Raw genomic sequence first — 115,343 nt, forward strand, 5'->3', positions numbered from 1 at the left:
CTGTAATACTAGCGCTAGGAGTTTCTACAAGTGCAATGGCTGCAGATACTTCATCTGCAATGCGTGGTAAAATCACTACGCCTTCTGGTTCAAGCGCTGCAAACGTAAAAATCAAAGTTGTTCACCAACCAACTGGCACAATTAGTGAGTTAACAACAAACGAAAGCGGTACTTTTATCGCTAATGGTTTACGTGTAGGTGGACCATACATGGTTATCATCGACTCAGATAAGTTCAACGATACGATGGTTGAAAATATCTACTTGAACCTCGGTGAAACTTATCGTTTAAGCTCACAACTGACGCCGCTAAACATCGAAAAAATTGAAGTATCTGGTTATAAAATTATTCAGCAATCAGGTGGCTCAAGCAGTGCTTTTGGCTCTGATACTATTGAAAACATGCCAAGCTTTAACCGTGATATAAAAGATATTGCACGTTTAAACCCACTTGCAAGCATCAACGGTAGTGGCGAGCTTACTTTTGCCGGCAGTAATCCGCGCACAAATGGCTTAACTGTTGACGGTATTGGTCAAAATGATGACTTTGGTTTAAATTTTGGCGGCTACCCTACTTCTCAACCGCCAGTGGCACTTGATGCTATTGAGCAAGTTTCTGTTGATGTATCTCCATTTTCGGCTTCTAAAGGCAATTTTGGTGGTGGTACTATTAATGCAGTAACAAAATCAGGCACAAACGATTTCAAATTCTCAGGTTTTTATGAAATTTCGACTCCTGAGATAGCTGGTGACGTAAAAAGTATTCGTGAAGAAGATGAGTTTGACCCATTAACAGGTCATAAAACTTATTCTTTTTATGATGTCGAGCCTATCCAATCAGAAAAACGATATGGTTTTAACGTAGGTGGCGCTATTGTTGAAGATGAGCTGTTTTATTTTGTAAACTACTCTAAATGGTCAAGCGAACAAGATCTAGATTACGGCTTTGACGGTTCTGGTGCGGCTAACGAATTTAATACTTCTGAAGCTAACTATAATCGTTTTGTTTCTATATTAAATAATGAATACGGCTTGACCGATTCATTAGCCAGCGCGCCAGAAGATACTAACGAAAGCTTATTAGTAAAACTAAGCTGGAATGCTAGTGATGAACATCGCCTAGATTTCACGTATCAGTGGCAAGACGACCAAGACGAACGCAACAGCAGCGGTGGTAATTCTGTTGTTATGCGTTCTAACACTTACGCTTATGTTACTAAGTTTAATAATTTTTCAACTAAATTATACTCAGATTGGAATGACAACTTTTCAACTGAGGTAGGTATTGCATATAAAGATGTAACTTCAAATAGCAATACTCGTTCAGATATAGGCAGCGTTAGTGTTTATGAAGAAGAGATAAATGGTCGCGGTACAGGCGCTCAATTTACTTTCGGCACAGACAGCACCCGCCACGCTAACGTATCTGAAACTAAAAACCTAACGCTTACATTTGATGCTACTTATTTAATGGATGAGCATGAAATTAACTTTGGTGCGCAGTACGAGTCATTAAAACTTTATAACCTATTTGCCGAAGATTCATTAGGGTCGTGGCAGTTTAAAAGCTTAGATGACTTTGAAAATCGCATGGTAAGTTTTGAAGCTGCAGATTGGAAGAAAGATGAAAATGGTAACTACCCATACGCTTTTGAGTACAAAAATGCCTATACTAATAATTCAGCTGATAAAGCTTATGATGTAACGCGTAACCAACTTGCGCTTTATATTGAAGATAAGTTTTACATTGGCGATGACTTAGAAATGACTGCTGGCATTCGTTACGAGCGCTTATCATCAGATGACAAACCAACGCTTAATGAAAACTTTGCTAATACCTATGGCTTTACTAATCAAGAGAACCTTGATGGTATAGATATTATTTTACCGCGTATTGGCTTCAAATATTATGCTACAGAAGCACTTACAATAAGTGGTGGTATTGGTCGCTTCCAAGGTGGTATACCAAACGTATGGTATAACAACTCATTCCAAGCTGACGGTATTACAGAGGTAACCGCTCCTTCTAGCGTGATCAACGAATACTTCGCGAATAACCAAGCTGATATTACGCAGGTACCTAATGAAATTAAAAACTCATTAGAAAAAGGCAGCGGCAGCGTTGCTTTTATAGACCCTAATTTTAAATTGCCTTCAAGTATTCGTACTCAAATTGGTTTTGAATATGAATTCGACTCTGAACTATTAGGTAACGGTTTTAAGTGGCAAGCAGAAATTGCTTATCATAAAAAAGAAAATGAAGCGGTATGGCACAATTCTTCAATTCAACCAGTTGGATTAGCGGCCGATGGTGAGCGAGTTATTAACCAAACTATTTACGACAACTTTGATAATGCTGATATCGTAATGACTAACTCATCTGAAGATGGTCGTTCAATTATTATTTCAACAGGCCTTGCTAAAGAGTGGGATAACGGATTGTTTACCTCTTTTAGTTATGCACATCAAGACGTAACTGAATCTTCTATTGGTTCAGCATCGCAAGCTGAAGGTAACTACAAACATAATGTTACCGTTAACCGTAACGAAGACCTTGCTGCACGTGGCTCTTACGAAGTGGAACACAGTTTTAAAATTAATCTAGGTTACAATACTGAATTTTTCTCAGGCTATGCAACCAAATTTAATGTTTACTTTGAACGTCGTTCAGGTCGCCCATTTAGCTACACGATGAATATGTACCAAGATGACGATTTAGGTGATACAAGTACGTTATACACTAACGGCGCATACTTACCTTATATTCCAACAGGAGCTGATGACCCTCTCGTAAATTGGGGTGAATCAATAATGAATTGGAATCAGTTAGAGCTGCTGTTAAATAAAGCAGGTATCTCTGAACGAGGCCAAATACTCGGTAAAAATACAGCTACTCAGCCTTGGGTAACAACCATGGATGTTAGCATCAAGCAAGAAATCCCTGGTTTTGCACAAGGTCACAGCGGTGAAATTTACTTAATGATTGATAACTTTGCTAATTTACTTAACAGTGACTGGGGTATAGAGAAACGTTTAAGCTATGCAAACCAAACTATTTATGACTTTGGTGGTTTAGATGAAGAAGGTCGTTATATTATCGATTCAGCATATAACGGTGCGGATGTGCGTAATTACTCGCAAATCAGTTCATCATCTTCAGCTTGGCAAGCTAAAGTGGGTATTAGCTACAAGTTTTAAACGGTAACTTAAATATCTATATGCTACTAACTCCCTAAAGATAAGTAGTAAAACTAAACCCATTGCAGCTATGTGATGGGTTTTTTATTATATAACACCTCAATTTCACATATTTGTCATAAAAGCCCCGTAAAATATCTCTTAGTATAGAGTTATTACTCAAAAAAAGCTCATTGAGTCAGAAACATAGCAATTTATTAAAAAAATATTACAGTTGTATTTTATTTGTAACGAGTAAATGAGGTACACTATATAAGAATTTTGAACTAGGTAGGTTTTAAATTTATTTGGCTCAAAACTTTAAAATAAAAAATATATAAAAATTTAATTAATAACTACACGGGAAAATTAAATGAAAACTCAATTACGCAAAACAGCTCTTTCACTTGCTATCGCAGCATGTGTTGGTGTGAGTGGCGCAGCAATGGCTAACGAAACATCATCATCTGTAAAAGGGCAAATTACAGGGCCAAGCGGAAGTCCTGCTGCGGGAACTAAAATTACAGTTATTCACGTTCCATCAGGATCAATCAAAACAACAACTGTAAATGAAGCAGGGAATTTCTCTACGAAAGGTCTTCGCGTTGGCGGTCCTTATAAAATAATTGTAGATTCTGATAAATATCAAGATACTGAACTTGAAAACATCTATTTAACACTTGGCCAAACATACCCAGTTACAGTCGCTTTAAGCACAGAACAAACTGCCCAGATGGAGCAAATTGTTATCACTGGTGCACCAATTAGCTCACAATCTGGTGGTACAGGCCCTGCTTCAACTTTCTCATTGGATGATTTAGAAAACAAACCAGCTATTAACCGTGACTTAAAAGATATCATCCGTGCCGACCCTCGCATTTATATTGATGACACAAATGCAGGAGCTATAAACTGTGGTGGTGGTAACCCACGCTTTAACAGCCTTACGCTAGATGGCGTTAGAATGAACGATAACTTTGGTCTAAACTCAAGTGGTTACCCTACAGAAAGAATTCCTTTTTCTTTTGATTCTATCGCTCAAGTTGCAGTAGAGCTTGCACCATTTGATGTTCAGTACGGTGGCTTTACATCATGTAATATCAATGCAGTAACTAAATCTGGTACAAATGAGCTTACTGGTGGTTTCTTCTATGATTACACTAATGACTCTCTGTCTGGAGATTCAATCAAAGGTGATAAACAAGATCTAGGCGATTATTCAGAAAAACGTTACGGCTTTAATGTAGGTCTTCCTCTTATAGAAGATAAGTTATTCCTATTTACATCATACGAAAAATTAGAAGGCGCAGAGATTTTTGAGTACTCACCTTTTGTAAATGGTCGTATAGATCAAGCGACTATTGATCGAGTAACACAAATAGCTATTGATAACTATGCATACGATCCAGGTTCTTTAATACCAAGTATGCCTGTTGAAGATGAAAAAATCTTAGTGAAATTGGATTGGAATATTAACGAAGATCATCGCGCGAGCTTCATTTACAACTATAACGATGGTTTTTCAATCTCTCAATCTGACAGTGGCTCAGAACGTTTAGCTCTATCTAACCATTTCTATGAACGTGGTGCAAAATTAGAGTCTTATGTAACTTCATTCTATTCTGATTGGACTGATAATTTTTCTACAGAAATACGTGTAGGGTACTCAAAGCTTGACAATCGTCAAAGCTCTATTGATGAAGCGTCTGGTTTTAGTGAGTTCCAAATAAATACAGGTGATGTAACTGTTTACCTTGGCCCGGATGATTCACGACAGTCAAATGAGCTTAATTATGATAATCTATCCCTTAAGCTTGCAGGTACTTATTACCTAGAGGAGCATGAGCTCTCATTCGGTTATGAGCGTGAAGAACTTGACGTGTTCAATTTATTTGTACAGCATAGCCAAGGTGAATACCGCTTTAACTCTATTGAAGATTTTGAAAGTGGTCTTGCTGACCGTATTTACTACGGCAATGCTGCTAGTCAAAACCCAGATGATGCAGCAGGTGAATTTAAATACGCTTTAAATACACTTTATGCCCAAGATAAATTTGATTTAATAGACTATGACGTAACATTTACAGTGGGTCTTCGTTATGATTGGTATACGAGCGATGATAAACCAACATTTAATCAAAACTTCAAAGACCGTTATGGATATTCTAACAGCCAAAACTTAGATGGTGTAGATCTTCTACAGCCTCGTTTGGGCGTAAACTGGATTTACAATGACCAACTTGAGTTACGTGGTGGCATTGGTTTGTACTCAGGAGGAAACCCAAATGTATGGATCTCTAATAGCTACTCAAATGATGGTGTGCGTAATGTCCAAGTTCGCGGTGATGATTTACAAATATTAGGTGCTGATGCAATAGCATTTAACGGCAATGGTTTACCAGGTTATGATATTCCGCAGTCTCTTTACGACGCAGTGGGTCAAGGTGGTGCTGATGCTGATGTAAATGTTACTGACCCAGATTTTGAAATTCCATCAGAATGGAAGTTTTCACTAGGCGGTACATATATAACTGAAGATAACTATGTATTTAACGTAGACTACTTATACACTGACAAGAAAAACTCAGCGATTGTTCAAAATTTAGCATATGAACAAACAGGAACTGCACCTGATGGCCGCCCTATTTACAATGGCGGTTCAGACTTTTTATTGACTAATGTTGATGGTGACGATGCTTACTCTCATATTTTATCATTTGGTATGAGTAAGTCGTTTGATAATGGAATAGATTTATCTCTTTCATATGCTTATACAGAGTCTAAAGACGTGCATCCAATGACAAGCTCTGTGGCATTCTCTAATTATCATGGGATTGCTGTTTCTGACTCAGAAAATCCAGGTGTTGCTACATCAAATTATGAGATTCCACATCGCTTTACTATGTCATTAGCTTATAGCTATGAGCTATTTGACGGTTATGACACTAAGTTTAACTTATTTGGACAAGCCTCTAAAACATCACCATATTCTTATTCATTCGAAAATGAAAACAATTTCACTTTTGGATATAATGATAATGCTCGTCAGTTACTTTACATTCCAAACGTTGATGATAGCTTAGTTACTTACGGACCAGATTTTGACTTAGATGGATTTAATGAATGGATTGGTAATGAAGGCCTAAGCCGTGGTGAGATACTTGACCGAAATAGCATTGACGGCGCGTGGTGGGTTACTTTTGACTTAAAAGTAGAGCAAGAGTTTGCTGGTTTTAAAGATGGCCACAAAGGCGCAGCTTACTTTACTATTGCTAATATTGGAAACATGCTCAATGATGATTGGGGTGTTCTTGAAAGTGGCTCTTCACTTCAAAGCGCAGTGACAGCAGATATTGTTGATGGGAAATATGTCTACAATAACTTTAGCAAACCTGCTGGAGACAGTATAGAAGTTAATCCTTCACTTTGGGAACTTCGTGTAGGTATTAAGTACGATTTCTAATTTAGCTCATCAAATTAGTTAATTTTTAAAAGCCCACTTTGTGGGCTTTTTTATACCCTTAATTTGTTATTTAGTTTTTCAATTACAGTATTTAAAACTTGGTATTCATCATCAGAAAGCCCACTCAATAATTGCTTTTCCCAGTTTATTGCTTCGTCTGCAATTTTAGAATGCAAGAACTCACCTTTTTCACTTAACACAAGTAACGTTGCACGTTTATCATTTTCATTAAGCTTACTACACACTAGGTTTTTATTAATAAGTGCTTTTAAAGCTCTAGATACCGTGGATTTATCCATATTTGCCTGAGTACATAAATCCTTTGCATTACTTTGTCCATACTGCGCTAAGTTAGCAAGTAAGCGCCACTGCGGTATGTTTAAGTCATATTTACCTTGGTATACCTGTGCAAAATCATTACTAACACGCGTGGCTATATTAGTAAGTTGATAGGGTAAAAAAGTGTCTAAATTTAGTTTCATTTTAGATCTCCAAGCCTCGTAAAACGTAAAGAGGCTGTGCATTTTTATTTACAACCATTATTGTGAGCTTATTTGAAACTAATCTCACTTGAGAGTATCTTAACTAAATACAAATAATAACTCAAAACAAGACAACGCAATCCACTCTCACAGGGGTCCTGTTATGCACACACAATTAAATTATATGACCGGTTTTGGCAATGAATTTGAAACCGAAGCACTACCCGGTGCATTACCTATTGGTCAATTTTCTCCTCAAAGAGTTAATTACAATCTTTATACTGAACAATTTAGCTCTACCGCTTTTACAGCACCTCGTGCTTCAAACCGCAGAACATGGATGTACCGATTACGCCCATCAGTCGTCCAGGGCGATTACAATGCTATTGATAACGGTTTAATAAGAACAGCTCCAATAACTGAGGCCGTTACACCACCGACCATGCTACGTTGGAATCCTATTGATATTCCCGCAAAATCTACTGACTTTATTGATGGCTTAATAACAATGGCTGCAAATGGTAGCGCGAATGGGCAATCCGGTATTGGTATTCATGTATATGTGGCAAATCAATCTATGCAAGACCGCTACTTTTATAATGCCGATGGTGAAATGTTGTTTGTGCCTCAGCAAGGCGAGTTACTAATACACACTGAGTGCGGAAAACTTACTGTTAAACCCGGCGAAATTGCAGTTATACCGCGCGGAATTAAATTCTCAGTTGATTTAATAAACGATACAGCGCGAGGCTATATTTGTGAAAACTACGGCCATGCGTTAGAGCTTGCTGAACGCGGACCGGTTGGCGCAAATGGTTATGCCAACGACAGAGACTTTCAATACCCTGTAGCTGCATTTGAAGATAAAGAAGGCAATTTTGAGCTTGTCTCTAAATTCAACGGAAATTTATTTAGCTGTGAAATAAAGCACTCTCCTTTTGATGTGGTTGCATGGACGGGTAATAGTGCGCCTTATAAATACGACCTATCCCGCTTTAATGTTATGAATTCAGTGAGCTTTGATCACCCAGACCCTTCTATATTTACTGTACTTACATCACCATCAGCGACAGAGGGAACGGCGAATGTTGACTTTGTGATATTTCCACCCCGCTGGATGGTTGCTGAGAATACCTTTCGCCCACCTTACTATCATCGAAATATAATGAGCGAATTTATGGGTTTAATTGAAGGCATATATGATGCAAAAGAGCACGGATTTGTACCTGGAGGCGCTAGTTTACATAATTGCATGTCGCCACACGGTCCAGAAGCTGAAGTATTCGATAAAGCGTCAAGCGCAGAACTTACGCCACAAAAATACGAAAATACACTCGCCTTTATGTTTGAATCGCGCTACATCATTTCTCCTACTAAATATGCACTTGAAGGTAAGGAGCGCCAATCAAATTACACTGATTGTTGGCGTAATATTAAAAAGCAATTTACTGGCTCAGAGCAATAATGATGAAACTGTATAGCTATTTTCGCTCATCAGCTGCTTATCGGGTTCGCATTGCGCTTAACTTAAAATCAATAAATTATGACCTTGCGATAGTTAACCTATTAAAGTCTCAGCAATTAGATGAGGGGTATTTAGTGGTTAACCCTCAAGGATTACTCCCGGCGCTTGAAACCGAGGAAGGGCATTTAGCGCAGTCTCTTGCAATACTTGAGTGGCTTGATGAAACCTACCCGCAGTCGCCAATTATTACAGGCTCAGCATGGCAAAAAGCACAAATACGAAATATTAGTTATGCCATTGCTTGTGATATTCACCCTGTAAATAATCTACGTGTTTTAACGTATTTATCGAATGAGTTAAATATTGATGATGAAGCTATAAACAAATGGTATAAACACTGGATTGAAATTGGCTTTGAAAAAATTGAATTAATGCTCAGCGATAGTAGTGATTACTGCGTAGGTAAATCCCCTACTCTTGCGGATATTTGTTTAATACCACAGGTATTTAATGCTATACGCTTTAAGGTCGATATGGCTGCATATCCTAAAATAGCAGCCATTTATGAACACTGTAACAAGTTGGCGGCCTTCGATGACGCAGCACCTAAAAACCAGCCTGATGCTATTTAATTTTGCAGTGCGCTGTGAATAACAGTAACGTGTTCAATCAAATCTAAGCCCAAATCGGTCAAATAACCGCCATCAGGGCTATCTATAATGCCTTTATCGAACAAACGCTGCGCTGCACTAAGTAAGTTAGCCTCTGCGTTTGAATGTAGTTTTATACCCTGCATTTTACTATCGCGTGGAAATTTGGCTAATAGTGTAAATTCGTCAATCATAGTTTGGTTAAATTGCATGTGTGTGCACCTTTTATTGTTCTGTATTTAAGTCAGTGTTGTATAAAGCTATTACTTACCCTAGCATGTTTTTTACCGCAGTGTACTATTTTTAAACTACCTATCTATTGAGGCCAAAAATGTATAATAGAATAGCGCTTATCATCACTCTTACTTGCTTAATTTTTGTAACCAATAGTAATGCCAGCACAATTAAAACTCACGCCATAGTTGATGCAAATGAGATTTCAAATCAAAGTAAAAGTTGTTGGTATGATAATAAGCGATATAGCGAAGGTGCACTTATTCAAATACACTCTTTCACGTTGTTGTGCAGCGCTAAAACACCTGAGCACAATAACAGTCAACTCATTTGGCTTAAAATTGATAAGCAAGGTAATGCTATTTATCCTAAAAAGCCCAAAACCATTACAGTGAATTAGCGCTAAAAGCCGATTTAAGCTACAATGCACGCAGTTTAAATAAGTAGTATTACTATGAATAATCAACCTAAAAACCCTTTACACGGGGTAACGTTAGAACAAATTCTTGTTGAGTTAGAGCAACGACTTGGCTGGAGAACACTTGGCGAACAAGTAAAAATTAAATGTTTTACTGATTCACCGAGTATAAAGTCGAGTCTTAAATTTTTACGTAAAACGCCATGGGCGCGAGATAAAGTTGAAGCACTTTATATTCACACTATCAATAATAAGCCTATTCGCAAACCAAAAAGTGTACTAAGAGAAACATCTTCTCAAGCGCCGGATACAACAGGGTTTGTTTGGCCATCAATTAAAAAATGATGTAAAAAAGGAGCTAATTTAGCTCCTTTTTTGATCATAACTAACGCTATTTATTGATCTTTGCAAATCACATTTAATGAAGCCGGCTCAATAGTAATAACCAGTTTTTGAGCGGTTTTAACTTCACCATCTAGTACGTACTTAAGCTCCCCTTCGCCTGTAATCTCGACTCTTTTAGCATTTGTATGATGCGAATTTATAGCTAAATGTGTTTGCGTTAAGCTACTAAACATCAGCTCTGCAATACTTAGTACTGTGGTTGAATTTTCATTATTTGGCGTTAACCAATTTATATCGAGTAGCCCGTCACTATGATCAGGTTGCCCTCCACCTTGAGCCAATAATGTTGTAAAAGGCGCAGCATTGGCCACGATAAAACTATTTGTACATATTTCTTTTGGCTCATTATCATCGAGTTTTACACTAAGTAATTGTGATCTTTGCTCGCCAAATGCTTCAAAAAAACCATTTAAATAAGCAAGTTGCCCCGACTTATTTTTTGATTCTCTATCTGCTTTTTCAATCATAGATTGCTCAAAACCAATACCCGCGAGCAGTAGTACTAATTCGTTATTACAATAAGCAGTATCTATTATGCTTGTTTGACCATCTATAATTAAATCGCAGGCTTGTTCAACTGGAATTAGTTTAGAGCTAATTCCCATTAATACATGTGCCAGGGCGTTTGCAGTGCCAAGAGGAATTATCCCTAGCTTAAACTTTGTATTAATAAGTACGCTGGCAACTTCTGTAACGGTGCCATCACCACCACAAGCGATTACAATATCTGGGTTTTGCTTTATTGCTTGTTTAGCAAGCTCAACACCGTTTACTTCTTTTGATGTAGTAAGTACTTTTAAATCGTAATAAGCGGATAGACGTGCAACTATTAAGTGCTCTTTTTCTTCCCACAAGCGCGTACCCGATACCGGATTCGCAATTAATACCGCTTTATTTTTAATAACCAATTCACCTTTTTTATGGCGTTTGGCTAAATGGCGTAACTGGTGTTTATTTAAGTTGGCAGTCTCTCGGGTTTCTTTAATTTTCGCAAGCACTTCATGAACATCTGCATTTTTGTTTTGGCTAAGCAAGTAAGCAGCCATAACAAATACCGATCTTCCGCGACCCAACGCGCAGTGAACAACCACTCGACGATCTTCTTTAATATGATTATGTATCCAGTTAATAGCTTGATTTAATTGTGAATGAGTAGGAATACTATGATCGAGCACCGGAATATTTAAATAATTAATATTCTCCTGCGTTGAACTCCATTCAAGGCCATCAAACTCACACGTTACGTCTAGAATGGCTGTAATACCGTTATCTTTTAATGTGTCTATATCTGAGGGGAATAACCGACAGGCTAAAAATAAGTTATCGTTTATTTGTTGAATCGGCGGTACTTTATCGCGTTTGCGCGACCAGGCATTGTAAATTTGTACACCAAACAAAAATGGCACAAATGCCCAGCGTATATAAAAAGGGATAACACCATTTTCTCGTTTTCTGAAAATTTTAGCAGCATTAAAAATGTAGGCCGCACTTACAAGTAAAAGTGAAAGCGCTGTCCAATAAAAAACAATAGCAAAGTAAACTGAGTTCACTTCCCATCCAATAAAAATTAGCACTAGCGCTAATAGCGAATAACTAATTGCAGCCCACATAACCTCTCCTTTTTATACTATTATTCGTTTTTTTAAACGTTATTACCTGCTTGTTTGCAAATACCGCGCCAGTAAAAGCCACTCTAAGCCTGCCCTATAAAATCATAACATGCTGATTTATAAGTATATAAATAAAAATAAGTTATATTAAACAACTCGTTGATGCACTTTTTACACAGTTATGGATAAATTATTCTCAAATGTTAACAACTTAATTTTGACTGGTTAATGCTTGTACTCACGTATAAAGGAGCTAATCTATAAAGCAATAATAATTTTTTGCATCCAATTCCCACCTTCAATCGTTAACTCACTGATAAAAAGAAAAACAGGAACCCTATGGACAACGACGAATTACTTCCTCTTTTGTGCGCAACAGCACAGGGAGACAAAAATGCGTTTTCGAGCTTATATCAGCAAACCAGCGGCAAACTTTTTGCGATTAGTTTAAATATGCTAACCAATAGAGCCCACGCAGAAGAAGCATTACAAGATGCGTTTATTAAAATTTGGCATAATGCATCAGAATATAATGCCTCAAAAGGCACGGTGATAAGCTGGATGATTAGTATAGTAAGGTATCGTAGTCTCGACTCGCTGCGCTATCACAAAGTACGTAAAGAGCAGTCGTTAGGCGACGATGAATACGATTGCCAAAGCATTGATATAAATTACGACGAAGAAACAAAACTAGTTAATTGTATAGAGCAACTTGAGCCGCAACAAAAGCAGGCTATTCATTTAGCCTATTACAAAGGGCTGAGCCATAGCGAATTAGTGGATCATATAGAAACACCGCTAGGCACAGTTAAAAGTTGGATTAGGCGCGGGCTGTTACAGCTCCAAAGGTGTTTAACATTATGAACTACAACAAACCAGAGTTACTCGACTCCCTAGCCGGACAATATGTGCTTGGTACATTGACTGGGTTAGCACGTAAACGTTTTCAACGTTTAATGCTCACGTCTAGTAAAGCGCGTGAAGCCACCAGCATGTGGGAGCAAAATTTAAATAATTTAGCCCGTGCTATCACGCCGCAAATACCCAACGATGAAGTATGGGTGCAAATAATGCAGCGTATTGAAAATAAGCCTCAGCCTAGTAAAACAGTAGTGCATACTAAGCCTTCAATTTGGCGCACGTGGTCCTTTGTGGCTACTGCTGCATGTATTATTTTAGCCTTTTTAGTTATACAACCAACTACCAGCATTAAACAAACTCAGCAAGTTGCCTTGGTACAAAACCAAGATAAACAGTCGCTTTGGTTTATTGATGTAAATGAGCAAGGCCTTTCTATAAAAGCAAGTAGCCAATTATCGGCTCAAACAAACAAAGATTACGAGCTGTGGATGATCTTAAAAGGCCAAGATACGCCAATATCTTTAGGTTTACTCCCAAAACAAGGTGATAAACTCTTGATGAAAGATAAACGCTTTAAAGCTTCCGATATCGCTCTACTAGCAGTAAGCTTGGAGCCATTAGGCGGTTCACCAAACGGTTTACCAACCGAGGTGCTATACACCACTGAGCTAGTACTTCTTTAATTTTTTAATCTTCAGCTGGTTGCTTTTACCGCGCAACCAGCTCGCCTCACGATATATAATTAACAAAAAATAAAAATAAATTAACTTTTTTGCATCCAACTTCAACTTTGCTTCGTTATTACTTATGACTTCAATCAAAACTATAGGACAAGGTCATGAAAGCTTTAACTCCATCAATACTCGCAGTAGTAGTATGCAGTACATTTGTAAGTGCACCAAGTGAAGCATCTAGCCACAGAGAAGCGCCAAATATAAGCCGTTTCCCGACTTTAGATTCAACTGATTTTTACGTATTTAACAGTTACGAGCAAGGCCGTGGCGATTACGTCACATTGATTGCTAATTACATTCCGCTTCAAGATGCTTACGGCGGCCCAAACTATTTTGCCATGGACCCTGACGCAACTTACAGCATTCATATCGACAACGATGGTGATGCTGTTGAAGATATTACTTTTGCGTTTAACTTTAAAAGCATGCTCCCTAACGATAACCAAGGTGTGCAATTAACCGTTGGCCCAGAAGGTAATCAGCGTACTGTATCAGTTCCCCTTAAAAATGTTGGCGGTGTAGCAGCTGGTGATGATAGCGCAGCTAACTTTAGTGAATCGTACACTATGCGTATGATAAGCGGAGCACAGCGTACAGGTGAGACAACTGTATTAAATAACACCACTTCAAACTCTAGCACCTTCTCTAAGCCTTTAGATTATGTGGGTGATAAGACGTTTGGCTCAATGAGCGATTACCAAGCTTACGCAGATCAGTTTGTTTATCAGGTATCTATTCCTAATTGTGATTCAATGGCACAGGTTTTTGTTGGGCAACGTAAAGACCCATTTGTAGTTAATTTAGGTAAAACATTCGATTTAGTTAACTATGTACCAGTAGAAGGTGATAGTGCGCCAGGTGCCGGTGATGGCGGTGGTTTCCCTGGTGGTATTACACAATCGGCAGATAACGACGACCTAGCTGATAAAAACGTAACATCAATTGCAATTGAAGTACCTAAAAGTTGTATTGCTGGCGAAGGTAATGATGTTATAGGTTCATGGACAACGGCCAGCTTACCGCAAGCGCGCATATTGAACCCGAACGCTAAATTTGCAAACAATGCAGTTAATGGCGGTGCTTTAACGCAAGTTTCACGCCTAGGTAACCCGCTCGTTAATGAACTTGTAATTGGTATAAAAGATAAAGACACATTTTCAAGTGCTCAACCACAAGATGATGCCCAGTTTTTAGATTATGTATCTCACCCTTCTTTACCTGAACTATTGAATATTTTATTTAAAGATGCAGTAAATACAACGCTTGGTGCAAATCTTGAAACCCTAGCCCCTACTAACTTTCCACGTACTGATTTAATCACCGCATTTTTAACTGGTTTTGCAGGTGTTAACCAACAAGCCACAGTCACCCCTTCAGAAATGTTACGTCTAAATACAGCTATTGCAGCAACGCCGCAAGCTGATCAATCAGCTTTTGGTGTCGCAGGTGATGATTTAGCTGGCTTCCCAAATGGACGTCGACCTGGTGATGATGTGGTAGATATTGCACTTCGCGTTGTAATGGGCCGCTTATGTCATCCTATTCCTGTAAACGGTGAAGAAACGAACCTTGGTCTTTGTGCACCAGAAGATGCTAATACAGGAACAGTTCCATTTACTGATGGCGCTCCTGTTGATGCAACTATGATGGACGCAACATTCCCATACCTTGCAACGCCCCTTGCAGGCTCTAAATAAGGAGTTTACTCATGCGTAATTTAAAAACTACCCATGTATGTTTACTACTTAGCACCCTAACACTTGGAGCGTGTAGTAGCGATGATGATAACAAACAACCTACACCGGTTGTAAATGCAGCGCCTACAGCAAGTGATGCAATGCTCAGTACACAAACAGAAGTAACGATTACCGATATGCTCAGTGCCAATGATAATGATGGCGACTCGCTCACTTACTCGTTAGTAAGTGAGCCAACACTTGGCGTAGTAATAGTAAACAATGATGGTAATTTTACTTACACACCCAATAAAGAAGCGACTGGCTCAGATAGTTTTGTGTTCGGCGTAAGTGACGGTGTTAATGCTCAAGTGACGGCTACGGTCAGCGTTACAATCGATGCGCTAGAGGTTGATTTTGCTCAATTTGCAACTGATGCATTTAATCAAGCCCCCAATGCAGAGCCACTATCTGTAAATGGCAGAGTGTTTACCAACACTGATACCGACGTTGATGGACTTATTTCAACAAACGGTAATTAGTAATTAAGCTGATGGCCATGGATGGCTTTTTTCAAAGGATATAAAAATGCATTTTTCAGTATTTAAGCCCATAGTATTTATAGCTTTTAGCATAACCTCTTTAGGGCTAAATGCTGCACCTTACACGCCAAAAGAAGATGCAGTAATTGCAACAAGCAACTCGGCTCTTAGCGCATCTCTTACCCTTGAAGAAATAAACGAACTAGTTACTAACAGCCAATATGCAGGCCAAACAGAGCGCTTACAAGGTTTACTAAAAACGCGTTTAGCACAATTATATAAGCAAACCCCCACACCTAAAATTGGTTATTTATATGCAAGAGTGCTGCAAAAAGAGCACCTTTTTGAGCAAGCGATTACTGTAGCGAATGACGTTTTAATTACCGAACCTAACCATAGCAACAGTCATTTATTATTAGCTAATATATACATGGTTCAGGGGCAGTTTTTAAAAGCAAAGCAACATTGCATTGCTTTAATTTCTCATGTGAGCACCATTACAGCTAGCACCTGTGTGTTAGACGTACAAAGTCAGCATCAAGATTTATTAAAAAGTTATCAAGCATTAGTCAAAATAATTAATAATAAACCCATCAGCCTTGCTACAAAACATGTTTTGAGCGAAATGAGCTATCGTCTTGGTAATTACAAACAAGCCCTCTCACACTTGCAAAGTGTTGATTTGGTAAACGCCCCAGTAAGCCTTATTGTTTTATGGGCTGATATTCACCTTGCCCTTGCTCAGCATACCGATGTTTTAAATACATTGAGTGCATTACTCCCTGACAAAAATAATTTAGAAGATGCTATTTTACTCAGGCTCGCCATTGCAGAAAAAAAATTAAATAAAACAGGTAAAAAATGGCAAAATCTAATGGCGCAAAGAGTTACACTACGTGAGCTTCGCAAAGATTCTTTTCATGCGAGTGATTTAGCTAAATATTACCTAGATGTACAACCTAATCGCGAAAAAGCACTTTACTGGGCTCATATTAATTGGCAACAGGCTAAAATGAGCGCCGATGAGCAATTACTCATTCAAGCCCAAGCGATGCAAAGAGACACACTATGAAAACGCCTTATCTATTTATAATAACTTTAATGCTATGCATTTTTTCAACTAACAGCTTTGCTCATCAGTTAAGCACTAGTTATATCACCTTAAATAACAACACCCACTCCAGCCAATATATGGGTAATTGGCAAATTAATATTACTGATTTAGAGCATGAAGTTGCACTTGATTTAGACAAAAATGGGCAAATTTCATGGACCGAAATAAAAGCAAAACGCGGCTCAATTACGCGCTTTGCTAACGATAATCTAAAGGTTACACAAAATGATCAGTTGTGCCTTTTAAAAAGTGAAGGGATGCTCCAGCTCGATAACCATTTCAATCAACCTTATTTAGTCATCCCGCTCTTATTTAGTTGTGATAGCGCCTCCCCCATTACACTTACTTATTCAGCCTTTTTTAACACTGATGCAAACCATAAATCTATTGTAAATATTAATGACGTATCACGTGTATTTAGCACTGACGATGCTAAGCAAACCTTTAGCTTTGAACAATCAAGTTACCTTAGTACGTTTAACCAATACGTGTATCAAGGTGTTTTGCATATTTGGATTGGTATTGATCATATTTTATTTTTAATCGCTTTATTACTTACCTGTGTATTAACTCGTAGCAATAAAGCATGGCAAGCGATCGACTCTAAAAAACAAATAATTAAACACACAGCTTGGATAGTTACAGCATTTACTCTTGCGCATTCGATTACACTTACCGCCACAGCTATGAACTTAGTCTCGCCAAATAGTCGCTGGGTAGAGCTTGGTATTGCTTTATCGGTACTTTTTGCAGCACTAAATAATGTGTGGCCACTTGTACTTCGTTTAGGTTGGCTAACATTTGCTTTTGGTTTATTACACGGTATGGGGTTCGCGAGCGTTTTAGGTGAGCTTGGGCTTTCTAGCGACTATCAGTTACTGAGTATTTTGGCATTTAATTTAGGCGTTGAAATAGGCCAACTAAGTATATTACTTATTGCCTTGCCGGTACTAATCTATGCTAGAAACTACACTTGGTATAAGAAATGGGTAATGCCTATGGGCTCAGTTGCTATCGCAATCATTGCGCTGCAATGGTCAATAGAACGTTTTTAAGGTATTAATCAAAGTAAGCTAGCCAATACTGGCTAGCTTATTTTTATGAGAAAAATGCGGCTATGCTTTATCAAATGGCATTAATAATGTTTTCATCGCTGGGCGTAATGCAATTAAAACCGTTTCTTCAGTTAGCTCTGGGTATAAAACTTTTCGCAGTAATAAACCCGCCATCATCGAAAAAATAACGTTAATCCGGCTTTCAAGCTCCTGCTCTTCAATGTTTTTTAGTGTGCTTCGCTCACTGGTTAAAAGTTGCCTCATGCGTCCACGTGCTTGAATATCCATGTCTCGTAGCAATGAAGCCACTTTAGCGTTGCGGCCTGCTTCAGCCATCATATCTAAGTCAACTACACATGCACCTGTGTCCATATGTCTTTGCACGCCGATATTTAAGCCATCAATAAGCGCTTGAAGTACATCGCCTGGATGGTCTTCAAATTTTTGAAAGATAGAAAACATCTCTTCCATGTCTTTTTCAATTATGCTTTCAATAATCGCTTCTTTACTTTCAAAGTAGTTATAAATATGGCCTGCACTCATACCCGCAGTTTTAGATATTTCAGCCATGCCTGCACCGTGGTAGCCTTTACGGCGAAAACACTCTGCAGCAGCCGTTAATATTTGCTCCCGCCTAGCGTTAGCAATTGCAGGATCGGTTTGCCTTTTTGATTTAGGCTTCATGTTCAACTCCATTACCAAGTTATTAACTTAGTAAAGCGAGCACTATTAAATAGCCTCGCCAAATAAAATGTTACGCGTGTTTTAAGCCGCGAAGACGTGTTAATTTATATAACCAACACGTCTGTATATTATTGCTCTTCCTGAGTTGTTTCATTGGCAGTGTTCCATCCACCACCTAGCGCTTTGTACAAGTTAATTTGGCTCGCAAGATATGCTTGCTGTCCACTAATCAACTGCTGCTGCGCACCGTACCAAGTTCGCTGAGCATCAAGTACTTGTAAGTAACTGTCGGCACCTTTTTCATAGCGCATTTTGGATAAGTCATATGTTGTTTGACGGCTACTTATAAGCATATCAAGCGCTTTTAATTGCTCTTGATAACCTTCTCTATCAGCAAGCGCGTCGGCTACTTCGCGAAACGCATTTTGAATTTTTTGCTGATACGTAGCCACTGCAATTTCTTGATCGGCTCTGGCCACATCTAAATTTGCTTGGTTACGATTCATATTAAAAATAGGTAAGCTAATTGACGGTACAAAGCTCCACGTACCCGAACCCGAATCAAACAAACCACTTAAGTCACTTGAAGCCGAGCCAGCATTAGCAGTCAAACTAATACTTGGGTAAAACGCTGCTTTTGCAATTCCAATATTAGCGTTAGCTGCAAGTAGTAGATGCTCAGCCGCTTTTATATCAGGGCGCTGGGAAAGTAAGTCAGACGGTAACCCTACAGGTACCTCAGGCATACTAATCAGATTTGTTAAATCTTTAGTTGGTAGTAAATCTGCTGAAATAGGCTTACCAACTAACAAATCAAGCGCGCTTTTATCACGCTTAAGCAAACGTTTGTAGGTTGCAATGTCTACTTTTGCTGTAGCAACGGTGCTTTTAAGTTGCTCAAGTGTAATTGAAGACGTTGCCCCTAAATCAAAGCTTTTTTGCGTAAGTGAAAGTGACTCTTGCTGCGAAGTTAGTGTTTCTTTTGCAAGTTCTAGCAACTGTAAATCTGTTGCGTAGTTAAGCCATGCATTAGCTAGCTCTGAAATTAACGATACCTGCGTGCTGTATTGGCTAAGCTCTGTAGAGTATAAGTTTTGCAGTGCTTGTGCTGACTGGTTACGTACTTTTCCCCAAATATCAAGCTCATATGAGGTAATACCAACGGTTGCACTGTACTGCGAACTAATCGCCGCCTCACCTGTGCTTGATAAGTCCCCAGGTAAACGCTGGCGTGTACCAGAGGCATTTAAATCAAGTGATGGATATAATGCTGAGTCTTCAATTTGATAAAGCCCACGTACTCGCTGCACGTTAAGCACTGCTATTTGCAGGTCTTTATTATGCTCAAGACTTTGGGTAATTAATGTTTGTAATTTGTCGTCATTAAAAAACTGCTGCCAATTTAATTGCTCAGCTGAAGCCTGCCCAGTACCTGATGCAAATGCATCAGGTACTGGTAAAGCTAAATCTTTTTGTTCAGGCGCTAATTGGCAACCACTTAATACAAGTAATGTAATTGCACTTAGGCTAAAGGATTTGATGCTCATTGTGCACTCTCCTTAACAGTATCATTCTTTTTGCCAGGGAACACTTTACGCACCAACACAAAGAATAACGGTACAAATACCACCACTAGAATTGACGAAGCGAGTGTGCCACCAATGATAGAAATACCCAATGCGTTTTGTGCGCCCGACCCTGCGCTTGATGCAATGGCTAGCGGTAAAACACCACAAATAAACGCTAAAGAAGTCATTAATATTGGACGTAAACGCAAGCGCACAGCTGCAATAGCGGCATCCACTAAGCCCAAGCCTTCATCCATTTTATGAATCGCAAATTCAACAATAAGTATCGCATTTTTAGAGGCGAGCCCTATGGTTGTTAGCAAGCCTACCTGCAAGTAAATATCGTTTGATAAGCCGCCTCCAAGCGCTGCCATAATTGCACCAAATATACCCAAAGGCACAATCATCATTACTGCAAATGGTACAGACCAGCTTTCATAAAGTGCTGCTAAACATAAAAATACAAACAATAACGACAAGCCATATAACAATGGTGCCTGGCCACTACTTGAGCGCTCTTGGAATGAAATACCGGTCCACTCAGAAGCAATGCCATTTGGAAGCTGTTTAACTAAACGCTCAATTTCATCCATTGCTTGGCCTGTACTGTAACCTGGTGCAGCACTACCTTGAATTTCCATTGCTGAAAAACCATTGTAACGCTCAAGTCGAGGCGAGCCATAGGTCCAAAATGAACTAGCAAATGCTGAAAACGGCACCATGTCGCCATTATCATTACGTACATACCACTTGTTTAAATCCTCAGGTACCATGCGCGAATCGGCATCACCTTGTAGGTATACTTTTTTAACACGCCCGCGATCAATAAAGTCATTTACATAGCTACTACCCCACGCGGTGGCAAGCGTACTGTTAATATCAGATTGCGATAAACCAAGTGCTTCTGCTTTTGCTAAATCAATATCAAGTTGTAGCTCTGGCATATCTTCTTGACCATTAGGACGCACGCCAGCGAGTATTGGGCTTTGCGCAGCCATTCCTAATAACTGATTTCGTGCAGCTAGCAGTGCATCGTGCCCTAATCCTACGCGGTCTTGTAAAAATACGTTAAAGCCGTTGGCTGTACCTAGCTCTACAATTGCCGGTGGTGGGAAAGCAAATACAAATGCCTCTTTAATTGTTGAAAAATAACCCATTGCTTTACCTGCAACTGCTTGCACAGATAAACCATCACCTTGGCGTTCATCCCAGTGCTTAAAGTTAACAAAGGCAATTGCTGAGTTTTGACCAGAACCTGCAAAACTAAAACCGGTTACTGTAAAAATACCGTTTACTGCATCCGATTGGTCATTCAAAAAGTGATTTTCTACCTTTTTAACAACTTCAAGTGTTTCTTGTGTTGTAGAGCCAGCGGGTAATGAAACCTGGTTAAACAAAATACCTTGGTCTTCATCAGGTAAAAATGCTGTTGGCAAGCTTGAGAACACATAAACCATACCGCCTACAATTACACCGTAAATAAGCAAGTAGCGCTTAGATGAATGGATCATACGACTTACAAAGCTTTGAGCACCCGAGTTTGTTTTATCAAAACCACGGTTAAATCCTGTAAAAAACTTACCAAATAAAGAGTCGTTATTATGAACGTGGCTTGGTTTTAAAAGCGTTGCACATAAAGCAGGCGTTAAAATTAGCGCAACAAGTACCGATAAGCCCATAGCAGATACAAGCGTAATCGAAAATTGACGATAAATAATACCCGTGGAGCCACTAAAAAAGGCCATTGGTATAAATACCGCAGAAAGCACCATGGCAATACCTACCAGCGCGCCTTTAATCTCATCCATTGATTTACGTGTTGCTTCAAGCGCAGAGAGTTTTTCTTCACTCATTACGCGTTCAACGTTTTCTACAACAACAATTGCATCATCAACCAACAAGCCTATGGCCAGTACCATAGCAAACATAGTTAATGTATTTATTGAGTAACCAAAAGTATACAAAATCGCAAAGGTGCCCAGAAGTACAACAGGTACCGCAATAGTTGGGATAAGTGTTGCGCGAAAGTTTTGTAAAAATAAGTACATTACAACAAATACCAACACAATCGCTTCAATCAGGGTATGTACTACTTTTTCAATTGATAATGATACAAACGGTGTGGTGTCGTAAGGTACAACGACATCTAACCCTTCAGGGAAATAGGGTTTCAACTCTTCAATGGCTGCTTTTACTCCGTCAGCTGTATCAAGTGCATTAGCACCACTGGCAAGTTTAATACCTAAACCCGATGCTGGTTGGCCATCGTAACGTGCAACCACGCGGTAGCTTTCACCACCAAGTTCAACACGCGCTACATCTTCAAGGCGTACAAAAGAGCCGTCTGCATTTGTTTTTACTAAAATTTGTTCAAACTGCTCAGCAGTTTGTAGACGACTTTGCGCTGTAACGGTCGCGTTTAACTGCTGCCCTTCAATTGCGGGCATGCCACCTAATTGGCCGGCAGACACTTGCGCATTTTGCGCACTAATTGACGCGCTAATATCAGCGGGTGTTAGCTTGTAATTTTGAAGTTTGGCAGGGTCTAACCATACACGCATAGCGTATTGAGAGCCAAACAACTGTACTTCACCCACCCCTTCAACACGCGATACAATGTCTTGTACGTTTGACGAAACATAATCACCAATATCAATATTGGTCATGCTGCCATTTTTTGATACAAAACCTAAAACCATTAAAAAGTTACGTGCAGATTTAGCAACAGTAACACCTTGTCTTTGCACTTCTTCTGGTAAAAGAGGTGTGGCGGTTGCTAATTTATTTTGCACTTGTACCTGTGCAATATCAGGATCAGTTTCGGCACTAAATGAAAGTGTAAGCGTTGCTGAACCACTCGATTCAGACGTAGATGACATGTAAAGCAAGCCATCAAGCCCTTTCATTTTTTGCTCTATTACCTGCGTAACCGTATCCTCAAGCGTACGTGCAGATGCGCCTGGGTACGTTGCTGTAATACTAATTGCTGGCGGTGCAATTGACGGATACTGAGCAATTGGCAAACTTTGAATCGCCAAAATACCCGCTAGCATCACTACTATTGCCAGTACCCATGCAAAAATGGGTCTGTCGATAAAAAATCGTGACATTAAAACTCTCCGTTATTGCGCGTTGTTGGCACTAGTAGACGATTGCACTTCAGAAGCCGTGACTTGTGCCCCTGGACGAATTTTTTGTAAGCCTTCTACAATTAATTTATCGCCATCGCTTAAACCATCACTTACAAGCCAATTAGAGCCAATGGTTCTATCCACTTTTAATACGCGACTTTCTACTTTATTGTCTTTGCCTACCACCATAGCTGTTGGCTCGCCCTTATTATTTCGGCTTACACCACGCTGAGGAACTAAAATAGCATTGGCTTTAACACCCTCAACAATAGAGGCACGTGCATACATACCCGGTAATAATAATTTTTCAGGGTTAGGGAATTTAGCACGCAATGTTACAGAGCCCGTACTAGGGTCAACCGTCACCTCAGAGAACTGAAGCGTGCCTTTGTGAGAATATGCAGAGCCATCTTCCATTGTTAATTCAACATCAGTTTGGCTTTGAGCATCAATACCTAAACTGCCCGAAGCAAGTGCTTTTTTAAGCTGAGTAAGCTCGTTACTTGACTGGGTTAAATCAATATAAATTGGGTCTAATTGAGTCACTGTTGCAAGTGCGGTGCTTTGATTAGCACTTACTAATGCACCTACGGTAACGCTTGATTTACTAATTTGGCCGCTGATAGGAGAAGACACATGGCTGTAATCAAGGTTAATTTGCGCTGACTTTAACTGTGCTTTGGCCGTTAATAACTCAGCATTTGCTTGTTTTGAAGCTGCATCAGCTTCGTCAAAATCTTGTTGACTCACGGCTTTAATTTTTAAAAGCTCTTTATAGCGTGACGCTTTTGATTTAGAGCTTGCGATACTTGCCTCAGCACGGGCAACAGCCGCTTTACTTGCGGCTAAGTCTGCTTCAAAAGTAGCAGGGTCAATTTGATACAAAGCTTGGCCTTTTTTGACCTGTGTACCTTCTTCAAATAAACGAGACTGCACAATACCACTTACTTGCGGGCGAATTTCAGCAATTTGAAATGCGCTAATACGACCAGGAAGTTCTTTTTTGAGAGTAAGCGCTTGGCTTTTTAATGTAATTACACCCACTGGAACAGCTTGAGACGCTGAAGCTTGTGACTGATCAGCCGCTTTGTCACAACCAGTTAAAGCAACAGAACCAACGAGGGCTGACAATACAAATAAAGCGATGCGGGAACGCTGCATGTTAAATACCTTTTAGTTTAGAGTGAACGATCATTCTAAATTAAAATTGTCTGATAATGAATCTAAATTGAGAGAATTTTACACAAACTTACACTGATGAGGGCAATATACGTAATAGGTCGTATTTGATGTTAACGCAATGAAAACCGAAAGCCCTAAGTATGAAAATTAAACGTTCTAATATGTTGGCAGGGCTTTATATTTAAGGGACACATTTTTATCACAACAATAAAAAAGCCAAGCTTTTTAAGCTTGGCATATGTAACTTTAGCTATATATAAAAATTAAGATAGAGGAGTGTGAGTAATTGGCTCTGATATAACTCTTGATACTAATAACTGTTCTACTCTAATTCCCTCTACATCAACCACTTCAAATTTAAAACCTGAAAAAGTTAAATGCTCAGCCCGCTTAGGAATACGCTTCATGTTATAAATTAAAAAGCCTGCCACTGTTTCATAATGCATCTGCTGCGGAAACTCTTCTATATTAAGCACCTTTGCTAAATCGGTAATAGGAGTTAAACCGTCCACCAGCCAAGAGTTTGTATCACGCTGAATAATTAATTCATCTCCCTGATGCGTGATCAAATCACCCATAAACCCTTTCATTAAATCTTTTACAGTCACAATACCCACTGAAAGTGCATATTCGTTTACAACAATAGCAAACGGTTTGGCTGCACTTTTAAAGGCATTTAAGGCTTCAGATAGGCTTAATGTCTCTGGTAGGTAAAATACATCAGACTCAACAAGCTCCTGGTTTATATTTGCAGCCTCACCTTTTAATACTTGCCGTAGTATATCTTTTGATTCTACCGAGCCGAGTAACTTATCTAAATTCCCCGATACCACTAAAAAATGATTATGTGGGTGATCAATAATTTTTGTGGCTATATCGTGGCTACTTTCATTTAAATCAAAATAAACAATTTGGTCGCGCGGCGTCATTACACTTGATAAAAAACGAGCCTCTAAATCAAAAACGTTACCTATTAGCTCGTACTCTTGTTGCTGCAAGCTGCCATACTCTGCGCCTGCATCCATCATCGCGACTATATCTTCGGTGGTTACTATGTCCTCTCGCTCAGCGGGTACTTTAAATAAGCGCAGTACAAGGTTAGTTACACTATTAAAAAACATTACCAATGGAGTAAGCGCAAACGTAACCCAGCGCATAATACTTACCACCCTTACCGCAACAGCTTCGGGCAGAATCATCGCTAAACGCTTTGGCATTAAATCGGCAAACAAAATAAAAAGTGAGGTAATAGTAAAAAATGAGAATAAAAAGCTAATTTTTTCTACGTGTGCGCCCTGATAAAAAATTACGAGTACACTTTGCACATAAGGCGATAGGGCTTGCTCCCCCACGATACCGCCCAAAATAGCAATCGCATTTAATGCGATTTGGATCATGGCAAAAAAGGCTCCAGGGTTTTCTTGCAGCTTAAGTACTGCCGCCGCCTTTATATTGCCTTCATCAGCCATGACACGCAGTTTTATTTTTCGCGACGCTGCAATGGCAATTTCTGACATAGCAAACAACGCACTGATCAAGATCAACAAACTAATCCCGATTAAATCACCCATTTAACGCTCCAAAAGTTAGCGCTTTTTCAATAAAAAGCAGCTGATTATAGTCGGTTTTTTAATCGCAGCAATTTATATTTAAGCGTACTTTAAATAATTATCTAAGCTATTGAATTAAAAGCTAGTAACTATTTTTTGTAGCGTTAAATGCGGCCGAAAGTTTATCTTGTAGGCTTTGCTCCATATTTTTATTACAGGCAAAATAAAGTGAGGACTGTTTGGTATTAAGGGTTAAAACTGGTTCAAGTAATTTTAATTTAGGCTCTCGCTTTGCACGAAAGTTAAACTGCTTGTTGCTTAAGATGACAAAATCGAGAATATTGTGTCGGGTACTTATTAATTTATCTATTTTGTCTAGGCTATCAATAATAAGTAAATTTTTAGTTTCGCTAAAACCACGATCTAATAAATAATGATGGCTAAAATTGTCACGTAGTACTGCGGTTTTATACTTTTTAGCGTCGTTGAGTGTGTTTAAACGAATATTACGAGATTTAAGTGCATAGATAGCAGAGTCAAAGTTCTCTAATTCCGCAACCCAGCTAAATTTATCAGCTCTATTTGGCAATTTAACGATAGAAAAAATACACGTATTTTCATCTCGAAGCACCGCGTTATAAGACACAGCCCAACTATTAGCAGACATACTGTATTGAATATCAGTACTAGCAAGTGCTTTTCTTACTTTATCTACTGAACGGCCAGCGAGCTGACCATTTGAGTCAATGTACTGAAAATCAGGAAAAACTTCAGTCACAATAGAAATTTCAGCTGCGTTAACCCTAATACATATAAAACACAGTACGAGTAAAAACAACTTCATGCAGCTACACCTTTAACTAAAAATTGATACTAACAACTATAGCTGAGGGTAAAAGAACTGCTAGTTTTAATCTAACCCTATGCGCTGATAGGGCTAGGATTTTTACGTATCAATCTGCTACTTGTTCATCGCATTAATTAAAAATGCTGAAATTTTAGCCCCTTCGCGCAATGTTGTTTCTGAGCTTGATTGCCCCACTAATGAGCTGTCGGTAAACGGCGCGATTTCCATCATGTCTGCGCCAGTAATAGGAAACTCGTCGGCTATAGCCGATAAAATATCAAGTGCGTGTTGCGGGGTTAAACCATTCTCTTCTGGCGTGCCTGTGGCTGATGCAAACTCAGCATCAAGTGCATCTATATCAAAGCTTACGTAAACTTCGTCTACGTTATCTGCTTTTAGCTGCGCAATTACATCGGCAGCAACGGCTTTTGCACCGCGCTCTATAATTTCAGCCGCCCAATGCTGCTTTACACCAAACGTGCTTTCCCAATGCGTTTTTGGTTTACCGCTTGAACGAATACCAAATTGAATTAAATGATGTGGCGCCGGTAAAAACTCTAAAATATGTGTACACCACGAACCAAAGCATAAATCTATACCTAAACGTTCTACTAACAAATCTGTGTGCGCATCAAAATGGATAATAGCAGTACGTTTGCCTTGCTCACGCTTTGCTTTTAAATAGGCTTTAGTGAGTGGGTAGCTAATTGAATGATCGCCACCAATACCAAAGATACCTTTATCTTTAAACGTCGCGTAAAAACTATCACACACGTCTTCAGTAATAGATAGCGGGCTTACGTAGTAATCGTTGTTTTCGTCGCCATATAGCGCTTTTTGACAATTAGAAATGGTTGCATCGTTTAGGTATTTATCATGAAGTAAATGTGGGATTACACGTACATCGCCTAAATCAAATGAGTGACACTGTGGTTGTTGATCTATAAGTGCTGAACGCACAAACAGTGGTCCCCAGTTTGCACCACGCAAAATACCACCACCGCAATCTGAGCTAATGCCTAGCATAACCGCTTTATGTGGCGAGTTTGGCAATTCATTTAAAGAGTCGCGCCAAAGTGAATCTACATTCTCGGTTTGCCCATAAAGCTTATTACGAAGTGCGGCCTTGCGCTCTTTTGCGGTATTTACAGTAAATACACCATCGCCAGGAGAGCACAGGCAGTGCTCAACTTTGTTTTTAAATGCTTGAAATTGTGTGCTCATAATAAACCTCTGTAATTTATTACTGTAAAAAGCTGAATTATTTTGATTAGTTATGCAAAAAGATAAAAAATACCTAAACTTTAATTTAATTTTAATAAACCATTTTTATCGTTTTACAGACGCAGTGAAAAGGTACTAATCAAAGTTTAAATAAATCACTAATCAATTGAATTTAAATAATTTTAACTCGTTTTTTTGTCAGTAAATATTAGTGTGTTGTTGCTCTTGCCCGATACATATAGTGTCTGCATGGGCAAGTCAACAACGCCTTTTTATTTACAGGCTAAGCTATTGATTGAATATTCAAATCAGATGAATAAATCGTTGTATCTTAATATTTTTAAAAGGGATTAGCGCAAAACGGACAAACGTCCTGTACTTGGTAAACATTTATGGCAATGATGCTAGATTGACAACAAATTTTTATAAAAGGCTTAGTTATGGAAAAGGTATTTCACTTAGGATTATGCATTGACGATTTAAAAGGTGCAAAGCTTGCTATTGTACCTGGTGATCCAGATCGTGCAGCACGTATTTCTCAATTCCTAGACAACCCAACCTGCCTAGCTCAGACTCGTGAATTTCATGTTTATTTAGGCCAACTAAATGGACACTCTGTTGTAATTTGTTCAACTGGTATTGGTGGCCCATCTACATCAATCGCTGTAGAAGAATTAGCGCAACTTGGCGTGCGTAAATTTTTACGTATCGGTACTACAGGCGCTATTCAGCCACACATTAATGAAGGCGAAATTTTAATTAGCCAAGCATCTGTACGTTTAGATGGTGCAAGCCAACATTTTGCCCCACTAAGCTACCCTGCGGTATCTGACTTTTACGCAACACAAGCTATGGTTCAAGCGTGTAAAAACCTAGATATTGACTTTCATATTGGTATTACCGCATCAAGCGATACGTTCTACCCAGGGCAAGAGCGTTACGATACGCATTCTGGTTATGTACCAAAGTCATTACAAGGTAGCTGTGAAGAGTGGCAAAACCTAGGCGTGATGAACTACGAAATGGAGTCGGCTACATTATTTACCATGTGTGCAGCTCTTGGCTTACAAGCAGCGTGTGTTGCAGGCGTACTGGTTAACCGTACTCGCCAAGAAATCCCAAATGTAGACCACGGTGAAATTGAAAGAAAATCAGTAGCAGTCGTATTAGAAGCTGCAAAAGTGCTATTAGGTTAAACCCTTTTCAGCACTTTAATTAAACGTATAAAGCACAGCAATTGCTGTGCTTTATTGTTTTTGACAGGTTATTTTAACCAGAGTTCAGGTTATCTTAGCTCTGCGCTAATCACTTCTATTTCAGGTAGGTTGTCAAAGCTTGCAAGTACGGCACGTGCCACCCCACCTTGGTTTTCATGGCCTTGAGTTTCTAAAAGGGTGATTGATTTGACCGTATTACCATTAAAGCTAAGCCCCGCTAAAAACAACTGACTGAGCGCACTTTGCAGTGGCGAAAGGCTTGGGCTATAGGCTGCATTTTCTGCGTAACTACCGTAATAATCACCATCATAAAAGGTGCTAATCTTTACCGCACTAAAATTTTGGCTATAGGGTACGTATGCACTAAGTGCCATTGCTGCTAATTTTTCATCAATCTCAGAATTGGCAAACGCTTGTTGATGAGGCTTTGGATTAAACAAACTAAATTCGTTGCCTAAGTCGGTAGGCCCAAATGAATGTGGTAATAAGTCGGCCAGTTTAAAGTGTTGCTTTGGCAATAAAATATCAAACTCTTTAGCGTCGGCCAATTCATTCATAAACTGCCTGCAGTAACCACATGGCGCATCACTAATGGCTATTTTAACTATTTTTTTAGCGCCATTTAACCAAGCATTATTAATCGCCGACTGCTCTGCATGCACAACTAAGCTAAGTGCTTGATGATCAAACTCGACATTGGCACCAAAGTAAAAATTTATCTCTGCGTGCTCATCAAGTGCTTTAACAATAGCCCCCACATGAAAGTGCGAAACAGGTGCCACCGAAAACTCAGACGCCAAAGGCACTAAACCTTGTAGTAACGCATCATCAGATACATTAAATTGTGAACATAATTGTTTAATATTATTAGAGTTTAAAATGCCGCGTTGGTTTTTTAACTGACCGCGTAAAGCTTGAGTTTGCGCTACGCTTAAAGAGATGTGTGTGTTAGTAAGTGCTGTGTCTTGTTGCACAGAAAAAGTTGATGAAGCCATAACATTTTTTAATTATTCAATGGCTAAGTAGTTTAAAAGGTTAAGGTCCAAATTGCTAGACAAAAAAAGGGAACACAGCGTGTTCCCTTTTAAAATACCGATTACATTAAATTAGTGATTTACTATCACGATAATAAAATCACGTATTAACCAGTATTACGCATACCTGCCGCAATACCTGTCATGGTGATCATTAATGCATTATCAATGTCACCTTCGCTGCCTTTTTCGCTTGAACGCGCACGTCTTAATAATTCAACTTGCAATACGTTAAGCGGATCGGTGTACGGATTACGAAGTCCTATGGACTCTTTTATCCATGGTTGATCGGCTAGTAAGCTATTTTGAGGGCTAAGAGACTGTACAAGGCTAATTGCCTCTTCAAGCTCTTTACGCAAAGATACACCTAATGGTTTGTAAATGTCTTCTACTAGGGCATTATCGTAATGCTCACTTAACCAGCTGTCGGCTTTACTAAATACCATTTCTAGCATTTCTAGGCGTGCTCTGAAAAACGGCCATTGCAGGCTCATTTCATGAAGTGTTTCTAGGCCATACTTATCAAGCGCTGCTTTTAAGCCTGTTAACGCACCTAGCCATGCAGGTAGCATCAAACGGTTTTGACTCCATGCAAAAATCCAAGGAATAGCACGTAAGCTTTCAACGCCGCCATTTGGATTACGCTTAGCAGGACGTGAGCCTAATGGTAATTTAGACAGCTCAAGCTCTGGAGTGGCCATTCTAAAATAAGGTACAAAGTTTTCATCGTGACGAACTACATTACGGTAGTGCTCACATGACTCCTCACTTATTAACTTCATTACTTCACGCCACTGCGGTTTTGGCTCCGGCGGTGGTAATAAATTGCTTTGCAATACTGCACCAGCGTATATATTTAAGCTTTGTAGTGCTACATCGGGTAAACCAAACTTAAAGCGGATCATCTCACCTTGCTCAGTTACACGTAGCCCACCTTTTAAAGAACCCGGTGGTTGTGAGTGCAGTGCTTGCGCAGCGGGCGCTCCACCGCGACCTACTGTACCGCCACGGCCGTGGAATAAAACAAGCTCAATACCACGATCATCGGCAAGCTGTACAAGTTTGTCCATTGCTTCGTACTGCGCCCAACCTGCAGCCATCATGCCGGCATCTTTAGCAGAATCTGAATAACCAATCATTACATTTTGGGTATTTTTAATATGCCCGCGGTACCACACGTTATCAAGCAAGGTAGTAATTACATCGCTACCCGCATTTAAATCGTCAAGTGTTTCAAACAATGGTGCAACGGGTAAATCGAACTGACAGCCGCTTTCTTTAAGAAGTAGTTGTACAGCTAAAATATCAGAAGCGGTTCGCGCCATTGAAATAATGTATAAGCCAAATGTTTTTTCATCTTGCTTTGCAATTACATCAAAGGTGTCGAGCACTTCTTGTACGTCTGGGCTTGGTTGCCAATTTTTAGGGATTAGCGGACGACGAGAATTAAGCTCAGTAAGCAAAAATGCTTGCTTGTCTTGCTCTTGCCATTGGTTGTAGTCACCTAAGCCTAAATGACGTGTTAGCTCTGAAAATACATCGCTGTGACGGTCTGAGTCTTGGCGTACATCAAGTTTAGCCAAACGCAGGCCAAAGCTGTTAATACGGTGCAGTAAATCAAGTAATAAGCCATCAGCAACTACTTTCATATTGCATTTTAATAGCGAGCGGTAACATACTTCTATTGGGTGTTTAATTTGATTAATATCAGTAATTAAGTCTTGTGAATCACTGCGCTTGTTTTTAATTTTAGCGCCCAAGTGAGCCACTGTTTCAGCAACTTGATTTTTCAGCTTTTTAATTACAGCACGGTACGGTTCAAACTCTTGTCCTGCAAGTTCAATAAGCTCATCGCTTGCATCAGACATAGACAGTTCAGCGCACAATGTTTTTAAGTCTTGAATGTAAAGATTAAGTGCCATCCAACGGCCATGGTCAAGCACTTGTGTGGTCACTTGCGCGGTAACAAACGGGTTACCGTCACGGTCGCCACCCATCCAAGAAGTAAACTCAATAGGGCTATAATCAATAGGTAGCTCTAAGCTTAAATGCTCTTTTACTTGATCTGAAAATTCACGTAAAAAACGCGGCACAGCGTGCCACAAGCTATTTTCAATGACTGCGTAGCCCCATTTAGCTTCATCAATTGGCGTAGGGCGTGAACGACGAATGTCGTCTGTGTGCCACGCTTGGCTAATAAGCTGCGCAATACGATTTAAAATAGCGGTGCGTTCTTGCTCTAAATTATCTTTTCGCTCAAGCGACGCTAAACATTCACTTAATTCAACTTGTTTGTTGATCATTGTTCGGCGCGTCACCTCAGTTGGGTGAGCAGTTAATACTAAATTTATGTGGAGTTTTGAGAGTGTTTCGGCCAGATGATTACTGTCTAATTGGCCTTCTTTTGCTTTTGCAGTTAACGTTTTTAATGTTTGAGTGAGAGGGTTTAGTTGGCAAAAGCCAACATCATTAAAACGCGACACAGTATGAAACTGCTCTGCTACATTAGCTAAATTTAAAAAATGATTAAATGAACGGGCAACCGGTAAAAGCTCTTCATCACTAAGCGCATGCAGTACCTCAATTAGCGCTTGTCTGTCGTCTTCATTACCACTGCGAGATGACTTTGATAAAGCGCGAATTTCTTCTACTTTATCTAAAATCGCTTGGCCTTGGGCGTCCTTAATTGTTTGTCCTAATAACTGCCCTAGTAAATTAACATTTCCTCGCAAGGCGGCATATTGTTCACTCATTTCTCAGTCTCCTTTGTTTCGTGGAGTGCTATTAATATCATTATGAGCGCATATTTAATAGATCCATTTGCAATGGTATGTCGTAAAAAAGTATATGAAAAATAAACGTTAAGCTATTTTATGATCATTTTTTACGATGGTAATTGCCCATTATGTAGCACCGAAATGACTAAACTTAAACAGGCTGATACCGCTAACAACATCAAACTTGAAGACCTAAATGCGCCCGATTTTAATGAGCGTTATTCATATGTTGATAAAGATAAAGCAATGACTCATTTACAAGCACAAACAAATTCTGGTGAAATGATATATGGCCTTGATGTTACTTACCAAGCATGGAAAACGGTTGGCAAATATACATGGTTGAAAATTTTTCGCTTGCCAGTAATTCGTTTTTTCGCAGACTGCGGATATTTATTCTTTGCAAGGTACAGGCACTCGCTTAGCCGTTTATTAATGCCTAATACTCAGTGCACTAACGGCCAATGCCGTATTAAATCGAAAGGTGCTAAATGAACACGATTGTTTTATTTGGCGCAAGCAGCGCCATAGCAAATGCATATATAGAGCATCTACAAATAAACACGCCTACTCACCAAGTCGTTTGTATTAGTTCAAAAAGTATTGAATCTGAGGGAAGCATTGTTCATTTTCAAACCGATTACACAACACAAAGCCTAGCGCGCGTAACTGTCTATTTAAAAGAGCAAAATGCTAATATACAACAAGTTGTTATATTTAACGGTACGCTGCATAACAAAACCCACATGCCTGAAAAAAAACTTGAAGATATAGACGCTGAGTATTTCAACCAACTTCTAAACTCAAACACGCTAACCCCTCTGCTTTGCCTGCAAAGTATTTTGCCACTTTTAACACACAAAACGCAGTGCACTATTACCGCACTTAGTGCGCGTGTAGGCAGCATTAACGACAACAAATTAGGCGGTTGGTATACGTACCGCGCCTCTAAATCAGCACTTAACATGCTATTTAAAACAGCAGCAGTTGAGCTTGCACGTCGCGCTAAAAATACTAAGCTCGTTTTATTTCACCCGGGAACTACTGATACAGCGCTTTCAAAGCCATTTCAAAAAAATGTACCCGCAGGAAAACTTTTTACAGCTGAATTTGTAGCAAAACAACTTTTTACACTTACGTTTAATAACCCCCATTTAGAACTCAATGGTGAACCGGCCTATTTAGATTGGCAAGGGGACACCATACCGTGGTAAGGACCTTTAATGCATTTTACTAAAGAGCGCATAAACGCACTTGAAAAACACACCCGTACTCATTTAATTAACTCGCTTTCGGGTTTTAAAAGCGCCAACTTAATTGGCACGCAAGATAAACAAGGCAACACTAATCTTGCCATTGTTAGTTCGGTCATTCACTTAGGCGCTCACCCACCGCTAGTAGGTATGATAATGCGCCCCAATAGTGTGCCGCGCCATACATTTGAAAACATAATCGACACCGGTAGTTACACTATTAATCAAGTTAACAAAGCAATTTATAAACAAGCGCACCAGACATCGGCTCGATATGATAAAAGCGAATCGGAATTTGATGCGACCGGTTTAACGCCAGAATACCTAAATGAATTCACAGCCCCATTTGTGCAAGAGTCGCGATTAAAATATGCGGTAAATTACGTTGAGCACCAACACTTAGCTGTAAATGGTACAGAGCTTGTTATAGGTGAAATTACAGATGTGTACTTAGACGAGATAGCACTTCAAAGTGATGGTTTTTTAGATTTACAAGCTATTGATACTGTGGCTGTAACCGGGCTTGATAGTTATCATACGAGTAATAAATTAATGCGCCTGCCTTATGCAAAAAAACCTTAGCGTGCATGTTGTCGCATTATATTGAATTACCTTTTCACATTGCGCACAATGCCTAAAAACCAAGGAGATATTTATGGCCACACTAGGCGTTGGTACGCAAACAAGTGAACAAGCACTAGCAAGTTTAAGTAATATGACTTGCAAGGTAACACCCACACAAGTAGATGAATATTTACAGCGTATTGCTAAAGCTCAAGCTTATATGCAAGCAAATAATATTGATGCTATTTATTTAAACGCAGGGTCAAACCTCACCTATTTTACAGGCATGAAATGGTACGCCAGTGAGCGTATGGTTGGGGCTATTTTACCTGCTATAGGCGACGTACAATACATTGCCCCTTATTTTGAAATAGGCACACTAAACGGTTTTAAAGTGATTGAAGGTCCTATTCATGGGTGGCAAGAACACGAAAACCCTTATGCACTCTTTGTTAGCGTATTAAAGCAACTAAACATTAATGACAATGCCACCATAGGCATTGATGAAAGTGCGCAGTTTTTTATATTTGATGGTATTAACAAAGCGCAAAAGGGCTTAAATATAATCAATGCACAAAGCGTTACTGCACATTGTAGAATGCATAAATCGGTAAACGAATTATCGCTTATGCAATGCGCAATGGACATGACCTTAGCTGTACACCAAGCAACCGCCAGTATGCTTTATGAAGGTATTACCACCACAGAAGTAGAAGCCTTTATTAAAAAAGCACATCAAAAAGTAGGTGCTCCAGGTAACTATTTTTGTATTGTTTTATTTGGTGTTGCAACGTCTTTTCCGCACGGTGTTAAAGACCCTCAAGTCCTTAAAAAAGGCGATATGGTACTAATTGATACCGGCTGTAAAGTACACGATTACCTATCGGACATAACCCGCACCTATGTATTTGGCGAACCAACAATGCGCCAACGCATGTTTTGGGATCATGAAAAAGCAGCGCAACTCGCCGCGTTTAATGCCGCTAAAATTGGTGCTACGTGCGAAGACGTAGACGCTGGCGCACGTACTTATTTAGCGGCTCAAGGTTTAGGCCCGCAGTATCAAACACCCGGTTGCCCGCATCGTACTGGCCATGGTATTGGCTTAGATATTCACGAGTGGCCTTATCTAGTCGGTGGAGACAAAACCCCACTTGCACCTGGCATGTGTTTTAGTAACGAGCCAATGCTAGTTATACCTGATGAGTTTGGCGTACGTTTAGAGGATCACTTTTATATGACCGACAACGGACCGCATTGGTTTACACAGCCAAGTTATAGTATTGACGACCCGTTTGGGCTAAACGCTTAAACCCTTTAATAAAGAGCAGCCATTAGCTGCTCTTTTTAGTTTAAGGATTGATAATACATACTTCATCCCAATATCCCTTTTATACCAAAGCAATCCGCAAAAGGATGAATATGAAAAACTTTAAAATTGATATCGTGTCAGACGTAATGTGCCCATGGTGCGTGGTAGGTTATAAAAACCTAGAAACTGCACTAGAGCAACTTAACGACGAAATGAGTGCAGATATTACGTGGCATCCTTTTGAACTAAATCCAGATATGCCACTTGAAGGTCAAGACTTAAACGAACACTTAATGCAAAAGTATAACCTAAGTGAAGAGCAAGGCGACGAAAATCGTAAAAACATGTTCGAAGCAGGTCAACGTGCTGGATTCACCTTTAATTTTGATGGCAAACGCATCATGATCAACAGCTTTGATTTACACCGCTTACTTACTTGGGCGCGCGAACAAGGTAAACAAACGCAGTTAAAACTCGCTTTTTTTGAAGCGCACTTCACCGATTTAAAATACTTAAATCAAGAAGAAACATTGCTTGATGTAGTGGCAAGTGTTGGCCTTAATAAAGAACTGGCGCGTAGTATTTTACACTCAGATAAATACGTTCAAACAGTACGCCAAGAGCAAGACCGCTTTAAACAACTCGGTATTACCTCAGTCCCTACATTTATTATCAACGATAAATATGCAATCAGTGGCGGACAACCAAGCGATTCGTTTATTCAAGCACTAAAACAAATTAGTGAAGAAGAAGCCAAACAAGAAGTTTAGTTATTAGCTTTATAAATAAAATTGGCTAAGTATTTCAACAATAAAACGCCCGCTAATTAATAGTGGGCGTTTTTTTACAATCCTCTATAACTAACAACATTTAAACTTAATTTCTAATTATAGAGATGAGCAGCCCAATGCTTCCTCCTGATATAACGAACTTCAACAGTTCTCTATTTCTTCGTTTAACTATTTTGGCATGTAACTTGTACCGCTTGATCAAGTAATCCATTACACAAAACATCGGCAATAACATGCCGTCTATAAACAACACCAAAACCATCCTCAAAACTATAATAGGTATGGTTACCTGTCTAATCATATAGGGAACGTATAATGTTAAATATTGATACTACACTAAGCGTCTCTTCGCTAAATAAACTACAAATCCGTAATTTAAATGAAACTGAAATATCTGATTTTGCAGACATTTTAAAGCAAGCAAATGAAGACTTGAATACCCCAAAAGCATTTTTAAAGTCACTCACCACTGATGAACTACAACTCGTAAAAAAAGCCAATAGCCTCGCCTCTACTATTAATGTTGATTCATTAAGTGCCGAAGGTGCTCAAAATCTATTAAGCCAACCTGATGGCTCAGATTTGGTTGATTTAAATAATGATGGCATCGTTGAAATAGGTGAGTCTAGAAGTATACATTTTCCTCCTGTTAATGCGCCTTTGCATGTAAAAACAGCATGGAATAAAGCAACAGAGGGTTTGGATTGGGCCGAAAAAGCAAGAATTGAACTAACACTGCATTCTATGGTGTATGGATTCAATATTAACGGCTCAGGTACAAAAGAAGCACTTGCACCGGAGGAGCAATGGAACAAAACTAATATTGATGCGCTCTCTGAGTATGCTTATTCGAATTTGGAATTTAGAGTAAATTTAGAAGGTTGGAGCGATTACAATAAACAGCTCAACGATGTTTACGATAAATTTTTTACTTCTATTTTGCAACATAACACTAATGCCTCACTGTCGGAGTTTGACGTTTCAAAGTAACAACCCATTCATCAGAGGAAACGATGTCATGTAAATCAATGGCTACGGTGATTTGTGTAGATAGTTATGGACGCCCTAATAATATTAAAGTTATTAACGCTGAACCTGAGCAAGTATTCAATAGTGAAGCCAAACACGCCTTATCAAAATGGCAATACTCACCTAAGGTTGTTAATGGTATTACTTTACCTGACAAAAACTTAGAAATGACAATTGAGTTTAACTTGGATAATTAATAATCGGGTAAGCTTATATATTGAAGGCTGCAGTGTGCAGCCTTTTGAGTATTTGTCAGCAAGCTTATTAAGTACGATAAAGTACTTTAATTACATGCCAACCAAATTTAGTTTTAACTAGGTGTGGCTCTAAAATTGCGCCATTAAAGGCTATTTTGTCAAACTGCGGAACCATTTGACCGCGTCTAAATTCACCTAAGTCGCCACCTTTTTTACCCGAGGGGCACGACGAGTATTTTTTAGCTAAGGTTTGAAACTTTGCACCTTTACCTAATTGCTTAATAATGTCTTCTGCTATTTCTTTGTGTTTAACCAATATGTGGAGTGCGTGTGCTGTACTTGCCATTTCAAAACCCTGATAATTTAAAACGCGGCGATTTTAGCACAGCCACCTAAACCTAGCATCTACTTATAGCTAAGTTAACTTAGCCAATTATAAATAATGTTTTGCATCATCTGGGTTAGGTATTCTGCAAAAGTTGTACTTGCCAAATAAGCTATAACGGTTTAAAGCAATTTTATCGTACAGCCAATTATTAAAGGTATTTGGCAAAATACTAAAGACGTTTGCTAGCTTGTATGGGAAACCTAGCTGCTTTACTACTTCAAAAAAAGCATGGCTTTGCGTGTACGCTTTGCCGTTTTGTAGGTAAACCATTGAGGCGTATTGTGTGGTTGAAAAACCAAAGTGAGTTAATAACCGTGCACCTTTTGGGGATTGCACGCTGCATAGTTTAAAAATAACATTGGCATCGTTACTAGTGCCTGTTGACCTTTCAGGATTAAAATTTGTTCAACCTAGGGGCCATTTAATCGCGGCGCGAGGTTTGTAACCTAGTGGGCTAAGTAAAAACCGAGCAACAAAGAGTAAATGACCCCTAGGCAGAACCCTTTCGGGCAGCGCCTGTTTGGCATTTATGCTACGTTATCGCCTATTTATGGGGAACAACACACTACATAGGCTCTGCCTTGCCTAATTACCAAACAGACTGCTGCAAATTTAACCTCGAAAGATAAACAGGCCCTAATAATAAAATTACACCACGCACTACATAATTTGCACTGTGCATCGAATAATATAATTTTTTGATTACGCATTAATGTAGCCGCATCATCACTCATTTTATATCCTTTAAGCGGTTACTGCTGAACCGGCTTTTTTTGTAACTTACGCTGCAATGTGCGCCTATGCATATTAAGTTGCCGCGCAGTGGCCGACACATTACCGTTATTACTATGTAGCACTTGCTGAATATGCTCCCACTCTAAACGCTCTGGCGACATAACCGGTGTTACAATACTGCTCACATTTTGTGTATTTAAATCTGCCTTTAGGGCCTTTAATAGCGTTGCCATATCAACGGGTTTAGTAAGGTAGTCGTCAGCGCCTAAACGCATGGCTTCAACTGCGGTGGCTATGCTTGCAAATCCGGTTAGTAATACAATATGTGCCTGCGCTAATAAGCTGCGAAGTGGCTTAATTAAGCCAAGGCCGTTATCGTCACCCAATTTCATATCGAGCAAAATAAAATCTGGTAAGTGTTTACGCGCACAAAGTAATGCATCACTTTGATTATGCGCCACCTCACAACTAAAACCTTGTTTTGTTAAACGCCTAGCGAGTGTGCTAGCTAGGTTTATATCGTCTTCAATTATAAGTAATTTCATGTATGTGACTGCTCATTATTTACTATGGCTAATTTTACTTTAGCAACCGCCCCGCCACCCGCATGATTATACAAAGTTAGCGAGCCATTAAGGCGCTCAAACGTTACATTGGAAAGTAAAACCGCAAGCCCCATACCTTGGCTACTAGGCATAAGTTGCCCGCCAAGCTCTGCTAACTGGGAGTCAGTAAAGCCACTGCCAAAATCACGAATTAGCAGATATACACATTCACTATGTTGGTTATTTTGCTGCCAGCTTAACTCTAACTGGGTTTGGTTATTTTTTTGATTAGCAATGCATGCATTTTGTAGCAAATTGAGAATGGCAGGTAATAGCATTGCATCACTTTTTAAGGTGGCTGCTATCGGCTCACTTAACCAATTTATGTGCTGATCAGGGTATTGCAGCAATAACGTATCGGTGATCTGTGTTTGCAGCTGGTTAACTGTAATATGTTCGGTAATATTTTTATTACGAAGCTGAGCAGAGAGCTTTCTAAAGTCATTTAATTGCGTAGCACATTGTTTAAGTGGCGTTTGCATTTGACGAGCGACAGGGTTATTTGGCTGCTCTTCTAATAGCTCTTCAAATAACAATTGTAGGTTAGCGATAGGTGTCGCGAGTTGATGGGTTATTTGCGCTGCCGCGCCATCTAGGCTTACCAGTTGCTCGTTGCGTAATTGTTTTTCGCGAGCTTTGGCTATAGTACGTTCGCGCTCTTTAAGTGCTCTATTCATAGCGCCAATTACTAAAGCAATAACACTTGCGCTTAAAACAAAGTTTATCCACATACCAATAAAGTGCTCGCTCATGTTCATTTGATGCATACTATGATCGGGCATTCTAATTAATAAAAAACTGTACGCAGCAATAGCAAGCACAGCAATATAAGCCAGCCCTTTTTCACGTAATGTGATTGCTGCAATCATTATTGGCAGTAATAGTAGTGATACAAAAGCATTGGTAGCGCCACCGCTTAGCGAGAGCAAAATAGTTAAAAATACAACGTCAGCAGTGAGCTGCATTAACATACCTACAGGGCGAGCTTGGCTCACATTTCGATATGCAAATACACTCGCACTTTGAAAGATCGCCTCTATTGCAATAACGACTAATAAAGATAATAAAGCGATTTGATGGTTTAATAAAAAATAAGCACTTAGCACGGCAATTAGCTGCACAGCAATAGCGCCGCTGCGTAACATTAAAAGACGACGGATAGTGGGATCGGTTTGCATAAACAAGGTGTGTTTTACCTATAAAATTTAATACGTTAATAAAAGCAGTTAGTCATCATCCATTGATATGGTAAACAGCGCACACGGCGTTCCTTGATGAAATACCATTTTCCATTGTTCATTACTTTTTCGCCACAGCGACATTCGTAAGGAGTAATTAAATTCACTTCGGGCTGAACGCCTATAAGCAGCTTGATAACTAATTTGTGCTACATCATCGCTAAGCATTCGCCCTTTAAAGTGCTGATTATAAAACTGTGGAACAACTTCAGTAGGTAAGCGGGTAATTACATGATGTTTATCGAACACAGTGCCATTAGCTGCAATTTCAATGAATTCATCATCAAGCAAAGCATCTAATGCATCCCTTGATTGACGTACATCGGGGTCTAATAATTGTCGCTCGGAATCTATTAAATGATTAAATAGCGAAACTTTAATTTTGCTGCTCATGCACTTCCCTTTATCAGTACAAACTTAGATTAATAATACCTTTATTTGCTTTAAATTCGAACGGTTATATTATTAAATGCCGCGCATATGGATCAAAAATCGGACTAAATTAAAACTTTAAGGGACAAAATAGGGTAATAACTTCTCTTAAAGGGCAATTTTTGATATAACTCCCCAACTAGAAATACATGTCAGACCACCTTTTAAGAGAACACATTATGTCTTACGCACATATCACTGGTTGGGGTAAATGCATCCCACCAGCAAGCATTAGCAACGATGAAATTAGCGAAATAGTTGATACTAACGACGAGTGGATCACCACACGTACTGGTATCAAGTCGCGTAGAGTGAGTCATGTAAGTACCGCAGAGCTTGCAACTGTTGCAGCTAAGCATGCTATTGATTGTGCAGGCGTTGACGCAAAAGATATCGATTTAGTTATTCTAGCAACGTGTACCCCCTCTACCGTAGTGGCAAATACGGCCTCTTTGGTACAAAAAAACATTGGTGCTACAGGCGCTGCTGCTATGGACACGAATGCTGCATGCTCTGGTTTTTTATATGCACTGCAAGCTGCAACGGCGCAAATTCAAGCGGGTATGATTAAAAAGGCCGTAGTTATTGCTGCTGAGCGTATGACTTGGTATGTAAACTGGGCACGCCGTGACAGTGCAGTACTATTTGGTGATGGTGCAGGTGCAGTAGTACTAGAAGCTGCAGACACTCCTGCTGGCCTACTTGGTACTAAAACCGGTTGCGACAGCGAAGACAGAGATATTTTACATATCACCAACTTTGGTAGTGATTTAAATAAATATGAGCCAATTGGTCCATCTGACTTACTGTTTGAAGGCCGTGAAATTTTCAAACGTGCTGTTAAAGGCATGAGCGAAGCGTGTGATGATGTATTAACGCAAGCTAGTTTAAGCCTTGATGACATAAACGTATTAGTGCCACACCAAGCTAATTTACGTATTATTCAAGCAATTCAACATCGTTTAAAAGTACCTGATGAAAAAGTAATGGTAAATATTGGAGAATACGGTAATACGTCAGCTGCAACCATTGCTATTGCGTTGTGTGAAGCCGTAGAAAAAGGGTTAATTAAACCACACTCAAATATTATGTCGGCAGCGTTTGGGGCCGGTTTAACGTGGGCAGCAAGCTACATAAAGTGGGGCGAGCGTGTAACACCTATTAAAGTAAGTGATGCAACCTTGCCACCGTGTGAGCTAACAGGCCTTGAGCTAGTAGCACCGGCCGTTAAAGCATGTAAAGACGCTGAGCCAAGCTAAAAGGTATGCATTAGCTTTACATAAAACGCACTTTTTAGTGCGTTTTTGTTTTTAGGGCAATGAACTCATAGATCAAAGTATAGGAAACTAACTACATGGAACTATTAGGTATTCATCACGCTGCTATTATTTGTAGTGACTACGCACGTTCTAAACACTTTTATAGCAACATACTTAAACTTGAAGTTGTTAACGAGCACCTTAGAGCAGGGCGTAATTCGTATAAATTAGACTTAGCCATGCCTGATGGCAGTCAAATAGAGTTATTTTCGTTTGATGGGGCGCCTGCAAGGCCAAGCTATCCCGAAGCACAAGGCTTAAGGCATCTAGCATTTAAAGTTAAAAACGTAGCCCAAACAAAACAGTATTTAGAGATGCAAAATATAGCAGTGGAAGAGATAAGAGTGGATGAAATAACCGGCAAAAAATTCACCTTTTTTGCCGATCCAGATAACCTGCCGCTTGAGCTATACGAGGTATAACCCTCGTACAACAGGCTTTATTTAAAGCGGCTTTGTAAGTAATTGAATACCGCACGAATCCCTAGCGCTTCTCCACCCGTTGGGCGACCAGGTAATGTACGTAAATTCCACGCCATTACATCAAAATGTACCCATGGAGTGGTTGGCTCTACAAATTCTTTTAAATAAAGCGCCGCAGTAATTGCACCACCAAAGGGTGTGCTAGCACAGTTTGCCATATCGGCTACATCGCTCTTTAAAAAGCTTTTGTACTGATCAAACAAAGGCAGTTGCCACACCGGATCGCTTACATCCATTCCTGCATCAACAATACCATTTGCTACATCGCGCTCTGTTGAGAAAAAGCCAGGCAACTCAGTACCTAAAGCAACACGGCAGGCACCAGTAAGGGTCGCAAAATCTATAATTAGCTCAGGGTTATCGTTTTGTGCTTCGCTAAGCGCATCACACAATACTAAACGCCCTTCTGCGTCGGTATTATCTATTTCAACCATAATGCCTTTACGCGTTTTAATTACATCACCTGGGCGAAATGCATTTCGCGATACCGCATTTTCAACAGCAGGCACTAAAACACGCAATCTAATTGGTAAGTTAGCGGCCATAATTAATTGTGCTAGCGCAATAACATGCGCTGCTCCGCCCATGTCTTTTTTCATGTTTCGCATGCCCGAACTTGGTTTTAAATCAAGCCCGCCAGAATCAAAACATACTCCTTTACCTACTAAGGTAATAAGCGGTGCATCTTTTGCGCCCCATTTTAAATCAAGTAAACGCGGTTTATTTTCGCTCGCGCGACCTACCATATGTATTGTTGGGTAATTTTGCTCGAGTAGCTCATCGCCAATCCACTGGGTAAACTCGCCATTGTAATTATTGGCTAAATCTTCCATCACTTGCGATAAATGCTGCGGCATCATATCTACTGCCGGTGTGTTTACTAAATCACGTGCTAAATAAATAGCATCGGCTTGCTGCTTAATACGTTGATATAGACCATCATCGGCAATGGCTAATTGTGCTTTAGCCGTTGGCTTTTCTTTATATTCGCTAAATTCATAGCCACCTAACACAAAACCAAGCGCTACTTGCTCTATAAAGGCATCATCACCTTGAATTTGATACGTGCCCAGCGGTAATTTATTTGCAAGCTCGCCTGCAGCCCAAAAGTCTTCTTTGCTATGTAATAAACAATATACGTGGCTTAACTCACCCGTTTGCGCATCAGGCACAAGCGCCAAGCCTTGTTTTTCAAAACCACTATTGGTTAACCATGTTTGAATAAAAGCAGGTTGTTGAGATTGCCAGTCAGTTAACTCGTTTTTAAGAACAAAAGATAAAGGAATACCAGAAGAAGTATGACGAAGTAATGCACTCATTAAAAAGCTCATATAATAAAAAATGGTAATTAAGCATATCAATAAGGCTAGCTAAAAGGTATAGCTAATTTAGGAGGATTTATTCTTTATTTGGCGCTTTAGTGTGTTGTTTTAAACCTTCTTTAACTATTTCGGCGTCTAACTCTTTAACGGGTTTGTTCATGTTAAATGAGCTTGGTAGCACATCTACGCCAACTAAAGTGCCAAGCTTTACAACTAAAGGTATAGTAATGGGCGCAAAAGGTAGCAATGCAAACACACCCAACCCAAGTCCTTTTAATATATCTACAAATTGCTCATTGGCGCGTTTTAGATCTTCTTTTGTTGTTTGACCTTGCGTGTATTGCCTGTAAATCGTGAGCATTTCTTTGGTTTCTTGCTTTTCTTGGGCAAGTGCAATTTTAAGCGCCACCATAGCACGACGAAAACGCAGCTGTTGGCGCTTTTTACTTATTTTAACTGCCCGCCAAGGTGCACGGTGAATAACTTTATATAATCGCATAGCGTGTATTTTCACACAGGGGTTGCTTTAGACAAAGAATAATTTACTTTATGATCGACCTAGCCTACTCTTTTGCACCACAACGGTGCTTGCGGGCTATTTTTAATGCAAAATAATGAATGTATTTTACTCTCCAAACCAGAAAAACCCAAACCAGATGAATGCTGTGGCGGCGGAAGCTGCAGCCCTTGCGTGTGGGACGAATACAAGCAAGCATTAAATGTTTGGCAAGCCCAGCGTACGCATAAAAACTTAAAAAAGCATACAAACTGATAACATTAAAGCATACACCTCACGCATTAAACTTCCCCTTAAGCATTAAAAGTGCACTTCATTAGCTCATATCGGTTGCAAATTGCACCAATGTTGCAATTTTATTTTATTTTGTACTTTTTTGTTATTAAAGGGTTAATTAGTAATTGCCCTCTTAGTTTTTTATGTATAGGCTGTACATAAGACATCACATGAGGCGGATTTTAGTCCTGGAAAGTCAAGCAGATTGGCCTTTTAAACCCCATGTCGACGTGTCCGAATTAAAAATAAGTAATGTTAAATAACGCATTATGTACAAAATATATTCTAACTGGGGAAAATTAGAATGAAACTTAAAAGCAATGCGCTAAATCAAGCAATTAAATTTGCCTTAGCAACCACAACTACTGCTGGTTTATTTATTTCAGGTTCTGTTGTTGCAGCAGAAGAAAGTGAAACCAAAGTTAACAAAAATGTAGAAAAAATTGCCGTAGTAGGTACACGTTCTGCTCCTCGTTCAATTGGTGATTCACCTGTTCCTATTGATATTATTGGCGGTGAAGAACTTGAGAAATCAGGTAACACCGACATGCTTGAGCTTCTAAAAGGCTCAGTTCCTTCTTTTAATGTGCACCAAAACCCAATTAGTGATGCAGCCTCTCTTGTTCGCCCTGCTAACTTACGTGGCTTGCCATCTGATAGCACACTAATTCTTTTAAACGGTAAACGCCGTCACCGTGCGTCTGTCATTGCCTTTTTAGGCGGTGGTATAAACGATGGTGCTCAAGGCGCTGACATTTCAGTTATCCCAAGTATTGCACTTAAACAAGTAGAAGTACTTCGTGATGGCGCAGCTGCACAATATGGTTCCGATGCTATTGCAGGTGTAATGAACTTTCAACTTAAAGATGCTTCTGAAGGCGGTAAGTTTGAAGTGCGCCACGGTCAATACTACGAAGGCGATGGCGATACAACACAAATCTCAGGTAACGTGGGTTTACCATTTACCGACAATGGTTTTGCCAACTTAAGTTTTCAATATAAAACAGCTGACGCAACGAGTCGCTCAGAGCAGCGCCCTGATGCAGCCGCACTTTCTGCTGCAGGTGTGCCAGACGTTTCTTCACTTGCTCAAGTATGGGGCGCACCTGAAGTAGATGATGACATTACCATTTTTGGTAACTTTGGTTTAGAGCTAACTAACGACTCAGAGTTTTACATGTTTGGTAACTACTCGGAGCGTGATGTACGTGGCGGCTTTTACTACCGAAATCCAACAACTCGCCCTGGCGTATATGGTGGAAACATACGTGAAGTTAACGGCGTTAATATGCGCCGCCCTACTGATGAAGCAGGACAAGCTGCTTGGGATGCTGCAACTCCAACTGTATTAGTGGGTTCTTTAGATGGTTATGACGCCCAATTAAATTGCCCATTAGTAGAAATCCAAGCTAATGGTGCACCAGATCAATCTGCGATAGATTCACTAAGCTCTGCTAATTGTTTTGCATTCAATGAAACACTGCCAGGTGGTTTTACACCTAACTTTGGTGGAAACATTACTGATACCTCTTTAACTATCGGTACTAAAGGTATGTTTACTGGTGGCTTCTTAAAAGACGCTTACTATGACTTAAGCGGTACAGTTGGTTTAAATGAATCACGTTACTTTATTTATGACACAGTTAATGCATCTTTAGGCGCGGATAGCCCACGTGACTTCAGCCCAGGTAAGTATGAACAACTAGAGAAGAATTTTAACTTTGACCTCTCAAAAGGCTTTGACTTTGATTTAGCGTACGATGTAAATATTGCCGGTGGTTTAGAGTGGCATGAAGAAACATTTACCGTTATCTCCGGTGATGAAGCTTCTTTTACTGCTGGTCCGTTAACTGAGCAAGGTTTTGGTATTGGCTCAAACGGTTTCCCTGGCTTTAAACCATCTGATGCGGGTGAATACACTCGACGTAACTACGCAGCATATGTAGATATTGAAGCACCTTTCACTGAAGAATTTTTAATGGGCCTTGCGGTACGTTTTGAGGATTACGACAGCTTTGGTACAACGACAAACTACAAAGTAATGGCGCAGTACCACCTAACTGAAGATCTAAATGTACGTGGTTCAGTAAGCACCGGTTTCCGTGCTCCAACAGTTGGCCAAGCTAATGTTAGTAATGTACAAACAAGTTTAGACAACGGTGTGTTACAAGATTCGGCGCTTCTTCCTCCAACAAACCCAATTGCAGTACAATTAGGTGGGACAGAACTTGAACCTGAAGAATCACAAAGTTATACATTTGGTGCAGTTTATACCATTGGCGATTTATTCTTAACACTTGATTATTACAACATTCAAGTAGAAGACCGTATTAGTCAATCAGATAAAATTAATTTAAGCCAAGCAGATAAAGATACACTTGAAGCCGCTGGCGTTCCTAACGCACAAAGCTACGCACAAGTTAGCTTCTTTACTAATGATTTTGATACAACAACGCAAGGTGTCGACTTAGTAGCCAACTACACAGCTGATTTACTAGATGGCAGCTCTACATTTAGCCTTGCTTACAACTGGAATGATACTGAGGTAACGCAATTTAGTGACATTACAGGTGCATTCAAAGTACAGCGCTTAGAAGAAGATTTACCAAATCACCGTGCAACGCTTACTTGGGCACAGCAATGGGAATCAGTTTCGTTGTTTACTCGTGCTAACTACTATGGTGAATACCAAGGTGTGCACGTAGATTACGATGCAACTGCAAAAACAGCTGATGCGGCAGTAACAATTGATGCTGAAATTACCTACTTCTTAAATGAGTCGGTTAGCTTCTCGCTAGGTGCACAAAACATCTTTGACCAAGATGCTGAAAAGCTTGATTTTGAAGACAGCACAGGTATTCCTAACAACAACTGGGGTGGTCAGTACTACGAGACATCTCCATACGGAATCAACGGTGGATTTTACTACGCAAAAGCAACCTATACTTTTTAATAGTATTTCATGATAAACCAAGGCGAAATGTTAAGACATTTCGCCTTTTTTATTTTATATTAAATATAAAAAATAATAATGTTTTACTATGCTAATTGATAAAGCTAACCAGTTACTTGAACAACATAAACTCAAAGAAGCCGAGTTTCATTTTAAAGCAATTTTAAATAGTAACCCGCAAAGCGGCGAAGCATTATTCGGGTTAGGCAAAATAGCACTCAGGTTAGAGCGCTTTGACGCAGCAGTTTATTTATTACAAAAAGCATGTGAGCTAATGCCTCATATGTTAGATCCGCTACATGCACTTGCTGATGCATTTAATGGCGTTAACTCTCCCGATGATGCGCTAAAAGTGCTTGAGTACGCCAAAAGCATAGCAATTCATAACCCTGATCCACATTACTACTTAGCCCAGCATTATTTAAATTACGGTGAGCTCGACAAAGCGCACACTACGTTTGCTCATGCACTCAGCATGGGGCTATACCCAGTTACCGCTTACATTTTATTTGAGTTGGTGCAGCTAGGGCGATTTAATAAAGAGCACAACTACGTCAGTAACTTGCATCATTTCTTAACACAAACCAATAACCTGCGTTTAAAAATGGTGTGTTACTATGCTTTAGGTAAGAGTTACGATAAATTAGACGATACAGAGCAAGCGTTTAACTACTATATACTTGCCAATCAGTTACAAAAAAAACTCACTAACTTTAGCACCGCCGAGCTGAATCCTTTTTATAAAAGTATTATAGATCAAAATGCGCCAGCACTTATTAAAAGTGCAGATCGTACTTTTAAAAACTCTATAACCCCTGTGTTTATAATAGGCATGCCGCGCAGTGGTTCTACATTACTTGAACAAATGCTGGCAAATCATTCGCAGTTTACAACGCTTGGTGAAAACTCAAACATAAGTAACCAGGCGGTGGCTTTTATAGAACAACAAACACAAATGCCCTACCCGCAGTGCTTAAGCTTGCTAACGAATGATTTAATAACTAAAGCGCGTAACATTTATATTGAAACGTTAAAAACAGCACAGCCAATTCGTCCTTACATAATTAATAAATTACCGAGTAATTATCAAACTATTGGACTTATTCACTTGATGTTTCCAAACGCTAAATTTATAAATTTAATTAGGGATTTTAATGCAACGGCTTTTTCGGTATTTAGTAATTACTTTGCTCAAAATGAGCCTTACTTTTGTGATTTAACGGAGTTTAAACACTACCACTCCCTTTATACCGAACTTATGGCGCATTGGCAGAGCATACCAGACATCGCCATTTACAATATGAGTTATGAGCAATTAGTAAACCAGCCTAAAGAGCAACTAACCGCGTTGTTTTCGTTTTTAAATTGCACGTTTGAGCCACAGTCTTTGCAGTTTTATACACGAAGGTCGGCCGTAACAACACTAAGCAAACACGCTATTAGGCAACCTGTAAACACATCTGCAGTTGCGAATTGGCAGCGCTATAAAACACCGCTTCTAAAGCTACTTGAAGAAGGCACTAATTAACTGTACTCATTAAACCACGTGACTACATCACTAAATTGATCTTCCCGGGCACTTGGGTGCGTGAGCATAGTAATATGATCATAATCAACACGATGGCCATGGCGTTTACCATACATTTTTAAGGTTTGTTTTCCTGGCCCTGACTCTGCTATAAACTTTTTAATATCAATAGGCTGTGCGAGAGCTTTGTCATTTACTGCTGCAACATGAAGTGTGGGCGGTACATGCAGGCTAGCTAACGCATTTGCGTAATCAAAACCATCGTCGCTATCAACCCACGGCGTTTTTTTGGCCCACTGCATACTTTGATAATGAGACTTCTGCGACTCATTATCGCTGCCCCACTTGTAGCCTTTAGCATTTAAAAAACCGCATTTTTTTGCAAGCAACGGCGCCATAAAGTACCAAATAAGATTCGCTTGCAGTAATTTCTTAGGATGATTATTAAATAGTGAGCGCTTTGAGCCAAAATAAGCACAGGCTTTAACGTCTTTTAAATAGCAAGGAAAGCGCGCAAATACGCTGTTCATCAATACCCCGCCCCAAGAGTGAGCAACCCAGTAATCAGGCTTTTTACCTTCGAGTTGTTCGATATGATTAATAAAAGCAGGAATATCTTCGACTATGGTCTCTGTTTGGCCGTACTTTGAATGACGAGTTATTAGCGGTTTACTCTCTCCTCGTCCACGCAAATCTGCGACATAGCAACAATAGCCTTGCTCTGCCAAAAAAGGGGCCAACCCTTTATTACTGTGGGTGTAAAAAATTTTGCCGTTTTCTACTGCGCCATGCATTAAAAACACTACCGGACCTGCGTGCTCATCATTCGCGATGCGGCGTAAATGCAATGTTTGCTGATCGGCTAATTGAACAAAATGTGATTGCTGAGTGATTGCCATGTCATATCCTTTATTATTTTTATAAACTCATCCTACCAGTACGATAGGGAATTCCAAAGTAAATGATTGCACTTTTTAGTTAAGCATTTGATACAATTACATCATTATTAAATTGCTAAATTTAAGCTATGAAATCAAAACCTACCAGCAACAAGTTACACCCACGCAATCAACACTTAGATGGCTACGATTTAGATATGTTATGCGAAAAACATAATGCGTTAGCACCTTTTATAGTAATAACACCTGCAGGCAGTAAAAGCATAGATTTTAGCAATAACAAAGCCGTTAAAACGCTTAATCAAGCTCTTTTAAAAGCACACTATAATGTTGAGTTTTGGGATATACCCGATCAAAACTTATGCCCTCCTATCCCTGGGCGAGTAGATTATATTCATTACTTGGCCGATTTATTAAGCACGGATAACCAACAAAGCATACCGACAGGGCGTAAAATTAAAGCGCTTGATATTGGTACAGGTGCTAATTTAGTTTACCCACTTACAGGTAGCCATGAATACAGCTGGCATTTTACAGGTAGTGATATAGATGCAAATTCAATAAAGATTGCGAAGCAAATTGCACAGTTTAATGGTTTAAAAATCACCTTAAAACAACAAAAAAATACATCATTTATATTTAAAGGCATTATTACGCAAAAAGATTTATTTCACGTAACCCTGTGTAACCCTCCGTTTCATGCAAGCGCAGATGAGGCTAACAAAGGCACTGAGCGCAAATGGAAAAATTTAGGTAAAACGCCGCAAAGCGCCCTTAACTTTGGCGGCCAAAATAACGAGTTGTGGTGCGAAGGTGGTGAAGCGCAGTTTATCAGTAATATGATTAATGAAAGCGAGCAATTTGCAGAGCAAGTTATATGGTTTACATCACTGGTTTCAAAAAAAGAGACACTCAATACGTTAGAAGAAAAGCTAAGTAAACTACCTATTGCAGAATATAAAATTGTAGATATGGCACAGGGGCAAAAAGTGAGTCGCTTTATTGCGTGGAGTTATTTTGATAAAGCCACCCGCGAGCAAATTTTTGAAGAGTTTGTGTAAACCCATAAAAATAATAAAGCCTGTAGTAATCAATAAAGGAATAACAACAATGATAGATTTTCGCTCAGACACCGTTACTAAGCCTTCAAAACCCATGCGTGATGTAATGCACAGCGCACCTGTTGGTGATGATGTATACGGCGACGATCCTAGCGTAAACAAATTAGAGGCATATGCATGCGAGCACTTTAATTTTGACGCTGCACTTTATTGTAGCTCTGGCACACAAGCTAATTTATTGGCTTTAATGGCGCATTGCGAACGCGGGGATGAATATATTTGTGGGCAAAATGCACATAACTATAAGTTTGAGGGCGGTGGCGCCGCTGTGCTTGGCTCTATACAGCCTCAGCCTATCGAAAACGAAAAAGATGGCAGCTTATGCTTTAATAAAATTGCTGCAGCTATAAAACCAGATGATAACCACTTTGCTAACACTCGCTTGCTTAGCCTCGATAACACCATTGGCGGAAAAGTACTCTCACTTAACTACTTATCTCAGGCGCGCAGCTTCGTGAATGATCACAATTTAGCGCTGCATTTAGATGGCGCACGCGTGTTTAATGCAGCCGTTGAATTAAGGGTTGATATAACCGAAATTACAAAACACTTTGACTCTGTTTCAATTTGCTTATCTAAAGGCTTAGGTGCGCCAATCGGCTCGTTATTATTAGGCTCACAAGAATTAATTAACAAAGCCAGGCGCTGGAGAAAAGTGCTAGGCGGTGGCATGCGTCAAGCTGGAATGTTGGCAGCCGCTGGGCAGTATGCACTTGAAAATAATATCACCCGTTTAAGTGATGATCATGCTAATGCGCGCTACTTAGCGAGTAAATTAAATGAACTCAATGGTTTTAGCGTTGATATGAGCAATACCACCAACATGGTGTATGCAACTTACTCGGGCAATACTGAAATTAGTAAAATTGCCAGAGAGCTTAAGCAGCAAGGAATATTAATTAGCCCAAGCAAATCGCTTAGGCTAGTTACTCATCTTGATGTAACAAAAGATGATATAGACACATTTATTCGGGCTTTATCGGCCCATATTTAATTCTGCTTTATAGTGTTTGCGGCACACCGATACATAACGGTCGTTGCCGCCTATTTCTACTTGGTTACCATCAGCTATGGCATTGCCATTTTCATCAGTACGCAGCACATGGTTTGCTTTGCGCCCGCAATGACACACCGTTTTAAGCTCAATCAGCTTATCGGCCCATGCTAATAAATACTGTGAGCCAATAAATAGCTCGCCTCTAAAGTCGCTACGCAGACCATAACATAGCACCGGAATACCTAATTCATCAACAACATCAGTTAATTGCATAACCTGCTCTTTTGATAAAAACTGACATTCGTCAACTAACACACAATGGCGTTTTTTTTCATCTTGTAGCGTTTTGATAAGTTCAAATACATTTTTAGATTCATCAAATATATGTGCATCTGCCTGCAGGCCAATACGAGATGATACTTTTCCTACGCCTGAGCGATTATCAATTGCAGCTGTTAAAATAACCGGTTCCATACCGCGTTCGCGATAATTAAATGCCGATTGTAATAAAGTGGTTGATTTACCCGCATTCATCGCTGAGTAGTAAAAGTATAATTGAGCCATTACCGTGCCTAAAGAGAAAAAGTGCGCTTATGCTACCTTAATATGCCATTAATACCAATTTCATATCATCTTCTACTTAGCTATTTCTCAAAGGCTTGTAAGTATTTTACATAAACAGATGCGCTATCAAACCTAGATAGCCATTGCCACATCTCTAAGCTTAAAGCGTTGTTTTGCGCATAAAATTGTTTAGAAAAAATAAGATAGCCATTTGTGGTTTCGTAAGGAGGATAAATGGCTTTAACATTTTTACTATGCGGGTAGCTCGATACGTTTAAATCATCTACTTTGCATAAATCAACACTGGCTTGAACGACTCCCTTATCAAGGAGCTCAAATGCTTTAGCTTTAGAAAACGTATTATGAATAAATAAGGGCTCATCCTTTAAGGTGCTATTAAGGCCATAGCCATTAGGTATAGCAACAGTAAATGCTTTATTTTGAAAAACTTCGCGAGAGCGCCACTCTTTATGAAATTAAAGCTACCAATTAAGCAACTACTAAAGCGACTCACAGCAAATTGCGTTTGTAATTCGCCTTTTTCATTAAATGGATACGCCGCAATTCGCTCCCGGCCAGGGCGGTAACTTGCAATAACCGCATCTACTTTATTAAACTCAAGATCGTTTAAACATCTGCGCCAAGGTTTTCTTACAAATGCAACGTTTACACCGTCTAATTCAGCATCTAGTTTACGAAGTACTTCTATAGAGGCGCCCGGTTGATCTATTGGAACTTCTTGTCCTACACCTAAAAACATAGGCGCTACATCTTTATCTTCGTAACAAAATAAGAGCGTTTGAGAATTAGCAAAAACCGCTGAAGAAAACATTAATATTATGATAAATAAATAATTTAAGCTGCTGATACTCATAATAATTTTTATTAGTTAAATAATCTTAAATTGTAGCTTGTGATCATAAAGCTGCCAGTACGGCATCTATTAAATTATCCCTTCGTGCTTTAATAGCCAAGCTTTTCTCTCAAGCCCGCCTGCATACCCTGTGAGCTTTGAGTTTGCACCTATTATGCGATGGCACGGTACAATAATACTGATAGGGTTTTTGCCATTTGCTGCGCCTACTGCCCTCACTGCTTTTGGGTTGCTTAATGCCGTAGCAATATCACCGTAGGTGTTCGTTTTTCCAAAAGGCACATTTAACAATGCTTGCCATACACTTTGTTGAAATGCCGTTCCTTTTGTATCAAGGGGTACATTAAACGTGGTGCGTGTTTTATTAAAATACTCAAAGAGCTGTTCAGCACAGCAAAGTATTGCATTATTAGTAACTTTTTCAAAAGGGGTATGAACGTGCTCTACATGCGGGTAAAAACCGACGTAGCTGACCCCTATTCCGGTTGCCTGAATAACAATATCGCCTATTGGGCTTGGGATATGTGTTTGAATTATCATTATAACTGCTGCCATAGTTGAAACGTTAAATATGATCTAAATGGAGCACAATTTTCACTCTCAAATGGGATTGCCGCGGCCTGTGCTTTTTTTACCCCTAAATCACCATCAAGTAATATGTCGGGTAGGCTTTGCCCTCTTAATTTTGCATAGTTTACCGTCCAAGGGCCAATACCTTTTAAGCTTAGCCACTGTGCTAAATCATTACAATCGGGGTTTAACGCACAAAACTCAGCTAAGTTGTGTAATGCATTTTTTCGCGCTTGCGGCATTTTAAAAAATGTAAACTCGCTTTTAGCGACGCGCTCTGCGCTTGGAAAATAAACTAGTTCGCCTTGTTTTTCACCAAGCTCATCAACTAGTTTTGTTACTAAATTATGTGCCGCCGTAACACTGACTTGCTGGCCAAGTACCGCTCTTATTCCTGCCTCAAAACTTGACCAAATACCCGGTATTCTTAAACCATGGGTAAGTGTAAATGCGTTATTGATGTTATTAGCTAAATGACTCTCAATTAGATTAATATCTGCGTCTAAATCGAGTATGCGCCGTATATTATTAATGATCTGCTGCAGGTAAAGCGTGTTGTCTATATCTATCTCAACCACAAAATAATTTTTATTTTCGACAAACCGCGCGTTAAAACATCCTTTACAACTAGCGTAGGTAAATGTACGACCATAACTTTTATCATCAAGCCACTCTATTGGCTTAATAAGCCTTTTAGCTAAAAAACCATGTAACGCTTGCCAATTATAAGGGGGCCTAAAAGGTAACGTTAGTTTAAGTGTAGAGCTTGATGGTTTGTCACCTGAACGAAGCTTAGAAGGGGCTATATTCAATTGTTGTAAAAAAGCGTCGTTAAAACGTCTAACACTTTTAAAACCCGATGCAAACGCTATTTGCGTAAGCGGAAGGTTTGTTTCTTGAATCAATTTTTTAGCGAAATGACACTGATTAAATAATCTATATTGTGTAATAGACACACCAAAATATTGAGAAAACAGCCGTCTTAAATAACGGCTGCTTATTCCTAAGCGAGCTGCGAGCTTTTCACAGTCTTGTTCATCGTTTAGATCTATTAACTGCTTTGCTCTAAGCGCTGTCGTTTTTGTGCCCTGCCAAGCAGCACTGCCTGGAGCACTGTCGGGGCGGCACCGTATACAAGGTCTAAACCCAGCTTGGGCAGCATTATGTGCAAACTGATAATAAGTGACGTTTTTTTCAAGTGCGATAGGTGCTGGGCATATAGGTCTACAATATATCCCTGTACTTTTAACAGCAATATAAAAAAGCCCATCAAAACGGGCATCTCTACTTTGACGTGCCTTTTGCCAATGCTGATTATTCATAAAGCTGCTCAGTATAATAAATTAAGATGCCAGTAGCCTATAGAAACTAAAATACTTTACTAGCCACTTTCGGACCTTAACTAACTCCTAGCTTTGTTATAATTTTATAAAATCTAATGTAAATAATTAGCTAATAATAAACATTACTTAGCAAAATCGATTAGCTCTTGCCCTGTTAGTCTATAAATAATCCATTCATTTTGCGGTTTTGCTCCAATACTGTCGTAAAAATCGATTGCAGGTTTGTTCCAATCAAGTACTAACCATTCAAAACGACCACAGTTATTGCTAATTGCTTTATTAGCAAGGTGCTTCATTATTGCTTTACCCGCGCCATTTCCTCGACTGTCTGGACTTACGTATAAATCCTCTAGGTATAAACCGTTTTTACCAAGCCACGTTGAATAGTTATAAAAATACACAGCAAAACCAATGGGTTCATCACCTTGCAAACAAATAATACTATGAGCGGTTGCACCTTCGCTGAATAAAGTATCTAGAATTGCTTGTTCATCTGTTTTTACTGCATCAGGCTCTTTTTCGTATATGGCAAGTTCGGTAATAAAATGCAAAATAGTTTTAGCATCACTTGGCTTTGCGTCACGAATAATAACGGGTTGTGTCATTAATTTTTAATCCTAAATATACTGCTCTAATTTATCTTTTAAAATATCTAATTGGATTGGTTTACTCAAGTAATCATCCATTCCCGCTTCTATGCAACGCTCTTTATCAGACTCCATTGCATTAGCCGTGAGCGCTATAATTTTAATATTTTTATGTTTAATAGTCGCTAATCCTTCGCGAATAGCTGCTGTTGCCGCAAATCCATCCATTACGGGCATTTGGCAGTCCATTAAAACAACTTTAAAAAAATCTGCCTCGTGCGCTTTTAGTATATCAATAGCAATTTGACCATTTTCAGCAATGGTCGCTTCACAATTAAGCTTTTTAAGCATTAACTTAGACACTTGCTGGTTAATAGGGTTGTCTTCTACTAATAATATTTGCGCAGGCTCCTCTGCTTTTTCTTTTTTAAGCGAAGAAATAAATCCCGGTGTAACTAATGGCAGTACTTCGTCAGTTTCATTACTGGTAATAACTGATAACGCCGAAATTAAATCAGCAGTTGTTACCGGCTTTGGAAAGTATGCCTGAAAACCAGCATCTGAATATTTTTGTGCACCTTCCATACCCGCAATACTGGTCATCATTACAAGTGGCATCGTTTTATAGCATTCATCCGCTTTTAATACTTTACAAAGCTCAATACCGTCCATTTCGGGCATTTGCATATCAAGCACTGCAATATCATACATTTCTTGATGATTTTTGTATTGCTGCGCGCACATAGCCAATGCTTGTTTAGCGTTAGAGGCAAGCACGACTTTAGCGCCCCAGTGTTGGAGCTGTTGAGAAATAACTATACGATTTGTTTCGTTGTCATCAACAACTAAAACCGTTAATTCCTTCATATTAACATTAGGAATGTAACGCTCTTTTTGCTCACCTTGTGAAAGCATTACCGTTGCAGTAAATACACTGCCCACCCCTTTTTGGCTGGTAAGTGATATATCCCCGCTCATTAATTCACAAAGCTGTTTGCATATAGCCAGGCCCAACCCTGTGCCGCCATATTCACGGGTAGTTGAAGCATCAACTTGAGAAAAAGGGGTAAATAATTGTTGCTGCTTTTTCTCACTAATGCCAATACCAGAATCTTTTACACTAATAACAAACGCTAAACCATCAGCTACCTTGTTAACTTTCGCGCTGACAACCACTTCGCCTTGGCTAGTAAATTTAACGGCATTGCTAAGTAAATTAGTTACAACTTGACGAATACGGCCAGGATCGCCACATAGTTGTGAAGGCTCTAGTGATACTAAATCAAGAATAATCTCAATGCCTTTCTCTTGTGCTGAAAGTGCTTGCGCTGCGGCAATTTCACCTATTAAGTCGCGGCCATTAAAGTTAATTTTTTCAAGCTCAATCTTACCCGCTTCACCCTTTGAAAAATCAAGTATGTCGTTAATGACCCCCAGTAAAGAATGAGCACTTTTTTTAGCTATACCGACTTTAGTTTCTATCGGTTTAGATAACGGCTCAAGCTCCACCAGCTCAAGCATACCTAGCACACCATTCATAGGTGTTCTGATCTCGTGGCTCATAGTGGCTAAAAAATCGCTCTTAGCCACCGCTGCCTCTTCGGCTTTTACAAGCGCTACTTTTAACTCTTCACTTATAACTTTACGCTGCTGAGACACTAAAGTACTGCCAACTAGCGTCGCTAAAGAGCGGAGGTAAGTCTCCTCACTTTGGCTCCAGTGATGGTGCTCACCTACATTTTCTGCGCACAAAATTCCTAAGTTTCCGTCTCCGCTAGCAATGACAGCATCTAGCATTGATTTAATATTAAGTGGTTTAGTGTAAGATTCTGTAAAGTCAGTCGTTGCCGGATGCGTATATACATCCTCTATGGCCACTAAATTATGTTCAAAAATAGCATTGTAATAGCCTGGGTAATCTTTTGCAGTTAATACAGCATCAGAATCAACAAACCCTTGCCCTTGAATATACAAACCATGGCAAGTCATTGCATCACGCTGAGCGTTAAAAATCCATACAGATGCACGTGTTACATCTAGTACTTCACACATTGATTTAATAGCTAACTTTTTAACTTGCGCAACATCACTGTTTTGTACCTCTGGTGCAACAGTCAAAGTTGCTAAATTTTTGTTATACCTGTTTGCCTTTTCGCTCTCAAGTTCTAAACGTTTATGAGCATCTATACTTTGAAAAGAACCAAAGACACGTACACATTTATTGCCTTTAAATTCTGCCTGCCCCATCGACTTAACCCATCGTTCTTGTCCTGTATGAGTTAAAATAATAAGTTCAACGCTCCAACTCTCCCCAAGCGTAACAGCGCACTCAAATAATGTGCTTATCGTATCCTGATGCACTCCTGGCTTATAAAATTCAATAGCAGTATCTATATTTGGCTCAAAATCCTCAGGTACCTCATGAATAACTTTAACTTCATCAGACCAATAAAGTGTATGTGCTTCTAAGTCCATTTCCCAAGCACCAATTTGTCCTTGTTTACTCATTGACTCGAGTAAGCTTTGCTGACGACTTATTTCGAGTTGCGTGTTATAACGCTGTGTAATATCTAAAATAAACCCATCTAGGTATAAAACGCAGCCATCATCTGCATAAATAGCCTGCCCTTTTTCATTAACCCAATGCAAACTGCCATCACGGGCATTTATTCTATATTCAATCGACCATGATTGCTGGGTACCTACGCAACGTAAAATTTCATTTTTTACGTTTAATATATCGTCTTCATGTATTAAATCAAAAAAATCTAATAACTTATCATGTATCAACTCATCAGGTGAATAACCTGTTATTTCAATAGCTTGGTCACTCATATAAAGAGTGCTTAACTTATCATCGAATTTACAGCGATAAATAATGCCAGGTATATTAGCAACCAAAGACGCAAACCTGTCCCGACTACTCTGTAGTTCATGTTCGGTGGCTTTTTGAGCAGAAATGTCTAGGTGAGTCCCAATCATACGTTTTGGCGAGCCATCACTATTCCACTCAACCACTTTCGCGGTATCAAGCACCCAAATCCAGTGGCCATTTTTATGCTTCATGCGGGCTTCATGTACATAGTAGTCAGTATGACCGGCAAAATGCTCATTTAACCTTTCTTTCGATTCAATTAAATCGTCAGGGTGAGCGTATGTATACCAAGTATTTATACTACATGGCTCAATTTCACTTAGCTGATAGCCTATAATTTCAGCCCAACGATTATTAAATGTAACTTTGCCTGTATCTATATACCAATCCCAAATGCCCACTGCAGTTGAGTCAATGACCAGCTGTAATTGTGTTTTGTGTTGTTCAAGCTCTAATTCTTGAAGTTTAAGTGCGGTTAAATCAGTTCTAATAGCAATGTAACTTTGCGGTTTACCATGCTCATCTAAAAATGGCGCGATGGTGGTATCAACCCAATATATTCCGCCATGCTTCGCTTTATTACATATATGACCGTTCCAAACGTCACCACGCTTAAGTGTTTGATACATGTTTTTAAAAAATGCTTTGCCGTGTTTGCCTGAATTTAAAATGCGATGATTTTGTCCTATTAGCTCGTGCTCTTCGTAGCCGCTAATCTCACAAAATCTTTTATTCACAAAGGTAATTGTGCCATGTAGGTCGGTTACAGCGACGATTGCATGTTCATCTAAAGCACTTTTTTGTTCTGCGAGTTGCTTAAGTGCTATCTGTAAGGCTGAGCGCTGTTTATGTAATATGCTTTGCTGCTCCGCCTTTACTTTTACCAGCTCACTTAAATCTAATGAAAGCTGCTTAAACTCTTTACTGTCGTTGAGTATTGCAACTTTACCAGTGCCACCATTAGTAATATTTTCGACTGTTTTAGCTAGGTCAATTAATGGCCTAGATAGCCTACGCCCAAACAACAAAGACGAAATAAGTATTAATATCAGCGCCGCTGCATTAGTTAGAAGTGCTAAATGCTTATAATTATCAGCTCCCTGAAGCGCTACCTTAACTGGCTTGGAGACCAATAATTGCCAGCCATCTTCATTTAGAAAATTTAAATTGGTGATATAGCCGTACATAATTTCGTTTTGAGCTGTGCTATAAGAAAAAACACTGTCGAGAACAAGGTCGTGCTGGAATAAGAAAGTAGGACTGTTTGATTTTCTGTTTAGTAATTTTTGAATTTTATTATTGTGCACAACATTAAAAGTTATGTCTTTATTCTCGGTATGTATCTTATTTAGATTATTTAATAAACCAGATAAGTTTATATCGGAGAGTAAAATAGCATTAAGCTGCTCATTAGTATCTAATATGGGGATTGCAACTATGTGGTATTCTTTGTTTGCTAAAGTAGTCGTTTTAAGCTGCACGTCGCTCGTACGAAATACTGTGTTGTAAATGGCATTAAAATCGTCTTTATTTAATAAACGAAAAAAGTCAGAGGTCGGCGCTATTTCCCCGTCCTTAATATCAACAATTTCTACATGATTTACAAAAGCATATTGTGCAGTAAATTGCTCTACTAAATATTGATTGCGCGTAGTACTACTTTCAAGCTGTGCCTTTAGCAGGTATAAATCGTTGATATGATCTGCAAACCAAATATCAGCAAAGTGCTTACCAATATTACTTAACTCATTAAGCTCAGAATCTGAGCTTTGTTTAAGCGTATCGTTTACATGCCCAAAACTAAACCAAGTCAACAAACAAAGTGGCCCTAAAGCTATAATTATAAAAGTTATAATTAGCTTACTTCGAATTGATTGCATTTTCCCTGTTACCCAACTGAAGTTTAAACGTTTATCCATTCATTTACTCAGCAACTTTAGTCATTTTATATTACTTACATTAATGCACTAAATACTTAAACACGCAAGTTTTTGACATTAAAGTCTTTTAAAAATCAGTATTTTGCAATTAGATAAAAATAAAGTAGTGGTCATATTCCCATTATTTATTACTAGATTAATGCTGTTTACTTACGATCTAAAAATACGCATAGTATAAATATTAAGTTATTTATACTAATGTTGGACTATGGAACACAATCACGCACATAGCCATGTAGACGATAGCCAAAGTAATAAACAACTTACCATCGCAGTTGTCATTAATGCATTGCTAACTGTAGTGCAAATTATTGGTGGGGTATTTTCTGGAAGCCTATCTTTAATAGCTGACGCACTTCATAACCTAAGCGATGCTGGGGCTATATTCATTGCACTCGTCGCACGTAAAATTGGCGCTAGGCCTTCAAGCTTAACGCATCATTTTGGTTATAAACGCGCAGAAGTTTTGGCTACCCTCTTTAATAGCAGCACATTAATAGTGGTTGGGGTGTATTTAATTTTTGAATCGGTATCGGGTTATTTAAATCCAGAACCAGTAAATGGCTGGATAATAGTATGGGTAGCGGCGTTTGCACTATTAATTGATTTAGCAACCGCGTTTTTAACCTATCGAGCTGGAGCAAATCACAGCATGAATATTAGAGCAGCTTTCATACATAACGTGTCAGATGCTATGGCCTCTATTGTGGTGATTATTGCCGGTACCTTAATAATTTTATACCAATGGTATGTTGTTGACCTAATTGCAACTGTATTTATCTCTGTATATGTAATTTACCATGGTGCTTTGCTATTAAAGCAAAGCTGCACAATTTTAATGCAAGCGGCACCGGAAAATATCAGCACATCAGCAATATCACACGCTCTCAATGATAAATTTAATATTGAGGCAGTAGTTAGCATAAAGCTGTGGCAGCTAGACGACAAAGAGTGCTACTGTGAACTAGTTATTAGTTCTCGAAATGTAATAGTTCTAAATGAAATCAAAGACTTATTGCACAATAATTTTAATATTGAAAACACCATAATAGAAGTTCAACCTATCACAATTAAAGCCCCCCTAACTCGGTCACTTAAAAAATAAGCTTTATAAAAAGTAATTTGACTGAAGCATTTAAGTGCTTTTGGATAAAGTAATAAACCAACATTAAACTTATAATACCTATTTATTAACTTATTAACCTTTAAAGCTATACAAACTCTAAAAGTGTAATTAGTAAATAACGACCCCTGATACACAACTATTTAATTGAAAACGGCTCGTATTATCATTTACAATATTCCTACTAACTCATAATGAGATACTACCTTTGAAACTTTGGTTACGTAGAATTCACTTAGGCCTCGCCCTTATTAGTGGGCTATTTTTGCTAATAGTGAGCTTAACCGGTGCTGTAATGATCTATGCAAAAGACATACAACACTTAATAGAGCCAACAAAATGGCAAGTAAAACCACAAAAAAACTTAATGCCCTACGATGCACTTATACAGAATGTAGAGGCACAGACTAAGCAAAAGATTACCTTTTTCATGCCCGAACTAGCATCAGATACTGCGTGGCAGTTTAGGTTGGCTAATAAACATTATGCAAGTGTAAACCCTTACTCAGGAGACGTAATAAACGTTTATGAATCCACCGATACTATTTATGGGTTTGCTCAAGGTTTACATCGCTGGCTGCTATTTGAAAATAGCAAAGGAGAAAAAACCTTTCGTAACTGGATGTCAGTGTGTGCATTACTACTTTTAATAAATGTGTTACTTGGGTTTTACTTATGGGTAAAGCCAAAAAACAGGATTAAACGGCTCGCTATAAAACCTAAGGCTAAGTTTAGAGTGCTTATGTATCAATTACATACTGTGCTTGGTGTATACTTTTTTATACCACTTATGCTTATTGCATTTACCGGAATGGCATTTAATTGGAAAACGCAGACTCAATCGGTATTAGAATTTGTAACCATGAACAAAGTAGAGCAAAGGCCTAAAGCACCTAAAATAACTGCATCTGCACACACGACTCTAAATTATAACCAAGCAATAAAAAATGCAGTGGATGTATTTCCTGATGGCGAAGTATATAGGATTTACCTGCCTAAAAAGGACGACGAAACACTAGCACTGAGAATGAAAAACCCTGGCGAAAGCCACGCTTATAGCTGGGTGTGGACAAATCCATTCACAGGTAAAGTATTAAATTCCTTTGATGCCAGCAAAACCAATTTCACAACTCAAGCATGGAACTTTAAGTATAAATTTCATATTGGTGCTTTTGCAGGTCCAATTGTGCAATTTTTATGGCTGTTAATAGCATTGGCACTAGCATTTTTTATTATAAGTGGTTTTTATTTTTGGGCAAAAAGGCATAAGTGGATTTAAATACAAATAAAAAACTGTTCATAAACCAAGCAGTAACGCAAATTTAAATAAGAATCAAAACCAATAGTAAACCAATGATTTTTAAAGAAAAACTTGCAATACAGGCCATTTGTACTACACTGCTGATAATTGTAATAGTTAAGGCGATTTATCATGAAAGGTAATCAAAAAGTAATCGATGCATTTAACACATTGTTAGCTAACGAATTAGCAGCTATCGATCAGTATTTTATACACTCTAGAATGTATGATGACTGGGGTTTAAACAAGTTATACGAGCGCCTTAACCACGAGATGGAAGAAGAAAAAGATCACGCAGATTGGCTTATCAAACGCATTTTATTTTTAGAAGGCGTGCCTAATATGACCAAACGCCGTGATTTACTAATTGGTACTGATGTAAAAAGCATGATGCAAAACGATTTAACACTTGAGCTTGAAGTAGTTGCATGTGTTAAAGATGTAATAGCAATATGCGAAGAGCAACAAGATTACCAATCACGCAGTATTTTAGAAAAGCTATTATTTGATACTGAAGAAGATCACGTTTATTGGTTAGAGCAGCAAATTGGCTTAATTGATAAAATTGGCGCGCCAAATTATCACCAAGCACAACTAGGCTAGCAGGAGCATAATATGAAAGGCGATAAAGACGTTATTGCAGCATTAAATAAAGTGCTCGCTAATGAGCTTGTAGGTATTAACCAGTATTTTTTACATGCCCGTATGTTTAAAGATTTTGGCTTTACCCAACTAGATAAAGCAGACTACAAAGTATCTATTCAAAAAATGAAAAACGCCGATCGTTTAATCGAACGCATTTTGTTTTTAGAAGGCTTACCTAATCTACAAGACTTAGGCCGATTACGTATCGGTGAAAACAGCGAAGAAATGATTGCAGCCAATATGAGTTTCGAGCTTGATACAATAGACGAGCTAAGAAGCGCTGTTGAATTAGCTGAAAGTAAACAAGACTATATTAGCCGCGAAGCGCTCGATCACATTTTAAACGAGCAAGAAGAGCAAATTGACTGGCTTGAAACACAGCAATTACTTATTAAAAATACCGGGCTTGAAAATTACTTACAGTCTCAACTGTAAGCAATAATCGATACACAAAAAAAGCAGCTTAATAAAGCTGCTTTTTTTATGAATTTATAAAATGTAACTATGCTACTTGATCGGTAATATCTGCAATTTCGATAAGTTTACGATTAAGGATCTTTTTAGTACAACCACAACACTTACCGCATTGGCTGCCCACTTTAAGCTCTTTAGTTAATTCACGCATGGTCGTTGCACCATCGTCAATTGTTTGCTCAATTTTTTTATCAGTCACACCGTGACAAAGACAAATATACATTAATACAAACCGTGTAAATTACATTCAATAAATGCATACTAATCTAAACGACAATTGTTATCAATAGCTTCCTCACTAAAATTTAAATTTATTCACTAAAAATGCTCGCTCTTTTCTTTACTATATTTACCCAAAAATAAAGTTATGGAATAATGCCCGTCTCTTAGGGGAGTAGCCCGCTCAGTAATGAGTAAACTTATCAACATAATTGCACCTCACGTGCATGGTAAGTTTGTAATGTTGTAGCAAGCATTATCGGCGAGACCTAGGTAGGCACTATCCTCATGGCGGGAGATACGTGTTTACCTTGGTTTAACACTCCCGCCTATAAGTATTTTTAATGGAAGTTTTTTTTACCTCAACCGTCACAGTTACGTTAGCCGAAATAGGCGATAAAACTCAGCTATTGTCACTATTACTTGCCGTACGCTTTCGCAATAAGGCTGCTTTGGCTTTTGGTATTTTAGCAGCCACACTTATTAACCATGGTCTATCTGCTTGGCTTGGGAGTTGGATAAGTGAAAGTATAACTCACTCCTATTTACCAATAATCGTTAACTTAAGCATTATTGCTGTTGGCTTGTGGTTGCTAATTCCTGACCAGAATGAAGATGTTAGCCATCGATATGATAAATATGGTGCCTTTTTAGTATCCTTTGTATTATTTTTTATCGCTGAAATAGCTGATAAGACACAAGTTGCCACTGTATTACTTGGCGCACAATATCAAGACATATTTTTGGTAACTGTTGGTACAACATTAGGAATGCTAATCGCTAATATCCCTGTAATTTACGCAGGAAATGCACTGTTAAAGAGAATATCGCTTAATACGGTAAGATTTATAGCTGCCAGTGTATTTGTGTTACTAGGAGTATACGGACTAATGACTTATTAACTGAATCATTAATGGGTAATAGAGCAACTCGTCATTGCTCTATTACGTTTGAGTTGTACAATAACAACCCTTAGTATTATTAAGTAATAGCTGGTTATTGAACCCAGCCATTAAATTGGTAATTACCGTTTCAACAAAGCCACTGCCCTGAGCGCAACCTAGTCCTTCAGATAGAGGCCCTGCATATACAAACTCGCCTTCTTTATTTAAAACGACCGCCGCAGGTGTTGAAGGTATTACTGTTTTTAAAGAAGGCGATTGCTCAAGGAGTATTAACGATACACCCTTTTGTTTAGAAAACTCTGTTAATTGTTTTAAATGCGGTTTTGCTTGAATAGTACAGCCACAATTAGGGTCTGTAACAATAACTAAAGAAGCAGACTTGGACTCTTCATATTTAACTTGTTGTTTAAAATTATTAAACCAGTTGGGCTCATTTAATAACTTGTTTCTGTCAAAGTCACTTAGCTGAGCCACTTGAAAATAAACCAACCCAACAACTACGCTAATAAACCATACTGCAATTACTAAGTAGGTTGTTAAATTAGATCTATTTAAATTTAGCAATACTTTGCTCAAGCAAGTCTATGCTAACATCAATCAATTGAACTTTTGCGGTAAGCTGCTCTACAATTTGAGTGTCTTGATATTGATTCTGGCGCATATTATCGGTACTACTAGCTATTAACTCTGTATTGCCTGCTTGTTCAGCAACCACTTGTGCGACTGAATCTGAGCTTGTAGACACCGCTTCTATTTGTTCGCTCATCGCTGAAATATTCTCTTTCATTGCGGCGCTGATATCTGTTAGGTCCACAACAAAGCTTACACATTGGCTCATTGACTGAGTTGATGTTTTACTATTACTGACTAAATCTTTTAATGTTAGGCTTATTTTGTCTGTTGTGGCTTTACTATGATTTGCAAGTGATCTTACTTCATCTGCAACAACAGCAAAACCTCGGCCATGTTCTCCGGCTCGAGCAGCTTCAATTGCGGCATTTAAAGCAAGTAAATTTGTTTGCTCTGCAATACCTGAGATTTCATTTAATAAACTGGAAATAACATCTCCAGCCGCTACTAAATGGTTTATCTGCTCTTCAGTATGATTAAGCAGTGTTAGTAACTCTTGGCTTTTAGCATCCGTTTGTAGCACTTCTTTTAATGCATTACTTGCAGCTTGTGTAATATTATCAACCTGACTTTTTAATACCTCGCTTTCTTCTTCTACCATCTTAAAGCCATGAGCAACCTGCGCACCCGAATTTGCTATATCGTCAGTTTGTTGCGTACGTTGTGTGGCACCATCAGCTAGCTGATCATGGACTTGAATAAGCTCTTGGGAGTTATTTTGTAACGATAATGACTGAGTTTGAACTTGCTTAATAACATCAGCAATATAGTCTAATAATGTATTAAACCCAGCGACTGCTTTGCTGCTTGTATCATCAGCTCGCAATGATAATTTAATATTTTCAGGATCTTTCATTATTTGCTCTGTTGCATAACTGAGTGATAAGCCAGCTTGGCGCTCTCGCTGTAACGTTATCGCAATGTAACCTGCAACTAATACCTCAACAATAGCGTATCCCGCATGCATTAACACGGTGGTAAACGCAAGTCTGTCAGGGTCAAAAACATAAAAGCCAGTATTTTGAGTCTGTAAATAGTAAAAAGAGAGGTGATGAATAGCAACAAACACAATAGCAGTTATAAACACCTGCCAATTAACAAACATTATCAGCATTGCCATTAAAATAAATATCTCAAAATGAACTTCTATCAATCCGTATGCTTGTTGTATGTGTAAAAAAGAAAACATCATTATCGCACCCGCTACAACATGTGCAGTTATAGCGCTGTTAGGCTGGGTTTTTAAAAGCCAAATAGGTAATAGACTCAATGGTATCCCAATAACAAAGGCTTGAGTTAGCGTGTCGAAGTATAAACCAATCCCTATCGACTCAATGAGTAGAAGAGAAAATATAAGAGTAAATAAACGTGCGACACTAGACATAAATACCTTTAATACATTTTAAGTTTTTAAAAATAACCAAGTTAATACGTTACATATATCAAGATAGATCAAAATGATACATAGAATATAATACCAATATTTTTAGTTTATTACTTTATTATAGATAGTATTTTTTTAAACGTAGGTGTCGCTGCTTTTTTTGTCCACTGAAAAATAATAATTTCAGCGCACGATATTGTACCACCCGCTTGTTTGAGTTGCGCCAATGCTATTTTTTTATGTGCAGGATTTCGAGACCCAACTGCATCGCTTGCCACTATTACTTCAAAGCCATTTTGCATCAACTCTAAGCACGTTTGTAATATGCAAACATGCGCCTCTGTTCCTGCTACTATAATCTGTTTTTTACCGCTGATCTTTAAAGCTTCAAGAAAGCCTGGCTCTGCACAAGCACTAAAGTATGTTTTATGAAAAGATGGTGTGTCGGGTAAAGCATGTTTAACCTCAGCGTTGGTCAGCCCTAAACCTGCCACATATTGCTCTGTGATCAACGATGGTACCTTAAGCACCTCACTGGCTTTGGCCAGTTTTAGTGTACTTTCTAAAATAGAATCAAAATTTGATATTGCTGGGGCCAATTTAACTTGCAAATCTATAATCAAAAGCAAGCTATTCGTTAGCTTAACATCTACAAATCCATCCATAAAACGGCCTATTTTTAAAACGAGTTTGAAAAAAGGTTAGCTCATATTTAAAAAGAGTACTTTGTAATTTTATAGATAATTTTTGTAATCGACATTTGATAAATATGCTATATTTAAAATAAATAATTCCCACCACTACATGTTTAAGAGCGAGTTTATTAGTGCTGTTGAGTAAGATGGTTTATCTTGTCATCGCTGTTGTTTTTATTTGCATTGGAAATGTGAGCGCATCTCAAAACTATGCTCAACAATTACAACGCCTTTCAACCGATGAACGATTAGCACATAGCTTCGTGACACGTTCTATACAAGATGATATTGGATTTGTATGGATTGCCACTGCACAGGGCTTGAACCGCTACGACGGTTATCAAGTTACTGCTTTTCGAGGCGGATACGATCTCGACAAACAAAATATTTTTGACATGTTTAAAACATCAGCAGGAAACATTATTGTATCTACCGACTTGTCTGGCGCCTTCTTAATAAACCCTAAAACACTCAAAACAGAGAAAATTTACTCTGGGCAGCTTGATAATAAAAGCAATACCTATTCACCAATTTCAGCTATTGCACAGCTCACTGAGCACTCTTACATTGCCATTGACGAGCAAATACTAATTTACAATCACAATACTAAGCAGTTATCTCCCATAATCGCTTTAGACAACAAAGACGATTACATAAGGGCACTGACTTTTTACAAGCATATATTATATGTAGGTACTAATAATGGCTTGTATTCGTATGATACTAAATATAAAAAGTTAAAAAAACTTTCACTTCACACACCCGAAAATGTGACCGAAGATAATAATAATGTAAAGCTATTGTCTGTAGATGCAGAACTTGGTTTATTGGTAGGTACTGTAGAAGGCTTATACCATATAGCTTTTGACAAAAATAAAAATATTAAACCAGATCAAATAAATACATTAGTTGCAGATTATAATATTTGGGATTACGTACAAACAACAGATGGGGAGTTTATTGCGACACAAAGTGGCTTATTTCAATATTTTAGGAATTCTGGCGCCGTTGAGCTTATTTTAAGCTTTGATGAAAGCAAATTTAATATTACAGAAAATACCATTAATGATGTAATGGTCGATAAATCAGGTTTGCTATGGCTTGCTTCGCGCACTCAAGGCGTTTTAACTTGGGCAACACAAACAAAGCGCTTTAAAAATATTACTCTTCCTAACAATAATATAATCAACAAAATAATTCAGGACGAGAATGTACTTTGGTTAGGCACCGATGATGGCATTACAAAGTATAATTTAAACACTAAAGACGTTAGCACCTTTTTAGAATCAACTGATAGCAAAGCAATTTATGGCGAATATGCTGTATTTGATATTTTCCCATCTAATTTAAGTGCCGGACAATATTTATGGTTAACCCGTTACCATGGTTTAGAGTTATTTAATAAGGCGACTGGGGAAAAAGTTCCTAATAAAGACTTAATAAATAATAAGCTAAACAGCCTGAATTCATTTGGTTTTGCCTTAATAGCGCCAGACACTTTTGCCTATGTTTCGACTAACGAGTTTTATATTTTTAATGGCAAAACAGGTGAGAATAGAGTAATAAAAGGCCTAAAGGAGATAACCGTTCCAAATGAGGCTTATACTTTTCACACTCCTCTAGAGACACACCCTGAGGAACTAATTCTAAGTACTACAAACGCGCTTTATAGATACAACGAAAAAAATAAAAAAATAACTACGATATTTAAATCAAATAATAAAAAAAACAACTTATACAACACCGTAGAAAACTTTTACCTAGACGCAAAGCGTAATTTACTTTGGCTTGCAACTACGCAAGAAGGCCTGATAGCTGTCGATAGTAAAACCTATGAACGTAAGCACACTCTAAACATTAAAAATACGTTTGTAACTAACTCCATTTATAAGTTGCTCGCTGACGATAATCGAAATTTATGGGTAAGTAGTGAAAATGGCTTATACCAGTTAAATTTAGACACTCTAAATATAACTAGCTACACAGTAAAGGATGGACTCAATAATAATAAGTTTAGTGCTATTGCCGGTACTATTTTAAATAACAAACACATAGCTTTTGGCAGTTATCATGGCATATTACAGTTCGATCCAACCGATTTTAATCCCACGGATCAATCAACGCACACTAACTTAGAAATTACTGATATAAACTTACTTTCCAAAAACCTAACGTACTACCCGAATAAGTATAAATACAAACCTCTAGAACTTGCCTACGATGATGTGGGTTTAACGGTAAAATTTTCTAACTTTGATTACATTAATAAAGAAAGTACTCGATACAGAGTTGTGCTGTCAGGTGAAAATCCCCTTGTTTACGATGAATTAAAAACAAATCAGGTATTCTTTACTAAATTACCACCTGGCAATTATTCACTAACCATTTCAGTTGTAAAACCAAGCAGCACAGGTATGGCTGAACAACGATTACTTAACTTCAGTGTTGCCTATGCACCGTGGCAATCTCCGCTTGCTTATGCGTTGTATCTTATTGGTATGTTTTTAATACTATTTTTACTGTTTTGGCAGTACAGAAATCGCCAAGTAGCAATAGAAAATGCACAAAGAGAAACTATTCACTCACAAAAACAAACTGAGCTTGCGCTAAAAAATAATAAAAGTGGTATATGGAACTATCGTTTTAGTGATCACACAGTTAGCACGCAAAGAGGCTCAGAATTAGGTTACTTTAATTTACCCGAACGCCTTAGCATAGAGCGTTATTTCTTACTTATTCACCCTGATGATAGACGCAGAGTTGAAGCTCAATGGTACGCCTATATTAAACAAAATAAACAGCAACATTGGCAATGCACCTACCGCTTAAAGCATAAAGAAGGTCACTGGCTTTGGTATCAAGACCTCGGTCAAATTATGTATAAGGAACACTCAAGTGAAGCACAGTATGTCTCAGGCATATATACAAACATTACTGAGCAACGCGCCAATGAGCAACAGGCAAATATCTTGGGCGAAGCATTTCGCCAAATTACCGATTGGTTGTTAATTTTAGATGATCAACTAGTCCCTTTTTCAGCTAACAATAGCTTTATGGATACGTTTACTTACGAGCAGCATGATACTAAACTCACCCCAAAGCTTATTATTAAAGCGATCGGCAAAACTAAATGCATTGAATTTGCCGCAAAGTTAAAAGCATTAAATGCAAAACAAAACTGGCGCACGAATACATACATAAAAACAGTAAAGAACCCCAAGCATCCAGTACACTTGAGCGTTACAGCCGTAGCTAAAGAAAGTAACACTATTAGTTACTATGTGGTTGTTATATCTGATTTAACAGAGCAAAAACGCGCTGAAACAGAGCTGAGATATTTAGCAAACTTTGACCCTTTAACGCATTTACCAAATCGCAGTTTAATGTACAAAAATATTGAACAGGCGATAATCAAAGCACGAAATAATAATAGCTATTGCGCTCTCCTATTTATTGATTTAGATAAATTCAAGCCTGTAAACGACTCATTTGGTCACGCAGTAGGCGATAAATTACTCTGTGATATAACACAACGTGTAAGTGCAATACTTGATGACAACGCGGCACTAGGACGTCAAAGCGGAGACGAGTTTTTAGTATTAATTGAAAATATAGAATCTAAAGAGTCGCTCAATAAGATAGTAAAAACAATTAGCCATGAACTTGCCAATAAAGTAAATATTGAAGATTTCTCAATTAATATATCGGCAAGTATAGGTGTAGCACTTTACCCTAACGACGCTGATTCTACAGATACTCTGATCCGAAATGCCGATGTTGCAATGATGCAAGCAAAGCAATCAGGACGTAATGGTTTTAAGTTTTTTAACGACAAAATGAATAAGCAAATAAAGCAAAAGCTCATTCTTGAAAATGATTTAAAAGATGCAGCAAAAGCACACCAGCTGTTCAACCATTATCAGCCCATTGTTAATTTAGATACCAAAGTAATCAATGGCGTTGAATTACTAATGCGTTGGGAGAACAAAGGGCAGTTTATTTCTCCTACTGAGTTTATTCCGGTAGCCGAAGAAATAGGTTTAATCGAAAAACTTACTGAGCATGCATTAAAACGAGCGTTAACAGACTTAGCCCCGTTACTGAAAAATAATCCACTGTTTTATATATCGCTGAACTTATCACCTAAGCATATTTTAAAAATGCACATAGCAAGCCGTTTAGAATCTATATTGAACGATCACAACATATCACCTCAACAGTTGCGTCTAGAAATAACCGAAAACACATTACTTGAAGATAAACAAAAAGCGTCAAAACAATTACAAAAGCTAAAAATGGCAGGCTTTAAATTATTATTAGATGACTTTGGTACAGGCTACTCATCACTTACTTATTTGAGTCAGTTTCCAATAAATGTAATTAAAATTGATCAAAGCTTTGTACAAACCATAGGACACGATAAAAACAACGAATCAATAATTAAAACAATCTACTCTTTGGCTGACAACCTTGGGCTGTATTGTATTGCTGAGGGGGTAGAAACCCGCGAACAAATTGCATTTTTAAGTGCTATTGGCTGCAACATACTACAAGGGTATTATTTTGCAAAACCAATGACTGCGCAGGATTTATGTGAAGCAGAGTGCTTTAAAAAGATTTTAAGTTTGTTATAAAAACAGTTCGTTTAGTAATTTCGCTATATGTGCCATGATCATATAAGCAACTTAGAGCCCTCAGAGTTGGACTTTATTAGCTAGCTATGGATATGATGACATTCATGGCTTTCAATTTGTAGCACGCTATTTTTAACTTTAAATTTTCTACTAAGTAGCTGCTCGACTTTCATACGGCAAACTTCGTCATGCTTTTCAATTGTACAATGTTGTTTTAGTACTACGTGCGCACCGACAACAATATCTTTATCTTTTCTTGAAACAGTGACATTGTGAACATTATGAACATGTTCCATATTCGTAATTTCTTTTTCTATATCAACTACTTTTGGTAATTTCGCTTTATTTAAACGCAAACCTTTTAAGCAGCTAATAATCACTTTAACACCCGTGAATAATACAAACGAGGCTATAAGCATGCTCGATAAAATATCAATAACTGCCCACCCTGTTAGGTAGATTAATATACCCGCCACAAAGGTTGATACCGTTGAAATTAAATCAAAGAATGAATGCAAAAAAACAGCATAAACATTAATACTCGCTTTTCTTCCTTTGTATAATACCCAGGCAGCAGCACCATGAAATAAAAAACCAATTGCAGCAATAACCGACATTAAATAGCTATTAATAGCCAGCTCGTTACCTTGATGTTGATGAATGAACCGCTCGCCTCCTTCATACAAAATTATCAAACTAATAGCTAAATAAAGAGTGCCATTTATTAAACCACCAATCAGCTCCGCTCGCTGATGTCCATCGTTATAAGTTTTAGCAAAATGAATAGCAAGGCTTGACGCAATGAGAGCTATAAATAACGAACTGTTATGCACAAATAAGTGTCCTGCATCAGCAAGCACAGCTAGAGAGTTAGAGTAGTAAGCACCAACAACCTGAATAACCATAAATGAGCATGTTATCGCCAAAGCAATAAGCAACCGACGGCGAGAGGCCTGGTGTGTAGTGATTTCTGTCATGAAGTGCTTAAATAACCTATACTTAAATTGCAAATAAGCCAGCAGGAGGCTTAGAGTAGAAAAGGGTATGATATAGAGTTGCAATTGTAATACGAAGACCGAATAAACGCACTAAAAACTTAGTAAATTGGCTAAAACTGTACTAAATACTACATACATATTAATAAAAAATATTGAGTTGATGTTTAATCTTAAATGGAGCAATAAGTGGACTTTAAATCAGTAGAATACATTTGGAGTACTATTAAGGTTATTCCTTTTGCCGTCGTACTCTATGATTCGCAAAAACAGACTTATAAAGTCAACTCTCAAGCGCAGAGTATATTTGATTTACCCTCACAAAATAACTTCATTGAGGCCGACTTTAAAAATGTGATCCTCACAAGCCCTGAAAGTAAAAAACATTTAAAAATCAACCAACTATTCGAAAAATATTTAGTAATAAATACAAGCTGCCATATTTTATTGCATAAAAATAATACAGCCTTACAATTAAATGCAAAGCTTGCTCAATTAAGTAATAACCTTCACATAGCAACGTTCGACGTAATTAAGCAAAGTAAAGATGAGCAATACAACTTTGATAAGATCATTTCAAAAATTTCTACTGATTTAATTGACATTCAAAACGATAATATAGATTCACATATAGAATTTGCATTGAAAGCGATTGGCACAGTATGCCATGCCGACAGAAGCTATTTATTTAAATTTTCAGATGATGGCAAATCAATGAGAAATACCCATGAATGGGTTAATCAAGGCGTTAAACCGTTCAAAGATCAGCTTCAAAATATCCCCAAAGACGCACTCCCCTACTTTTTCAACTTAATGAACACCACTCACATCTTTAAAGTAAATGATGTTGCTGCACTGCCTGAAAAAGCAATTAAAGAAAAACAAGAATTCCAGTTAGAACAAATACAATCAGTGCTATGCATCGGTTTACGTTATGACAAAGAACTGATTGGATTTATAGGTTGTGACTGTGTAAAGCAAAAACGAGAATGGTCTGACTTAGATTTAATTAGATTAAAGCTAGTCGGGGAGATGATAGCGAGCGCCCTTAAAAACATAAACTATAAGCATGAGCTTCAATATATTCAACAACAGCTCATCACCGCAAACCTACAACTAAATGAACAAGTAAACACAGATGGATTAACCGATATAGCTAACCGCCGTTGCTTTGACGACACATTACAAAACGAACTACTTCGTTGCACGCGTCACCAACAACCTATCGGTTTGATAATGTGTGATATAGATTTTTTCAAAAGTTATAACGATAATTATGGTCATCAGCAAGGCGATGAAGTTTTAAAATCTGTCGCGCAAGCATTAAAAGCAATGTGTAAGCGACAAGGCGATTTAGCCGCAAGGTATGGCGGAGAAGAATTTGCTATAATTTTACCCGCTACAGATGCTGTCAATAGCCTAAAATTTGCGACACTCATTCAGAAAAAAATTGAAGAGTTATCGATAGAGCACAATTATTCATCCGTAAGCTCAAAACTCACTATAAGCATGGGTGTGTACAGCCTGATCCCCAAACAAAATACTACCGCGCAAAACCTTATTAGCGGTGCCGACAGCGCACTTTATAACGCCAAAGAAACAGGTCGAAATAAAATAGCGAACGACTCAGATTGCAAATAAGATTAGCATTTCAGTATATTTTTAACTGATTGATCACGTTTTGCCTTACAGCAGCCAGTATCAATTTAACCACTTTAATAAAGTAGTTAAGGTTATATTTGTGGGCTGATATCGTAATATCTTTACTGAGTTTGTTCTTTTGTTTAGCCTTAAAAAGCTCTGTATTAGCTTAGTTACTAGGCTTATAGCCACCCTTTTTTTATCTGTACGTCCTTTAATATATTTTTAACAGGCTTCGCTTTTTGTAATTTTTAGTATTTACCCTATTGAATTTGGTGTTATTTTATTAACCCTAGCTTACGTTTAATTAGAGGGAAATCATGAGCGAAAAAATCAACCCAGAAGCCTTACACGCACTTAAAATTGCTTTTACCTATATGCCACAAGCCATTGAGGTAACAAAATATGAGTATGGCGAGCGTTATCAAACAGTACTTGATCACATTGAAGCCGTGCGAGAAACATTGCTTATAAACGATGTTGACCCTGATGAAGTGGGTGGCGACATTAACCCAGAGTACACCCCCAACTCAACCTACTAAATACTTAGCGCTGAGTATTATATATTCAGCGCAATACCTAGCTTTATATAAAAAACATGGACTTATAAGTTTAAATACGCACCGATTTTAGTTATTAGTTATAAAAACTGCTAAACTGGCATTAAACCAATAAAAGCGCCTTAACTGGCTAATGTATTTTATAAATTTAACAAAAGCTTACGGGGTGTTTTCTTTTGAATTTTTTAAGGCGTTTTCACGACATTGTCTCAAATCAAACCCTTGATTTTGAAGGTAAAATTTACAGCCTCTTAAATTTTGGGCTAGATGTATTCAATCTTGAAGTAGGTATTGTTAGTAAAATTGATGAAAGCAGCTATGTTGTTTTGCACGCGATCACCCCCGACAACGCGCTTTTATCAGGTACCGTGTTTGACTTACAAGGCACCTACTGCGTACATACTTTAAAAGCAGGCTCTGCCCTGGCATTTCATAAAGCATCGCAAAGCGCCATAGCAAACCATCCCTGCTACATTAATTTTCAGCTAGAGTCATACATTGGTGCGCCAATAAAAATTGGAGATGAAATATTTGGCACTGTTAACTTTTCATCAGCAAAAGACTCCCTTGCTTTTAATGACGATGCCTACGACTATATAGAGCTATTCGCCCAATGGCTCGGCTCAGAATTTGCGCGTTCACAAACTAAAGAACAACTTATAAAAAACAGTAATACATTATTAAAATTAGAGAGTGTAGCAAATATAGGCACGTGGGAAGTTGATTTAATAGAAAATAAAATATACTGGAGCGAACAAACTAAGCGTATTCATCAAGTATCAAGTGACTACCAGCCCGTAATAGAAGATGCTTTAGAGTTCTATAAAGAAGGAACTAGCCGTGAAAGCATCAGTCAAGCGGTCAAAAATGCTACCGAAAAAGGCGATAAATGGCATTTAGACTTACAGATAGTAACCGCAAAAAACCAAACTCTATGGATATCGACCTTTGGGGAAGCTGAATTTGACGGGGATCGTTGCATTCGTCTATTTGGTACTTTTCAAGATGTTACCGAGTCAATACTGCTCCGCGAAGAACTCAAGCAAAAACAAGTACAAGCCGAGCGCTTGCTTGAAGATAGGAGCATGCTACTTGCTAAAATAAGCCACGAGCTGAGAACGCCATTAAATGGTATTACAGGTATGCTTACTACATTAATTGATGAGCATAGCGAAGAAGTGCGCGCCGAAAAAATAAAAGTAGCACTAAGAAGCGCTGATATTCTGCTTAATATAATTAATGAAGTGCTCGACTTTTCTAAAATTAATCACGGTGAGCTTAAACTAGAACCGACTGACTTTTTACTAAAAACTATTTTTACAGACTTAACGTCGTTATACACACCCTTATTTAAAAATACACACGTAGCACTTAAAGTAGAAAACACCATTGACGATTCTTTTTGGGCATTTAGCGATAACACACGCCTTAGCCAAATCACCTCAAACCTATTAAGTAACGCGCTTAAATTTACCGAAAGTGGCTCCGTTTTACTTAAAACCAGTATTGAACACGCAAAAAAATCACAAAATCTAAATATTGAAGTAGCCGATACTGGCCGAGGTATGAGTAAAGGATTTTTAGCGTCGCTATTCTCTCCTTTTTCACAAGAGGTTAATGCAAAAAATTCGAAAGGCGGTACAGGGCTTGGCCTTGCCATAGTTAAAGAGCTTGTTGAATATATGGGCGGTACAATATGCGTTAAAAGTACCCCAAATGAAGGCACTACATTTTTATTAAATATACCCATTGAGTTAGGTAAAGAGCAAAAGCAAGACAGCTTAATAGCAGCTCAAGATATTGATGGTAGTGAACTATCTGTACTCGTAGTAGATGACAACGATATCAACAGATTGGTATTGCACGCCTCTTTGAGTAAATTAAATATTAAAGCCGACTCTGCTGTTGATGGCCAAGATGCCATTTTAAAATGTAAACAAAAGCATTATGACCTTATTTTTATGGACTGCATAATGCCAATCCTTGATGGTTTTGAAGCAACAAAACAACTTAGGGCTGATAACATCTGCCCCAAACACGAAACCTATATAGTGGCTATAACCGCTAATACCTCATCTCAAGATAAACTTGCATGTCAGCAAGCCGGTATGGATATGTTTATTTCAAAACCTTTTAAACTACCCACCCTAGAAAAAGCAGTTATTAACGCACTTGAGCATAACGAGAAGGTCAGCTAGCTATGCAACAAACTAGCCAGTCAAATAAGGATATAAAATGAAAAACACAATAAGAACATTACTCTTTACTGTACTGTGTTTAGCCATATTTAAAGGCGCTTCCACTGGGCAATGGGATTCATCAATAACAGTTGTTATTGTAACTTGCGTATTACTATTAGTTACATTTATTAGCGGTAAAGCGTCACGTGGTTCTTCACCTTATACAAATAATGACTCTTCTGTTTATCCTGGAAGTAATGCTCACTCTCATACAGATTGCGGTGGAGATTCTGGCGGCTGTGATTAATAAGTATATTATTATAAGTCGTAAAAAAGCCGCCTTTGGAGAGGGCGGCTTGGGTTAACAAACAGCTTTAGGTGTACTTTGCTGTTATATCAAGAGAGGGGTTTAATTAAGCAGCGGTTTTATCTTGCTCACTTTCTTCACTGTTGCGAATTAAATAATCAAAAGCACCTAAACTCGCTGTTGCACCGCTGCCCAGGGCAATAATAATTTGCTTAAATGGGGTATTTGTTGCATCACCTGCGCCATAAACACCAGGTAATGACGTAGCACCTTTTGCATCAATTAATATTTCGCCAAATTTACTTAACTCTAAGTCACTAATTTTTAACCACTCAGTGTTAGGAATTAAGCCTATTTGTACAAAAATACCTGCTAAATTAAGTGCTTTACTATCTCCTGTTACTCGGTCTGTGTAAGTAAGCCCGGTCACTTTTTTACCATCGCCAAGTACTTCTGTAGTTTGGGCGTTTTTAATAATAGTAATATTATTTAAGCTATTTGCTTTGCGAATAAGTACTTCATCGGCGCGTAGTGTGTCTGCAAATTCAAGTACCGTTACGTGCTCAACAATGTTTGCTAAATCAATCGCCGCTTCAATGCCAGAGTTACCACCACCAATTACAGCAACCGGTTTACCTTTAAATAAAGGGCCGTCACAATGCGGACAATATGCTACACCGTATCCGCGGTACTCTTGCTCACCGGGTACGTTCATTTCACGCCAGCGGGCGCCGGTTGCTAAAACAAGTGATTTAGCTTTTAAAGTAGCCCCGTTTTCAAGCGTAATTTCGTATTTGTTATTAACGCGTTCAAGCCCTGCAGCACGTTGGTTGTGCATTACATCTACATCGTACTCTTTTACATGCTCTTCAAGCTGGGCAACAAGCTTAGGCCCTTCAGTAGCTTTAACCGAGATAAAGTTTTCAATAGCTAATGTGTCAGCAACTTGCCCACCAAATCGCTCTGCAACAATGCCGGTATTTAACCCTTTACGTGCAGAGTAAATTGCAGCTGATGCACCGGCAGGGCCGCCACCAACAACTAACACGTCAAATTCATCTTTTTCACTAAGTGCCGCAGCTTGGCGTGCTGCGCCTTTACTGTCTACTTTGTTTAATATGTCTGTTAGGCTTAATGCACCTTGGCTAAATGGTTCGCCATTTAAATAAACAGCCGGTACTGCTAAAATGTTGCGCTCTTCTACTTCCTCTTGAAATAGTGCGCCGTCAATCATTGTTGCTTTAATTTTGCTATTCGTCGCGGCCATTGTATTTAGCGCCTGCACTACTTGTGGGCACGTTTGGCAACTCAAGCTAATGTAAATTTCAAAATTAAGCTCTTGATCAAGTGATTGTATTTGTTCAATGTCTTCGCTTTTAGCTTTACTTGCATGTCCGCCAGTATGTAAAAGTGCCAACACTAAACTTGTAAATTCGTGTCCCATCGGTACGCCTGCAAACGTGACGTGGGTATTTTTAACCGGTGAATGTACAACCATAGACGGGCGTCGTGCGCTGGTGTCTGGGTTGTTAACTACCGTAAACTTATCGCTTAGTGATGCTAAATCGTTTGCTAAGCTTTCTACTTCTGCTGATTTTTTGCTGTCATCCAAGGCAATAAGCAGCTCAACAGGTTGAGTAAGCGATTCAAAATGGCTTTTTAATTGATTTTTAATGTTGTTATCTAACATGGCTTAACCCTTTTTAGGAAAATTTAAACAGCAAGCCTCCCATGCCAATTAATGCATGTGCTTAATCATTAAATTGAGATAGGAGGCACCAATAAATGAATATTTATTGGTTTAAGGGCAGTTACCTGCCCTTATAAAAGTGGGTAAACCTGTATTTAGATTTTACCAACTAGGTCAAGTGAAGGAGCAAGTGTGTCTTCACCTGGCTGCCAAGATGCAGGGCAAACTTCACCGTCGTGAGTTGCAATGTATTGTGCAGCTTGTACTTTACGTACTAACTCTTTAGCGCTACGGCCAATACCTAAATCGTGAGTTTCGATTACTTTGATTTCGCCCTCAGGGTTCATTACAAAAGTACCACGAAGTGCTAGGCCTTCTTCTTCAATCATCACACCAAAGCTGCGAGTAATACGGCCTGTTGGGTCGCCAATCATTGGGTAAGTGATTTTACCGATTGTGTCTGACGTATCGTGCCATGCTTTATGAGTGAAGTGAGTATCAGTTGATACTGAGTAAACTTCTACGCCCATTTCTTGAAGCTGTGCGTAGTAATCTGCAAGGTCGCCTAACTCTGTAGGACATACAAATGTAAAATCTGCTGGGTAAAAGAAGAAGATTGACCACTTACCAAGTACATCTTTTTCAGATACTTCTACAAAATCACCATTGTGGTATGCAGTTGCGTTGAAAGGTTGAATTTTTGTGTTGATTAATGAAGTGCTCATAGTATTCCTCATTTATATTTAATGTATTAATTTAAGTTACCAAGCAAAGCTAGATTTGTTGGCTAGCTCTGCTGGCTTGATTAATACAATAAGCCCATTGATAAATTAAATAAAATTGATTGTTTAGATTAAAACAATCGATTTTTAAGATTGAACTATTAACAAGGATTTCTCGTAATTGATTTATTAGTCGTTTATTAATTTATATTTTAAGAATACTGCTACAATAACCGCGCTTAAAACACTTACAGATAAGGCATGCAGCAATGGAAAAATTTATTAATCATATTCAACTTGGCTATTTAGGTTTATTGCCTTTTTTAGGTTGCGTAGCTTGGCCGCTGATGTTTGGAAGTAACAGTGTTAACTTAGAATTTTTTACTTTTTATAGCATTGCTATACTTGCCTTTATGGCAGGTAATTTATGGCGCGCTGGAATGCAAAGCTACAGCGATGCAATAAAAGCAGTTTTACCTGTAATCCCGGTACCATTTTTATCTTTTTTGCCTGTTGAGTGGGCACTTGCCTGGTTAGGAGCCAGTTTTTGGTTGGTACTTATACTTGAAAAAGCCACGGTACAATGGAAAACCTACCATAAAGATTATCAAAAAATGCGTTTTGTGCTTACCTCAGTAGTCTTTGTGTGCCACATACTTACCATAGGCATGTGCCTTTACCCTAAATAACTACCAGCCACTTAACCTAACGAGCGTAATGGTGTAACATCCGCGCACTGCTATTTGAGGACGCTCCATGATTGATACATTACGCCAACAACTAAATGAACTTGGCGAAAACTACGTAGAAAAAAACGCTGCGTTTAAAATTAAAGTTATTCCGTTTTTTTGCGCTATAAGCATAAAAAAAGATCACAAAAATGAAGGCCGATTAAGCTTTTACTCAAACCAGCTAATTGAAATACTTTTAGTTGTGCTATTTATGCTGTTTGGCTTAACACTTTACAACCCAGAAGCAGGGTTTTCGCATGGTCCTATTCATATTGTGTTTGCTATTTTAATTACCTTTAATTTAATTTTAAAACAAATTGCTATTGAAGGGCTTAAAACACGCCTTGCATTTCATCGCTTACACGCAGCTCACTCTCAAAGCACTGCCAGTAATGATGAGCAAACACCCAGTAAGTCCGCTTAATTTATGTATTTAAATACTGATTGGCGAATACTTACCGTAGGTGATGGCGATTTATCGTTTTCAAATGCCCTGCATACTCATATAAAACCTTCAAAATTAGTGGCTTCAACTTATGATAGTGCAGACACTATTGAGCAAAAATACGAAAATAATGCGCTAAACACCCTAAAAGCACATAACGTTGATGTACTTAATAGTTTTGATGTAACAAATCCTGCTTGTTGGCAAGCACTAGGCCAAAACCAACAAAGCTTTGATGTGGTTATATTTCAGTTTCCGCTTATACCTGCATTCGTTGGGCGCGAAGCTTATGAAAGCAATACTCAACAATCAAGCATGAACGTTCTTAACCGTGCTTTGCTTCATCAGTTTATTAAGTACGCTAACGAATTTGCGCTAAACCCTAACGGGCCAATGCTTTGTTATATTACCTCTAAAGATGTAAAGCCCTACAGAGAATGGAATATTGAAGGCACTTTAAACAAAGGCTTACAGGCTGAATATTTAGGCCAAATGCCATTTGATATTAGCCACTTTGCAGGGTATAAAATTAGAAACGTAGACCGTGACAAACATGTAAAAGATACCAGCGGTATTACCTACGTGTTTAGCCCTAAAATGAGCCCTGAGTGGGTCAGTGAATTAAGCCCATACCTTTCAAAACCTGCCTATTTAACGCCTAATCATTGCTCGCTGTGTCGTGTTGGTCCGTTTATAGCGCTTGAGGATGAAACTAAGCATATAAATGCTAAAAAACATCAGCAAATGCTTCGCCTAGAAAGCAATTGGCAAGCTTGGCTTACTCAATTTTATAGCACACGTTCACACCCCTGATTTATAACTTTGTTTAATTAAATCAGCTGCTTTTTGGCAATCGAAATTACCGGTGCATTAGTATTGCCGGTAATTATTGAAGGCATAATAGGCGCATCAACTACGCGTAACTTGCTCATGCCATGTGCCTGTAAATTAGCATCCACGGCTGGCATTTCATCTTACCCCATTTTACAAGCCCTACAGGGTAATACTCGGTATCGCCCGTTTGCCTTATAAACTCAATACGTTGCTCATCGTTATTAATATCAAGCGAGTACATTATTTTACCGCGGATTTAATCAAACACATTACTCAAACAGCACCAGCATGAACTTTTTATCTACACCACAATGCATAAAAGTCAGGTAATTACTTATCATTTATTACAAAGCCTGCTTTATAGAAATGATACACTTTACATTAACTTATTTTCCAAGGAGTGAGCATGAACTTTGTTATTGTTGGCACTAATTTTATTAGCGACACCTTACTTAATGCCGCAAATACATTAGCCAATTTTAATTTATATGGCGTGTGTTCGCGAGCAACCTCAAGCGGTAAAGCATTTTTAGAAAAACACCCAAAAAATTCAAACGCAAAAATTTTTACTTCAATTGAGCAAGTATGCCAAGATCAAAATGTAGATGCCGTATACATTGCAGCCCCAAACAGCTTACATAAACATTACGCCGTCATGTGCCTTGAAGCAGGCAAACATGTATTAGGTGAAAAACCATCGGCTGCTAATAATAACGAGCTAAATGCTATTTTAGCGACTGCAAAAAAACATCAACGGCTCTACATGGAAGCAATGATGACTACGCACCTGCCAAACTTTAGCAATCTTAAACACGCCATGGCTAAGATTGGTACACCGCGTAAGTTTATTGGTCAGTACAGTCAGTACTCATCTCGCTACGATAAATACAAAAATGGTGAGCGCCCAAATACATTTTTACCTGAGTTTGCTAATGGCGCCTTAGTAGATTTAGGTGTGTACCCTCTTTATCTATTAATAGCCCTTTGGGGTGTGCCGCAAAGTGTAAGCGCAAGCGGTATATTGCTTGATACCGGGGTAGATGGCGCCGGCGATGTATTGTTAAATTATGCTGATAAACAAGCTGTTATTAGTTATTCAAAAATTTCGCAAGGCGACAATATAACCGAAATACAAGGTGAACTTGGCCGCATGCGTATAGAAGCCGTATCTCAGCTTAAAAAGATTGAATTTATTGCAAACAATGGTGAAACAGAGGTTATCTCAGATAAATTTGATGAGCATTTTATGAAATATGAAGTGGCCCACTTCATCAAGTTGGTTAAGCAAGGCCTGCTTGAATCGCCTGTTAATACACACCAATTAGCTTCTGATGTAATGAGCGTACTAGTCGATGCGCGTAAACAACTCGGTGTTATTTACCCAAGCGATCAATCATAAAATATATGGGCGTTAACCAACGACAGTTAACGCCCAAAGGGAAGTTAAAACAACTAGGGCGTGTTGATCTTTGATGGTTGAATTTGCAGCAGTGTGTTTGGTTTTTAGGCAAGGCAGAGCCTATGAAGTGTGGTTACTCCCCATAAATAGGCGATAACGCAGCATAAATGCCAAACATGCGCTGCCCTTCGGGTTCTGCCTAGGGGCGATAAACTCTTTGTTGCCTACATGGATGTAGGTAAGGGGCGTGAGCAGGACGCGGAAGCTTTACTCGGTTTTTACTTATTCTTACATGGATGTAAGCCAGTAGGGTAACGAAGGAGCAGTTACCGAGCCCATTAGGTTACAAACCTCGCGCCGCGATTTAATCGCCCCTAGATTGAACGAATTTCAATCCGCAAGGATCAACACGCCCTTACTAAGACTACACTTTTTATTATGATAACGATCCCCATCCATGGGCAATCAATTTGGAAAATCAAAAACCAAACACATTATTGGCTATAAATAACACTTATGAGTTAACTCGGTTTATTACCAATATAACATCTTAAATAACCTTAAAATTAACCTAACACATAAAAACATTACCAATCAAGCTGGCCAATTGTATTATTTTAAACTAAATTGGTAATACACAAACGCAACCATTGGTGTATAGTGGTTTGTAAGCGTTATATCGCGTTAGAATTTTGACATAATAGTGAATTTTGGGGTAACCTCTGCTATTAACAGTTGTTTTTGACTATTAGGCCGCAGAGGCCATTATTCCTTAAGGTAATGAAGGTAAAATATGGGTAATCGTCGCTTATTTTGGCGCATTGTTGATAAAGTTGAGTCTTTGATAAATCAAGGTGAGTTTTCAGCTGGTAGTCGTTTACCACCAGAGCGTGAACTTGCTGAAATGTTTGACGTAAGTCGCCCTACTATCAGAGAAGCTATTATCGCATTGGAAGTGCGCGGCCGAGTGGAAGTTAAAACCGGCTCAGGTGTTTATGTTGTAGAGCAGCTTGAAAAGCCAATAAAATCTAAAGAAATAAGTGCTTTTGAACTGACTCAAGCTCGTGCGTTAATCGAAGGTGAAATTGCCGCACTAGCCGCTCAAACAATTACAGAAGAAGAACTTGAGCAATTAAACAAAACGCTTATCGCTATGGAAAAAGGCCTTTATGTAGAGCAAGCTGACCGTGAATTTCACGAAATTATAGCCCGCTCTACCCGCAATAAAGCCCTAGAATACGCAGTATCTAATCTGTGGGATTTACGCCTAAATAATTCTCAAATCGTTACTGACTACGGCAGCGTATGTAAAAACAATAACGAGTGTGTAATGGACGAACATACCGCTATTTATAATGCCCTGCAAACACACGATGCAAATGCAGCACGAATTGCAATGCATAAACACTTCAACCGTTTAATCAATGCTTTATTTGATGCGGTAGAAGCACGCGCTCTAGAAGAAATAAAACGCAAAAATAACGAAAAACGCGGCCTTTACTCTCTAGATGGTTTAGTTAAAAGCGCAAACTAATCTCCATATTCATTACTTAATTTAAAAATAGCGAACAAGTTAACTTGTTCGCTATTTTTTTGCTTATTATTTGTTATACCTCTGTAAAGCTATTCTATTAGAGTACACAACATGCTTTTTATAAACACGAGCTATGCATTTAGTCTGTTATAAAACACCTAATAACGCATTCAGGGTTTAATTATTTTTTAAGTAACACTTCCGGATGTATTAATTACTGTGTATTGATGTTTCGCCTCTAATAAAAAAAAGATACACTTCGCAAAATTAGCCGATTGTTATCAAGGAACTCAATGCAATCATCCACTAAAGATTTTTTAATAGCTGTTGTTTGCGTTATTTTAGCCATGGTAACCATTCAATCAGGGGCTTCATTTGCCAAGCAACTATTCCCTATTGTTGGGCCAGAGGGGACAACTGCACTCAGGCTGGGTTTTTCTGCGTTAATTTTATGCTTAATATTTAAGCCTTGGAAAAGCCTTCCTGTCCGAGGGCACCGGCTTTCTATTATTGTATACGGCTTGAGCCTTGGCGGGATGAATATTTTATTTTATTACGCAATAGCGCGTATTCCTTTAGGCATAGGTGTTGCGCTTGAATTTACTGGCCCCTTAGCTGTTGCTTTATTTAGCTCACGCGCTAAACGCGATTTATTTTGGGTTGCCTGCGCCATAGCTGGTATTTTGTTATTACTACCCGATATGAACAGCCAAGATAGTCTAGACCCAATAGGTGTCATACTTGCCCTTGCAGCAGGCGCTTGCTGGGCGGCGTATATTTTATTTGGTAAAAAAACTGGCACTCAAAGCTCAGGAGGAGCAACCGTTGCTTTGGGTATGACCGTGGCTGCATTAGTACTAGTCCCTTATGGTGGCATATCGCAAAGCAGCGCATTCACGTGGGAAATAATACCCCTTGGTATTGGCATTGCCATTTTATCAAGCGCTCTGCCCTATACACTTGAAATGGTCGCTCTTCGTAATATGCCAGCACAAGGGTTTAGTATTATGCTTAGTTTAGAGCCTGCTTTTGCAGCCCTTGCAGGTTTTACTATTCTTGGAGAATTACTAACACTGTGGCAATGGTTAGCTATTTTATTAGTAATTATAGCCTCTGTTGGCAGTTCATTCTCAAGTGTGAAAAAACAGTAGAATACTCTAGTCATTTAAAACAAAACAGCCATCATATAAATAATGATGGCTGTTTTACTTAAAGTAACGATTAACTAACTGTTTGAGTATCCCTTTTGGTTGTTAGCAAATACCCAATTAACGAAATAAACGGCATCCCGGCTGCCACAAGTGCAACACTAGTCCACCCACCAGCTTCGTATAATGGGCTAGCAATAAGCGAACCTACAGCACCCCCGACAAAAATACTCGTCATGTAAATCGCGTTCAATCGCGCGCGACTTTGCGGCTCTAATGAATACACAGCCCGTTGCCCTAGCACCATATTCGCTTGCACTGCAAAATCAATAAACACACCTGTTAAGGCTAAAATTATTATCCCGTTGGGTAACTCAAATAAGCTAGGTAAAAAACACACTGCGGCAATCACCTTTGCCAATAACGATAACTGATGCGTATAACCTTTATCAGCCAAGCGCCCTACAATAGGAGCAGCTATAGCACCTGCTGCACCAACTAAAGCAAATAAGGCTATTTGTGATTGCGATAAACCATATTCTCGCGCGAGTACAATGGGTACGCTTGTCCAAAATAAGCTAAACGAGGCAAACATTAACGCCTGAAAAAAAGCGCGTTGACGTAAAACGGGCTGACTTATCATTAACTGCTTAAGCGATTTTAATAATTTAAAATACGTTGTTTTTTGAGTTGGCTGCCTGTGCGGAATAGCAAAATAAATTACGCTTGCTATAAACACCATACAGCCAGCTGCAAAGTAAAATACTGAACGCCAACCAAAGTGATCGGCAATTAGGCTCGATATAGGCCTTGCGAGTAAAATACCTAATAATAAACCTGCCATAATATTACCCAGCACTTGGCCACGTTTTTCGTCAGACGATAAATGCGCCGCAAGCGGGATAAGCACCTGAACAGACACCGAGCTAATACCTATCATTAAGCATAAAATAAGCATTACATTTGGGGTATCGGCAAGGGCTGTGCCTATTAAGCTCAAAAACGATACCCCAAGCGTTATAAGCATTAGGCGCTTGTTCTCGATGAGGTCAGCTAATGGCACTAAAAAAAATAGCCCAAGGGCGTAGCCAATTTGCGTAAGAGACACAATAAAACTCGCACTGTGCGGGCTCAACCCCACCTCGGGTGCTAATAACTCAATAATAGGTTGAGCGTAGTAAATGTTGGCAACAATTAGGCCGCAACATAAAGCAATAATACCAACAAGTGTATTGCTAAGGGGCTGCGGTGAAACGCCGGTTTGAGTCATGTAGTTCTCTGTTTTATAGAGTTTAAAATAATAAAACCCAATGGATGCAAAGCCCATTGGGTTATAACCTGAGAGCTAATTTATTTTATAGGTGATGGCTTACCATGCGGGCTTGAACGTAAATACTGTTTAGGTGCAGTTACAGTAGCGCCAAGCTCTGCTGCTGCATGCCAAGGCCAGTGCGGGTCATATAAAATACCACGCGCAAGGGCTACGCCATCGGCTTGCTGCTCATTAATAATATCCTCGGCTTGTTGTGGCTCGGTAATTAACCCCACCGCTATAACAGGCATATTCACAGCCTCTTTAATAGCTGTTGCAAATGGCACCTGAAAGTTAGGTTTAACAGGTATTTGTTGCTCAGGGCTTAGACCCGCAGTACTTACATGAATAAAATCACAGCCAAGCTCATCAAGGGCTTTAGCAAGCGCTATTGATTGTTCTAAATCCCAACCACCTTCTACCCAATCAGTCGCTGAAATACGAATCCCTACTGGTTTGTTGCTGTTAAATTCTGCGCGAACAGCTTTAAATACTTCAAGTACAATACGCATACGGTTTTGCAAACTGCCTCCATACTCATCATCGCGCTTATTACTCAACGGTGACAAAAACTGATGCAACAAATAACCATGCGCACCATGTAACTCTATTAAGTCAAGGCCAAGCTCGTCAGCGCGTTTAGCACCGCTTACAAAGTCTTTAATTAATGAGTCTATGTCGGATTGGCTCATAGCTTTTGGCTCTGGGCTATTTTCGTCGTACGCGACTGCTGAAGGCGCAAGCGTTTGCCAGCCGTTTTCATCAGTTGGGCTTAATGCACCGCCCCCATCCCATGGCTTTTCTGTAGATGCTTTACGCCCTGCATGAGCGAGTTGAATACCAATAGGCATAGGGCTGTATTGCCTCACTGCTTTTAAACTTTTACCTAATGCTTGCTGGGTTTCGTTATCCCAAAGCCCTAAATCACCGTAACTAATACGCCCCTCTGGGTTTACCGCTGTGGCCTCTAAAATAAGCAACCCTGCACCACTTAAACTTAACTGCCCTAAATGAATGGTATGCCAATCACTGGCAGCACCATTATTGGCTGAGTACTGGCACATAGGCGCAATAATAATTCGGTTGCTTAATGTGAGTTGACCTATATTTAAAGGCGAAAATAACTGACTCATTGCTTGCTCCTTAATGCGCGCACACGCGTGCGAATTGAAATAGCTTACGATAACTACAGTTAATGGGGATCAAACTTAATTTTTACAGTGCTAAAAGTAGAATAAGTCATTACTAAAAGAGCTATAAATGATGTTTTTATCGAGGCATAAAGCGCATTAACAAACACTACAATTAATGCAATTTTATAAACATGAATGCCTATTTACTTTTAATCAATCAAAGTAGCTGCTTATAACGTGTACCCTTTTCGCTGCAAGTCTTTGGGCACAAGATACTGCCATATAAATTAAAGCGCATCTAAACTCGCTATTTATTCCAAAAAAGTGAATTAAAATTCAATTTTATTATTCCCAGCAATCTAACTCCCTGATAAACTGCTTAACTTAATTTACTAATGTAAAACATTTGAACTGGGGATCACTTTTTATGTTTAAACCAAGCTTGTTAACCTTGGCTATTTCGAGCGCTGTTTCTAGCGTATTTTTATTGCCTAACGCCGCACTTGCTCAAGAAGAAGTTGCAGCTCAAAACAAATCACTCGAAGTAATCGAAGTTACAGCAACAAGGCGCAGCGGCTCTGTACAAAATGCACCACTAAATATTACAGCGCTTGATGCAGATATTATGAAAGATCAAAATATCAGCGAGCTTGCCGATGTAGCACGCTGGGTGCCTGGTTTAACAATAACCGATCAAGGTGGTCGCTCAGGCTCGCCTATTATTGTTCGTGGTTTAAACACAAACTCGTCTGGTCCATCATCAGATGGCGGTACAGTATCAACTTACATTAACGAAATTCCGGTTTCGGTTGATATGCGTTTAGTAGATATAGAGCGCGTTGAAGTGCTTATTGGGCCGCAAGGCACCCTTTATGGTGCGGGCACATTAGGCGGTGCAATCCGTTACATGTTAAAAGAGCCTGAGCTTGATTTTACGTCATTCGAAGTTTACGGCGACCTATTTCAAACCCAAGAAAGCGACTCTCTAGGTGGCGAAGGTGGCTTTATTGTTAACCTTCCTATTATTGAAGATAAATTAGCAGTTCGCGCAAGCTTAAACGTATACGAAGATCCTGGCTTTATTGATTACGGCTACGTAGTACAAGAGCCAGGTGTATCGCTACCCGATCCTGATTGGAACGATAGCACTGCAGTTAACGAAAACATTAAAAATGTAGAAGATGCTAACGGTGAAACCACTACTACAGGGCGTATTTCAGTTCGTTGGAAAGCAACCGAGTCATTAGAAGCAACATTAAATTACTTTTACCAAAAGCAAGATAGCGAAGGCCGTTCAATTGTTCATTACAACAGCTTAAACGATGATAATGGCCTAAGTGATATCATTGGTAAATATGAGTCTGCTTATCGCTATGAAGAACCGCGCGAAAAAGAAGATCAATTACTAAGCCTTGAGCTAAAAGCCGATTTAGGTTTTGCAGAGCTAGTATCGGCAACCGGTATTTCTAGCTTTGATGCAGACGGACAACGCGATCAAACAGATTTACTTATTCGTCTTGATTATGGCTATGAAGAATTTCCAGCATTTTCATCTTTCACACGTGAAATTGAAGAAGAAGACACCTTCACCCAAGAGCTGCGTTTAGTATCACAAGGTGATAGCGACTTAAACTGGATTGTGGGTGCGTTTTACAACAAAATTGAAACAGATGCTTCTAGTAAAGAGTTTACTCCTGGCTTTGGTGACTTTGCAGTAGAGAACTTTGGCGCTTCACAGTCTCGCCCAGATCAGCTTGAGTACTTTTCAGTAGATCGCACCGAAATAACAGAATCAGCTTTATTTGGTGAAGTAGGATATCAAGTAACAGAAAAGCTAGACGTAACTTTAGGTATGCGCTTATACCAATACGACGTTGAATCAGAATCTGCTGTAGACTTCCCATTATTTAATACTTTATTTGATGACGCTGCACCTGATGCTATTTCATTAAACTTTGAAAAAAATGAAGCTGACGATAACGGCAGCCTCTTTAAATTTAATGCTAAATACCAATTTACTGACTCAGTTATGGGTTACGTAACAGTGAGCGAAGGCTTTAGAATTGGTGGTTCAAATGGTTTAGCACCGTGTCCTGATCCATTACCAGCTAACCAAGCAGGCTGTGGCAGCCCAGAAGAAATGCTTTACGACGCCGATACAACTACCAACTACGAGTTAGGTTTAAAAAGTACGTGGTTTAGAAGTCAATTACACTTTAACGCCGCGTTATTTAACGTAGATTGGGATGATGCTCAAATTGCAGGCGCGACTGATGTAGGCCAACTACCGTACCTATCTAACGCAGGCAGTGCAAATGCAAAAGGGGTTGAAATTTCAACCCGTGCCATTTTATCTGACTCGTTCTCAGTATATGCAACTTATGCATACACAAAAGCAGAGCTAACATCAGACGCACCATTTTTGTTTAATGCTGATGGTACCGATGGCGCTGAAGACGGCGACCGTTTACCGGGCTCACCAGAGCACCAGTTCTCAATGGGTGTAAACTATCAAACTGATGTGTTTAACGACAAGACCCTTGATATTAACTACGGTTTAACCGCGCAAAGTGATGTAATTTCAAGAGTTGGTTTGCATGACAATGGCGAAACGCTGCCAGGTTACAGCTTAAGCAATATTTCTGCTAAGCTAACGGCTGATGAGTGGTCTACTACTTTATACGTTGATAACGTATTTAATAAATACGCCGTTACATCAGTACGTCGTTCAGATGCCGATATAACATCCGCTAATGGCGCCGACATACAACGTAACTACGGCCATTACATTAATCGCCCACTAACGGTAGGTGTTAAATTTAACTACAAATTTGAAATATAATTTAAAGTCACTTTTAAACAATGTTATAAGGCTCAAATTTATTTGAGCCTTTTTTCTTTATTAACGCGTAACTAAACAATAAAAATAAAACAATGCAGCCAAATTTAAAACAACTCCACCAAAGCGCAATTAATCATTTAAACCAAGGCAATATTGAGCTTGCTCATAAAGCGTTAGTTGAATTGGTAACTCAAAAAAATGACTTTGCCGATGGATACTTTTTACTAGCCATGGTTAATTTACGTGTTGGGCAAATACACAAAGCCATAAAGCTAATCGAAAAAGCCCTTAGCTTTGGTAAAAGCATTGAATATACCGCCCAACTTGCAAAATGTTATGCAATAACAGGTGAGCTTACTAAAGCCAAAAACACCGCTTTAGCCATACCGGTTCAGCAAATACGAAAGCCTCTTGATGCCGACACCTTAGGTGTAGCGCTTACACAAGCAGGCCTACACAAAGAGGCACTAAACTACTTTAACTGCGCTATTGAACTGGCCAAACACGCAAATAAATCGCAGCCACAGTTTTATTATAATTTAGGGGTGAGCGCTAAATTTATAGGGCAATTTGAACAAGCCAAAAATGCTTTTGAAAGCGCCATTGCGCTAAACCCGCTGCATCACCAAAGCCATTTTGCATTAAGCGACTTAACCAAAGCCACTGCGCAATCTAATCATATTGAACGCTTAAAAAACGTGTTTGAGCAAATCACTCACCCCGATGCAAAACTGCATATAGGCCACGCACTTGCAAAAGAGTACCAAGACATAGGTGAGTTTGATAATGCGTTTAAAAGCCTAGAGCAAGGTAAAGCAGCAAAGCGCGCTATGCAGCCGTTTGATCATAAAAGCTCAGCCGCATTATTTGAACACATTAAACATTTAAGTGAGCAGCATCAACACGCGCTAACACAGGGTAACCCAACACCAGAGCCTATTTTTGTATTAGGTATGCCCCGCTCTGGCACCACATTGGTTGAGCGTATTTTATCGAGCCACAGCGACGTACAATCAGCCGGTGAATTACAAGACTTTGGCCTAAGCGTTAAAAAGTTAAGCCAAACACAAACACCGCATGTACTCGATACTCAAACACTCACTAAAGCTTACGAGCTTGATTTTAATCAGCTTGGGACAACGTATTTAAACGCCACTCGCGTAACCACCGGCAGTCATAAGCACTTTATAGATAAACTCCCGTTTAACTTTTTTTATATCGACTTAATAACTAAAGCCCTACCAAACGCTAAAATTATTTGCATGCTGCGCGACCCAATGGACACCTGCATTGGTAACTACCGCCAGCTATTTACGATAAATAACCCCTACTACGCGTACTCGCTCGACCTACTCGACACCGCTAAATTTTATAGCCGCTTTTATAAACTGATGCAGCACTTCAGCAACATGCACAGCAATATAAAATTAGTAAAATACGAAGAATTGGTCGCAGAGCCCAAGCAACAAATAAAAGAGTTAGTCAGCTTTTGTAACCTAGAGTGGCAAGCACAATGTATAGACTTTCACTTAAACACCGCACCGGTCTCTACGGCTAGTAAAGTACAAGTACGCCAACCACTTAATAACAAAGCAATTGGCCGTTGGAAGGCGTTTAAACCCCATACTGATGCAGCAGTTGAGTACCTTTTAAAGCAAGGTATTAGTGTTGAATAGACGTTTTTACTTTGGACGGAAGGTGAATCCAAATAGGCGGCTTTGTGCCAATTGCGGACATTGATGATCCTTGATGTGTATAATGTATGAAGTCAAAATATAACCTCTTTGGCTTGTTTAATTTGCCATGAGCAATTCTTTGACTAAGGCTTGGGCCTTATCTACATCAAATGCTCTAGCAGCATACCCTTGTGCAAGAATTTCTTGAGGTAGATACTCATCAAACTTATCAATGGCTTTTCCTGCAATAGCATCAGCTAAATCAATTGCTGATATGGTTTTATCATCTCGAAAGCTTTTAAGTGTCTCGATAACATCATCAATTAAGCTATTCTCAACTTCTATAATTCCTGCAAATGCACCTGCTCCAAACCCTTTGTGTATAAGTACTGCAACAAGTGTACTTACAACTTTATCACCGGCCCAAGGCAAAACAACAGCTGTATTGCCATGCTGTAAGAAATATGTACTTTCAAGTTTTGCAGTTTTAAAAAAGTCAGTACCTTCTTTGAAAAGTGCTTGAGCAACTGTATCACCAAATTCAATTTTTTGTTCACCAACTTGAATTCTGTAGTCACCTTCTTTCAGAATTTTAAGCATTTCTTGTCTCACGACATCATGTACAGTCATACCGGAACCGCCAAATTTAGGTGGTTTTCCTCCTTTTGCATGCTGTACTGAAATCACTTTTTTGTTTTTATCGACTAGCTCAACCACCCAACGTTTACCCGCAAATATAATATGTTGGCCCTCTAAAATAAGGCTATCTACGGGTAATGTCCCTAGTGTTTTACTACCCGTTACAATTCTAAATTCTTCAGGGGTTTTAAAAACGGCATAAAACGTATAATGATTTGTTATTTTTTCACCCATAAAACCTAAAACCAGTTCACCACTTCCTAACTGGGTAATAAGATCTACCTTACCCATGTGAGATAGCAAATCTTTAAAATGTGTAACAGTAACTTGTTGGAATGGACCGTCTTTACAAAGTAATACGTAGATTTGATCTGCTCTTATACTCCCCCATTGCGCGATGAGAGCTAAAACTTGATGAAGTAATGTTGAAAAGTGATAGAGCGAAGTGTCTGCTGGTTCATACCATTTACTTGCAACCAATAAACGTATCATTGCTAGCGATTGAACCAATTCAAGCCGCAGTTTATCTACAATACTCGATTTTTCTGTAAGGTCAGCCTCAGTTATCAGCATTCGCAAAATACTAGCGCCACCACGCCTACCTGAACGACCCATGCGCTGCCGTAAACTTGCAATAGAATGCGGCGCAGTAACTTGCACGACAGAGTTAACCTTGCCTATATCAATGCCTAACTCTAAAGTCATAGTACACACTGCTGTCGTGGGAATTTGATCTTGCTGAAGCCGAGCCTCAAGTGATTCTCGCATTTCTTTGGCTAACGAGCCGTGATGTGGAAAAAACTCGTTAGGCACAGTGTTGCTCTCACACATCTCTGCAAGAGTGGTCGCAATACTTTCGGTGCGACTTCTGCTATTTGCAAACACTAGGTGGTTTCCACCACGGCAAAGACCATATAAATCGTTGCATACGGTTTGCTCCGCAGTAACCGTCTCATCTGCCACAACAGCGCTCTCAATATATCCCTTCACTTGCATTTTTAACGATGATGAAGACTGCGTTTGCTTTATTATTTTACAAGACAGTGATTTATTAGGTCTTAAAGATGCTGGGACACTTTCTAAGTTACCTAAAGTGGCACTTAAAGCCGTTCTGGGTATTGGTGAGTTTATACGGCCTACAAGGTGTTCTAAGCAGTGCAGTAAGCTCAACAAGTGATGGCCTCGCTCTGTGCCAATAAATGCGTGAAATTCGTCTATAACTATGTGCTTTAAATTCTGAAAAGCAGACTTTACCCAGCCACTGTCTCTTATTAATAATGACTCTAGGGACTCTGGCGTTATTAACATAATGCCTGATGGATTTCGTTTCAGCTTATTTTTTCGACTTTGAGGACTATCACCATGCCAGGGGGTAACTTGTATGTCTAACAAATCTGACAAGCTTTCTAGCCTTCGGTCTTGATCGTTTATTAACGCCTTTAGCGGGCTGATATATAAAATACCCACACCGCTTACTTCATCTGCGATGCTACTTATTGCAGGTAAAAAAAATGCTTCGGTTTTACCTGCGGCAGTAGAGGCACTAATAAGCACATCAGTATTGCCTGAAAGAATAGGGTCAATTGCTAAACATTGTATCTCTCTGAGCCGATCCCAACCTTGTTTAAAAATCCACTGCTGAATCCGAAAATCGAGCTTTTCGTGTGCGTCAATCATAATTTGAAGTCAGCTAACTCATTGTCTTCAGGTTCCATGTCTAGCTCTATATCGGAAGGTTTTTCCTCTGCAATATCAACATTTTTTATTAAACTGTCCCACGAAATATTTGGATTTTGATCAATCACGGCAAGCATATCTAAAAACGCTTTGATCGTATTTCTTGGCGTTCTAAAGTAAGCGTCTCCAATTGTTTTACTGCAATGGACTAGAAATGCTTTAAGGGACTCGTCAGGAACTAAATATAACGATTCATCACCTGATGCGAAAACATGCCTAAGGTTTTTAAGTAATATGAATAATTCTTCTGGAGTTAAACTTGCCAAATGCAATGCTGGAGATGAGTAATCAATAACACCAGCTTGCTTTGCAAACGTATTGCCAGCTAAACGAGATTGCAGCGCCTCATAGCTATATAACCCTTTTCTTGGATCAAGTAAAAACTCGGGTGTACCACCGAGTAAAAACCCTAAGTACTCAGCCGATCCTTGTAAGCAATCGTTGAGTATTCTTAGAATTTGCTCGTAATTTGATAATCGTGCTTGGGTGCTATTGAGTTTGTATAAATTTACCATTTCATCGAGGTTAACTAATAACCCTTCGTAGCCAGCTTGCCTTACAAATAAACTCATAAGCTTTAGAGAGTCATAAAACGACGCATCTGAGATAATACTTCTTATACCAAGATCTTTGCGAGCATCTGTTTTTGTTGCATATTCTGCTCTTAACCATTTTACAGCATTGTTCTTAAGTTGCTCGTTATCTGTTTCATGGCCAGTCCAGTATGCTTCTATAACTTTTGCAAAGTCGTAACCACCTACAAGCTCAGAAATAGACGCGAGCCTTTCGTGGATCACTGTGGTTATTTCTTTGCTTGTATTATCTGCTTCTTTTCGTGCCTCGGTAATAAGCTTTTCAACCACACTGGTCAATGCATTACCATCAGGCTTATTACGAGTAGACATGTTTCTCATTAACTCAGAATACAAGTTTCTGGCTTGTCCAGATGATGCATGAATACGGCGGTCAGGAGATAAATCTGCATTAATAGTCACTAACTTTCGCTCTAATGCTATCGCTCTTACAACACTTAAAAAGAATGTTTTACCTGAGCCGTATTCGCCAATAATTAACCGAAAAGCAGAGCCGCCCTCTGTCACTCTGTCGATATCTTTAATGAGCGCTTTAAGCTCATTACCACGACCTACTTGTATATGCTGTATGCCGACTTTTGGGGTAACACCCGATTTAAGAGACTGTATAATTGCATCGCGCTCTTTTGCTCTAATTTTTTTTGCTGCCATTGTTATAACTCCCTTATCTCTCCGACTATTTCTTCATCAATATATATCTCACCGTCATCATCAATTACTGGTGCATCTACTAAATCAAATGACCAGTCATTAATGGTTTCTATAGCACCATCGATCATTAACTTTAGCTCACTACACATTTGGGCTACTTCTTCACGACCCCATTGCGCTTTGGCACATAGCTTTTCAAACAACTGGCTATGAGCTTGATCTAATCCATCAACTTCGTTTGTCAGCTCTGAGACTTCAATATAATCGCTTTCATCTTCATCTGAGGTAAAGATCTTTTCCAGCATATTTTTAGCTTCTGTTGTTTGACTTTCATGAAGGGCTAAAATTGTTTCATCTAAGCTAAATTCTGATGAATTTTGACTTTTTGGCGCAAGCTGGTGACTACTTGTAGTAAGCTGATGAATATCACTCGCGACAGACTCTTTATTCAACCCTGAATTGGTGTAGAGTTTCTCGATTTGTTTTACTTCTTTGTTATCGACGTTACCATCAGCGAGCGCAATAGACAGAATAAACCGCTTCACAAATTCTATTTCTGTTTCACCTAAATTATTAAGTCTATTTTTTAAACCCGCATTATCCGATGGGGTAACTAATCGCCATGTAAGATAAGCCTTTAAAGATCGCTTTTCTGTATCTGTTAATTTTTCATCATGAGTAATTAGCTTTTCTAGCTCAGAACTTTCTGACTCATCTACAACCCCATCTATGTTTGCAACCATCGCACCTAAGCGAAGTGCGACACCCACTTGGTTAAATACATGACTAAGGACAAACTCTTCCCCATGCCCTGGAGTAAATAAGACAAGTTTGCCATCTAATTTAGGTTTTGCATGGTGGTAACGTAAGTCAGGTGCAATACCTATATCAGCAAAGCTCGCTAGGTTATAAATGAGTTCACTTTCCTTTTTATTTATCGCTTTTGGTGCTGGTAAGTCTGTTTGCAACCAAAACTCAGAAACGTTTGTTACCCCATCATTTTCTAAAATGATAGCCTTAGCCCACTTTTTAAACTTTTCAATTAATGGTGATGGTTGGCTATTAGTAATAGCGCGTGGAAGTAACATCAGTGCAGCTAAGTCATCTCTACTAGTGCCTGCTTTACCTAAGTAACGGCTATAACTAGCGAGCTCTTCAGCGGCTTTATCAGCAATAGGTATTAGTTTCTTAATAGGGGCTTTTAATATACTCGGGTCTGGTAAACTATCGAGTAAAATTTTAACGCTAGGGATACCACCACTGGCGGCAAAGTACTCAGCGTTTAACTTGGTTTTATTTGGTTTAACTTGCATTCCCTCAGAGAATTTTTGATTGTAGTAAAGTTTAAAAAGTGCATCAAACTCTACATCGCAACGCCTAGCTGCGGTTTTTAAATTGTATTGGTCTGTATTTTTTATCCATTCAAGTGCCAACTCATCATCCACTCTTTCTGTGGCAACGATTTGCTCTGCAAGGCGTAATTTAAAAAGTAGAGAATGACGCGTCTTCGGTAATGTATGTTTTTTACCTTTAAGTAATTTAGGTTTAACTAAATACATAAACTCTAAGAGATTTGCTGAATAACCAGCAAAAGAGCGATTTGAAGCAAACACTTTATGTAAACGAAGTACTTCATCAAAAATATCTTCAAATTGTTCCTCTCCAACTTTATTATCTTGACCATTCTCAACAACAAATCTTTCAAGTCCGTAAAAGTACAAAAATACAAAGCCAATTGGGGTGTTGCCCGCACTTCTATCGGTTGCTAGCCAATCAAGGTAGGCACCTCTAGACTCTTTAGATAATAAACCGTAGCTTGGCCAGTAGCCTAAAGATTCATCAGTTGGGAATTCGTTTGAATTAGCCCGTGGTGATATTACTGGTAAGTCTGTACAAATTAGCGCTGGTTCAGGGCGATAACCAACCAATGATTCCATCGCCCCACCTACATACAGAAACCCTTTTAACTTTCGACTGTGAATAGTAACTTCTTGACCCTTGCTTAACCATTGAGCTTGTTTACCCTTATTGATATAGGTGTCTTCAGATACATTACTCTCAAAAATATTAAATGTGGCTAAGTCGTCTTCAGAATTTGTCGAATTATCAGCACTTTCTATAGTTGGGGTAGATGTATTAATAACAGTGATGCGAGATTTTGGAGTTGTCTCCTTTGAGGTTGCTAATTCATTAGTTTGTTCGTGTAATTCAATAATTACTGATGCTTTATCAATTTTAATAGATTTTATAGGGCTGATTGCATCATTGGATAGAGCTGATATAGAAGCCTTAGAGGCTGGCGTACTATAAGTGCCTTTTATGTCCGAGCTTGGATTATCTAATACTCGAGGCTTTGCTTTATTTGAATTTGAGCGTGAACTGGTAACTAACCAAATTATCAATATAACAACTGCAATTATAAAAATGAATTCCATGTAACATCCCTTTAAAAATGGTTGGTACCATTTTGGTATTTAAAACTCCATCAGCTACTAACATATTACTAAAAAAATCAGAAATGTATAATACTGCTGCTAGCTAATTGCAATTATTCTTTATCAGACAAAAATCGTCTTTAATAAAGCTTAATTTGTATAGGGTTTTTCACAGAGATCACTTGACCATCTATATTGAACTCTTGAATTTTAAAAACTTGAGTTTAATCATAGCTATTGAGTGACCATTCATCGCTCTAATTCTCCCTTGAGAGACCAGGCGCTAATTGTCAGTCAAAGATCATTACTCGAATACACACTTAAAATAGGAAACGTATGCTCAGCAAACGATACAGTTACCGATTGTGTTTGGTTACCATTAAAGCCTAACTTAAATTCGTTTGGTGTTAGCCTGCTGCCATCTGCAAATAGCGCTAAAACGTGTTCTTGATTAAGTTCACGTTTGCCAGAGGCTAAATTAGTAAGGGTAATAACCGCCCAGCGCTCCCCTTCTTCGTTACTCATAAGTACATAGTTTAAAATTGAAAAGTCAGACTTTTTAGGCGTTATGTTGTTATCGTTAGGGAACGACAAGTGCATGCTATTTGGTATCGCTCGGTCAACATTCAATACATTATTTTGCGCTGCAAACACATTGCCGCAAAGTACCAATAAAAATAAAAAGCTAACTACAATTTTTGCCACAATTAAACGTCCTTTTAAATTTAGATGCTTGAATGCTTGATTAAAATTTATACTCGCAGTTTTTACCTATTATGTAAACACCTTATTAAAAGCCCAACAAACAGGCTAAGCGCTCATTCAGTGTCACCGCATTAGTATTAATACTTTGCGGCACGTTAATAAACATAAGGTTATTAAACAGGAGTAAACTACATGGCAACCACACCTAAAAAGTCACATGAGGTTAGTAAAACACAATCGGCTTTATTAAACCCAGAGCACAGCATTCAAGTAAGAGGCGCACGTGTTCATAACTTAAAAGATGTGGATGTAAACTTGCCTCGTAATTCACTTGTTGTTTTTACCGGTATATCCGGCTCGGGTAAGTCATCGCTTGCCTTTGGAACATTATTTGCCGAATCGCAGCATCGTTACCTTGATTCGGTATCCCCTTATGCACGCAGATTAATAGACCAAGTAGATGAGCCCGATGTTGATTCTATTGAAGGGCTACCGCCTGCCGTTGCTTTGCAGCAGCAACGCGGCGCACCGTCGGTTCGATCATCAGTTGGCAGTGTAACCACTATTTCTAACGCGCTGCGAATGCTTTACTCACGCGCAGGCGAATATCCCAATGGGCAAGGCATACTGTACGCCGATGCGTTTTCGCCCAATACGCCACAAGGCGCCTGCCCAGAGTGCCACGGTATTGGCCGTGTATTTAACGTAACCGAAGAGCTGCTAGTGCCCGACCCCACTAAAACAATTAAAGAGCGCGCTATTGCAGCATGGCCGCCGGCTTGGCAAGGTAAAAACCTAAGCCGTATTCTTACCTCGTTAGGCTACGACATTAATAAACCGTGGAATACCCTGCCTAAAAAAGCCCGTGATTGGATTTTATTTACCGACGAAACACCTACGGTGCCAGTGTTTCCCGAGTACACACTTGAGCAAACACAAGCCGCTATTAAAAATGAAGAAAGCCCTAGCTACATGGGTACATTTACAAGTGCTAAACGCTTTGTTTTACAATCGTTTGCGAGCACTCAAAGCCCACGTACTAAAAAGCGCGTATCGCAGTATATGCAAATATCACAGTGCCCGCAGTGCGAAGGTAAAAAGCTTAAAAAAGAGTCGTTATCGGTAAAAGTAGCGGGCCTTGATATAGGCGAAATTTCGCAGTTAACACTCAATGAGCTGGCAGATAAGTTAAGATTTGCCGCTAGTAACCCCGCTAAAAGTAACGCTGCAAATCCCGAAAAAGCCATAGTTGCAAAACGTATAGCAGGCGACATTCTTAAACGCGTTGAAGCACTCACCAAACTGGGTTTAGGGTATTTGTCACTTGAACGCACCACCCCATCGTTATCACCTGGTGAATTACAGCGCTTGAGGCTTGCAACACAAATTCGCTCAAAATTATTTGGTGTAGTGTATGTGTTAGATGAACCCTCAGCAGGTTTACACCCTGCCGATACACAAGCCTTATTAGCCGCATTAGATGAGCTAATAGCGGCGGGTAACTCTGTGTTTGTCGTTGAGCACGACGTAAGTGTTATTCGCCATGCCGATTGGGTGGTTGATGTAGGGCCAAATGCGGGCTCCCGTGGCGGTAATGTTGTTTACAGCGGCCCTGTTGAAGGCTTAAAGCAAATTAGCAGCTCACACACGAGCCAGTACTTATTTAAAAATAACGAACCTCAGCAAACACAAATACAAAGTAAACAACGCCCAGCAAAAGCATGGCTTACGCTTAAAAATGTTGAGCGTAACAACTTACAAAAGCTTAATGTAGAATTTCCGCTTGGGGTTATTACAAGTGTTACAGGGGTATCTGGCTCAGGTAAATCAAGCTTAGTAAGCCAAGCGCTTGTTGACTTGGTTTACGATGCACTAGGGCAAAAATCGCAGCCACAAATACCTACCGATGAAGCCGAGCTACTCGAGCAAGAGCTTGATATAACAACCGGCGGGCAAATAACTGGGGGCATTGAGCACATAAAGCGCCTAATAACGGTTGATCAAAAAGCTATTGGCCGCACACCTCGCTCAAACCTTGCAACATACACTGGTTTGTTCGATCACGTACGAAAACTGTTTGCCAATACCAAAGAGGCAAAAGCACGTAAGTACGATGCCGGTCGTTTTTCGTTTAATGTTAAAAAGGGTCGCTGCGACAACTGCGAAGGCGTAGGCTTTGTAAGTGTGGAGCTGTTATTTTTACCTAGCGTGTATTCGCCCTGCCCTGTGTGTAATGCCAAGCGCTACAACCAAAAAACACTCGAGATTACCTATAAAGATAAAACTATTGCTGATGTACTTAATTTAACCGTTGATTCTGCTTATACATTTTTTGCCGATGAACCTGCTATTTTACGTGCCCTAAATGCGCTGCTACAAGTGGGCCTTGGCTATTTACGTTTAGGCCAACCTGCTACTGAGCTTTCAGGCGGTGAAGCGCAGCGCATTAAACTTGCCACCGAGTTACAGCGCACACAACGCGGCGATACCCTCTACATTTTAGATGAACCAACTACCGGCCTGCACCCTAAAGATGTAGCCATGTTAATGGCGCAGTTAAATGGCTTAGTTGATGCTGGCAACACCGTCATTATGGTGGAGCACGATATGCAAGTAGCCAGTAACAGTGATTGGGTTATTGATATTGGGCCTGGTGCAGGCGATGAAGGCGGAGTAATAGTTGCACAAGGTAAACCTGAAGAGGTTGCGCAATCTACAAAAAGCCGTACTGCGCTGTTTTTAAAGCGCAGTTAAATGACGTATGCTCTAGTTAAAAAATTAAGTGCAGTGTATGCGTAAAATAAAAAAGAGCCACAGGCTCTTTTTTATTAGTCTAAAGCTAACCACATTCCAACAAGCATCATTAAGCTACCAGCAATACGGTTCATCCATTTTATATTATCACCACGGCTTAAAAATAAGCGCAGGCTCTTACCGCCTGATGCATAGGCAAGCATACATACAAATTCGCTTACCATAATGACTAAAACAAGCACTAAAAGCTGTGGGGCTACTCCGTGCTGTACACTAATAAACGGCGGCAATAATGAGATCATAAACGCCCACCCTTTAGGGTTTGCGATTGCGGTTACAAAACCTTGCGTAAATAACGACTTCCTACTTACGTCACTTGGTTTTGAGGTATCGACCGACATTTTTCCTTTGGCTCGCCACATGTTAAAGCCAATGTAAATTAAGTACGCACCGCCTACCCACTTTAAAATGGCAAAGGCATCTGCGTAATTTAGCATGATGCTTGCAACGCCTAATACCGCAGCTATGGCAACACTTGCAACACCTAACAACTCTCCTATCATCATCCATAATGTGCGGCGCACGCCAATGCTCATGCCGAGTGTCATGGCAAGTGTCATACACATACCTGGAGTAATAGACACAAAAAAGAACGTCGGTACAAAAACCGCAAGCGCTGCTATATCAATCATTAATTTACTCTCGTATTAAAACAAAAACGCGGCTATAAGTAGCCGCATTATTGCTTACTTATGTTTATTATTGAGCAGTATTTGCTGCTGGTTCAGTAATTACTTCTACTGGCTCTGCTGTATCATTTAACAAATACTTATCTAACCATTGCTCTTGTTCCCACAATACATGTAATAAGCTTTTACGTGCACGGTAGCCATGGGCTTCGTAAGGAAGCATAACTAAGCGAGCGTTTTTACCTAAGCCTTTAAGCGCTGCGTACATACGCTCACTTTGCATTGGGAAAGTGCCCGAATTAGGATCTTCTTGACCGTGGATCATTAACATTGGTTCGTTAATTTTTTCAGCATGGAAAAACGGCGACATATTAGCGTACACACTTTGTGCTTGCCAAAAATCACGTTCTTCGCCCTGAAAACCAAACGGCGTTAATGTACGGTTATACGCACCACTTCGTGCAATACCGATTTTAAATAAATCACTATGCGCCAGTAAGTTAGCTACCATAAATGCACCGTATGAGTGCCCTGCTATGGCTATTTTGTTTTTATCGGCAACGCCTTTTTTAACTAATACATCAACAGCTGCTTGCGCGCTTGATACTAGCTGCTTTCTAAAGTTATCGTTTGGCTCGCTGCCATCAACACCTACAATAGGCATTTTTGGGTCGTCAAACACGGCAATACCTTTAGCAAGGTAAGGCATTGGGCCCCAATAGCCAATGTAGGTAAATGCATAAGGCGACTCGCGAACTTGCGATGCTACTGCTTTGTCTTTGTATTCAAGCGGGTAAGCCCACATAAGTACAGGTAACGGGCCTTGTGTTTTATCATACCCTGGTGGTAAATATAACGTGCCTGAAAGCTCTACGCCGTCATCGCGTTTATAACGTAATTGCTCTTTTTTTACGCCTTTAAATGCAGGGTACGGGTGAGCAAAATTAGTTAATTGAGTCAGTGTATCGTTATCTAAATCACGAATAAAAAAGTTAGGCTGCTCAGTTTTAGACTCACGAATAGTAATAAAGCGTTCGCCTTTGTCATCAAGCATTGCACGTACGCGCTCGTAGTAAGGCGCCTCAGATTGCCATAGACGTTTACTGCTATTTGTTTTTACATCGTACCTGTCTAAAAACGGAATATTACCTTGCTCTGATGCGCCATTGCCACGCAGGTAAATATAGCGCCCGCCTACAATTTTAATTACGTTTGCGCCTAAATCGTTGCGCTCGTAAATTGCATTACCTGGGTCTTTATACGCATCGTTGTAACTACGCTCTGAAAACAACACGCGGTTTCTGTCAGCATTACGAGGTTGAATAACAAAGGTGCGCACTTGGCGATCGCTAAAGCGCCAATCTGTCAGCATGGCTACGTTTTCGTTGCCCCACTCCATTCCTGCGAAGCGGCGCTCTACTTTGGCAAATAATTTAGGCTCGCGTTTAAATGGTGCACGTAAGCTGTAAATATAATCATGGTGCTTAACATCGGCTTTCATGTCGCCGCCATCTTGCGCCTCGGCCCAAATAACTTCAGCGCCTTGATCAGCTCGCCATTCAAAATCACGGCGGCCAGTGCGTACGCTGTCGTAACCTTGTGGAATGTTATCGGCAAGTGGCTGCTTTGCAAGCTCAGCTAGTGCATAACCGCGCATACCCCATATTTGCCACGTACTGGCAAATCGGCTGTAAGGTACTTGATACGAAAAAGGTTCGTTAATACCCGCAACTAAAATGTTGGTAGAGTCGGGCGATACCGAAAACGATTTAAATAATGCGGGGCTACCAATAGCTTGGGCTTTGCCATCAAGCGTAATGTAAGCCAGCTGCCCTTGGCCGTAAAATTTAAACTGCGCTTCGTCAAACGGGCTCGTTAATAAGTTTTGATACGTACGCGCAGGCGCTTTTTCTCCCGTACTTTGTTGAATAACAGGCACTACACTTTGGCTGTTATTTTCAAGCCTTGGCTTATCAATATTTACCGCAAGGTTTGCAACAATTGCACTACTATCGGGTAGCCATTTATAAGGTGACGACGTTAAAACCGAGTTTAATGCAGCACTTGAAAGCTGTTGTGCTTGTTTGCTCTCAACGCTGTAAAGCCATAAATTTGCTTGGCTTTGTTGCTCAACAATAAAGGCTAAATATTTACTATTAGATGACCATTTAGGCGAGCGAATAATACCACTTGGTAAGTTATTAATACTGATAACCGTGCCGCTCTGCACGTGCTTTAGCGCAACTGCGCTGTATTTTGCGCTAACACGTGAGCGCGAAAAGTTAGCCGGATTAAGTTTAATACCCGCCAGTTTAAGCTCTTCTTTTGCAAGTTCATCTAAGGTTACAACACGTTTTCGTTCAAAAAGCGCTAGCCACTGACCATCGCTTGATAAGTAACTAGTGGGGGCTAATTTAGCGTCAACCAAAGCAGCAAGTTCAGGTGATGGTGTTTGATAGCCTTGCTCTGCTTGGCTTGTTGGCAGTAATGCAACACAACAAATAAAGGCAACTAACAGCCTAAAAGCGTTCATGTTTTTATCCTTTTGTTATTTTTTACTGTTATATGCGTATATAAACACGTTTTGCTATGTTCATAAAGCATTAAGGTAACTTAAGCCCCCGTAAAAGGTGACTTAATAACCCTAATTACGCTACACTACACCGCTATTTATTCACCACTGCGGCGCACAAAACACAATGCAAAACACTGCTAAATCGGTCACTATTATTGATGTTGCTAAGCGTGCTGGTGTATCAAAGTCAACCGTGTCTTTACTGCTTACCAAAAGCGAAAAAGTAGGCGATAAAAGCAAACAAAAAATATTAAAAGCGATTGATGAACTCGGTTACGTTTATAACCGTGATGCGGCCGCCATGCGTTCAAAACGTTCAAATTTAATTGGCATTATAATAAACGATTTAACCAACCCTTTAATGGCCGAGCTTGCTGCAAGCCTTGAAAAAACGCTAAACGAAAGTGGCTTACAAGCCATGATACTAAGCAATAATAACAACCTCGAGCTACAAACACGCGCAATAAATAACCTAAAAGAATATAACGCAGCTGCTTTTATTATTTGCCCAGTAGCAAATACCTGTGCCAAATGGCTTGATACACTAAGCGCGCAGCACAACGTTATTACCTTAATGCGCGAAATCCCTTTTAGCGCTGCCCCTTGCGTGCTGCCCGATTACAAAAAAGCCAGCCACGTAGCAACAATGCATATACTCGCTCAAGGCGTTACAAACATCGCTTTTATAGGCTGTGAGCTTACAATGAGCGAATCTTTAGCATTACAAAGTGGCTTTAATACTGCTTGTTCGCAGCACAGCATAACGCCTTTAACAGCTATAGCATGCCCGCACAACCAAGCGCTTAGTGCTAAAAATATATTTTCAAACACCTACAAGCAAAACCCACTATTAAATGCTGTGGTATGCGCAAACGATATAATTGCACAAGGTGTGATAGCAGCAATACATTCGCTTAACTTGCCAGCAAATCAAACTATAAAAGTAGTTAGCTGCCATCACTTACCTAACTACAGTGTTATGCCTTGCAGCTTGAGTACGGTGGTTATTAATACCGATGAAATAGCAAAGCGCAGCTTTTTAGTTGTGCAAGAGCTGCTACAAAATACAGCCCCTCCAGTTAAAACGCTGGTAAATGTAAACTTACAAATTAGAGATTCTAGCCAATGAAAAAAGTGCTGGTAATTGGCTACGTATGGCCAGAGCCAAATTCGTCTGCTGCGGGAACGCACATGATGTCGTTATTAAATGCATTTAAAGCGCAAAACTGGGAGGTTGAATTTGCAACCCCAGCGCAGCGTACCGAGCACATGGTTAACCTAGACGACTACGGTATAACAAGCCAAAGCATTGCCCTTAACTGCGAAAGCTTTGACGAATACGTTAAAGCCTATAATCCAGATATAGTCATGTTTGACCGCTTTATGATGGAAGAGCAATTTGGTTGGCGCGTAGATAAGCATTGCCCCAATGCCATTAAAATTCTCGATACTGAAGACTTACAATGCCTACGTAATGCACGCCACGAAGCGCACAAAGGCGAGCGCGAGTTTACCACCAGCGATTTACATTCAGACATAGCAAAACGCGAAATAGCGGCTATTTTACGCTGCGACCTTAGCTTAATTATTTCAAGCTATGAGATGAGCTTACTAAACAGTGTGTTTAAAGTAGAGCCAAGCTTATTACACCATTTACCGTTTATGGTCGATTTAAGCGCATTGCCTAAAACCACTAAAAGCTTTGATGAACGCGCACACTTTATGACTATAGGTAACTTTAGACATGCCCCAAACTGGGATGCCGTTCTTTATTTACAAAAAATATGGCCATTAATTCGCAAGCAACTCCCAAAAACAGAACTGCATATTTATGGCTCTTACCCGCCACCAAAAGCCACCGCACTTAATAACCCTAAAACGGGGTTTTTAATAAAAGGCTGGGCCGATAACGCCTATGATGTAATGCAAAGCGCGCGCGTGTGTTTAGCGCCTCTTCGTTTTGGCGCAGGTATAAAAGGTAAGTTACTTGAAGCCATGATAATGCAAACACCCAGCGTTACCACCAGCATTGGTGCAGAGGGCATGCACAACGATTTACCATGGTCTGGTAAAGTGGCCAATAATACCGAAGATTTTGCAAATGCAGCCGTTGAGCTTTACAACAATCAAACTGATTTTGAACACGCTCAGCAAGCTGGCAATACGCTACTCAATACGCTCTACGACAAAGTAAAATTAAGCGCGGCGCTCATTAATAAAATAGATGCAATAAGCAGCGATTTAAGCGCCCATCGCGAAAAAAACTTCACCGGACAAATGCTCAAACATCATACAATGCGAAGCACGCAATATATGGCGCAATGGATAGCAGAAAAAAATAAAAAATTAGATTAAAAATGACTAGACTCTTATAGATTTGTGTTTAAAATCGCGCCCATTACAAATGGGCGTTCTAGCCTATACTTTTAGCTAATTTATTTACACACTGGCCTAAATAAGATTTGAAAACTGCAACCTTCACAGAAAAACGCAAATTTATCGTTAAGTTAGGCAAAATGCTTCACAAGTACGGTACGCCTGCTTACCGCCTAGAAGCTCACCTAATGGAAGTGGCTACTTACTTAGGGCTTAAATCGTCGTTTGTTATGTCGCCAACCTCTGTAACGTTTGTAATTTGGACCGACGGCCACGAAGACGAATACACACACGTAGCACGAGTTGACCCTGGCGATCACGATTTAGGCTCACTTGCCGACACCGACGATCTAGTAAATCAAATGCTTGACGACAAGCTAAGTTTGCAAGAAGTCGACGCTCAGCTTGATGCTATTTTCGACATGCCAAACCCATACAATAAACTAGTTACCGGTATTGCGTTTGCAACATCGGGTGGTGCGTTTGCAATGCTAATGGGCACAAGCTGGACTGATGTTATGTGGTCATCGCTGCTTACGTTAGTAGTTTATGTATTTGTACTTTGGTCTACACGCTCTAAGCGCGTTGCACATATGCTTGAGCCACTTGTTGCCATTATTTCAGCTATATTAGCTTGTGCGGTAAGTGTATACATAACCCCCGAAATTAACATACGTTTAGTGGTGCTTTCGGCCATTATTGTATTTATACCGGGCCTTGCACTGGCGCTTGGTTTAGCCGAGCTTGCAGCTAGGCATTTAGTATCGGGTACTGCACGAGTTATGGACTCGTTTATGCTGCTATTTAAACTGTACTTTGGTGCCTTTATTGGCATAGGTATTGGTTTTGCTATGTTTGGCCAAGCAGACTTTGTGCAGCCAGAGCCTCTTCCTAAATGGACAGCTTGGCTGGCTATACTTCTGCTTTGTAGCAGCTTAGTTGTTATATTTAGAACTAAAATTAAGCATGCCGGTTGGTCTATTGCATCTGGTTTTATTGCTTACGGCACAAGTATTGGCTCTGCTATGTACCTAGATTACACGTTAGGTACGTTCGTAGGGGCTTTATCGGTAGGTATATTTAGTAACTTATTTAATCGTGTTGCTAATGCACCCGCCTCAATTGTTGCCATGCAAGGCTTAATTGTATTAGTACCCGGTAGTAAAACCTACATTGGCTTAAACTCACTTATTGAAGGCCAAGACTTTGTATACGCAGAGCATATTGGCCAGCAAACGTTTTTAATATTTATGTCGCTTGTTGCAGGGCTAATATTTGCAAACGTGGCTCTTCCGCCTAAAAAGAGTTTGTAGTATTTAAATTTAACCTTCTAGGGTCTATTGACCCTTCTGTATTAAAATTTGTTCTCTCTAGGAATTAGTCGGGCGCGAGGTTTTTAAACTAGCAGGCTAAGCGATAAAGAGTAAATAGTTCTTCAGGGCAACCAAGAGCAGCACATTTTTTTGCATTTATGCTGTATTATCGGCCATTTACCGTAATGAACACAGGCCCTGCCTACCCTAAAATCCTTAGTAAAAACTAGGCGAATTTACGCTTTCATAGCAAGTCTAATAGAAATAAATTCAAAGCTGTTAGCGCTGAAAATAACAGCCGGGATAGGTTTATTATCCGGAGTTCGAGTTTGTTATTATGCGATGTATAAATAGGTAAATAATAAAAAATTACAATATACCGTTTCTCGATAAAGGCTCATGTGTTGTTCTGTATTCATACCGCCGTATATAATCTTAACGCGGTGAGTGAGTTATTTACATACTAAAACAATAAGTTACTAATAAAATGGAGGTTATCTCCTAAGCACATTTCAACTGGATTAAAAATTTCGCGCCACAATTAAATCCCCCCTAGCTTGAACGGTGACTCCCTGAAAAATTAATAGCCCAACTATTATTTATCATTGAATCAGCCGTAATAAGCATTCACAGAAAAGATAATTTTTAACCCTACATGCCCAAATGCAACAATAATGTTAGTTAATTGTTTCGCACAGTACCATATAAAGGTACAATCATTGCCATTAAGTAAACTTAATTATACCTACCTTTATAAATTAACTATCTACGGATAAATTAACTCCAACTAGGAAACATTTAATATGCATATGGCTAAATCTTTTTTTGGGATTGCAGTAAGCTACTTTTTTATAATCAGCATGATACTAGCTAACACCGCTGTAGAGGCGGTAGAGGTAGATGTTGCAGTTGTTTATGATAATGAAACAAAAGAATACTATAATGGCTCAGCATCTACTGCAATCATTGCAATGGTAGATCAAGCAAACACCTACCTTGCTAATAGTGAAGTTGATATCCAACTAAACCTTGTTGCAACACAAAATATAGATATAACTCCGGATTTAAAAATTCTTAGAACAGATACCCAAGTAAGTACTTTGCGTCAAAATAGTGGTGCTGATTTTGTCACTTTAATTAGCCAATCATTTGATGAAGGTTGTGGTGTTGGGTATGTAACAACGAGCAGTTCACGTGCGTTTAACATCATTCGCAGAAGCTGTATGTCTCGATCATATCTTCACGAAATGGGACATACAATGGGGCTCAGTCACTCATTAAAACAAGAAAGCGTTGGTAAAGATTACCCTTGGGGAATTGGATATGGCGTAACAAATTCCTTTTCTACCTTAATGGCTTATGAATCAGCTTACAACACAAACACACGTACTTACCTTTTTTCTAACCCTAATTATGAATGTAAAGGGTACGATTGTGGTATTAAAAATCAAGCCGATGCAGCAAAAGCATTGAATAATGTAAAAGACAAAGTAGCAAGTCATAGAAGCTCTATTGCTTCAAGTGAAGGGTTAGAAAATGGCACTGTTTCAGTTTCCCAAGAAGGAAGTGAAGCATGGAGCTCAGTTAAATTTAAATCAACATTTACGTCTATACCAGTGGTAATAATGGGCCCTCCTACAAAAAATGGTGCAAGCCCTATCACTGTAAGTATTCGTAATGTCACTCAAAAAGGTTTCGATTTTCAATTAGATGAGTGGGATTACCTAAATGGCAGCCATCCAGTAGAGACAGTTTCATGGCTGGCTGTAGTTGAGGGTAAGCATGATTGGGGTGGCCAGCAAGTATATGCAAGCAAAACAAAAAATGTAACTCATAACTGGAAGTCCGTTTCTTTTGCAAATAATATCTATACGACGCCTATTATTCTTGCACAAAAAGAGGTTGTACTAGAGGGCTCTGCATCTACCATTCGTATGATTAACGTTTCAAGTCAAGGGGCTGATTTTTTTCTCCAAGAAGAAGAGGCAAACGATGGTAATGTTGCTGGCGATACGATTCACTACTTAGCGATTACGCCAGGAAAAGGAAGCATTGACAAGCTAAAAACACAGGCCCAAATAGCGACAGATTCAGTTACCGATTCATGGAAAAACATTAATTTTTATGATGACTACGAAAATGCGAAGATATTTTCTAGCATTCAAAGCTACAACGGTACAGATCCTATTTCTCTACGCTATCAAGACCTTAACAGTGATGGTGTGCAAATAAGCTTACAAGAAGAGCAGTCGAGCACAGCTGAAACAACCCATACGGCGGAAAGCGTTGGTTGGTTAATTTTGGGTAACAACTAATTATTTTACTTTTTAGATAGCTGTAAAATTAAAATACACTAAAGCAAAAACGCTTTGCGGTCGGTTTTAGTGTATTTAAGGCTCAATTCTTTTTACGTTTAACTTCTTTAGGTATTAGAGAACATGAAATTTATCATAGGCACCTTAATTGCTGTAACGGGTTTAATTTTAGCATTTATATATTACCCTCCAAACAACGGAAAAATAAATACAACGTCTTCCGTAAATAAAGCCATAGGTGACATAAATAATCTGCGCAATAACGAGCCTGCCCTAGCCCATACAACGTTGATGGCCTCCAATGAAAAAGAAAAGTCTCAAGTAACAATAAAAGAGCAACAAACTATCAAACCACACGATGTTGATGAAGAAACAAATTACTCGGCACTTGAAGACCGTTACCAAACGATATCTAAAAATGAAAATTACCCGACTTTATCGTCACGTATATCAGCAATAAACGCCCGTAGATCAAACATAAATTACTCAGCTGAAGACTTACTAGCCGCGATAGAAAAAACCTCTGCATGGGAAGAAGTAAGACAGCCAGGCAAAAATTTAAATAAATTATCTGCAGATGAATTAAGTGACGGTAGGCAGTTTATTGATTTTGACCCTTTGAAGGTAGAGTCTTTGATGGTCGGCGATCACCTCGATATTGCTATTGAATCTATAGGACAAGTATTTGATATGAAAGTGGATAGCGTTCGTATCTTTGAAGATGGTAACATTATGTGGAAAGGTAAAATAGCCAATATAAAAAATGGCTCCGTAACCATAACCCAGTCTAACGTGATTACCCTAGCAGCCGTTATCCTTAATGACGATGACTTTACTTTAGAAGCACATGGCTCTGATGGGTGGATACATAATAGTGGCGAGTTATTTAAAACTAACATAAACCACACCGACGAAGTTTACTTAGACTAACATTTTGGCTTTTCAGATTTAAAACATTTTCAACCCCAGTGCTACATTGGTAACTTAGTGCCTGAATAACTAGTACCTGAATAAACAGTGCCTTGATGCCTCTACCTATGAGGCAACAAAGAAAGTCACCACTAATAAAAACTCTTAAGTAGGCCGTATTTGGCATTTTGCGTCATTACCGCCTACTTGTTAGAAATAATAACCACAGGCAAGCCCGACTAAAAACCAAGTCCGCGATCGTAAAATTAGCTCAGAAACCTAATCATATTCATACTCAAGGCTTGCTACTGCCTGCTCAATTAAATGCAGGCGTTCAATCCGGCATCAAACATTGATCAATACCAACTCGCTTAATTAAGCGATCTGTTTTGAAGTAAGAAAAAATAGTATCGATAACAAGAAAAAATTTCGTTATTTAGTTGCTATCACTAATTACTCCTGCATTGCTCTGCATCCATACAGTCGTATATCAGAAATTTTCAACGCAGTTAACGTAAAATTTAATTCCTCAAATTGATTAAGCATAATGGCAAATTGGTATTACGAGCTAACTAACGTAACCAATTAGTTTTACCCAGTTCGACGATTTCATCCCCTTTGCCGTTTATTAACGCTTTCATCATGTAAACACTAAAGCCTTTTGCTTGCTCTAATTTTATTTGC

94 protein-coding genes, 2 pseudogenes and 1 riboswitch (2 of these 97 cut by a window edge) are annotated in these 115,343 nt (G+C 39.1%); of the genes and pseudogenes, 51 read left to right on the forward strand and 45 right to left on the reverse strand.

Features of this window, described 5'->3' with window-relative positions; all coding sequences use genetic code 11:
* Both J8L73_RS08150 and J8L73_RS08155 read left to right on the forward strand, forming a co-directional pair.
* Positions 1-3,197, forward strand: the 3' portion of a protein-coding gene (locus J8L73_RS08150) for a TonB-dependent receptor (RefSeq protein ID WP_211016084.1). It extends 34 nt beyond the left edge of the window; only the last 3,197 of its 3,231 coding nucleotides appear in the window; the start codon falls outside the window, past its left edge; the stop codon is at positions 3,195-3,197.
* A 352-nt stretch (positions 3,198-3,549) separates the two neighbouring features.
* Positions 3,550-6,639: a TonB-dependent receptor gene (locus tag J8L73_RS08155; protein ID WP_211016086.1), complete on the forward strand. Its 3,090-nt coding sequence runs from the start codon at positions 3,550-3,552 to the stop codon at positions 6,637-6,639.
* A gap of 50 nt (positions 6,640-6,689) precedes the next feature.
* On the opposite strand, the gene J8L73_RS08160 is transcribed toward J8L73_RS08155, so the two are convergent.
* On the reverse strand, positions 6,690-7,121 hold the full coding sequence (locus J8L73_RS08160) for a MarR family transcriptional regulator (RefSeq protein ID WP_211016089.1): 432 nt from the start codon (positions 7,119-7,121) through the stop codon (positions 6,690-6,692).
* 163 nt (positions 7,122-7,284) lie between these two features.
* Between J8L73_RS08160 and hmgA the strand changes: the two genes are divergently transcribed.
* Together hmgA and maiA are read left to right on the forward strand one after the other, a co-directional pair.
* The gene (gene hmgA, locus J8L73_RS08165) at positions 7,285-8,586 is read left to right on the forward strand and encodes a homogentisate 1,2-dioxygenase (protein ID WP_211016091.1); all 1,302 of its coding nucleotides are present in this window, start codon (positions 7,285-7,287) and stop codon (positions 8,584-8,586) included.
* Positions 8,587-8,588: 2 nt separating this feature from the next.
* Complete coding sequence (maiA, locus tag J8L73_RS08170; protein ID WP_211016344.1) at positions 8,589-9,218, forward strand: maleylacetoacetate isomerase; 630 nt, start codon at positions 8,589-8,591, stop codon at positions 9,216-9,218.
* Here maiA and J8L73_RS08175 read toward each other — a convergent pair.
* On the reverse strand, positions 9,215-9,448 hold the full coding sequence (locus J8L73_RS08175) for a TIGR02647 family protein (protein ID WP_210999710.1): 234 nt from the start codon (positions 9,446-9,448) through the stop codon (positions 9,215-9,217). The two genes, maiA and J8L73_RS08175, sit on opposite strands and share 4 nt — an antisense overlap.
* Positions 9,449-9,567: 119 nt before the next feature.
* On the opposite strand from J8L73_RS08175, the gene J8L73_RS08180 reads away from it, so the two are divergent.
* Together J8L73_RS08180 and J8L73_RS08185 are read left to right on the forward strand one after the other, a co-directional pair.
* Positions 9,568-9,870, forward strand: a complete 303-nt coding sequence (locus J8L73_RS08180) for a DUF1496 domain-containing protein (protein ID WP_211016092.1) — start codon at positions 9,568-9,570, stop codon at positions 9,868-9,870.
* A gap of 54 nt (positions 9,871-9,924) precedes the next feature.
* On the forward strand, positions 9,925-10,233 hold the full coding sequence (locus J8L73_RS08185) for a VF530 family protein (RefSeq protein ID WP_210999712.1): 309 nt from the start codon (positions 9,925-9,927) through the stop codon (positions 10,231-10,233).
* A 50-nt stretch (positions 10,234-10,283) separates the two neighbouring features.
* On the opposite strand, the gene J8L73_RS08190 is transcribed toward J8L73_RS08185, so the two are convergent.
* A complete protein-coding gene (locus tag J8L73_RS08190; RefSeq protein ID WP_210999713.1) occupies positions 10,284-11,903 on the reverse strand; it encodes a diacylglycerol kinase family protein in 1,620 nt (539 codons plus the stop codon).
* Between the two features lie 339 nt (positions 11,904-12,242).
* Here J8L73_RS08190 and J8L73_RS08195 point away from each other — a divergent pair, with 339 nt between their 5' ends.
* The 6 genes from J8L73_RS08195 to J8L73_RS08220 all read left to right on the forward strand — a co-directional run bounded on the left by J8L73_RS08195 (position 12,243) and on the right by J8L73_RS08220 (position 17,885).
* The gene (locus J8L73_RS08195; RefSeq protein ID WP_210999714.1) at positions 12,243-12,767 is read left to right on the forward strand and encodes a sigma-70 family RNA polymerase sigma factor; all 525 of its coding nucleotides are present in this window, start codon (positions 12,243-12,245) and stop codon (positions 12,765-12,767) included.
* Positions 12,764-13,447: an anti-sigma factor gene (locus J8L73_RS08200; protein WP_211016094.1), complete on the forward strand. Its 684-nt coding sequence runs from the start codon at positions 12,764-12,766 to the stop codon at positions 13,445-13,447. Before J8L73_RS08195 ends, J8L73_RS08200 begins: the two co-directional genes overlap by 4 nt.
* A 155-nt stretch (positions 13,448-13,602) precedes the next feature.
* Entirely contained in the window at positions 13,603-15,195 is a 1,593-nt protein-coding gene (locus J8L73_RS08205) for a DUF4331 domain-containing protein (protein ID WP_211016096.1), read from the forward strand.
* An 11-nt stretch (positions 15,196-15,206) separates the two neighbouring features.
* Positions 15,207-15,716 carry an Ig-like domain-containing protein gene (locus J8L73_RS08210; RefSeq protein WP_211016098.1) on the forward strand — a complete coding sequence of 170 codons (510 nt, stop codon included), beginning with the start codon at positions 15,207-15,209 and terminating at the stop codon, positions 15,714-15,716.
* Between the two features lie 46 nt (positions 15,717-15,762).
* Entirely contained in the window at positions 15,763-16,788 is a 1,026-nt protein-coding gene (locus J8L73_RS08215) for a hypothetical protein (RefSeq protein ID WP_211016100.1), read from the forward strand.
* Positions 16,785-17,885: a HupE/UreJ family protein gene (locus J8L73_RS08220; RefSeq protein ID WP_211016102.1), complete on the forward strand. Its 1,101-nt coding sequence runs from the start codon at positions 16,785-16,787 to the stop codon at positions 17,883-17,885. The genes J8L73_RS08215 and J8L73_RS08220 overlap by 4 nt, the downstream gene beginning before the upstream one ends.
* A 60-nt stretch (positions 17,886-17,945) precedes the next feature.
* Here the strand turns inward: J8L73_RS08220 and J8L73_RS08225 are convergent, their stop codons facing one another.
* The 7 genes from J8L73_RS08225 to J8L73_RS08255 all read right to left on the reverse strand — a co-directional run bounded on the left by J8L73_RS08225 (position 17,946) and on the right by J8L73_RS08255 (position 28,071).
* The gene (locus tag J8L73_RS08225; RefSeq protein ID WP_210999720.1) at positions 17,946-18,569 is read right to left on the reverse strand and encodes a TetR/AcrR family transcriptional regulator; all 624 of its coding nucleotides are present in this window, start codon (positions 18,567-18,569) and stop codon (positions 17,946-17,948) included.
* A 128-nt stretch (positions 18,570-18,697) separates the two neighbouring features.
* A complete protein-coding gene (locus J8L73_RS08230) occupies positions 18,698-20,116 on the reverse strand; it encodes an efflux transporter outer membrane subunit (protein WP_211016104.1) in 1,419 nt (472 codons plus the stop codon).
* Positions 20,113-23,247: an efflux RND transporter permease subunit gene (locus J8L73_RS08235; RefSeq protein ID WP_211016105.1), complete on the reverse strand. Its 3,135-nt coding sequence runs from the start codon at positions 23,245-23,247 to the stop codon at positions 20,113-20,115. The genes J8L73_RS08230 and J8L73_RS08235 overlap by 4 nt, the downstream gene beginning before the upstream one ends.
* A gap of 12 nt (positions 23,248-23,259) precedes the next feature.
* Positions 23,260-24,429 (reverse strand): efflux RND transporter periplasmic adaptor subunit, encoded by a 1,170-nt coding sequence (locus J8L73_RS08240; protein WP_211016107.1) that lies wholly within the window; start codon positions 24,427-24,429, stop codon positions 23,260-23,262.
* A gap of 284 nt (positions 24,430-24,713) precedes the next feature.
* Positions 24,714-26,021 carry a hemolysin family protein gene (locus J8L73_RS08245; RefSeq protein WP_211016109.1) on the reverse strand — a complete coding sequence of 436 codons (1,308 nt, stop codon included), beginning with the start codon at positions 26,019-26,021 and terminating at the stop codon, positions 24,714-24,716.
* A 121-nt stretch (positions 26,022-26,142) separates the two neighbouring features.
* Positions 26,143-26,844: a transporter substrate-binding domain-containing protein gene (locus J8L73_RS08250; RefSeq protein WP_210999725.1), complete on the reverse strand. Its 702-nt coding sequence runs from the start codon at positions 26,842-26,844 to the stop codon at positions 26,143-26,145.
* A gap of 117 nt (positions 26,845-26,961) precedes the next feature.
* Positions 26,962-28,071 (reverse strand): arginase family protein, encoded by a 1,110-nt coding sequence (locus tag J8L73_RS08255; protein ID WP_211016111.1) that lies wholly within the window; start codon positions 28,069-28,071, stop codon positions 26,962-26,964.
* Between the two features lie 440 nt (positions 28,072-28,511).
* Here J8L73_RS08255 and udp point away from each other — a divergent pair, with 440 nt between their 5' ends.
* Complete coding sequence (gene udp, locus J8L73_RS08260; RefSeq protein WP_210999727.1) at positions 28,512-29,267, forward strand: uridine phosphorylase; 756 nt, start codon at positions 28,512-28,514, stop codon at positions 29,265-29,267.
* Between the two features lie 89 nt (positions 29,268-29,356).
* On the opposite strand, the gene cdd is transcribed toward udp, so the two are convergent.
* Together cdd and ppc are read right to left on the reverse strand one after the other, a co-directional pair.
* Positions 29,357-30,283, reverse strand: coding sequence for a cytidine deaminase (cdd, locus tag J8L73_RS08265; RefSeq protein WP_211016113.1), 927 nt, complete (start codon positions 30,281-30,283; stop codon positions 29,357-29,359).
* Positions 30,284-30,429: 146 nt separating this feature from the next.
* Positions 30,430-33,075: a phosphoenolpyruvate carboxylase gene (gene ppc / locus J8L73_RS08270; protein ID WP_211016115.1), complete on the reverse strand. Its 2,646-nt coding sequence runs from the start codon at positions 33,073-33,075 to the stop codon at positions 30,430-30,432.
* Positions 33,076-33,195: 120 nt separating this feature from the next.
* Between ppc and J8L73_RS08275 the strand changes: the two genes are divergently transcribed.
* From J8L73_RS08275 to J8L73_RS08305, 7 genes are all read left to right on the forward strand, one after another.
* Positions 33,196-33,594, forward strand: coding sequence for a DUF393 domain-containing protein (locus J8L73_RS08275; RefSeq protein ID WP_210999730.1), 399 nt, complete (start codon positions 33,196-33,198; stop codon positions 33,592-33,594).
* Entirely contained in the window at positions 33,591-34,313 is a 723-nt protein-coding gene (locus J8L73_RS08280) for an SDR family NAD(P)-dependent oxidoreductase (protein ID WP_211016117.1), read from the forward strand. The genes J8L73_RS08275 and J8L73_RS08280 overlap by 4 nt, the downstream gene beginning before the upstream one ends.
* Positions 34,314-34,322: 9 nt before the next feature.
* Positions 34,323-34,934: a flavin reductase gene (locus J8L73_RS08285; RefSeq protein ID WP_211016119.1), complete on the forward strand. Its 612-nt coding sequence runs from the start codon at positions 34,323-34,325 to the stop codon at positions 34,932-34,934.
* Between the two features lie 73 nt (positions 34,935-35,007).
* Positions 35,008-36,228, forward strand: coding sequence for a Xaa-Pro peptidase family protein (locus J8L73_RS08290; RefSeq protein WP_211016128.1), 1,221 nt, complete (start codon positions 35,008-35,010; stop codon positions 36,226-36,228).
* Positions 36,229-36,338: 110 nt separating this feature from the next.
* Positions 36,339-36,998 (forward strand): DsbA family oxidoreductase, encoded by a 660-nt coding sequence (locus J8L73_RS08295; protein ID WP_211016130.1) that lies wholly within the window; start codon positions 36,339-36,341, stop codon positions 36,996-36,998.
* A 336-nt stretch (positions 36,999-37,334) separates the two neighbouring features.
* Positions 37,335-38,009 carry a hypothetical protein gene (locus J8L73_RS08300; RefSeq protein WP_211016132.1) on the forward strand — a complete coding sequence of 225 codons (675 nt, stop codon included), beginning with the start codon at positions 37,335-37,337 and terminating at the stop codon, positions 38,007-38,009.
* A gap of 23 nt (positions 38,010-38,032) precedes the next feature.
* On the forward strand, positions 38,033-38,245 hold the full coding sequence (locus tag J8L73_RS08305; protein ID WP_210999736.1) for a TonB family protein: 213 nt from the start codon (positions 38,033-38,035) through the stop codon (positions 38,243-38,245).
* A gap of 67 nt (positions 38,246-38,312) precedes the next feature.
* Here the strand turns inward: J8L73_RS08305 and J8L73_RS08310 are convergent, their stop codons facing one another.
* The 6 genes and pseudogenes from J8L73_RS08310 to J8L73_RS08330 all read right to left on the reverse strand — a co-directional run bounded on the left by J8L73_RS08310 (position 38,313) and on the right by J8L73_RS08330 (position 41,604).
* Positions 38,313-38,591 (reverse strand): peptidylprolyl isomerase, encoded by a 279-nt coding sequence (locus tag J8L73_RS08310; protein ID WP_004588770.1) that lies wholly within the window; start codon positions 38,589-38,591, stop codon positions 38,313-38,315.
* 87 nt (positions 38,592-38,678) lie between these two features.
* Positions 38,679-39,005, reverse strand: a pseudogene (locus J8L73_RS08315) (DCC1-like thiol-disulfide oxidoreductase family protein); the annotation flags it as partial.
* 266 nt (positions 39,006-39,271) lie between these two features.
* Positions 39,272-39,367: pseudogene (locus J8L73_RS19285) on the reverse strand (thiol-disulfide oxidoreductase); the annotation flags it as partial.
* A gap of 18 nt (positions 39,368-39,385) precedes the next feature.
* Positions 39,386-39,913 (reverse strand): response regulator, encoded by a 528-nt coding sequence (locus tag J8L73_RS08320; RefSeq protein WP_211016134.1) that lies wholly within the window; start codon positions 39,911-39,913, stop codon positions 39,386-39,388.
* Positions 39,910-41,151, reverse strand: coding sequence for an ATP-binding protein (locus J8L73_RS08325; RefSeq protein WP_211016347.1), 1,242 nt, complete (start codon positions 41,149-41,151; stop codon positions 39,910-39,912). Before J8L73_RS08325 ends, J8L73_RS08320 begins: the two co-directional genes overlap by 4 nt.
* Positions 41,152-41,199: 48 nt before the next feature.
* The gene (locus J8L73_RS08330) at positions 41,200-41,604 is read right to left on the reverse strand and encodes a DUF4440 domain-containing protein (RefSeq protein ID WP_211016136.1); all 405 of its coding nucleotides are present in this window, start codon (positions 41,602-41,604) and stop codon (positions 41,200-41,202) included.
* A gap of 218 nt (positions 41,605-41,822) precedes the next feature.
* Here J8L73_RS08330 and J8L73_RS08335 point away from each other — a divergent pair, with 218 nt between their 5' ends.
* Together J8L73_RS08335 and J8L73_RS08340 are read left to right on the forward strand one after the other, a co-directional pair.
* Positions 41,823-42,902, forward strand: a complete 1,080-nt coding sequence (locus tag J8L73_RS08335) for a ketoacyl-ACP synthase III (protein WP_211016137.1) — start codon at positions 41,823-41,825, stop codon at positions 42,900-42,902.
* A 95-nt stretch (positions 42,903-42,997) separates the two neighbouring features.
* Positions 42,998-43,384, forward strand: coding sequence for a VOC family protein (locus J8L73_RS08340; RefSeq protein WP_211016139.1), 387 nt, complete (start codon positions 42,998-43,000; stop codon positions 43,382-43,384).
* Between the two features lie 17 nt (positions 43,385-43,401).
* On the opposite strand, the gene J8L73_RS08345 is transcribed toward J8L73_RS08340, so the two are convergent.
* Positions 43,402-44,763, reverse strand: a complete 1,362-nt coding sequence (locus J8L73_RS08345; protein ID WP_211016141.1) for a leucyl aminopeptidase family protein — start codon at positions 44,761-44,763, stop codon at positions 43,402-43,404.
* 79 nt (positions 44,764-44,842) lie between these two features.
* Positions 44,843-45,265, reverse strand: coding sequence for a hypothetical protein (locus J8L73_RS08350; RefSeq protein WP_211016143.1), 423 nt, complete (start codon positions 45,263-45,265; stop codon positions 44,843-44,845).
* Between the two features lie 105 nt (positions 45,266-45,370).
* Here J8L73_RS08350 and J8L73_RS08355 point away from each other — a divergent pair, with 105 nt between their 5' ends.
* The 3 genes from J8L73_RS08355 (at position 45,371) to J8L73_RS08365 (ending at position 50,040) form a co-directional block, all read left to right on the forward strand.
* Positions 45,371-45,538, forward strand: a complete 168-nt coding sequence (locus J8L73_RS08355; protein WP_211016145.1) for an oxidoreductase-like domain-containing protein — start codon at positions 45,371-45,373, stop codon at positions 45,536-45,538.
* A gap of 325 nt (positions 45,539-45,863) precedes the next feature.
* Positions 45,864-48,512: a TonB-dependent receptor gene (locus J8L73_RS08360; RefSeq protein ID WP_210999744.1), complete on the forward strand. Its 2,649-nt coding sequence runs from the start codon at positions 45,864-45,866 to the stop codon at positions 48,510-48,512.
* Positions 48,513-48,600: 88 nt separating this feature from the next.
* A complete protein-coding gene (locus J8L73_RS08365; protein WP_211016147.1) occupies positions 48,601-50,040 on the forward strand; it encodes a sulfotransferase in 1,440 nt (479 codons plus the stop codon).
* Here the strand turns inward: J8L73_RS08365 and J8L73_RS08370 are convergent.
* A complete protein-coding gene (locus J8L73_RS08370; protein ID WP_211016149.1) occupies positions 50,037-50,939 on the reverse strand; it encodes an alpha/beta fold hydrolase in 903 nt (300 codons plus the stop codon). The two genes, J8L73_RS08365 and J8L73_RS08370, sit on opposite strands and share 4 nt — an antisense overlap.
* Before the next feature lie 128 nt (positions 50,940-51,067).
* On the opposite strand from J8L73_RS08370, the gene rlmF reads away from it, so the two are divergent.
* Both rlmF and ltaE read left to right on the forward strand, forming a co-directional pair.
* Positions 51,068-52,000 carry a 23S rRNA (adenine(1618)-N(6))-methyltransferase RlmF gene (gene rlmF / locus J8L73_RS08375; RefSeq protein WP_211016151.1) on the forward strand — a complete coding sequence of 311 codons (933 nt, stop codon included), beginning with the start codon at positions 51,068-51,070 and terminating at the stop codon, positions 51,998-52,000.
* A 49-nt stretch (positions 52,001-52,049) separates the two neighbouring features.
* Entirely contained in the window at positions 52,050-53,054 is a 1,005-nt protein-coding gene (ltaE, locus tag J8L73_RS08380) for a low-specificity L-threonine aldolase (RefSeq protein ID WP_211016152.1), read from the forward strand.
* On the opposite strand, the gene J8L73_RS08385 is transcribed toward ltaE, so the two are convergent.
* The 6 genes from J8L73_RS08385 to J8L73_RS08410 form a co-directional block, all read right to left on the reverse strand.
* Entirely contained in the window at positions 53,037-53,621 is a 585-nt protein-coding gene (locus J8L73_RS08385; RefSeq protein WP_210999749.1) for a thymidine kinase, read from the reverse strand. The genes ltaE and J8L73_RS08385 overlap by 18 nt on opposite strands.
* Before the next feature lie 385 nt (positions 53,622-54,006).
* Entirely contained in the window at positions 54,007-54,453 is a 447-nt protein-coding gene (locus J8L73_RS19290) for a hypothetical protein (RefSeq protein WP_247659603.1), read from the reverse strand.
* Between the two features lie 111 nt (positions 54,454-54,564).
* Positions 54,565-55,035: a methylated-DNA--[protein]-cysteine S-methyltransferase gene (locus J8L73_RS08395; RefSeq protein ID WP_211016154.1), complete on the reverse strand. Its 471-nt coding sequence runs from the start codon at positions 55,033-55,035 to the stop codon at positions 54,565-54,567.
* Positions 55,035-56,387: an AlkA N-terminal domain-containing protein gene (locus J8L73_RS08400; RefSeq protein ID WP_211016156.1), complete on the reverse strand. Its 1,353-nt coding sequence runs from the start codon at positions 56,385-56,387 to the stop codon at positions 55,035-55,037. The genes J8L73_RS08395 and J8L73_RS08400 overlap by 1 nt, the downstream gene beginning before the upstream one ends.
* Before the next feature lie 143 nt (positions 56,388-56,530).
* A complete protein-coding gene (locus J8L73_RS08405) occupies positions 56,531-57,013 on the reverse strand; it encodes a GNAT family N-acetyltransferase (protein ID WP_211016159.1) in 483 nt (160 codons plus the stop codon).
* 12 nt (positions 57,014-57,025) lie between these two features.
* Positions 57,026-61,789, reverse strand: a complete 4,764-nt coding sequence (locus J8L73_RS08410) for a PAS domain-containing protein (protein WP_211016161.1) — start codon at positions 61,787-61,789, stop codon at positions 57,026-57,028.
* 229 nt (positions 61,790-62,018) lie between these two features.
* On the opposite strand from J8L73_RS08410, the gene J8L73_RS08415 reads away from it, so the two are divergent.
* The 4 genes from J8L73_RS08415 to bfr (J8L73_RS08430) all read left to right on the forward strand — a co-directional run bounded on the left by J8L73_RS08415 (position 62,019) and on the right by bfr (J8L73_RS08430) (position 65,313).
* The gene (locus J8L73_RS08415) at positions 62,019-62,915 is read left to right on the forward strand and encodes a cation diffusion facilitator family transporter (RefSeq protein WP_211016162.1); all 897 of its coding nucleotides are present in this window, start codon (positions 62,019-62,021) and stop codon (positions 62,913-62,915) included.
* Between the two features lie 226 nt (positions 62,916-63,141).
* On the forward strand, positions 63,142-64,212 hold the full coding sequence (locus J8L73_RS08420) for a PepSY-associated TM helix domain-containing protein (RefSeq protein ID WP_211016164.1): 1,071 nt from the start codon (positions 63,142-63,144) through the stop codon (positions 64,210-64,212).
* A 153-nt stretch (positions 64,213-64,365) separates the two neighbouring features.
* Complete coding sequence (bfr, locus tag J8L73_RS08425) at positions 64,366-64,836, forward strand: bacterioferritin (protein ID WP_138681940.1); 471 nt, start codon at positions 64,366-64,368, stop codon at positions 64,834-64,836.
* A gap of 12 nt (positions 64,837-64,848) precedes the next feature.
* Positions 64,849-65,313, forward strand: a complete 465-nt coding sequence (gene bfr / locus J8L73_RS08430) for a bacterioferritin (protein ID WP_210999757.1) — start codon at positions 64,849-64,851, stop codon at positions 65,311-65,313.
* Positions 65,314-65,380: 67 nt separating this feature from the next.
* Here bfr (J8L73_RS08430) and J8L73_RS08435 read toward each other — a convergent pair whose 3' ends face one another.
* The gene (locus J8L73_RS08435) at positions 65,381-65,575 is read right to left on the reverse strand and encodes a (2Fe-2S)-binding protein (protein ID WP_058404608.1); all 195 of its coding nucleotides are present in this window, start codon (positions 65,573-65,575) and stop codon (positions 65,381-65,383) included.
* A 154-nt stretch (positions 65,576-65,729) separates the two neighbouring features.
* A riboswitch (yybP-ykoY riboswitch) is annotated at positions 65,730-65,831 on the forward strand.
* A gap of 84 nt (positions 65,832-65,915) precedes the next feature.
* On the opposite strand from J8L73_RS08435, the gene J8L73_RS08440 reads away from it, so the two are divergent.
* Positions 65,916-66,473 (forward strand): TMEM165/GDT1 family protein, encoded by a 558-nt coding sequence (locus J8L73_RS08440; protein ID WP_211016166.1) that lies wholly within the window; start codon positions 65,916-65,918, stop codon positions 66,471-66,473.
* 42 nt (positions 66,474-66,515) lie between these two features.
* Here J8L73_RS08440 and J8L73_RS08445 read toward each other — a convergent pair whose 3' ends face one another.
* From J8L73_RS08445 to J8L73_RS08455, 3 genes are all read right to left on the reverse strand, one after another.
* Positions 66,516-67,040 (reverse strand): DUF6436 domain-containing protein, encoded by a 525-nt coding sequence (locus J8L73_RS08445; protein WP_210999905.1) that lies wholly within the window; start codon positions 67,038-67,040, stop codon positions 66,516-66,518.
* A complete protein-coding gene (locus J8L73_RS08450; protein ID WP_210999759.1) occupies positions 67,024-68,490 on the reverse strand; it encodes a methyl-accepting chemotaxis protein in 1,467 nt (488 codons plus the stop codon). The genes J8L73_RS08445 and J8L73_RS08450 overlap by 17 nt, the downstream gene beginning before the upstream one ends.
* 110 nt (positions 68,491-68,600) lie before the next feature.
* Complete coding sequence (locus J8L73_RS08455; protein WP_211016168.1) at positions 68,601-69,155, reverse strand: isochorismatase family protein; 555 nt, start codon at positions 69,153-69,155, stop codon at positions 68,601-68,603.
* A gap of 176 nt (positions 69,156-69,331) precedes the next feature.
* Between J8L73_RS08455 and J8L73_RS08460 the strand changes: the two genes are divergently transcribed.
* Positions 69,332-73,819 carry an EAL domain-containing protein gene (locus J8L73_RS08460; RefSeq protein WP_211016170.1) on the forward strand — a complete coding sequence of 1,496 codons (4,488 nt, stop codon included), beginning with the start codon at positions 69,332-69,334 and terminating at the stop codon, positions 73,817-73,819.
* Between the two features lie 80 nt (positions 73,820-73,899).
* On the opposite strand, the gene J8L73_RS08465 is transcribed toward J8L73_RS08460, so the two are convergent.
* Complete coding sequence (locus J8L73_RS08465) at positions 73,900-74,796, reverse strand: cation diffusion facilitator family transporter (protein ID WP_210999762.1); 897 nt, start codon at positions 74,794-74,796, stop codon at positions 73,900-73,902.
* 207 nt (positions 74,797-75,003) lie between these two features.
* On the opposite strand from J8L73_RS08465, the gene J8L73_RS08470 reads away from it, so the two are divergent.
* The 4 genes from J8L73_RS08470 (at position 75,004) to J8L73_RS08485 (ending at position 79,502) form a co-directional block, all read left to right on the forward strand.
* The gene (locus J8L73_RS08470) at positions 75,004-76,455 is read left to right on the forward strand and encodes a sensor domain-containing diguanylate cyclase (protein ID WP_211016172.1); all 1,452 of its coding nucleotides are present in this window, start codon (positions 75,004-75,006) and stop codon (positions 76,453-76,455) included.
* 320 nt (positions 76,456-76,775) lie between these two features.
* Complete coding sequence (locus tag J8L73_RS08475; RefSeq protein WP_058549908.1) at positions 76,776-76,997, forward strand: hypothetical protein; 222 nt, start codon at positions 76,776-76,778, stop codon at positions 76,995-76,997.
* Positions 76,998-77,191: 194 nt separating this feature from the next.
* On the forward strand, positions 77,192-79,213 hold the full coding sequence (locus J8L73_RS08480) for an ATP-binding protein (protein WP_211016174.1): 2,022 nt from the start codon (positions 77,192-77,194) through the stop codon (positions 79,211-79,213).
* 37 nt (positions 79,214-79,250) lie between these two features.
* Entirely contained in the window at positions 79,251-79,502 is a 252-nt protein-coding gene (locus tag J8L73_RS08485) for a hypothetical protein (protein ID WP_211016175.1), read from the forward strand.
* 106 nt (positions 79,503-79,608) lie between these two features.
* Here the strand turns inward: J8L73_RS08485 and ahpF are convergent, their stop codons facing one another.
* Both ahpF and ahpC read right to left on the reverse strand, forming a co-directional pair.
* Entirely contained in the window at positions 79,609-81,192 is a 1,584-nt protein-coding gene (ahpF, locus tag J8L73_RS08490; protein WP_211016183.1) for an alkyl hydroperoxide reductase subunit F, read from the reverse strand.
* 155 nt (positions 81,193-81,347) lie between these two features.
* Positions 81,348-81,917: an alkyl hydroperoxide reductase subunit C gene (gene ahpC / locus J8L73_RS08495; RefSeq protein WP_058404596.1), complete on the reverse strand. Its 570-nt coding sequence runs from the start codon at positions 81,915-81,917 to the stop codon at positions 81,348-81,350.
* Positions 81,918-82,183: 266 nt separating this feature from the next.
* On the opposite strand from ahpC, the gene J8L73_RS08500 reads away from it, so the two are divergent.
* The 3 genes from J8L73_RS08500 (at position 82,184) to J8L73_RS08510 (ending at position 83,903) form a co-directional block, all read left to right on the forward strand.
* Complete coding sequence (locus J8L73_RS08500; RefSeq protein ID WP_211016185.1) at positions 82,184-82,603, forward strand: DUF3429 domain-containing protein; 420 nt, start codon at positions 82,184-82,186, stop codon at positions 82,601-82,603.
* A gap of 67 nt (positions 82,604-82,670) precedes the next feature.
* Positions 82,671-83,069, forward strand: coding sequence for a hypothetical protein (locus tag J8L73_RS08505; RefSeq protein ID WP_211016187.1), 399 nt, complete (start codon positions 82,671-82,673; stop codon positions 83,067-83,069).
* A 3-nt stretch (positions 83,070-83,072) separates the two neighbouring features.
* Entirely contained in the window at positions 83,073-83,903 is an 831-nt protein-coding gene (locus J8L73_RS08510) for a class I SAM-dependent methyltransferase (protein WP_211016189.1), read from the forward strand.
* Positions 83,904-83,920: 17 nt separating this feature from the next.
* On the opposite strand, the gene J8L73_RS19490 is transcribed toward J8L73_RS08510, so the two are convergent.
* Positions 83,921-84,022, reverse strand: a complete 102-nt coding sequence (locus tag J8L73_RS19490) for a GMC oxidoreductase (RefSeq protein ID WP_348771973.1) — start codon at positions 84,020-84,022, stop codon at positions 83,921-83,923.
* The gene (locus J8L73_RS19495; RefSeq protein ID WP_348771974.1) at positions 84,019-84,165 is read right to left on the reverse strand and encodes a hypothetical protein; all 147 of its coding nucleotides are present in this window, start codon (positions 84,163-84,165) and stop codon (positions 84,019-84,021) included. Before J8L73_RS19495 ends, J8L73_RS19490 begins: the two co-directional genes overlap by 4 nt.
* A gap of 165 nt (positions 84,166-84,330) precedes the next feature.
* Between J8L73_RS19495 and J8L73_RS08520 the strand changes: the two genes are divergently transcribed.
* The 3 genes from J8L73_RS08520 (at position 84,331) to J8L73_RS08530 (ending at position 88,008) form a co-directional block, all read left to right on the forward strand.
* Positions 84,331-85,323 (forward strand): Gfo/Idh/MocA family oxidoreductase, encoded by a 993-nt coding sequence (locus J8L73_RS08520; protein WP_211016191.1) that lies wholly within the window; start codon positions 84,331-84,333, stop codon positions 85,321-85,323.
* 793 nt (positions 85,324-86,116) lie between these two features.
* Positions 86,117-86,857: a FadR/GntR family transcriptional regulator gene (locus J8L73_RS08525; RefSeq protein ID WP_211016193.1), complete on the forward strand. Its 741-nt coding sequence runs from the start codon at positions 86,117-86,119 to the stop codon at positions 86,855-86,857.
* Between the two features lie 293 nt (positions 86,858-87,150).
* Positions 87,151-88,008: a DMT family transporter gene (locus J8L73_RS08530; RefSeq protein WP_211016195.1), complete on the forward strand. Its 858-nt coding sequence runs from the start codon at positions 87,151-87,153 to the stop codon at positions 88,006-88,008.
* A gap of 70 nt (positions 88,009-88,078) precedes the next feature.
* Here the strand turns inward: J8L73_RS08530 and J8L73_RS08535 are convergent, their stop codons facing one another.
* Entirely contained in the window at positions 88,079-89,275 is a 1,197-nt protein-coding gene (locus tag J8L73_RS08535; RefSeq protein WP_211016197.1) for an MFS transporter, read from the reverse strand.
* 80 nt (positions 89,276-89,355) lie between these two features.
* Positions 89,356-90,450: an NADH:flavin oxidoreductase/NADH oxidase gene (locus J8L73_RS08540; protein ID WP_211016199.1), complete on the reverse strand. Its 1,095-nt coding sequence runs from the start codon at positions 90,448-90,450 to the stop codon at positions 89,356-89,358.
* A gap of 427 nt (positions 90,451-90,877) precedes the next feature.
* Between J8L73_RS08540 and J8L73_RS08545 the strand changes: the two genes are divergently transcribed.
* Complete coding sequence (locus J8L73_RS08545; RefSeq protein ID WP_211016208.1) at positions 90,878-93,292, forward strand: TonB-dependent receptor; 2,415 nt, start codon at positions 90,878-90,880, stop codon at positions 93,290-93,292.
* A gap of 92 nt (positions 93,293-93,384) precedes the next feature.
* Complete coding sequence (locus J8L73_RS08550; RefSeq protein WP_211016210.1) at positions 93,385-94,968, forward strand: sulfotransferase; 1,584 nt, start codon at positions 93,385-93,387, stop codon at positions 94,966-94,968.
* A gap of 117 nt (positions 94,969-95,085) precedes the next feature.
* Here J8L73_RS08550 and J8L73_RS08555 read toward each other — a convergent pair whose 3' ends face one another.
* The 4 genes from J8L73_RS08555 to J8L73_RS08570 form a co-directional block, all read right to left on the reverse strand.
* Entirely contained in the window at positions 95,086-97,284 is a 2,199-nt protein-coding gene (locus tag J8L73_RS08555; RefSeq protein ID WP_211016218.1) for a DEAD/DEAH box helicase, read from the reverse strand.
* Positions 97,281-98,588 (reverse strand): ATP-binding protein, encoded by a 1,308-nt coding sequence (locus tag J8L73_RS08560; RefSeq protein ID WP_211016220.1) that lies wholly within the window; start codon positions 98,586-98,588, stop codon positions 97,281-97,283. Before J8L73_RS08560 ends, J8L73_RS08555 begins: the two co-directional genes overlap by 4 nt.
* A 2-nt stretch (positions 98,589-98,590) precedes the next feature.
* Positions 98,591-101,023 carry a TerB N-terminal domain-containing protein gene (locus tag J8L73_RS08565; RefSeq protein ID WP_211016222.1) on the reverse strand — a complete coding sequence of 811 codons (2,433 nt, stop codon included), beginning with the start codon at positions 101,021-101,023 and terminating at the stop codon, positions 98,591-98,593.
* A 294-nt stretch (positions 101,024-101,317) separates the two neighbouring features.
* Positions 101,318-101,728, reverse strand: coding sequence for a hypothetical protein (locus tag J8L73_RS08570; protein WP_211016224.1), 411 nt, complete (start codon positions 101,726-101,728; stop codon positions 101,318-101,320).
* A gap of 192 nt (positions 101,729-101,920) precedes the next feature.
* Between J8L73_RS08570 and uvrA the strand changes: the two genes are divergently transcribed.
* Positions 101,921-104,482, forward strand: a complete 2,562-nt coding sequence (uvrA, locus tag J8L73_RS08575; RefSeq protein WP_211016226.1) for an excinuclease ABC subunit UvrA — start codon at positions 101,921-101,923, stop codon at positions 104,480-104,482.
* A 74-nt stretch (positions 104,483-104,556) separates the two neighbouring features.
* On the opposite strand, the gene J8L73_RS08580 is transcribed toward uvrA, so the two are convergent.
* Positions 104,557-105,174 (reverse strand): LysE family translocator, encoded by a 618-nt coding sequence (locus J8L73_RS08580; protein WP_211016228.1) that lies wholly within the window; start codon positions 105,172-105,174, stop codon positions 104,557-104,559.
* A 67-nt stretch (positions 105,175-105,241) separates the two neighbouring features.
* Entirely contained in the window at positions 105,242-107,704 is a 2,463-nt protein-coding gene (locus tag J8L73_RS08585) for a prolyl oligopeptidase family serine peptidase (RefSeq protein ID WP_211016230.1), read from the reverse strand.
* 166 nt (positions 107,705-107,870) lie between these two features.
* On the opposite strand from J8L73_RS08585, the gene J8L73_RS08590 reads away from it, so the two are divergent.
* From J8L73_RS08590 to J8L73_RS08610, 5 genes are all read left to right on the forward strand, one after another.
* Positions 107,871-108,875 (forward strand): LacI family DNA-binding transcriptional regulator, encoded by a 1,005-nt coding sequence (locus tag J8L73_RS08590; RefSeq protein ID WP_211016232.1) that lies wholly within the window; start codon positions 107,871-107,873, stop codon positions 108,873-108,875.
* The gene (locus tag J8L73_RS08595; protein WP_211016234.1) at positions 108,872-110,101 is read left to right on the forward strand and encodes a glycosyltransferase; all 1,230 of its coding nucleotides are present in this window, start codon (positions 108,872-108,874) and stop codon (positions 110,099-110,101) included. Before J8L73_RS08590 ends, J8L73_RS08595 begins: the two co-directional genes overlap by 4 nt.
* Positions 110,102-110,208: 107 nt before the next feature.
* Positions 110,209-111,435, forward strand: a complete 1,227-nt coding sequence (locus tag J8L73_RS08600; protein WP_210999792.1) for a threonine/serine exporter family protein — start codon at positions 110,209-110,211, stop codon at positions 111,433-111,435.
* A gap of 809 nt (positions 111,436-112,244) precedes the next feature.
* Complete coding sequence (locus J8L73_RS08605; RefSeq protein ID WP_211016236.1) at positions 112,245-113,750, forward strand: H-type lectin domain-containing protein; 1,506 nt, start codon at positions 112,245-112,247, stop codon at positions 113,748-113,750.
* Positions 113,751-113,873: 123 nt separating this feature from the next.
* Positions 113,874-114,680 carry a hypothetical protein gene (locus J8L73_RS08610; RefSeq protein WP_211016238.1) on the forward strand — a complete coding sequence of 269 codons (807 nt, stop codon included), beginning with the start codon at positions 113,874-113,876 and terminating at the stop codon, positions 114,678-114,680.
* A 551-nt stretch (positions 114,681-115,231) separates the two neighbouring features.
* Here J8L73_RS08610 and poxB read toward each other — a convergent pair.
* Positions 115,232-115,343, reverse strand: the end of a protein-coding gene (gene poxB / locus J8L73_RS08615) for a ubiquinone-dependent pyruvate dehydrogenase (RefSeq protein WP_211016239.1). It continues 1,613 nt past the right edge of the window; the window shows 112 of its 1,725 coding nt (coding positions 1,614-1,725); the start codon falls outside the window, past its right edge; it ends in the stop codon at positions 115,232-115,234.

Source organism: Pseudoalteromonas sp. MMG006 (genome assembly GCF_018101025.1).
Classification (GTDB): domain Bacteria; phylum Pseudomonadota; class Gammaproteobacteria; order Enterobacterales; family Alteromonadaceae; genus Pseudoalteromonas.

Excerpts from the sequence above, each read along its gene's own strand:
- J8L73_RS08155 (WP_211016086.1), top strand. The coding sequence starts at position 3,550 with ATGAAAACTCAATTACGCAAAACAGCTCTTTCACTTGCTATCGCAGCA.
- J8L73_RS08160 (WP_211016089.1), bottom strand. The coding sequence starts at position 7,121 with ATGAAACTAAATTTAGACACTTTTTTACCCTATCAACTTACTAATATA.
- hmgA (WP_211016091.1), top strand. The coding sequence starts at position 7,285 with ATGCACACACAATTAAATTATATGACCGGTTTTGGCAATGAATTTGAA.
- maiA (WP_211016344.1), top strand. The coding sequence starts at position 8,589 with ATGAAACTGTATAGCTATTTTCGCTCATCAGCTGCTTATCGGGTTCGC.
- J8L73_RS08175 (WP_210999710.1), bottom strand. The coding sequence starts at position 9,448 with ATGCAATTTAACCAAACTATGATTGACGAATTTACACTATTAGCCAAA.
- J8L73_RS08180 (WP_211016092.1), top strand. The coding sequence starts at position 9,568 with ATGTATAATAGAATAGCGCTTATCATCACTCTTACTTGCTTAATTTTT.
- J8L73_RS08185 (WP_210999712.1), top strand. The coding sequence starts at position 9,925 with ATGAATAATCAACCTAAAAACCCTTTACACGGGGTAACGTTAGAACAA.
- J8L73_RS08190 (WP_210999713.1), bottom strand. The coding sequence starts at position 11,903 with ATGTGGGCTGCAATTAGTTATTCGCTATTAGCGCTAGTGCTAATTTTT.
- J8L73_RS08195 (WP_210999714.1), top strand. The coding sequence starts at position 12,243 with ATGGACAACGACGAATTACTTCCTCTTTTGTGCGCAACAGCACAGGGA.
- J8L73_RS08200 (WP_211016094.1), top strand. The coding sequence starts at position 12,764 with ATGAACTACAACAAACCAGAGTTACTCGACTCCCTAGCCGGACAATAT.
- J8L73_RS08205 (WP_211016096.1), top strand. The coding sequence starts at position 13,603 with ATGAAAGCTTTAACTCCATCAATACTCGCAGTAGTAGTATGCAGTACA.
- J8L73_RS08210 (WP_211016098.1), top strand. The coding sequence starts at position 15,207 with ATGCGTAATTTAAAAACTACCCATGTATGTTTACTACTTAGCACCCTA.
- J8L73_RS08215 (WP_211016100.1), top strand. The coding sequence starts at position 15,763 with ATGCATTTTTCAGTATTTAAGCCCATAGTATTTATAGCTTTTAGCATA.
- J8L73_RS08220 (WP_211016102.1), top strand. The coding sequence starts at position 16,785 with ATGAAAACGCCTTATCTATTTATAATAACTTTAATGCTATGCATTTTT.
- J8L73_RS08225 (WP_210999720.1), bottom strand. The coding sequence starts at position 18,569 with ATGAAGCCTAAATCAAAAAGGCAAACCGATCCTGCAATTGCTAACGCT.
- J8L73_RS08230 (WP_211016104.1), bottom strand. The coding sequence starts at position 20,116 with ATGAGCATCAAATCCTTTAGCCTAAGTGCAATTACATTACTTGTATTA.
- J8L73_RS08235 (WP_211016105.1), bottom strand. The coding sequence starts at position 23,247 with ATGTCACGATTTTTTATCGACAGACCCATTTTTGCATGGGTACTGGCA.
- J8L73_RS08240 (WP_211016107.1), bottom strand. The coding sequence starts at position 24,429 with ATGCAGCGTTCCCGCATCGCTTTATTTGTATTGTCAGCCCTCGTTGGT.
- J8L73_RS08245 (WP_211016109.1), bottom strand. The coding sequence starts at position 26,021 with ATGGGTGATTTAATCGGGATTAGTTTGTTGATCTTGATCAGTGCGTTG.
- J8L73_RS08250 (WP_210999725.1), bottom strand. The coding sequence starts at position 26,844 with ATGAAGTTGTTTTTACTCGTACTGTGTTTTATATGTATTAGGGTTAAC.
- J8L73_RS08255 (WP_211016111.1), bottom strand. The coding sequence starts at position 28,071 with ATGAGCACACAATTTCAAGCATTTAAAAACAAAGTTGAGCACTGCCTG.
- udp (WP_210999727.1), top strand. The coding sequence starts at position 28,512 with ATGGAAAAGGTATTTCACTTAGGATTATGCATTGACGATTTAAAAGGT.
- cdd (WP_211016113.1), bottom strand. The coding sequence starts at position 30,283 with ATGGCTTCATCAACTTTTTCTGTGCAACAAGACACAGCACTTACTAAC.
- ppc (WP_211016115.1), bottom strand. The coding sequence starts at position 33,075 with ATGAGTGAACAATATGCCGCCTTGCGAGGAAATGTTAATTTACTAGGG.
- J8L73_RS08275 (WP_210999730.1), top strand. The coding sequence starts at position 33,196 with ATGATCATTTTTTACGATGGTAATTGCCCATTATGTAGCACCGAAATG.
- J8L73_RS08280 (WP_211016117.1), top strand. The coding sequence starts at position 33,591 with ATGAACACGATTGTTTTATTTGGCGCAAGCAGCGCCATAGCAAATGCA.
- J8L73_RS08285 (WP_211016119.1), top strand. The coding sequence starts at position 34,323 with ATGCATTTTACTAAAGAGCGCATAAACGCACTTGAAAAACACACCCGT.
- J8L73_RS08290 (WP_211016128.1), top strand. The coding sequence starts at position 35,008 with ATGGCCACACTAGGCGTTGGTACGCAAACAAGTGAACAAGCACTAGCA.
- J8L73_RS08295 (WP_211016130.1), top strand. The coding sequence starts at position 36,339 with ATGAAAAACTTTAAAATTGATATCGTGTCAGACGTAATGTGCCCATGG.
- J8L73_RS08300 (WP_211016132.1), top strand. The coding sequence starts at position 37,335 with ATGTTAAATATTGATACTACACTAAGCGTCTCTTCGCTAAATAAACTA.
- J8L73_RS08305 (WP_210999736.1), top strand. The coding sequence starts at position 38,033 with ATGTCATGTAAATCAATGGCTACGGTGATTTGTGTAGATAGTTATGGA.
- J8L73_RS08310 (WP_004588770.1), bottom strand. The coding sequence starts at position 38,591 with ATGGCAAGTACAGCACACGCACTCCACATATTGGTTAAACACAAAGAA.
- J8L73_RS08320 (WP_211016134.1), bottom strand. The coding sequence starts at position 39,913 with ATGAAATTACTTATAATTGAAGACGATATAAACCTAGCTAGCACACTC.
- J8L73_RS08325 (WP_211016347.1), bottom strand. The coding sequence starts at position 41,151 with ATGCAAACCGATCCCACTATCCGTCGTCTTTTAATGTTACGCAGCGGC.
- J8L73_RS08330 (WP_211016136.1), bottom strand. The coding sequence starts at position 41,604 with ATGAGCAGCAAAATTAAAGTTTCGCTATTTAATCATTTAATAGATTCC.
- J8L73_RS08335 (WP_211016137.1), top strand. The coding sequence starts at position 41,823 with ATGTCTTACGCACATATCACTGGTTGGGGTAAATGCATCCCACCAGCA.
- J8L73_RS08340 (WP_211016139.1), top strand. The coding sequence starts at position 42,998 with ATGGAACTATTAGGTATTCATCACGCTGCTATTATTTGTAGTGACTAC.
- J8L73_RS08345 (WP_211016141.1), bottom strand. The coding sequence starts at position 44,763 with ATGAGTGCATTACTTCGTCATACTTCTTCTGGTATTCCTTTATCTTTT.
- J8L73_RS08350 (WP_211016143.1), bottom strand. The coding sequence starts at position 45,265 with ATGCGATTATATAAAGTTATTCACCGTGCACCTTGGCGGGCAGTTAAA.
- J8L73_RS08355 (WP_211016145.1), top strand. The coding sequence starts at position 45,371 with ATGCAAAATAATGAATGTATTTTACTCTCCAAACCAGAAAAACCCAAA.
- J8L73_RS08360 (WP_210999744.1), top strand. The coding sequence starts at position 45,864 with ATGAAACTTAAAAGCAATGCGCTAAATCAAGCAATTAAATTTGCCTTA.
- J8L73_RS08365 (WP_211016147.1), top strand. The coding sequence starts at position 48,601 with ATGCTAATTGATAAAGCTAACCAGTTACTTGAACAACATAAACTCAAA.
- J8L73_RS08370 (WP_211016149.1), bottom strand. The coding sequence starts at position 50,939 with ATGGCAATCACTCAGCAATCACATTTTGTTCAATTAGCCGATCAGCAA.
- rlmF (WP_211016151.1), top strand. The coding sequence starts at position 51,068 with ATGAAATCAAAACCTACCAGCAACAAGTTACACCCACGCAATCAACAC.
- ltaE (WP_211016152.1), top strand. The coding sequence starts at position 52,050 with ATGATAGATTTTCGCTCAGACACCGTTACTAAGCCTTCAAAACCCATG.
- J8L73_RS08385 (WP_210999749.1), bottom strand. The coding sequence starts at position 53,621 with ATGGCTCAATTATACTTTTACTACTCAGCGATGAATGCGGGTAAATCA.
- J8L73_RS19290 (WP_247659603.1), bottom strand. The coding sequence starts at position 54,453 with ATGTTTTCTTCAGCGGTTTTTGCTAATTCTCAAACGCTCTTATTTTGT.
- J8L73_RS08395 (WP_211016154.1), bottom strand. The coding sequence starts at position 55,035 with ATGATAATTCAAACACATATCCCAAGCCCAATAGGCGATATTGTTATT.
- J8L73_RS08400 (WP_211016156.1), bottom strand. The coding sequence starts at position 56,387 with ATGAATAATCAGCATTGGCAAAAGGCACGTCAAAGTAGAGATGCCCGT.
- J8L73_RS08405 (WP_211016159.1), bottom strand. The coding sequence starts at position 57,013 with ATGACACAACCCGTTATTATTCGTGACGCAAAGCCAAGTGATGCTAAA.
- J8L73_RS08410 (WP_211016161.1), bottom strand. The coding sequence starts at position 61,789 with ATGGATAAACGTTTAAACTTCAGTTGGGTAACAGGGAAAATGCAATCA.
- J8L73_RS08415 (WP_211016162.1), top strand. The coding sequence starts at position 62,019 with ATGGAACACAATCACGCACATAGCCATGTAGACGATAGCCAAAGTAAT.
- bfr (WP_138681940.1), top strand. The coding sequence starts at position 64,366 with ATGAAAGGTAATCAAAAAGTAATCGATGCATTTAACACATTGTTAGCT.
- bfr (WP_210999757.1), top strand. The coding sequence starts at position 64,849 with ATGAAAGGCGATAAAGACGTTATTGCAGCATTAAATAAAGTGCTCGCT.
- J8L73_RS08435 (WP_058404608.1), bottom strand. The coding sequence starts at position 65,575 with ATGTATATTTGTCTTTGTCACGGTGTGACTGATAAAAAAATTGAGCAA.
- J8L73_RS08440 (WP_211016166.1), top strand. The coding sequence starts at position 65,916 with ATGGAAGTTTTTTTTACCTCAACCGTCACAGTTACGTTAGCCGAAATA.
- J8L73_RS08450 (WP_210999759.1), bottom strand. The coding sequence starts at position 68,490 with ATGTCTAGTGTCGCACGTTTATTTACTCTTATATTTTCTCTTCTACTC.
- J8L73_RS08455 (WP_211016168.1), bottom strand. The coding sequence starts at position 69,155 with ATGGATGGATTTGTAGATGTTAAGCTAACGAATAGCTTGCTTTTGATT.
- J8L73_RS08460 (WP_211016170.1), top strand. The coding sequence starts at position 69,332 with ATGGTTTATCTTGTCATCGCTGTTGTTTTTATTTGCATTGGAAATGTG.
- J8L73_RS08465 (WP_210999762.1), bottom strand. The coding sequence starts at position 74,796 with ATGACAGAAATCACTACACACCAGGCCTCTCGCCGTCGGTTGCTTATT.
- J8L73_RS08475 (WP_058549908.1), top strand. The coding sequence starts at position 76,776 with ATGAGCGAAAAAATCAACCCAGAAGCCTTACACGCACTTAAAATTGCT.
- J8L73_RS08485 (WP_211016175.1), top strand. The coding sequence starts at position 79,251 with ATGAAAAACACAATAAGAACATTACTCTTTACTGTACTGTGTTTAGCC.
- ahpF (WP_211016183.1), bottom strand. The coding sequence starts at position 81,192 with ATGTTAGATAACAACATTAAAAATCAATTAAAAAGCCATTTTGAATCG.
- ahpC (WP_058404596.1), bottom strand. The coding sequence starts at position 81,917 with ATGAGCACTTCATTAATCAACACAAAAATTCAACCTTTCAACGCAACT.
- J8L73_RS08500 (WP_211016185.1), top strand. The coding sequence starts at position 82,184 with ATGGAAAAATTTATTAATCATATTCAACTTGGCTATTTAGGTTTATTG.
- J8L73_RS08505 (WP_211016187.1), top strand. The coding sequence starts at position 82,671 with ATGATTGATACATTACGCCAACAACTAAATGAACTTGGCGAAAACTAC.
- J8L73_RS08510 (WP_211016189.1), top strand. The coding sequence starts at position 83,073 with ATGTATTTAAATACTGATTGGCGAATACTTACCGTAGGTGATGGCGAT.
- J8L73_RS19490 (WP_348771973.1), bottom strand. The coding sequence starts at position 84,022 with ATGAGCAAGTTACGCGTAGTTGATGCGCCTATTATGCCTTCAATAATT.
- J8L73_RS19495 (WP_348771974.1), bottom strand. The coding sequence starts at position 84,165 with ATGTACTCGCTTGATATTAATAACGATGAGCAACGTATTGAGTTTATA.
- J8L73_RS08520 (WP_211016191.1), top strand. The coding sequence starts at position 84,331 with ATGAACTTTGTTATTGTTGGCACTAATTTTATTAGCGACACCTTACTT.
- J8L73_RS08525 (WP_211016193.1), top strand. The coding sequence starts at position 86,117 with ATGGGTAATCGTCGCTTATTTTGGCGCATTGTTGATAAAGTTGAGTCT.
- J8L73_RS08530 (WP_211016195.1), top strand. The coding sequence starts at position 87,151 with ATGCAATCATCCACTAAAGATTTTTTAATAGCTGTTGTTTGCGTTATT.
- J8L73_RS08535 (WP_211016197.1), bottom strand. The coding sequence starts at position 89,275 with ATGACTCAAACCGGCGTTTCACCGCAGCCCCTTAGCAATACACTTGTT.
- J8L73_RS08540 (WP_211016199.1), bottom strand. The coding sequence starts at position 90,450 with ATGAGTCAGTTATTTTCGCCTTTAAATATAGGTCAACTCACATTAAGC.
- J8L73_RS08545 (WP_211016208.1), top strand. The coding sequence starts at position 90,878 with ATGTTTAAACCAAGCTTGTTAACCTTGGCTATTTCGAGCGCTGTTTCT.
- J8L73_RS08550 (WP_211016210.1), top strand. The coding sequence starts at position 93,385 with ATGCAGCCAAATTTAAAACAACTCCACCAAAGCGCAATTAATCATTTA.
- J8L73_RS08555 (WP_211016218.1), bottom strand. The coding sequence starts at position 97,284 with ATGATTGACGCACACGAAAAGCTCGATTTTCGGATTCAGCAGTGGATT.
- J8L73_RS08560 (WP_211016220.1), bottom strand. The coding sequence starts at position 98,588 with ATGGCAGCAAAAAAAATTAGAGCAAAAGAGCGCGATGCAATTATACAG.
- J8L73_RS08565 (WP_211016222.1), bottom strand. The coding sequence starts at position 101,023 with ATGGAATTCATTTTTATAATTGCAGTTGTTATATTGATAATTTGGTTA.
- uvrA (WP_211016226.1), top strand. The coding sequence starts at position 101,921 with ATGGCAACCACACCTAAAAAGTCACATGAGGTTAGTAAAACACAATCG.
- J8L73_RS08580 (WP_211016228.1), bottom strand. The coding sequence starts at position 105,174 with ATGATTGATATAGCAGCGCTTGCGGTTTTTGTACCGACGTTCTTTTTT.
- J8L73_RS08585 (WP_211016230.1), bottom strand. The coding sequence starts at position 107,704 with ATGAACGCTTTTAGGCTGTTAGTTGCCTTTATTTGTTGTGTTGCATTA.
- J8L73_RS08590 (WP_211016232.1), top strand. The coding sequence starts at position 107,871 with ATGCAAAACACTGCTAAATCGGTCACTATTATTGATGTTGCTAAGCGT.
- J8L73_RS08595 (WP_211016234.1), top strand. The coding sequence starts at position 108,872 with ATGAAAAAAGTGCTGGTAATTGGCTACGTATGGCCAGAGCCAAATTCG.
- J8L73_RS08605 (WP_211016236.1), top strand. The coding sequence starts at position 112,245 with ATGGCTAAATCTTTTTTTGGGATTGCAGTAAGCTACTTTTTTATAATC.
- J8L73_RS08610 (WP_211016238.1), top strand. The coding sequence starts at position 113,874 with ATGAAATTTATCATAGGCACCTTAATTGCTGTAACGGGTTTAATTTTA.